The 113,338-nt window shown below is 67.4% G+C and carries 101 protein-coding genes, 4 tRNA genes and 1 pseudogene (2 of these 106 only partly in view); 65 read left to right on the top strand and 41 right to left on the bottom strand.

The genetic code is table 11. The features are described from left to right. From IAI58_RS11840 to tkt, 4 genes are all read right to left on the bottom strand, one after another. Positions 1-259, bottom strand: partial view of an NAD-dependent succinate-semialdehyde dehydrogenase gene (locus tag IAI58_RS11840; protein WP_207447582.1) — the beginning only. 1,175 nt of this gene lie to the left of the window's left edge; only the first 259 of its 1,434 coding nucleotides appear in the window; it begins with the start codon at positions 257-259; the stop codon falls past the left edge of the window. A 113-nt stretch (positions 260-372) separates the two neighbouring features. Further along, a complete protein-coding gene (locus tag IAI58_RS11835) occupies positions 373-1,569 on the bottom strand; it encodes a phosphoglycerate kinase (RefSeq protein ID WP_207447580.1) in 1,197 nt (398 codons plus the stop codon). A gap of 18 nt (positions 1,570-1,587) precedes the next feature. Beyond that, a complete protein-coding gene (gene gap / locus IAI58_RS11830; protein WP_207447579.1) occupies positions 1,588-2,607 on the bottom strand; it encodes a type I glyceraldehyde-3-phosphate dehydrogenase in 1,020 nt (339 codons plus the stop codon). Positions 2,608-2,645: 38 nt separating this feature from the next. Then, positions 2,646-4,688 (bottom strand): transketolase, encoded by a 2,043-nt coding sequence (tkt, locus tag IAI58_RS11825; protein ID WP_208775944.1) that lies wholly within the window; start codon positions 4,686-4,688, stop codon positions 2,646-2,648. Positions 4,689-4,912: 224 nt separating this feature from the next. On the opposite strand from tkt, the gene IAI58_RS11820 reads away from it, so the two are divergent. Then, positions 4,913-6,979 carry a putative bifunctional diguanylate cyclase/phosphodiesterase gene (locus tag IAI58_RS11820; RefSeq protein ID WP_207447575.1) on the top strand — a complete coding sequence of 689 codons (2,067 nt, stop codon included), beginning with the start codon at positions 4,913-4,915 and terminating at the stop codon, positions 6,977-6,979. 19 nt (positions 6,980-6,998) lie between these two features. Here the strand turns inward: IAI58_RS11820 and IAI58_RS11815 are convergent, their stop codons facing one another. Both IAI58_RS11815 and IAI58_RS11810 read right to left on the bottom strand, forming a co-directional pair. Continuing rightward, positions 6,999-8,243: a Zn-dependent hydrolase gene (locus IAI58_RS11815; RefSeq protein ID WP_207447573.1), complete on the bottom strand. Its 1,245-nt coding sequence runs from the start codon at positions 8,241-8,243 to the stop codon at positions 6,999-7,001. Positions 8,244-8,327: 84 nt separating this feature from the next. Continuing rightward, on the bottom strand, positions 8,328-9,491 hold the full coding sequence (locus tag IAI58_RS11810) for an extracellular catalytic domain type 1 short-chain-length polyhydroxyalkanoate depolymerase (RefSeq protein WP_207447571.1): 1,164 nt from the start codon (positions 9,489-9,491) through the stop codon (positions 8,328-8,330). Between the two features lie 141 nt (positions 9,492-9,632). Here IAI58_RS11810 and IAI58_RS11805 point away from each other — a divergent pair, with 141 nt between their 5' ends. From IAI58_RS11805 to IAI58_RS11795, 3 genes are all read left to right on the top strand, one after another. Next, positions 9,633-10,418: an aldolase gene (locus IAI58_RS11805; protein WP_207447569.1), complete on the top strand. Its 786-nt coding sequence runs from the start codon at positions 9,633-9,635 to the stop codon at positions 10,416-10,418. An 81-nt stretch (positions 10,419-10,499) separates the two neighbouring features. Further along, entirely contained in the window at positions 10,500-11,717 is a 1,218-nt protein-coding gene (locus IAI58_RS11800) for a class I SAM-dependent rRNA methyltransferase (RefSeq protein WP_207447567.1), read from the top strand. Next, positions 11,714-12,121 (top strand): DUF3293 domain-containing protein, encoded by a 408-nt coding sequence (locus IAI58_RS11795; protein WP_207447565.1) that lies wholly within the window; start codon positions 11,714-11,716, stop codon positions 12,119-12,121. The genes IAI58_RS11800 and IAI58_RS11795 overlap by 4 nt, the downstream gene beginning before the upstream one ends. A gap of 29 nt (positions 12,122-12,150) precedes the next feature. Here IAI58_RS11795 and IAI58_RS11790 read toward each other — a convergent pair whose 3' ends face one another. The 3 genes from IAI58_RS11790 to IAI58_RS11780 are packed head-to-tail and all read right to left on the bottom strand — an operon-like array spanning position 12,151 to position 15,074. After that, positions 12,151-12,921: a methyltransferase domain-containing protein gene (locus IAI58_RS11790; RefSeq protein ID WP_207447563.1), complete on the bottom strand. Its 771-nt coding sequence runs from the start codon at positions 12,919-12,921 to the stop codon at positions 12,151-12,153. After that, complete coding sequence (locus IAI58_RS11785; protein ID WP_207447561.1) at positions 12,921-13,715, bottom strand: 3-hydroxybutyrate dehydrogenase; 795 nt, start codon at positions 13,713-13,715, stop codon at positions 12,921-12,923. The genes IAI58_RS11790 and IAI58_RS11785 overlap by 1 nt, the downstream gene beginning before the upstream one ends. Positions 13,716-13,730: 15 nt before the next feature. Beyond that, positions 13,731-15,074, bottom strand: coding sequence for an FAD-dependent oxidoreductase (locus IAI58_RS11780; protein WP_207447559.1), 1,344 nt, complete (start codon positions 15,072-15,074; stop codon positions 13,731-13,733). 281 nt (positions 15,075-15,355) lie between these two features. Here IAI58_RS11780 and rpmH point away from each other — a divergent pair, with 281 nt between their 5' ends. From rpmH to IAI58_RS11725, 11 genes are all read left to right on the top strand, one after another. Further along, a complete protein-coding gene (rpmH, locus tag IAI58_RS11775) occupies positions 15,356-15,490 on the top strand; it encodes a 50S ribosomal protein L34 (RefSeq protein WP_207447557.1) in 135 nt (44 codons plus the stop codon). A 28-nt stretch (positions 15,491-15,518) separates the two neighbouring features. After that, the gene (gene rnpA, locus IAI58_RS11770) at positions 15,519-15,857 is read left to right on the top strand and encodes a ribonuclease P protein component (RefSeq protein ID WP_207447555.1); all 339 of its coding nucleotides are present in this window, start codon (positions 15,519-15,521) and stop codon (positions 15,855-15,857) included. A gap of 5 nt (positions 15,858-15,862) precedes the next feature. Further along, the gene (gene yidD / locus IAI58_RS11765; protein WP_408906203.1) at positions 15,863-16,183 is read left to right on the top strand and encodes a membrane protein insertion efficiency factor YidD; all 321 of its coding nucleotides are present in this window, start codon (positions 15,863-15,865) and stop codon (positions 16,181-16,183) included. Between the two features lie 13 nt (positions 16,184-16,196). Next, positions 16,197-17,954 (top strand): membrane protein insertase YidC, encoded by a 1,758-nt coding sequence (yidC, locus tag IAI58_RS11760; RefSeq protein ID WP_207447553.1) that lies wholly within the window; start codon positions 16,197-16,199, stop codon positions 17,952-17,954. A gap of 11 nt (positions 17,955-17,965) precedes the next feature. Next, on the top strand, positions 17,966-18,622 hold the full coding sequence (yihA, locus tag IAI58_RS11755) for a ribosome biogenesis GTP-binding protein YihA/YsxC (RefSeq protein WP_207447551.1): 657 nt from the start codon (positions 17,966-17,968) through the stop codon (positions 18,620-18,622). Between the two features lie 74 nt (positions 18,623-18,696). Continuing rightward, a complete protein-coding gene (gene argB, locus IAI58_RS11750) occupies positions 18,697-19,581 on the top strand; it encodes an acetylglutamate kinase (protein WP_207447549.1) in 885 nt (294 codons plus the stop codon). A 92-nt stretch (positions 19,582-19,673) separates the two neighbouring features. Next, positions 19,674-20,510 carry a 2,3,4,5-tetrahydropyridine-2,6-dicarboxylate N-succinyltransferase gene (gene dapD / locus IAI58_RS11745; protein WP_207447548.1) on the top strand — a complete coding sequence of 279 codons (837 nt, stop codon included), beginning with the start codon at positions 19,674-19,676 and terminating at the stop codon, positions 20,508-20,510. A gap of 8 nt (positions 20,511-20,518) precedes the next feature. Continuing rightward, positions 20,519-21,646 carry a succinyl-diaminopimelate desuccinylase gene (gene dapE / locus IAI58_RS11740; RefSeq protein ID WP_207447547.1) on the top strand — a complete coding sequence of 376 codons (1,128 nt, stop codon included), beginning with the start codon at positions 20,519-20,521 and terminating at the stop codon, positions 21,644-21,646. A gap of 20 nt (positions 21,647-21,666) precedes the next feature. After that, positions 21,667-22,221, top strand: coding sequence for a hypothetical protein (locus IAI58_RS11735; protein WP_207447546.1), 555 nt, complete (start codon positions 21,667-21,669; stop codon positions 22,219-22,221). 60 nt (positions 22,222-22,281) lie between these two features. Continuing rightward, on the top strand, positions 22,282-22,980 hold the full coding sequence (locus IAI58_RS11730) for a glutathione S-transferase family protein (RefSeq protein ID WP_207447545.1): 699 nt from the start codon (positions 22,282-22,284) through the stop codon (positions 22,978-22,980). A gap of 207 nt (positions 22,981-23,187) precedes the next feature. Continuing rightward, positions 23,188-24,570, top strand: coding sequence for a PleD family two-component system response regulator (locus IAI58_RS11725; protein ID WP_207447544.1), 1,383 nt, complete (start codon positions 23,188-23,190; stop codon positions 24,568-24,570). Between the two features lie 92 nt (positions 24,571-24,662). On the opposite strand, the gene rpmG is transcribed toward IAI58_RS11725, so the two are convergent. The 10 genes from rpmG to ruvX all read right to left on the bottom strand — a co-directional run bounded on the left by rpmG (position 24,663) and on the right by ruvX (position 37,139). After that, on the bottom strand, positions 24,663-24,830 hold the full coding sequence (gene rpmG, locus IAI58_RS11720; protein WP_207447543.1) for a 50S ribosomal protein L33: 168 nt from the start codon (positions 24,828-24,830) through the stop codon (positions 24,663-24,665). A 164-nt stretch (positions 24,831-24,994) separates the two neighbouring features. Beyond that, the gene (locus IAI58_RS11715; RefSeq protein ID WP_207447542.1) at positions 24,995-26,515 is read right to left on the bottom strand and encodes a S41 family peptidase; all 1,521 of its coding nucleotides are present in this window, start codon (positions 26,513-26,515) and stop codon (positions 24,995-24,997) included. Between the two features lie 44 nt (positions 26,516-26,559). Continuing rightward, positions 26,560-28,674 (bottom strand): ribonuclease R, encoded by a 2,115-nt coding sequence (gene rnr / locus IAI58_RS11710; RefSeq protein WP_207447540.1) that lies wholly within the window; start codon positions 28,672-28,674, stop codon positions 26,560-26,562. Positions 28,675-28,706: 32 nt separating this feature from the next. Further along, the gene (topA, locus tag IAI58_RS11705) at positions 28,707-31,436 is read right to left on the bottom strand and encodes a type I DNA topoisomerase (protein ID WP_207447538.1); all 2,730 of its coding nucleotides are present in this window, start codon (positions 31,434-31,436) and stop codon (positions 28,707-28,709) included. Positions 31,437-31,499: 63 nt separating this feature from the next. Continuing rightward, positions 31,500-32,597, bottom strand: a complete 1,098-nt coding sequence (gene dprA, locus IAI58_RS11700; protein ID WP_207447537.1) for a DNA-processing protein DprA — start codon at positions 32,595-32,597, stop codon at positions 31,500-31,502. Continuing rightward, positions 32,594-33,181 carry a glycerol-3-phosphate 1-O-acyltransferase PlsY gene (plsY, locus tag IAI58_RS11695; protein WP_207447535.1) on the bottom strand — a complete coding sequence of 196 codons (588 nt, stop codon included), beginning with the start codon at positions 33,179-33,181 and terminating at the stop codon, positions 32,594-32,596. The genes dprA and plsY overlap by 4 nt, the downstream gene beginning before the upstream one ends. Next, positions 33,178-34,461 (bottom strand): dihydroorotase, encoded by a 1,284-nt coding sequence (locus IAI58_RS11690; protein ID WP_207447533.1) that lies wholly within the window; start codon positions 34,459-34,461, stop codon positions 33,178-33,180. The genes plsY and IAI58_RS11690 overlap by 4 nt, the downstream gene beginning before the upstream one ends. Then, entirely contained in the window at positions 34,458-35,402 is a 945-nt protein-coding gene (locus IAI58_RS11685; RefSeq protein WP_207447531.1) for an aspartate carbamoyltransferase catalytic subunit, read from the bottom strand. Before IAI58_RS11685 ends, IAI58_RS11690 begins: the two co-directional genes overlap by 4 nt. 90 nt (positions 35,403-35,492) lie before the next feature. Further along, positions 35,493-36,644 carry a helix-turn-helix transcriptional regulator gene (locus IAI58_RS11680; protein WP_208775943.1) on the bottom strand — a complete coding sequence of 384 codons (1,152 nt, stop codon included), beginning with the start codon at positions 36,642-36,644 and terminating at the stop codon, positions 35,493-35,495. Between the two features lie 21 nt (positions 36,645-36,665). Beyond that, positions 36,666-37,139: a Holliday junction resolvase RuvX gene (gene ruvX / locus IAI58_RS11675; protein WP_207447527.1), complete on the bottom strand. Its 474-nt coding sequence runs from the start codon at positions 37,137-37,139 to the stop codon at positions 36,666-36,668. Between the two features lie 73 nt (positions 37,140-37,212). Here ruvX and gatC point away from each other — a divergent pair, with 73 nt between their 5' ends. The 6 genes from gatC to IAI58_RS11645 all read left to right on the top strand — a co-directional run bounded on the left by gatC (position 37,213) and on the right by IAI58_RS11645 (position 43,270). Continuing rightward, a complete protein-coding gene (gatC, locus tag IAI58_RS11670; protein ID WP_207447526.1) occupies positions 37,213-37,500 on the top strand; it encodes an Asp-tRNA(Asn)/Glu-tRNA(Gln) amidotransferase subunit GatC in 288 nt (95 codons plus the stop codon). Between the two features lie 5 nt (positions 37,501-37,505). Continuing rightward, positions 37,506-38,987: an Asp-tRNA(Asn)/Glu-tRNA(Gln) amidotransferase subunit GatA gene (gatA, locus tag IAI58_RS11665; protein WP_207447524.1), complete on the top strand. Its 1,482-nt coding sequence runs from the start codon at positions 37,506-37,508 to the stop codon at positions 38,985-38,987. After that, positions 38,984-40,435, top strand: coding sequence for an Asp-tRNA(Asn)/Glu-tRNA(Gln) amidotransferase subunit GatB (gatB, locus tag IAI58_RS11660; protein WP_207447522.1), 1,452 nt, complete (start codon positions 38,984-38,986; stop codon positions 40,433-40,435). Before gatA ends, gatB begins: the two co-directional genes overlap by 4 nt. A 60-nt stretch (positions 40,436-40,495) precedes the next feature. Next, a complete protein-coding gene (locus IAI58_RS11655) occupies positions 40,496-41,125 on the top strand; it encodes a glutathione S-transferase family protein (RefSeq protein ID WP_207447520.1) in 630 nt (209 codons plus the stop codon). An 80-nt stretch (positions 41,126-41,205) separates the two neighbouring features. Continuing rightward, positions 41,206-41,298, top strand: a tRNA-Ser gene (locus IAI58_RS11650). Positions 41,299-42,832: 1,534 nt separating this feature from the next. Next, the gene (locus IAI58_RS11645; RefSeq protein ID WP_208775942.1) at positions 42,833-43,270 is read left to right on the top strand and encodes a hypothetical protein; all 438 of its coding nucleotides are present in this window, start codon (positions 42,833-42,835) and stop codon (positions 43,268-43,270) included. Positions 43,271-43,273: 3 nt separating this feature from the next. On the opposite strand, the gene tnpC is transcribed toward IAI58_RS11645, so the two are convergent. From tnpC to tnpA, 3 genes are read right to left on the bottom strand one after another with little or no spacing between them, the layout of a single operon-like run. Then, positions 43,274-44,806 carry an IS66 family transposase gene (gene tnpC / locus IAI58_RS11640; protein ID WP_408906225.1) on the bottom strand — a complete coding sequence of 511 codons (1,533 nt, stop codon included), beginning with the start codon at positions 44,804-44,806 and terminating at the stop codon, positions 43,274-43,276. Between the two features lie 46 nt (positions 44,807-44,852). After that, a complete protein-coding gene (tnpB, locus tag IAI58_RS11635) occupies positions 44,853-45,131 on the bottom strand; it encodes an IS66 family insertion sequence element accessory protein TnpB (protein WP_419555778.1) in 279 nt (92 codons plus the stop codon). A 60-nt stretch (positions 45,132-45,191) separates the two neighbouring features. After that, positions 45,192-45,593 carry an IS66-like element accessory protein TnpA gene (gene tnpA / locus IAI58_RS11630; RefSeq protein WP_207451415.1) on the bottom strand — a complete coding sequence of 134 codons (402 nt, stop codon included), beginning with the start codon at positions 45,591-45,593 and terminating at the stop codon, positions 45,192-45,194. 161 nt (positions 45,594-45,754) lie between these two features. Here tnpA and IAI58_RS11625 point away from each other — a divergent pair, with 161 nt between their 5' ends. Then, positions 45,755-46,267: a hypothetical protein gene (locus IAI58_RS11625; RefSeq protein ID WP_208775940.1), complete on the top strand. Its 513-nt coding sequence runs from the start codon at positions 45,755-45,757 to the stop codon at positions 46,265-46,267. 69 nt (positions 46,268-46,336) lie between these two features. Further along, the gene (locus IAI58_RS11620) at positions 46,337-46,846 is read left to right on the top strand and encodes a hypothetical protein (RefSeq protein WP_208775939.1); all 510 of its coding nucleotides are present in this window, start codon (positions 46,337-46,339) and stop codon (positions 46,844-46,846) included. 637 nt (positions 46,847-47,483) lie between these two features. On the opposite strand, the gene IAI58_RS11615 is transcribed toward IAI58_RS11620, so the two are convergent. After that, positions 47,484-48,185 (bottom strand): recombinase family protein, encoded by a 702-nt coding sequence (locus tag IAI58_RS11615; RefSeq protein ID WP_208775938.1) that lies wholly within the window; start codon positions 48,183-48,185, stop codon positions 47,484-47,486. 674 nt (positions 48,186-48,859) lie between these two features. Between IAI58_RS11615 and IAI58_RS11610 the strand changes: the two genes are divergently transcribed. The 7 genes from IAI58_RS11610 to IAI58_RS11580 all read left to right on the top strand — a co-directional run bounded on the left by IAI58_RS11610 (position 48,860) and on the right by IAI58_RS11580 (position 56,606). After that, the gene (locus IAI58_RS11610; protein ID WP_208775937.1) at positions 48,860-49,546 is read left to right on the top strand and encodes a sigma-70 family RNA polymerase sigma factor; all 687 of its coding nucleotides are present in this window, start codon (positions 48,860-48,862) and stop codon (positions 49,544-49,546) included. Further along, positions 49,539-50,126 (top strand): hypothetical protein, encoded by a 588-nt coding sequence (locus tag IAI58_RS11605; RefSeq protein WP_208775936.1) that lies wholly within the window; start codon positions 49,539-49,541, stop codon positions 50,124-50,126. Before IAI58_RS11610 ends, IAI58_RS11605 begins: the two co-directional genes overlap by 8 nt. Before the next feature lie 3 nt (positions 50,127-50,129). Beyond that, entirely contained in the window at positions 50,130-53,531 is a 3,402-nt protein-coding gene (locus tag IAI58_RS11600) for a UvrD-helicase domain-containing protein (RefSeq protein ID WP_208775935.1), read from the top strand. Positions 53,532-53,612: 81 nt separating this feature from the next. Beyond that, positions 53,613-54,359 (top strand): multiubiquitin domain-containing protein, encoded by a 747-nt coding sequence (locus tag IAI58_RS11595; protein WP_208775934.1) that lies wholly within the window; start codon positions 53,613-53,615, stop codon positions 54,357-54,359. Next, complete coding sequence (locus tag IAI58_RS11590) at positions 54,359-54,742, top strand: E2/UBC family protein (RefSeq protein ID WP_208775933.1); 384 nt, start codon at positions 54,359-54,361, stop codon at positions 54,740-54,742. Before IAI58_RS11595 ends, IAI58_RS11590 begins: the two co-directional genes overlap by 1 nt. Further along, positions 54,739-56,082 carry a HesA/MoeB/ThiF family protein gene (locus IAI58_RS11585; RefSeq protein WP_208775932.1) on the top strand — a complete coding sequence of 448 codons (1,344 nt, stop codon included), beginning with the start codon at positions 54,739-54,741 and terminating at the stop codon, positions 56,080-56,082. Before IAI58_RS11590 ends, IAI58_RS11585 begins: the two co-directional genes overlap by 4 nt. Then, complete coding sequence (locus tag IAI58_RS11580) at positions 56,079-56,606, top strand: ubiquitination-like system serine protease family protein (RefSeq protein WP_208775931.1); 528 nt, start codon at positions 56,079-56,081, stop codon at positions 56,604-56,606. Before IAI58_RS11585 ends, IAI58_RS11580 begins: the two co-directional genes overlap by 4 nt. Positions 56,607-56,641: 35 nt before the next feature. On the opposite strand, the gene IAI58_RS11575 is transcribed toward IAI58_RS11580, so the two are convergent. After that, the gene (locus IAI58_RS11575; protein WP_208775930.1) at positions 56,642-57,763 is read right to left on the bottom strand and encodes a tyrosine-type recombinase/integrase; all 1,122 of its coding nucleotides are present in this window, start codon (positions 57,761-57,763) and stop codon (positions 56,642-56,644) included. An 81-nt stretch (positions 57,764-57,844) separates the two neighbouring features. Next, positions 57,845-58,030 (bottom strand): annotated as a pseudogene (locus IAI58_RS23470) (DUF6538 domain-containing protein); the annotation flags it as partial. Positions 58,031-58,484: 454 nt separating this feature from the next. Here IAI58_RS23470 and IAI58_RS11570 point away from each other — a divergent pair. Further along, positions 58,485-59,882: an ethanolamine ammonia-lyase subunit EutB gene (locus tag IAI58_RS11570; protein WP_207447518.1), complete on the top strand. Its 1,398-nt coding sequence runs from the start codon at positions 58,485-58,487 to the stop codon at positions 59,880-59,882. Further along, positions 59,872-60,657: an ethanolamine ammonia-lyase subunit EutC gene (gene eutC, locus IAI58_RS11565; protein ID WP_207447516.1), complete on the top strand. Its 786-nt coding sequence runs from the start codon at positions 59,872-59,874 to the stop codon at positions 60,655-60,657. Before IAI58_RS11570 ends, eutC begins: the two co-directional genes overlap by 11 nt. A gap of 32 nt (positions 60,658-60,689) precedes the next feature. On the opposite strand, the gene bfr is transcribed toward eutC, so the two are convergent. From bfr to recQ, 3 genes are all read right to left on the bottom strand, one after another. Beyond that, on the bottom strand, positions 60,690-61,181 hold the full coding sequence (gene bfr, locus IAI58_RS11560) for a bacterioferritin (protein ID WP_207447514.1): 492 nt from the start codon (positions 61,179-61,181) through the stop codon (positions 60,690-60,692). Positions 61,182-61,271: 90 nt separating this feature from the next. Further along, on the bottom strand, positions 61,272-61,463 hold the full coding sequence (locus IAI58_RS11555) for a (2Fe-2S)-binding protein (protein WP_207447512.1): 192 nt from the start codon (positions 61,461-61,463) through the stop codon (positions 61,272-61,274). An 88-nt stretch (positions 61,464-61,551) separates the two neighbouring features. Next, positions 61,552-63,363: a DNA helicase RecQ gene (gene recQ / locus IAI58_RS11550; protein WP_207447510.1), complete on the bottom strand. Its 1,812-nt coding sequence runs from the start codon at positions 63,361-63,363 to the stop codon at positions 61,552-61,554. 660 nt (positions 63,364-64,023) lie between these two features. Between recQ and IAI58_RS11545 the strand changes: the two genes are divergently transcribed. From IAI58_RS11545 to IAI58_RS11535, 3 genes are all read left to right on the top strand, one after another. Next, complete coding sequence (locus IAI58_RS11545; protein WP_207447508.1) at positions 64,024-64,425, top strand: MarR family winged helix-turn-helix transcriptional regulator; 402 nt, start codon at positions 64,024-64,026, stop codon at positions 64,423-64,425. Positions 64,426-64,860: 435 nt separating this feature from the next. After that, entirely contained in the window at positions 64,861-67,206 is a 2,346-nt protein-coding gene (locus IAI58_RS11540; RefSeq protein ID WP_207447506.1) for a xanthine dehydrogenase family protein molybdopterin-binding subunit, read from the top strand. 12 nt (positions 67,207-67,218) lie between these two features. Continuing rightward, on the top strand, positions 67,219-67,683 hold the full coding sequence (locus tag IAI58_RS11535) for a GlcG/HbpS family heme-binding protein (RefSeq protein ID WP_207447504.1): 465 nt from the start codon (positions 67,219-67,221) through the stop codon (positions 67,681-67,683). Between the two features lie 246 nt (positions 67,684-67,929). Here the strand turns inward: IAI58_RS11535 and IAI58_RS11530 are convergent, their stop codons facing one another. Then, on the bottom strand, positions 67,930-68,397 hold the full coding sequence (locus IAI58_RS11530; protein WP_207447502.1) for a peroxiredoxin: 468 nt from the start codon (positions 68,395-68,397) through the stop codon (positions 67,930-67,932). Further along, positions 68,394-71,363, bottom strand: coding sequence for a bifunctional [glutamine synthetase] adenylyltransferase/[glutamine synthetase]-adenylyl-L-tyrosine phosphorylase (locus IAI58_RS11525; RefSeq protein ID WP_207447501.1), 2,970 nt, complete (start codon positions 71,361-71,363; stop codon positions 68,394-68,396). Before IAI58_RS11525 ends, IAI58_RS11530 begins: the two co-directional genes overlap by 4 nt. 86 nt (positions 71,364-71,449) lie before the next feature. On the opposite strand from IAI58_RS11525, the gene IAI58_RS11520 reads away from it, so the two are divergent. Further along, positions 71,450-74,572, top strand: a complete 3,123-nt coding sequence (locus tag IAI58_RS11520) for a DUF3971 domain-containing protein (RefSeq protein WP_237182429.1) — start codon at positions 71,450-71,452, stop codon at positions 74,570-74,572. A gap of 33 nt (positions 74,573-74,605) precedes the next feature. Here the strand turns inward: IAI58_RS11520 and tyrS are convergent, their stop codons facing one another. Further along, positions 74,606-75,832 carry a tyrosine--tRNA ligase gene (gene tyrS, locus IAI58_RS11515; protein WP_207447499.1) on the bottom strand — a complete coding sequence of 409 codons (1,227 nt, stop codon included), beginning with the start codon at positions 75,830-75,832 and terminating at the stop codon, positions 74,606-74,608. A gap of 72 nt (positions 75,833-75,904) precedes the next feature. On the opposite strand from tyrS, the gene IAI58_RS11510 reads away from it, so the two are divergent. Next, positions 75,905-77,017 carry an anhydro-N-acetylmuramic acid kinase gene (locus tag IAI58_RS11510; RefSeq protein WP_207447648.1) on the top strand — a complete coding sequence of 371 codons (1,113 nt, stop codon included), beginning with the start codon at positions 75,905-75,907 and terminating at the stop codon, positions 77,015-77,017. Positions 77,018-77,076: 59 nt separating this feature from the next. Here the strand turns inward: IAI58_RS11510 and IAI58_RS11505 are convergent, their stop codons facing one another. Continuing rightward, positions 77,077-77,745: an alpha/beta hydrolase gene (locus IAI58_RS11505; RefSeq protein ID WP_207447498.1), complete on the bottom strand. Its 669-nt coding sequence runs from the start codon at positions 77,743-77,745 to the stop codon at positions 77,077-77,079. Positions 77,746-78,158: 413 nt separating this feature from the next. Here IAI58_RS11505 and IAI58_RS11500 point away from each other — a divergent pair, with 413 nt between their 5' ends. The 7 genes from IAI58_RS11500 to IAI58_RS11470 all read left to right on the top strand — a co-directional run bounded on the left by IAI58_RS11500 (position 78,159) and on the right by IAI58_RS11470 (position 83,204). Next, the gene (locus IAI58_RS11500; RefSeq protein ID WP_237182428.1) at positions 78,159-78,632 is read left to right on the top strand and encodes an Rrf2 family transcriptional regulator; all 474 of its coding nucleotides are present in this window, start codon (positions 78,159-78,161) and stop codon (positions 78,630-78,632) included. Then, a complete protein-coding gene (locus IAI58_RS11495; RefSeq protein ID WP_207447496.1) occupies positions 78,629-79,720 on the top strand; it encodes a cysteine desulfurase family protein in 1,092 nt (363 codons plus the stop codon). The genes IAI58_RS11500 and IAI58_RS11495 overlap by 4 nt, the downstream gene beginning before the upstream one ends. A 40-nt stretch (positions 79,721-79,760) precedes the next feature. Continuing rightward, entirely contained in the window at positions 79,761-80,951 is a 1,191-nt protein-coding gene (locus IAI58_RS11490; protein WP_207447495.1) for a cysteine desulfurase family protein, read from the top strand. Between the two features lie 10 nt (positions 80,952-80,961). Then, positions 80,962-81,285: a ferredoxin family 2Fe-2S iron-sulfur cluster binding protein gene (locus IAI58_RS11485; protein WP_207447493.1), complete on the top strand. Its 324-nt coding sequence runs from the start codon at positions 80,962-80,964 to the stop codon at positions 81,283-81,285. A 2-nt stretch (positions 81,286-81,287) separates the two neighbouring features. Next, positions 81,288-81,980, top strand: a complete 693-nt coding sequence (locus IAI58_RS11480; RefSeq protein WP_207447491.1) for a TenA family protein — start codon at positions 81,288-81,290, stop codon at positions 81,978-81,980. Next, entirely contained in the window at positions 81,977-83,083 is a 1,107-nt protein-coding gene (mnmA, locus tag IAI58_RS11475) for a tRNA 2-thiouridine(34) synthase MnmA (protein WP_207447489.1), read from the top strand. The genes IAI58_RS11480 and mnmA overlap by 4 nt, the downstream gene beginning before the upstream one ends. A gap of 44 nt (positions 83,084-83,127) precedes the next feature. Further along, positions 83,128-83,204, top strand: a tRNA-Met gene (locus tag IAI58_RS11470). A gap of 28 nt (positions 83,205-83,232) precedes the next feature. Here IAI58_RS11470 and IAI58_RS11465 read toward each other — a convergent pair. Genes IAI58_RS11465 through def form a run of 4 tightly spaced genes read right to left on the bottom strand, consistent with a single transcriptional unit; the run spans position 83,233 to position 86,030 of the window. Next, the gene (locus IAI58_RS11465; protein ID WP_207447487.1) at positions 83,233-83,778 is read right to left on the bottom strand and encodes an NUDIX domain-containing protein; all 546 of its coding nucleotides are present in this window, start codon (positions 83,776-83,778) and stop codon (positions 83,233-83,235) included. A 39-nt stretch (positions 83,779-83,817) separates the two neighbouring features. Next, complete coding sequence (gene truA / locus IAI58_RS11460) at positions 83,818-84,579, bottom strand: tRNA pseudouridine(38-40) synthase TruA (protein ID WP_207447485.1); 762 nt, start codon at positions 84,577-84,579, stop codon at positions 83,818-83,820. Further along, positions 84,580-85,500 (bottom strand): methionyl-tRNA formyltransferase, encoded by a 921-nt coding sequence (gene fmt, locus IAI58_RS11455; protein WP_207447483.1) that lies wholly within the window; start codon positions 85,498-85,500, stop codon positions 84,580-84,582. Continuing rightward, entirely contained in the window at positions 85,497-86,030 is a 534-nt protein-coding gene (def, locus tag IAI58_RS11450) for a peptide deformylase (protein WP_207447482.1), read from the bottom strand. Before def ends, fmt begins: the two co-directional genes overlap by 4 nt. A gap of 148 nt (positions 86,031-86,178) precedes the next feature. Here def and IAI58_RS11445 point away from each other — a divergent pair, with 148 nt between their 5' ends. The 8 genes from IAI58_RS11445 (at position 86,179) to IAI58_RS11410 (ending at position 91,164) form a co-directional block, all read left to right on the top strand. After that, positions 86,179-86,652 (top strand): Hsp20 family protein, encoded by a 474-nt coding sequence (locus IAI58_RS11445; RefSeq protein ID WP_207447481.1) that lies wholly within the window; start codon positions 86,179-86,181, stop codon positions 86,650-86,652. Positions 86,653-86,801: 149 nt separating this feature from the next. Continuing rightward, on the top strand, positions 86,802-87,044 hold the full coding sequence (locus tag IAI58_RS11440) for a hypothetical protein (RefSeq protein WP_207447480.1): 243 nt from the start codon (positions 86,802-86,804) through the stop codon (positions 87,042-87,044). Between the two features lie 192 nt (positions 87,045-87,236). Further along, positions 87,237-87,311 (top strand) — tRNA-Thr (locus tag IAI58_RS11435). A gap of 180 nt (positions 87,312-87,491) precedes the next feature. Further along, positions 87,492-88,445: a polysaccharide pyruvyl transferase family protein gene (locus IAI58_RS11430; protein ID WP_207447479.1), complete on the top strand. Its 954-nt coding sequence runs from the start codon at positions 87,492-87,494 to the stop codon at positions 88,443-88,445. 108 nt (positions 88,446-88,553) lie between these two features. Then, a complete protein-coding gene (locus IAI58_RS11425) occupies positions 88,554-88,991 on the top strand; it encodes a Tat pathway signal protein (protein WP_207447478.1) in 438 nt (145 codons plus the stop codon). A gap of 10 nt (positions 88,992-89,001) precedes the next feature. Then, positions 89,002-89,751 (top strand): MotA/TolQ/ExbB proton channel family protein, encoded by a 750-nt coding sequence (locus IAI58_RS11420; protein ID WP_207447477.1) that lies wholly within the window; start codon positions 89,002-89,004, stop codon positions 89,749-89,751. 5 nt (positions 89,752-89,756) lie between these two features. Then, complete coding sequence (locus IAI58_RS11415) at positions 89,757-90,209, top strand: ExbD/TolR family protein (RefSeq protein ID WP_207447476.1); 453 nt, start codon at positions 89,757-89,759, stop codon at positions 90,207-90,209. Between the two features lie 13 nt (positions 90,210-90,222). Then, entirely contained in the window at positions 90,223-91,164 is a 942-nt protein-coding gene (locus IAI58_RS11410; protein WP_207447474.1) for a TonB family protein, read from the top strand. Between the two features lie 39 nt (positions 91,165-91,203). Here IAI58_RS11410 and uvrA read toward each other — a convergent pair whose 3' ends face one another. Further along, positions 91,204-94,110, bottom strand: coding sequence for an excinuclease ABC subunit UvrA (gene uvrA, locus IAI58_RS11405; protein WP_207447472.1), 2,907 nt, complete (start codon positions 94,108-94,110; stop codon positions 91,204-91,206). A 264-nt stretch (positions 94,111-94,374) separates the two neighbouring features. Here uvrA and ssb point away from each other — a divergent pair, with 264 nt between their 5' ends. The 13 genes from ssb to IAI58_RS11340 all read left to right on the top strand — a co-directional run bounded on the left by ssb (position 94,375) and on the right by IAI58_RS11340 (position 109,693). Further along, a complete protein-coding gene (gene ssb, locus IAI58_RS11400; protein WP_207447470.1) occupies positions 94,375-94,899 on the top strand; it encodes a single-stranded DNA-binding protein in 525 nt (174 codons plus the stop codon). 101 nt (positions 94,900-95,000) lie between these two features. Then, positions 95,001-97,496, top strand: a complete 2,496-nt coding sequence (gene ptsP, locus IAI58_RS11395) for a phosphoenolpyruvate--protein phosphotransferase (protein ID WP_208775929.1) — start codon at positions 95,001-95,003, stop codon at positions 97,494-97,496. Next, the gene (locus IAI58_RS11390; protein ID WP_207447466.1) at positions 97,486-98,442 is read left to right on the top strand and encodes a 1-phosphofructokinase family hexose kinase; all 957 of its coding nucleotides are present in this window, start codon (positions 97,486-97,488) and stop codon (positions 98,440-98,442) included. The genes ptsP and IAI58_RS11390 overlap by 11 nt, the downstream gene beginning before the upstream one ends. A 34-nt stretch (positions 98,443-98,476) precedes the next feature. Further along, positions 98,477-100,273 carry a fructose-specific PTS transporter subunit EIIC gene (locus IAI58_RS11385; protein WP_419555777.1) on the top strand — a complete coding sequence of 599 codons (1,797 nt, stop codon included), beginning with the start codon at positions 98,477-98,479 and terminating at the stop codon, positions 100,271-100,273. Positions 100,274-100,447: 174 nt separating this feature from the next. After that, positions 100,448-103,150, top strand: coding sequence for a DNA gyrase subunit A (gene gyrA, locus IAI58_RS11380; RefSeq protein WP_207447646.1), 2,703 nt, complete (start codon positions 100,448-100,450; stop codon positions 103,148-103,150). Continuing rightward, entirely contained in the window at positions 103,143-103,670 is a 528-nt protein-coding gene (gene coaD, locus IAI58_RS11375) for a pantetheine-phosphate adenylyltransferase (RefSeq protein WP_207447462.1), read from the top strand. The genes gyrA and coaD overlap by 8 nt, the downstream gene beginning before the upstream one ends. An 8-nt stretch (positions 103,671-103,678) precedes the next feature. After that, positions 103,679-104,254 carry a peptidylprolyl isomerase gene (locus tag IAI58_RS11370; protein WP_207447460.1) on the top strand — a complete coding sequence of 192 codons (576 nt, stop codon included), beginning with the start codon at positions 103,679-103,681 and terminating at the stop codon, positions 104,252-104,254. A gap of 71 nt (positions 104,255-104,325) precedes the next feature. Further along, positions 104,326-104,398, top strand: a tRNA-Lys gene (locus IAI58_RS11365). 99 nt (positions 104,399-104,497) lie between these two features. Continuing rightward, positions 104,498-105,937, top strand: coding sequence for a cytochrome ubiquinol oxidase subunit I (locus tag IAI58_RS11360; RefSeq protein ID WP_207447459.1), 1,440 nt, complete (start codon positions 104,498-104,500; stop codon positions 105,935-105,937). An 11-nt stretch (positions 105,938-105,948) separates the two neighbouring features. Further along, positions 105,949-107,013, top strand: a complete 1,065-nt coding sequence (gene cydB, locus IAI58_RS11355; RefSeq protein WP_207447458.1) for a cytochrome d ubiquinol oxidase subunit II — start codon at positions 105,949-105,951, stop codon at positions 107,011-107,013. Next, on the top strand, positions 107,013-107,123 hold the full coding sequence (locus IAI58_RS11350) for a DUF2474 family protein (RefSeq protein WP_207447457.1): 111 nt from the start codon (positions 107,013-107,015) through the stop codon (positions 107,121-107,123). The genes cydB and IAI58_RS11350 overlap by 1 nt, the downstream gene beginning before the upstream one ends. Before the next feature lie 48 nt (positions 107,124-107,171). Beyond that, positions 107,172-108,257: a glycosyltransferase gene (locus IAI58_RS11345; protein ID WP_207447456.1), complete on the top strand. Its 1,086-nt coding sequence runs from the start codon at positions 107,172-107,174 to the stop codon at positions 108,255-108,257. Continuing rightward, a complete protein-coding gene (locus IAI58_RS11340; protein ID WP_237182844.1) occupies positions 108,254-109,693 on the top strand; it encodes a glycosyltransferase family 39 protein in 1,440 nt (479 codons plus the stop codon). The genes IAI58_RS11345 and IAI58_RS11340 overlap by 4 nt, the downstream gene beginning before the upstream one ends. A gap of 6 nt (positions 109,694-109,699) precedes the next feature. Here the strand turns inward: IAI58_RS11340 and IAI58_RS11335 are convergent, their stop codons facing one another. The 4 genes in view from IAI58_RS11335 to IAI58_RS11320 are tightly spaced (at most 13 nt apart) and all read right to left on the bottom strand, a layout consistent with a single transcriptional unit that may run on beyond the window. Then, a complete protein-coding gene (locus IAI58_RS11335) occupies positions 109,700-110,146 on the bottom strand; it encodes an NUDIX hydrolase (RefSeq protein WP_207447455.1) in 447 nt (148 codons plus the stop codon). Beyond that, complete coding sequence (locus IAI58_RS11330) at positions 110,143-111,168, bottom strand: DUF4340 domain-containing protein (RefSeq protein ID WP_207447454.1); 1,026 nt, start codon at positions 111,166-111,168, stop codon at positions 110,143-110,145. The genes IAI58_RS11335 and IAI58_RS11330 overlap by 4 nt, the downstream gene beginning before the upstream one ends. Positions 111,169-111,181: 13 nt before the next feature. Then, on the bottom strand, positions 111,182-113,146 hold the full coding sequence (locus IAI58_RS11325) for a GldG family protein (protein WP_207447453.1): 1,965 nt from the start codon (positions 113,144-113,146) through the stop codon (positions 111,182-111,184). Between the two features lie 4 nt (positions 113,147-113,150). Continuing rightward, positions 113,151-113,338 carry the final stretch of an ABC transporter permease gene (locus IAI58_RS11320; RefSeq protein ID WP_207447451.1) on the bottom strand. 544 nt of this gene lie beyond the right edge of the window, so the window shows 188 of its 732 coding nt (coding positions 545-732); its start codon lies beyond the right edge, outside the window; its stop codon occupies positions 113,151-113,153.

The raw sequence follows: 113,338 nt of genomic DNA, 5'->3' as shown, positions 1-113,338 counted from the left end.
GCCGCGCGATCTCGGGCGCGCGGTCGCGCAGCAGGTTGGCGGCCTTCCGCATCAGCTTGGAGCGGTCGAAGGCCGAAACCTTCTTCCACAGCGCGAAGCCGCGCTCGGCCGCCTCCAGCGCCTCATCCAGATCGGACTGGCTGGCATGAGCCACGGTGCCGATCTGCTCTTCCGTCGCCGGGTTCAGGATCGGGATGGCGCGGCCGCCGGTCGCGGGGCGCCACTGGCCATCGATATGCAGCAGGACATTGTGGTCCATGACAGAGTCTCCTCTTCCGCCCGCCAGATCAGGGAAACGAGCGGGGTGAGGACCACCCCGCCCGGCAGGCGGTTATGATTATTGGTGTGGGTGATGCGTCGGCCGCGGGGACCTCAGGAAGCCTGCAATGCCGCGACGCCCGGCAACGTCTTGCCTTCCAGCCATTCCAGGAAGGCACCGCCCGCCGAGGACACATAGGTCAGCCGGTCGATCACCCCCGCATGGCGCAGGGCCGAGACGGTATCGCCGCCGCCGCCGATGGACTTCAGCTTGCCCGCATCCGTCAGCGCCGCCGCGGCCTGTGCGACCTGCACGGTGGCCGCGTCGAAGGGCTGGATCTCGAAGGCGCCGAAGGGGCCATTCCAGACCAGCGTGGAAGCGTTCTCCAGCTTTGCTTTCACCGCCGCCACAGTCGCGGGGCCGACATCCAGCGCCATCATATCAGAGGGCACGGAATCGACATCCACCACTTTGTTCGGCGCATCCGCGGCGAAGGCTTCGGCCACCACCAGATCCACCGGCAGCAGGATCTCGCAGCCGCCGGACTCGGCTTCCTCCAGGATGGAGCGCGCGGTGTCGTGCATCTCCGCTTCCTGCAGGGACTTGCCGACCGGCTTACCCTGCGCCGCCAGGAAGGTATTGGCCATGGCGCCGCCGATCACCAGCACATCCACCTTCTTGGACAGGTTGCCCAGAAGGTCGAGCTTAGTGGACACCTTGGCGCCGCCGACGATGGCGACGACAGGGCGCTTCGGGCTGCCCAGCGCGGCATCCAGCGCCTCCAGCTCCGCCTGCATCAGGCGGCCGGCATAGGCGGGCAGCTTATGCGCCACGCCTTCCGTGCTGGCATGGGCGCGGTGCGCAGCGGAGAAGGCGTCGTTGACGTAGACGTCCGCGAGCTTCGCCAGTCCCTCGGCCATGGCGGGGTCGTTCTTCTCCTCGCCGGCGTGGTAGCGGGTATTCTCCAGCACCAGCACCTCGCCATCCTTCAGGGCGGCGACAGCGGCTTCGGCATCGGGGCCGATGCAGTCATCGGCGAAGGCGACCGGCTTGCCCAGCACCTCGCCCAGCGCGGCGGCGATGGGCTTGAGCGACATCTCGGGCACGCGCTTGCCCTTGGGGCGCTCGAAGTGAGAACAGACGATGACCTTCGCGCCCTTCTCCGCCAGCTCGCGGATGGTGGGCACGAGGCGCTCGAGCCGCGTGCGGTCGGTGATCTTGCCGTCCCGCACAGGCACATTCAGGTCGGCGCGCAGCAGAACCCGCTTTCCGGCGGGTTCCAACTGATCCAGCGTCCGGAAAGCAGGCATCTTGCTACGCCTTCCGGATCAGAGCTTGCCGAGGTAGGCGGCGGTGTCCGACATACGGTTGGAGAAGCCCCACTCGTTGTCGTACCAGCTCATCACGCGCACCAGCCCGCCATCGACCACCTGCGTCTGCGTGGCATCGAAGGTGGAGGAATGCGGGTCGTGGTTGAAGTCGACCGAAACCAGCGGCGCCGTGTTGTAGCCGAGGATGCCCTTCAGCTCGCCTTCGGCGGCTTCCTTCATCACGGCGTTGATGGCTTCCTTGGTCAGGCCGTCCGTCTTCTTCGGCACGAAGTCGAGCGAGACCAGCGAGACATTCGGCGTCGGGATACGGATGGCGGTGCCGTCCAGCTTGCCCTTCAGCTCCGGCAGCACCAGGCCGACGGCCTTGGCCGCGCCCGTGGAGGTCGGGATCGCGGAGACGGCGGCGGCGCGGGCGCGGTGCAGGTCCTTGTGCAGCGTGTCCACGGTGTTCTGGTCACCCGTATAGGCGTGGATGGTGACCATGTAGCCGCGCTCGATGCCGAACTTCTCGTGCAGCACCTTGGCGATCGGCGCCAGGCAGTTGGTGGTGCAGGAGGCGTTGGAGACGATCTTGTCTTCGGCGGTCAGCGTCTTGTGGTTGACGCCGTAGACGATGGTCTTGTCCGCGCCGTCGCCGGGGGCCGAGATCAGCACGCGCTTGGCGCCGGTGCCGAGCAGGATCTGTGCCTTCTCGCGCGCCGTGAAGATGCCGGTGCACTCGGCCGCGATGTCGACGCCGTCCCACTTCAGCTTGGTCGGGTCACGCTCGGCCGTCACCTTGATCGGGCCCCAGGTCTTGCCATGGGCCTTGATGGTGATGCTGTCGCCCTCGACGATCACCTCGCCGGGAAAGCGGCCATGGACGCTGTCGTAGCGGAACAGATGGGCATTCGCCTCGACCGAGCCGAGGTCGTTGATGGCGACGAACTCCACGTCATCGCGCCCGCTCTCGCAGGCAGCCCGCAGTACCAGGCGTCCAATGCGCCCGAAACCGTTGATCGCGACCTTGACTGCCATGGTATCGTCTTCCCGTCTTTGCAAAGGTTGTTATGCTCTCAGCCTAGTTTGCGGCGAACCGCCGCAACCGCCGCCTCGGCCGTAATGCCGAAGTGCTTGTAGAGTTCCTCAGCCGGTGCCGAGGCGCCGAAGCCATTCATCCCGATGAAGGCACCATCGGAGCCCAGCCAACGCTCCCAGCCGAAGCTCAGCGCGGCTTCGATGCCGACGCGCGGGGCGTCGCCCAGCACCTCCGCACGATAGCTCTCATCCTGCAGTGCGAACAACTCCCAGCAGGGGAGGGAGACGACGGCGGTGGGGATGCCATCGGCCTCCAGCGTCGCGCGCGCGGCCATCGCGATCTGCACCTCGGAACCCGTGGCGATCAGCGCCGCGCGGCGCGGGCCGGAGGCCTCGGCCAGCACATAGCCGCCGCGGGCGGAGCGGTTCTCGCCCAGCTCGGTACGCAGCGCCGGGAGGTTCTGGCGGGAAAGGGCCAGGACGGCCGGGCCATCGGCGCGCTGCACCGCCAGTTCCCAGCACTCGGCCGTCTCCATCGCGTCCGCGGGGCGGAAGACATGAAGGTTGGGGATGATGCGCAGGCTGGCCAGCGTCTCCACCGGCTGGTGGGTGGGGCCGTCCTCGCCCAGGCCGATGCTGTCATGCGTCAGCACATGGATGACGCGCTGGCGCATCAGCGCCGCCAGGCGAATGGCCGGACGCATGTAATCCGCGAAGACCAGGAAGGTGCCGGAATAGGGAATGACGCCGCCATGCAGCGCCAGTCCGTTCATCGCGGCCGCCATGCCGTGCTCGCGGATGCCCCAGTGGATGTAGCGGCCCGCCGGGTTCTGCAGGTTGAAGACCGGGATGCCCCGGACATTGGTGTTGTTCGAGCCGGTCAGGTCGGCCGAGCCGCCGACCATCTCCGGGATCGCCGGCACCAGGGCCTCCAGCGCGCGCTGGCTGGCGACGCGGGTGGCGATCTTCGGCTTGTCCTCGGCCAGCTTGGCGCGGTGCGCGGCGGCGGCCTCGTGCCAGCCCTCCGGCAGCTTGCCGGCCATGGCACGCTCGAACTCCGCCTTCTGCGGGTGCTTCGCCAGGCGCTTCAGCCAGGAGCGGCGGGTGCCGGCGGAGCGGCGGCCAGCGGCCTCCCAGGCGTTCTTGATGTCCTCGGGGATGACGAAGGGCTCGGCCTCCCAGCCCAGCAGCTGCCTGGCGGCCTGTACCTCGGGCGCGCCCAGGGCGCTGCCATGGGTGCTGGCGGTGCCGGCCTTGCTGGGAGCGGAGAAGCCGATGATGGTCTTGCAGGCGATGATGGTGGGCTTGCTGCTGCGCGTCGCCGCGTCCAGCGCCCGGGCCACCGCCTCATGGTCATGCCCATCCACGCGGCGCACCGCCCAGCCATAGGACTGGAAGCGCCGCAGCACGTCGTCCGAGCTGGTGATGGAGACATCGCCATCGATCGAGATACCGTTGTCGTCCCAGAGCACCGTCAGCTTGTTCAGCTTGAAGTGACCGGCGATGGAGGCAGCCTCGTGGCTGATCCCTTCCATCAGGCAGCCGTCGCCCGCGATCACCCAGGTGCGGTGATCGACCAGCGACTTGCCGAAGCGCGCCGAGAGCTGCCGCTCCGCCATGGCCATGCCGACGGCGGTGGCAATGCCCTGGCCCAGCGGGCCGGTGGTCGTCTCGATCGCCGGATGCTCGCCGAATTCCGGATGGCCCGCGGCCACGGAATGCAGCTGCCGGAAATTCTTGATATCCTCGATGCCCATGCCGGCATGGCCGGAGAGGTAGAGCCATGCGTAGAGCAGCATGGAGCCATGGCCGGCCGAGAGAACGAAGCGGTCGCGGTCCGCCCAGCGTGGATCGGCGGCGTCATGCTTCAGGTATTTGCTGAAAAGCACCGTCGCGGCATCGGCCATGCCCATCGGCATACCGGGGTGGCCGGACTTGGCTTTTTCGACGGCATCCATCGCCAACACACGGATGGCATCCGCCATGCGCCGAATCTCGGTCGCCGGCAGGGACAGGATCCGCTGCTGCGCCGCGATGGCCGGGTTGGCGTTAGGCTCGAGAGTGGGGGCGATACTGGCCACTGGACCAAAACCTCTGGTAGGGCGAAGGCCGCCTATAAAGGCCCGGCCGCCGTGCGGCAACCCGCCCCAGCCAAGGTCAAGCCATTGCGTTTGCGTGACGTCATGGGTTATATTTCGGTATCGAAATCAGAAGCGGAAGGGGACCGCGCCTGCCAGGGCCTGCTCGCTCCGTCGAAGTTTTCGGCCTCTTCGTCTTTCTCGGCCTCGTTGCCGGGATCGTGGTGGTGGCCATCCTGCAGCCGGGGCCATCGGTCTATCTTCTGACCCTTGGCGTCATCGCGGCTGCGGCGCCGCTGCTGCTGCTCTTCCGCAGGCATGCCGTGACCGCCGATGCCCAGGCAGAGCAGTTGCGGGGCCGGCTGGCGCTGGTGCTGGAGTCGGTCCCGGGCGGCTTCGCCCTGTGTGACGATCGCGGCCGTCTGCAACTGGCTAATAGCCGCTTCCGCCGCCTCTTCCCGCGTATCGAACCAGGAGCACCCCTGGGCGCGCTGCTGCCGGCGGGCGCGGGCGACCCGGGGGCCTTCGACCACGGCCTGCCGGATGACAGCTGGCACCGGGTGACGCGCCAGCCGTTGCCGGAGGGCGGCTTCACGCTGGCCACCAGCGACATCACGCCACTGAAGCGGCAGGAGCAGGCACTGGCCATCCGCAGCGCCCGACAGCAGGCCATGCTGGAGCTGGCGCCTGTCGGAATCTGGGAGCTGGACGAGGCGCAGCGGACTGTCTTCGCCAATCCTCAGCTTGCCGTGCTCATGGGCGGCGCCGTGCCGGTGGGGCTGGCGGGGGCGGGGCTGCGCCGTCCAGCTTCGCACGGGCGCGCTGCGGCCGAGCCCCTGCAGCATCTGCCGCCACCGCATGCGCCGGTGGAGGTGGAATTGCCGCGCCGGGGCGGAACGCGCCGGCTGATGCTGGTCGCTTCCGGACCGCTGGAATCCCTTCATGCCGAAGCGGGCAAGGCCCCGCGCCTGACACGGCTGGTCACGCTGCTGGACATCACGGACCGCCGGGTGGGTCAGGCGGAGGTGGAGCGGCTGGCTTGGCATGACCCCCTGACGGGCCTTGGCAACCGTGCCCGCTTCGCTGCCATGCTGGAGGCACGCCTGGCCTCTGGCGAGGTCACGCTGCTCTCCATCTGCCTGACGGGTCTTGGGCAGGTGAATGAGCGCCATGGCCGCGACGTGGGCGATGCGGTGCTGCGTGCCGCCGCCCTGCGGCTGAGTCAGTCCCTGCGCGCGGAGGATGCCGTCTTCCGCACCGGCGGCAGCCGCTTCGCCGTGCTGACGCCAGCCATGGACCAGTCCGCCGCACGGTCCCTCTGCGGACGGCTCTCCGAGGTGCTGGCTGAAAGCTTCCGTCACGGGACGCCGGGCATGACCTTGCCGCCCGCCATCGGTGTCGCCTCCTCGGTGCAGACCCGGGCGGGTAGCGAGATGCTGCGCCGTGCCGCCGATCTGGCCCTTCAGCGCAGCGCGGCCGAGGGGCGTACGCCGGTCTTCTATGAGGACGCTCTGGGTGCCGCCGCCGACCGCCGGCAACGGCTGCGCGAGGCATTGGCCAGGGCCATCCCGGCGGTGGAACTGAAACTGCTCTGGCAGCCGCTGATCGATACGCGGGACCGGCGGATGGTGGGGGCCGAGGCGCTGCTGCGCTGGGACTGCGTGTCCTTGGGGCGGGAAGTGATGCCGGCCGAGTTCCTGCTGGCCGCCACCGGGATCGGGTTGCTGGGCGACATTGATTTCTGGATGCTCTGGTCGGCACTCTCCACCTGGCGCGGCTGGGCCGGGCGGCCGGGGGCGCCGGAAGTGGTCTCCGTCACGATGAGCGGCGGGACGCTGCTGAGCGCCGATTTTCCTGACCAGGTGCGGGCAGCGCTGGGACGCCACGGCGCCGGGGCGCAGGAGCTGGAAATCGGGATTCCCGAGGATATCCCGCCGCGCGATCTCCCGGCCCTGAGGCGGAATCTGGAGGCCCTGCGGCGCATGGGCGTGGGCCTGGCGCTGAATGATTTCGGCGGGGGTGCCTCCTCCATGGCGCATCTGGTGCAGTTGCCGGCAGGGCGGGTCAAGCTGGACCGCTCCATTATCCGCAAGCTGCCGGGAGGGGCGCGGGAAGGCGCCATCATCGGCGCCGTCGCCACCCTGGCGCGGGCGCTGCATGTCGAGATGGTCGCGAACGGGGTGGAGACGGAGGATCAGGCGGCGGCCCTGCGCGCCCGTGGCTGCCATGTCATGCAGGGCCCGCTCTTCGGCCCGCCGGTCGCCGCCGACCTGCTGGTGCCGCCGGAGGAATGAGCCCCCGGCGGCATGGCATTCACAGCGCGCGGTTGGCCCGGGCCACCACCGCCTCGAACAGCACCTGGCATCCGGCGGCGGCCTCTTCCGGCAGGATGCTCTCGGCCTCGTTGTGGGAAAGGCCGTCCTTGCAGGGCGTGAAGATCATCGCCGTCGGCACCCGCCGCGCGACATAGACGGCGTCGTGCCCGGCACCGGAGACGATCTCGCGCGCGGAATAGCCGAGGCGCGCCGCCCCCTGGCGGACGAGATCGACGCAGGCGGGGTCGAAGGGCTGGGCGGGGATGCGGAAAAGCTCCGTCAGCTCCAGCCGGCAGCCCGTGGCCTCCACCAGCGCCCGCGCCTCGGCCGGGAAGCTGGCGGCAAGGCCGTCGATCTGCGCGTCCTCGGGGTGGCGGAACTCGACGGAGAAACGCACCTCGCCCGGCACCACGTTGCGGCTATTGGGCAGGACATGCAGCTGGCCCACCGTGCCGCGCCCATCCTCGCCACGCTCGCGCATCAGCGCGTCCACGCGCTCGATCACCCGGGCGGCCGCCACCAGCGCATCCCGGCGGGCCCCAGGGGGCGTGGTGCCGGCATGGGCATCCTGGCCCGTCACGACAGCATCGTACCAGACCTGCGCCTGCGCGCCCGTGACGATGCCGATCTGCTTGCCCTCACGCTCCAGGATCGGCCCCTGCTCGATATGCAGCTCGAAATAGGCATCGGCGGGGAAGGGGGCGGCCTGGTGCCCGCCCTTGTAGCCGATGGCGTCCAGCGCCTCGGAGACGCTGACGCCCTCGACATCCTTCAACGCATAGACCTTCTCCTGCGGGTAGACGCCGGCCCAGACGCCGCTGCCCATCAGGGAATGGCCGAAGCGGCTGCCTTCCTCATCGGTCCAGTTCACCAACTCGACCGGCGCCTCGGTGACGATGTTGAGGTCGTGGAGGGTCCGCATCACCTCCAGCCCCGCGATCACGCCCAGCGCGCCGTCGAACTTGCCGCCCGTGGGCTGGCTGTCGAGATGGCTGCCCAGCAGCACCGGCTTGCGGCCGGGGTCGCGCCCCTCCCGCCGGGCGAACATATTGCCGATGGAGTCCACCCGGACCGTCAGGCCCAGCGCCTCGCACCAATCGGTGAAACGCTGCCGGCCGGCCCTGTCCACCTCCGTCAGCGTGAGGCGCTTCACGCCGCCCTTGGGCGTGGCGCCGATCTCCGCCATGGCCATCAGGCTGTCCCACAGCCGCTTGGGGTCGATGCGCTGGTTGGTGCCGGACATGAAGGGCCATTCTCCTGCAGAGGGGATCGTCCGGACATTCTGCGGCAGGTCCTGCCCTTCGGCCAGTGCGGGCGCGGCAGGGGCTTATCGCCTACGGCGGAGCATCCGGCCCAGGGAGGCGACCGAGGCCATGGCTAATTGCCAGCCAAGGCCCAGGGCCGGTGCCGTCCTGGCGCGCGCCCTGCGCGGCTTGCGCGCCACGGCCGGCGACTTGGGTGGCTGGGGCCGCACCGTGCCGGGCCTTGAGGGGCGGATCAGCCCCCAGGACTGCGCGATGCGCCAGGTGGAGGAAACGCCGACATCCAGCACATGGGCCGAGGCCGAGCCCAGCCGCATGCCGCCATGCCCTCCTTCGGCGCCACGCGGCGCCGCGATGGGCGTGCCATGCTCCAGCCCGGCGATGCGGAGGCTTTCCACCACCACCCGCCCCCCGGCGTCACGCCAGCGCCGCCGGGGGTGGCCATCGGCCGTATCCAACTCCGGCGCCGTGCCTTCCAGCCCGTGCAGGGCCGTCCACTGCTTCTCCAGTTCCAGGGCATTGCCGGGGACGACGGTCTCATCCGCGTCGCCTTGCCAGATGGCGATGCGCGGCCAGGGACCGTCGCGCCCCGCGGCGGCCCTGGCCAGCCCCGCCCAGTCCGCCGCGCGGCGCCGGCGTGCGTGGAACATGGCATGCAGTGCCTCCCCGCCGCTGCGGGCGGCGCCGAAGGGAAGGCCGGCGATGACGGCGCCGGCGGCGAAGCGTTCCGGGGCCACGCTCAGCAGGGCCGCCGCCATGGCACCGCCCGCGGAAAGCCCGGTGACATGCATGCGCGCCGGGTCCAGGCGATGGCGCCGCTGCATCCAGTCGATCATGGCGAGGATGGATTCCAGTTCACCGCCCTCACGGGCCACGTCCTCCGGCCGAAACCAGTTGAAGCAGAGCCGGGCGTTGTTGGCCGGCTGCTGCTCCGGGCAGAGCAGGGCGAAGCGGTGCCGGGCGGCCAGGACAGACCAGCCGGTGCCATGGTCGTAAAGCGGGGCGTTCTGCCCGCAGCCATGCAGCACGACGACAAGCGGCGCCCCCGCCGGAAGCTCGGCTGGCACGTAGTGGAACATGCGCAGGGCCCCAGGATTGGGCTGGAAGTCCCGCATCTCACGCAGCCGGGTGCGGGGGCGCGGGGGTTTCGGCGTATCGGCGCCCAGCAGGCGGCGCCAGCCTTTCCGGTGACGGCTCAGTTCGGCTAGGCTTAGGCGGGGCGGGAGCATGGCCGTCCTTATGCTTTGGAAAATTTGCTGCAACGCAGCATGGCAGGAACCGCCGGACCCCGGCCAGAGTTTCGGCCGGAGGTGCTTGCCTGGGGCGCCGGGCTTTGCTGCACTTCCTTCAGCACCCGAAGGGATAATCCGATGGCCCATGCCTTGCAGACCTCTGCTCCCGTCATCCTCCGCAACTCCGAGCTGGACAGCGCCGCGGTGCGGCAGGCGCGGGTGGATCTGGCCGCCTGCTTCCGCATGGCCTCGCGCCTCGGGCTGCATGAAGGGATCTGCAACCATCTCTCGGCAATGGTGCCCGGGCGGGACGACCTGTTCCTGGTGAACCCCTATGGCTGGGCCTTCTCGGAGGTCACAGCATCCCGCCTGCTGGTCTGCGACTTCAATGGCCATGTCGTGGCGGGCGAGGGCATCCCGGAGGCGACGGCCTTCTACATCCACGCCCGGCTGCACATGAAGCACCCGCGCGCTGCCGCCGCCTTCCACACGCACATGCCCAATGCCACCGCGCTCTCCATGCTGGAGGGGCCGCCCCTGGTCTGGGCCGGGCAGACTGCCCTGAAATTCTATGGCCGGACCGCCGTGGACGACGACTACAACGGGCTGGCGCTGGACGAGGCCGAGGGCGACCGAATCGCCGCCGCCATGGGCGAGGCCGATATCGTCTTCATGCGGAATCATGGCGTGATGGTGGTCGGCCCCAGCATCGCCGAAGCCTGGGACGACCTCTATTACCTTGAGCGCGCGGCGGAGGCGCAGCGGCTGGCCATGGCGACCGGGCGGCAGTTGAAGCCTGTGCCGGAGGATGTGGCGCGCCGCACCTATGAGCAGATGCGATCCGGTGACAAAGAAAGTGCCCGCCTGCACCTGGAAAGCATTAAGCGCATCCTGGCGAAGCAGGAGCCGGGCTACCTGGACTAATCATGAAAGAAAAAGGTGGATTTGCTTTCGCTGCTCGTCCGGCCCTGGCGGCCGGACGCGGCAGGCGGCATAGCCGGCCGTATGAGCACCGAACCACAACCCCTTGACGATGTGGCTTCCCGCCCGGTCCTGCGCCTGATGTCCGGGCGTGACCGGCGGGTCAAGGCCGGCCACCCCTGGGCCTTCTCCAATGAGATCGCCATGACCGCCGCCGCCCGCGCGCTGCCTCCGGGCACCCCGGTGCGGCTGGAGGGGGATGACGGGGTGAAGCACGGCACCTGGTTGTTCAATCCGCATAGCCTGATCGCCGCCCGCCGGCTCTCGGCCGATCCAGGCATGGTGCTGGGCGCCGCCTATTTCCGCGCCCGGCTCGGCGAATGCATGGCCCTGCGGGACCGGCTGGTCGGAGCGCCTTTCTATCGCCTTGTGCATGCCGAGGCCGATGGCTTGCCGGGGCTGGTGATCGACCGCTATGGGGATGCACTGGCCCTGCAGGCGAATACCGCAGGCATGGACCGCGCCACCCCGCTGCTGGTGGCCGCGCTACGGGAACTGATCGACCCCCGTGTCATCGTCGCCCGTAACGATTCCGCCGTGCGGGGGCTGGAGGGGCTGAAAGAAGAAAGTGGCCTGCTCCACGGCGAGGATGCCACGGCGCGGGTGCGGGAGGGCGGGCTGGATTTCTCCATCGACCTGCTCTCCGGCCAGAAGACCGGCTGGTTCTTCGACCAGCGCGACAATCGGGCGCATGTGGCGGCGCTGGCCAGTGGTGCCACCATGCTGGATGCCTTCTGCCATACCGGCGGCTTCGGCCTGCTGTCGGCGCAGGCCGGCGCGAGGCAGGTGACGCTGCTGGACCGCAGCGAGCACGCCCTGGCCCTGGCCATGGAAACCGCGCGCCGCCATGGCTTTGGCGAGACGGTCTCCGCGCGCCGCGGCGATGCCATGGAGGTCATGGAAAACATGATCAAAGCCGGGCAGAGCTTTGATATCGTTGTGGCTGACCCACCGGCCTTCGCCAAGGCCCGCAAGGATCATCCAGCGGCGATGCGCGGCTATTCCAGGCTTGCACGCCTGGCGGCGCAGCTGGTGGCGCCCGGAGGCTACCTATTCATGGCCTCCTGCTCCCACCATGTCTCGCCCGGGGACTTCACCGATGCGGTCGCCCAGGGCGTGGCGCGTACCCGACGCCCCGCGCGGCTGCTGGCAACCACCGGCGCGGGCATGGACCACCCCGTGCATCCGCTGCTGCCGGAAAGCGCCTATCTCAAGGGCCTGCTGCTGCATCTTCCTGCATGAGTGGAAGCCTCTCCCGCGCCTTTCATGAGACCAGCTATGTCACCGCGGAAGGGCAGGTGGCGCGTATCGGCCGCCGTTCCCCGGAGCTGGCGGCTCTTCTGCGGCGGCTGGGCGCGCGGCACGGGGCTTTCATCAGTGCCTGGAATCCCATGGCGCGGGCCTGGAGCCTGCGCCGCAACCGGCAGGCTCAGGCGCGGCTGGTGCGGGCAGCCCGTCATTGGCCTTCGGTATCCGCCCATAGCCAGCCAAAGCGGGCCTCAGCGGCAAGGTGGCGGGAGGAGCAACTCTTCTTCGCCGCCGACCGGCGGCTGGCAGTGGCCCTGGCCCGCCGCTTCCGGCAGCTAGCCATCGTCGGCGTCCGGCCGGACGGGCGGGCCTATCTGATCTGGACGTTAAAGCTTTAAAAACAGCTATTTAATAGGATTTATCAAGGCTATATGGAAGCCAGGACAAAGAACCGGCGAAAAGGCAAAAGTACCGTGCCATCTTCCAGTGGCGGGTAATGCGGGCGCAGCGCCTCAGCATAGGCGGCCAGGAAGTCCGGCTTCATCTCTTCCGGCAGGACATCAAGAAAAGGCCGTAAGCTACTGCCCATGGCCCACTGCACCACAGGGTCGGGCCCCTTCAGGACGTGCACATATTCCGTGAACCACAATTCCAGCCCTACTGAGCGTGGGCGGAGCATTCTGTAGTAGTCCTGGATCGGCAGCAGTCCGCGCGCTGAACTGACGCCTTTCAGCGCATCGGCCCAGGGGCCGTGCCGCGCCACCTCATATTGCAGTTGTCGCAACGGCATCCGGTCCATGGCCGGCATCTGCACGGCCAGCACACCGCCGGGCGAGAGCAGGGAGAGCAGATGAGGGAAGAGCGTCTCGTGTTCCGGCAGCCAGTGCAGGGCGGCATTGGAGAAGATGACGTCGACCGGCTCCTCCGGCCGCCAGGTGGCGATATCCGCCTGCTCCGTGCGGTAGCCACTTCGGGCCGCCTTGCCGAGCATCTCGGCCGAGCCATCCACCCCCGTCACCTCCGCGCCTGGAAAGCGGAGGGACAGCAGCTGGAGCGCATTACCTGCGCCGCAGCCTAGATCCACCACCCGGCGCGGGCCGTGGTGGGAGATGCGGGCGATCAGGTCGATGACGGGCTGCAGCCGCTCATCGGCAAAGCGAAGATATTGCTCAGGGTTCCAGCCGGGATTCGCCGGCATCAGGAGGCGACCCAGCCCCCGTCCAGGGAGAGCGCGGCGCCGGTCAGGCTGCCGGTGTCAGGACCGCAGAGGTAGAGCGCCATGCGAGCCACTTCCGGCACCTCCACCCAGCGCTTGCTCGGCTGCTTGGCCAGGAGGTGGTCCTTCAGGGCAGCTTCCTCGGAAATACCCTTCGCCTTGGCGATGGCGCCCACCTGCACCTCGGCCAGCGGGGTGCGGACGAAGCCCGGGCAGATAGCGTTGCAGGTGACGCCGGTCTGCGCCAGCTCCACCGCCGTCACCTTGGTCATGCCGACCACGCCGTGCTTGGCGGCGACATAGGCCACCTTCTCCGGCGAGGCGACCAGCCCGTGGGCGGAGGCGATATTGATGATCCGCCCCCAGTTCCGCTGCTTCATGCCGGGGATCACCGCCTTGGTGGCGTGGAAGACGGCGGAGAGGTTGATGGCGATGACCGCATCCCACTTCTCCTCCGGGAAATCCTCGACCGGGCTGGTGAACTGGATGCCGGCATTGTTCACCAGGATATCCACCTGGCCCAGCACGCTGGCGGCCTCCGCGAGCATGGCCCGCACCTCGGCGGGCTTGGAGAGGTCGGCGGCGGAGTGGTGCGGCTCGGTTCCGTCGCCCGCCTCGGCCACGGCGCGCCTGGCGGCGGCGATATCCTCCGGCTTGCCGAAGCCGTTCAGCATCACCCTGGCCCCGGCAGCGGCCATCATCGTGGCGATGCCCAGGCCGATGCCGCTGGTGGAGCCCGTGATGACCGCCGTGCGGCCGCTGAGGGTCTGTTCCATGATCCGCTCCGAATCCTATTTCCAACGATCCAGCACGCCGAGGATGCGCCGCATCGGCGGGGAGGGGAATTCCGTCCCCCGCAGGTTGCCCGCCGCGCGGGCGATACTGGCTGCCAGGGTGCCGTGCGGCAGCGGCAGGGCGGCGATCTCGGCGCCCGTCAGCCCCTGGTCGGCGGCCAGGGCCAGCAGGGCCGCGACCTCGCCTGCGCGTTCCGCCAGCACGGCGGCTCCGAGCAGCCGGCCCTGACGGTCGGCCACCAGCTTGGCCTGCTCGAGGCCGAAGAGGCCATCGGGCAGCGGCACCCGAAGCAACTGGGGGTCGTGGCCGGCGGCGCGGGCCTCGGCTTCTGTCATGCTAAGCTGCGCCAGGGCGGGCAGGCTGCGCACCAGCCGGGGCGGCGCCACCTGGCTCAACCGGGCACGCAGGCCGCGCAGCATGCCGTCGGCCACCACCGCCGCGTGCTGGCCCGCCGCTGCGGCGGGCAGCCCGGTATCGGCGGCCCAGCCCGCGGCCCAGACACGGCGGTTGGTGGTGCTGCGCAGATCCTCCCGCACCGTCACCCCCCGCGCCGTGGCTTCCACCTGGCCGGCCGGAAGATCGAGCGGCGCGAGGCGGGGCGCATGGCCCATGGCCAGTACCAGGTGGGAGCCCTCCAGCCGCGCGCCGCCCTCCAGCAGCAGTGCCACGCCGGCGCCCGCATGCTCCACCGTCAGCACGGCGGCATTCTCATGCAGCGTCACGCCCGCCCGGCGCAGCGCCTCGCGCAGCGGCACCACCAGTTCCAGCTCCTGGCCTGGCAGGATATTCGGCTCGGGCGTCACGAGGCTGACGCGGCGCCCCAGCAGGGCATGCGCCTGGGCGATCTCCACCGCCTCGGCCTCGCCGCCCAGGATCAGCAGGTGCTCCGGGGATTCTTCCAGAACCGGCAGGCTCTCGGGCGTCAGCCAGGGCACGGCGGCCAAACCGTAGAGGTCGGGCACCAGGGGCGCGCGGCCAGCGGCGATGACGGCATTGCGGAAAGGATAGCTGCGACCGGCGGCTTCCAGCCGGTCGGGGGCGATGAAATGTGCGCTGGCGGGCACGACTTCCAGTCCGCGCGCGCGGAAGGGGGCGAGAAGGTCTCCGCCCGCGGCTTCGGCTTGCCGTGGCATGGCGGGCACACGGCCGCTGAGGGCGGCCCCCCGCGCGGCGGCCAGCAGGGCTTCCGTCGCGAGGTCCTGGCGCAGGCTTCCTCCTGGGGCGTCACGCTCGAACAGCACCACCCGCTGGCCAGATTCGAGGCAGGCCGCGGCCACCGCGAGCCCGGCGCCGCCACCCCCGATGATCGCCACGTCCCAGGTTGCCTTCTGTTCAGCCATGCGAGTCTGCGCTCCTTCCGGGACAAGGGGGACGGGTTTATGCCGCCCAGTTGGGGTGCAAGGCCACCGCCGTCGGAGCGATTCCTGAGCCTAAAGCGTAGAAATCATGGCCTTGGCGGGTACCGGATGGTTACGGCGGTTGACGCGGCGCCGCCCCCCTTCCTATACGTCCCCTCCTTCACCGGGCGGCCCTTCGGGGGGCGGTCCGGTTTTGCTGTGGCGCGCCGGCACGATCCGGGTCGGCACGGTCCTGGATCTGATTTTTTGACGGAGTAACGCTCGTGAAGCGTACGTATCAGCCCTCGAAGCTCGTCCGGAAGCGCCGGCACGGTTTCCGCACCCGCATGGAGACTGTGGGCGGCCGCAAGGTTCTGAGCAACCGCCGCGCCAAGGGCCGGAAGAAGCTTTCCGCCTGAGACTCCGGGCGGAGCGGGAGAGCAGCCATTGGCCTCACCGCCTCGACTGAAGCGGCGGCGCGAATTCCTGCGCGTCGCCGGCAAAGGCAACCGCGCGGCACGGCCGGGCCTGGTTCTGCAGGCTCTGCCGGGCGCGCCGGGGCCTCTTCGCGTGGGCTTCACCGCGACCAAGAAGCTGGGCAACGCCGTGGCGCGGAACCGCGCCAAGCGGCGGCTGCGCGAGGCCGCGCGGCTGATGCTGGGTGCGGAAGCGCCGGCGGGCTGGGACCTCGTGATGATCGGGCGCGACGCCACCGGCGATCGTCCCTTTCGCCAGTTGCTGGGCGACCTGCGCGGGCTGTTGAAGCAGCTCGGCGTCACGCCGTGAAGCGGCTGGCGGGCAGCAGGCCCAAGGGTTGGCGCCCGGCGGTGCTGGTGCTGAAGGGCGCGGTGCGCACCTACCAGCTGACGCTGCGAGGGGTCATCGGCAGCCATTGCCGCTTCTACCCGCATTGCAGCGCCTATGCGATCGAGGCGCTGGACATTCACGGCGCCGCGCAGGGCTCCTGGCTTACCGCGCGGCGCTTGCTCCGTTGCCATCCCTGGCATCCTGGGGGATACGACCCCGTACCGCTTCCGACCCCTGGCCCGGGGAAGACGGAAGCGGAACCGAATTGCCCGCCGGCTTCGACGGCGGCCCACCAGAAGGCCTGATGGCACCACCCCGATGGACCAGAAGCGACTTTTCGCGGCGATCGCGCTCTCGATCCTCATCGTCCTGGGCTTCGAGCTGTGGAAGCGTGAGACGACCCCGACGCCTGATCCGGCGCCGGCTGTCGCCAGTCAGCAGACCACGCCGGGCGCAGATACCCCGACGGTAGCGCCGGCCGCCCCAGGCACGGCCGCTGCAGCCCAGGCCGCCGCGGCCAATCGGCCCCCGGCGGAGCGGCTGAAGATCGAAAGCCCGCGCGTGGCCGGCAGCCTCAGCCTGCGCGGCGCGCGGCTCGATGACCTGATCCTGAAGGACTATCACGAGACCACCAGCAAGCTCTCGCCGAACGTTCGCCTCTTCGCGACGCGGGACGAGGCGGAGCCATATTACGCACAGTGGGGCTGGACGGCCGCCGATGGCCGCACCCGCGTGCCGGACAACGAGTCGGACTGGACCGCCGAGGGCGGGCCTCTGGCGCCGGGCAAGCCGGTGACGCTGTCCTGGGACAATGGCCAGGGGCAGATCTTCCAGATCGTGCTGGGCCTGGACGAGAACTACATGTTCACAGTCGATCAGCGGCTGGTGAACAACGGTGCCGAGGCGGTTTCCGTGCTGCCCTGGACGCGGATCCGCCGCGAGACGACGCCGCAGGTGTCCGGCTTCTACATCCTGCATGAAGGCTTCGTGGGCGTGCTGGATGGCCGCCTGTATGAGACCACCTACAAGAGCGCCAAGGACACCGGCCCCGAGCAGCGGGGCGTGGTGATGGAGCGGCAGACCAATGGTGGTTGGGCCGGCTTCACGGACAAGTACTGGCTGACCGCCATCAACCCGATCGACGCCGCGCAGCCGATGAGCGCTTCCTGGCGTCATGTGCCGGATGGCTGGCAGGACCGTTGGCAGGTGGACTTCGCGCCGCCCGCTGCGCAGCAGGTGGCCGCTGGCGCGACCGGCTCGCTGGGTACCCGCGTCTTCGCGGGCGCCAAGGAAGTGCATCTGCTGGATCGCTACCAGGACGACCTGCACATCACCGATTTCGACAAAGCGATCGATTTCGGCATGTTCTACTTCCTGACCAAGCCGTTCTTCTACGCGCTGGACTGGCTGTACCGGCAGTTCGGTAACTTCGGCATCGCCATTCTGGTCTTCACGGTGTTCCTGAAGGCGGTGTTCTTCCCGCTTGCCAGCAAGGCCTACAAGTCGATGGAGCGCATGAAGATGCTGGCTCCGAAGATGACGGAGGTGCGTGAGCGGTACAAGGACGACCCGGCCAAGGCCCAGGCGGAGATGATGGCGCTGTACAAGACGGAGAAGGTGAATCCCGCCTCTGGCTGTCTGCCCATCCTGATCCAGATCCCGGTCTTCTTCGCCCTCTACAAGGTGCTGTTCGTCACCATCGAAATGCGGCACGCGCCGTTCTTCGGCTGGATCCATGACCTTTCGGCGCCGGACCCGACCAACCTCTTCACGCTCTTCGGGACGATTCCCTGGGATCCGCCGGCCATGCTGCACATGCCGGTCTGGGCGATCATCATGGGCGTCACCATGTTCCTGCAGCAGAAGATGAACCCGACGCCGCCGGACCCGATCCAGGCCAAGATCTTCGCCTGGATGCCGGTGATCTTCACCTTCATGCTGGCCTCCTTCCCGGCGGGCCTGGTGATCTACTGGTCCTGGAACAACCTGCTCTCCGTGGCGCAGCAGGCCTGGATCGGGCGCCATGAGCGGCGGGAACGCGCCCAGGCCATCAAGCTGGCCAAGGCGAAGCGGTAAGGAGTGCGGATGTGACCGGTCTGGCCGAGGTGAGGGACGAGGAAGAGCGCGCGGCGGTGCTGGAGGCAGGGCGGCTGCTCTTTTGCCGCCCCTGCACCTTCTTCTATGCGGCGCAGAAAATCGATCAGCTGCCCGACCCCGGGCTGCCGGAAGTGGCTTTCTGCGGCCGCTCCAATGTCGGCAAATCCTCCCTCACCAATGCTCTGACGGGGCAGAACAGCCTGGCGCGTGTCTCGCACACGCCAGGCCGCACCAAGCAGCTGAACTTCTTCAACCTCGGCGACCGGCTGGTGCTGGTGGACATGCCTGGCTACGGCTACGCCCAGGCCGCCAAGAGCGTGAAGGAGGACTGGCAGGGGTTGATGTTCAACTTCCTCCGCGGCCGTCCGAATCTGCGTCGCGTCGTGTTGCTGCTGGACTCGCGTATCGAGACCAAGGCCTCGGATCACGCCGCCATGAAGCTGCTGACCGAGGCCGCCGTGACCTTCCAGATCGTGCTGACCAAGGCTGATGACGTGAAGCCCGCGCAACTGGAGAAGCGGCAGGAGGACGCGCAGGCACTGGTGAAGAAATACACCGCCGCGCATCCGCTGGTGATCACCACCAGCAGCGAGACCGGGCTCGGTATCCCGGAGCTGCGGGCGGAACTGGCGGCGCTGGCCGCCTGAGGGCATCCCTTGACCCTTCGCCCCGCGCATCTTAGACGCGGCGCGGACAAGGCCCCGCCGGCGAAGGAACCGTCATGACCGAAGAAGCGCGCAGCCAGATGGAACTCCTCGCCCAGGCATTGCCGTTACTGAAGCGATACGACGACCAGACCATCGTCGTGAAATACGGCGGCCACGCGATGGGCGAGGAGGAGGCGGCCAACCGCTTCGGCCGCGATATCGCCCTGCTGGAGCAGGTGGGCGTGAACCCCGTGGTCGTGCATGGCGGCGGACCGCAGATCAACGCCATGCTGAAGCGGCTGAACGTCCAGTCCACCTTCATCAACGGCTTGCGCGTCACCGATGCCGAGGCCGTTGATGTGGTGGAGATGGTACTCAGCGGCACCGTCAACAAGCAGGTGGCGGACTGCATCACCCGCGCCGGCGCCATCGCTGTGGGCATTTCCGGCAAGGATGGCGGCCTGATCCGCGCCCGCAAGCTGGAGCGCATGTGGCGCGACCCGGCCGACAATGTCGAGAAGGTGCTGGACCTCGGCTTCGTGGGGGAGCCGGATACGGTGGACCCGCATGTGCTGGAGTTGCTGATCGGCGCGCAGATTGTGCCGGTGGTGGCCCCCGTGGGCGTGGGCGCGGATGGCCAGACCTACAACATCAATGCCGATACGGCGGCCGGCGCCATCGCCGGCGCGCTGAGCGCCTCCCGCCTGCTGATGCTGACGGATGTCGCCGGCGTGCTGGATGCCGATAAGAAGCTGATCCCGGAGATGACGGTGGCCGAGGCGCGGGCCGGAATCGCCGCCGGCTGGATCTCGGGCGGCATGATCCCGAAGATCGAGACCTGCATCTATGCCATCGAGAAGGGCGTGAAGGGGGCAGTCATCGTCGATGGACGCGTGCCGCATGCCGTGCTGATCGAACTCTTCACCGAGGGCGGGGCGGGCACGCTGATCCGTCCGTGACGTTCGGCCGGGCCGTTGTTGACAGCGGCCCGGCCCGACCCGATACCGGCGCGAACCGCTTTTTTCAGCTTCGCCGACCGGGATGCATTCGCATGGACCTCGCCAGCCTCTCCTCCACCATCGAGGGCCTCTGGGCTCGCCGCGCCGAGATCTCTCCCGCGACCCAGGGCGCGGACCGTGAGGCGATCGAGGCGGCGCTGGAACTGCTGGATTCCGGCAAGGCCCGCGTGGCGGAGCCTGACGGGCAGGGTGGCTGGAAAGTTAACCAGTGGCTGAAGCAGGCTGTTCTGCTGTCCTTCCGCCTGGAAGACAGCGCGCCGATGGATGTCGGCCTCGGTGCCTATGACAAGGTTCCGCTGAAGTTCAAGGACTGGGGCGAGAACCGCTTCAAGGAAGCCGGCTTCCGCGCCGTGCCGGGTGCCGTGGTGCGCCGCTCCGCCTATATCGCGAAGGGCGTGGTGCTGATGCCGTCCTTCGTGAATCTCGGCGCCTTCGTCGACGAGAACACGATGGTCGATACCTGGGCCACCATCGGTTCCTGCGCCCAGATCGGCAAGAACTGCCACATCTCCGGCGGCGCCGGCATTGGCGGCGTGCTGGAGCCGCTGCAGGCCAACCCGGTCGTCATCGGTGACAACTGCTTCGTCGGTGCCCGCTCCGAGGTGGCCGAGGGCGTGATCGTGGGCGAGGGCAGCGTGCTCTCCATGGGCGTCTTCCTTGGCGCCTCCACCAGGATCGTCGACCGCGCGACGGGTGAGGTCTTCATCGGCCATGTGCCGCCCTATTCCGTGGTGGTGCCGGGCAGCCTGCCGGGCAAGCCGCTGCCGGACGGCACGCCGGGCCCCAGCCTCTATTGCGCGGTGATCGTGAAGCGGGTGGACGCGCAGACCCGCAGCAAGACCAGCATCAACGAACTGCTGCGGGACTGATCCTTCGCATGGACCCTTTGCCGCTCCTCCAGGACCTCATTCGCTGCCCGAGCGTGACCCCCGCCGATGCGGGAGCCATGGCGGTGCTGGAGGCGGCATTGGAGCCGCTCGGCTTCACCTGCACCCGCCTGCGTTTCGGCGAGACCGAGAATCTCTTCGCGCGCCGCGGGACGCAGGCCCCGCATCTCTGCTTCGCCGGCCATACCGACGTCGTGCCGCCGGGCGACGTCAGCGGCTGGACCGCCGATCCCTTTGGGGCGGAGGTGCGGGACGGAATCGTCTATGGCCGTGGCGCGGTGGACATGAAGGGTGGCATCGCCGCCTGGATCGCCGCCGTCGCCTCGCTGCCGCGGGACCTGCCCGGCAGCCTCTCCCTGCTGATCACCGGCGATGAGGAAGGCCCGGCCACCGACGGCACCGTGCGGGTGCTGGAGTGGATGCAGGCGAATGGCCAGGTGCCGGATATGTGCATCGTGGGCGAGCCGACCAGCAAGGCGCGGCTGGGCGATACCATCAAGATCGGCCGGCGCGGCAGCATGAATGTCGCCATCGCGCTGCACGGCGTGCAGGGCCACAGCGCTTATCCGCAGCGCGCCGACAATCCGATCCATCGCCTCGTGCGCGTCCTGCACAGCCTGACGGCCGAGCCGCTGGACCAGGGCAGCCAATGGTTCGAGCCCTCGACGTTGCAGGTTACCAGCTTCGATGTCGGCAACCCCGCCACCAACGTCATCCCGCCGGTGGCGCGGGCGCGGCTGAACATCCGCTTCAACGACCTGCATAGCAGTGCTTCCCTGACGCAGCGCATCCGCGACGTGCTGGAAGGCGAGGGGGCTCGCTACGAGCTGGATGTTTCCTGCTCCGGCGAATCCTTCCTGACGCAACCTGGCGACTTCGTCGCGGCCCTGCAGGCGGCGACCCGGCGGGTGGCGGGGATCGAGCCGGTGCTGGATACCGGCGGCGGCACCTCGGATGCCCGCTTCATAGCCAGTTACTGCCCAGTCGCCGAACTGGGCGCCGTGGGCACCACCATGCACAAGGCCGATGAATCGACGGGGGTGGAGGAACTGCGCTCGCTCGCCCGCCTCTATGCCGCCGTTATCTCGGCGCTGTTGCCAGCGCAGGTTTCCGCCTGATCCCGCCCCTGCCCAGCGCGGTGCAACGTGCCGAGTTGCGGGCCGGCCTGCGCGGCGCGCTGATGCTGGCGCGCGGCCGGGCGGAAGGCATCATGCTGATGCCGCTTTCGGCCGCGGGTGCCGGCCGCTCCTTCTGGGCGGCAGTGTTCTGCCTGCCCATTTTCCTGTTGCTGCGCGTCGTGCTGAGCGACGTGCCGCTCTCCAGCCGTGGCCTGCTGGCGGAGCTTTGCGGCTTCACGGTGGGGTGGGCCGGCTATGCCCTGGCCTCGCTGCCCATGGCGCTTGCGGCAGGCCGTGGGGCACTCTGGCCGCGCTTCCTGGCCGCCTGGAACTGGGCCAGCTTCGTGCAGTACGGCGTGATCCTTCTGCTGGCCCTGCTGGCCGGCCTTGGCCTGCCGGGTTGGCTGGTGCAGGGCATGGAACTGGCCGGGCTGGGCTATGCGCTGTGGCTGCAGTGGTTCGCGACGGCGCTGGCGCTGCAGATCAGCGGCGCCCGGGCGGCCGGCTTCGTCCTGTTGGACCTTGTCCTGGGGATGGTGATGTCCGGCTTCGTCTCGGACATCGCCGGCCGGTAGATCCGGCTTGCAGCGGGGGCCGCCGATACCATCTGCTTTCGGAGCAGATGGAGGTGGAGCATGACTATCGAGGTTTGGAGCTGGCCGACCCCGAACGGCCACAAGGTGCATATCGCGCTGGAGGAACTGGGGCTCCCCTACCGCGTCGTGCCGGTGGATATCGGCAAGGGCGAGCAGTTCAGGCCGGAGTTCCTGGCCATCACGCCCAATCATCGTATCCCCGCCATTGTTGACCCGGCGGGGCCGGGAGGCCAGCGCCTGCAGCTTTTCGAGAGCGGCGCGATCCTGATCTACCTCGCCGAGAAGGCGGGCCGACTGATCCCGGCGAACCCCGAGGCACGCTACGCCTGCCTGCAATGGCTGATGTTCCAGATGGGCGGCGTGGGGCCGATGTTCGGCCAGTACAACCACTTCGCGGCCTATGCGCCGGAGAAGATTCCCTATGCCATCGAGCGCTATGGCAATGAGGTGAAGCGCCTGCACCGCGTGCTGGAGAAGCGCCTGTCCGAGAGTCCATACCTGGCCGGCGACGAGTATTCGATCGCGGACATCGCGACCTTCCCCTGGGTCCGCAACCCGGACCGCCGGGGCATCGATCTGGCCGATTATCCCGCGGTCAAGCGCTGGCACGATGTGATCGAAGCCCGCCCGGCGGTGCAGCGTGGCGTGGCCGTCCTGTCGGAGAGTCAGCGGCAAGGGCCGATGAGTGAAGCGGAGCGCGAGCAGCTTTTCGGGAAAACGCAGTTCCAACCCCGTTAAGCCCTAGTCCGAAGGCTGCGGATACTAGTCGCGGAGGCCGGATGCTGCCAAACATTGTTGGCAGGTCGAACTCAGCTTGCCGCTGGCGGTCCCATCCGCCGCGCCGCTATCCTCGTCCGGACACGGGGGGGAGTGGCTGCCCTGTGACCTGCTTGGTGGGGGACTTCCGGTCCCCCGTCGACTTCCTTCGGCGGAGGAGCCGGCGGCATGACTGCGCGTATCCTGGTGGTGGACGATATCGCCGCTAACCTGCGTCTGCTGGAAGCACGGCTGAACGCCGAATATTACGAGGTCATGTTGGCCTCCTCCGGGCCGGAGGCACTGGCGCGTGCGGCCGACTGGATGCCGGACGTCATCCTGCTGGACGTCATGATGCCCGGCATGGACGGCTACGAAGTCTGCCGCCGCCTGAAGGCCAATCCCGATACCGCGCATATCCCGGTGGTCATGATCACCGCCCTGGTCGACCCGGCCGAGCGCGTACGGGGGCTGGAGGCCGGGGCCGACGACTTTCTGTCCAAGCCGGTTGACCACGAGGCCCTCTTCGCCCGGCTGCGGGCCCTGCTCCGTGTGAAGCAGGTGCTCGACGCCTTCCGCCTACGGGCCGAGACGGCGCGGGACCTTGGCTTCACGCCACAGCCGCAGCCTTCGGCCAGTCTGGTGGGAGCTGAGGCGCTGCTGGCGACGGAGGATGTCAACGAGGCGGAACTGCTGGCCAGCGTATTGTCCGGAGACGGCATCAATATCCGTCTTGCCCCCGATTCCGCGGCCGCCTGGACCATGCTGGCGGAGGGCTCCTTCGATCTGGCTCTGCTCAGCCTCTCACTGGATGGCGGCACCGGGTTGCGACTGGCATCCCGCCTGCGGGCCCAGGCCGCCACACGCGATCTTCCGGTGCTGCTGATTGCCGACGCCGATCAGCGGGACCTGGTCCTGCGCGGCTTCGACCTGGGTGCCAATGAACATGTGCTGCGTCCGGTGGACCCGAATGAGTTGCGGGCGCGGGCCCGCAACCAGATCCGCCGCAAGCGCTACCAGGAACGACTGCAGTCTGAGCTGACCCAGTCGCTGGAACTGGCTGTGACGGACGGGCTGACGGGCCTCCGCAACCGCCGCTATATCACCCGGCATCTGGAAGGGCTGCTGCGTGCCGGCAGCGTGGCCCTGCTGATGCTGGATGTCGACCGCTTCAAGACGGTCAACGACACCTATGGCCATGCGGCCGGCGACCGGGTGCTGCAGGATGTGACGCAGCGCATGCGCCAGCATCTGCGGGCCGTGGATGTGATGGCCCGTTTCGGGGGCGAGGAATTTGTCGTCGCCATGGCCGGCGCCGGCGAGGAAGAGGCGTTGCAGGTGGCTGAGCGGCTTCGTGGCTGCCTGCTGGAAAGCCCTGTGCGGCTGGAACCGCAGAACAGCCTTGAGATCACCGCCAGCATCGGGGTGGCGATCAGCCGGCCCGGGGATACGCCGGATGACCTGACCTCGGCCGCCGATGCCGCGCTCTACCGCGCCAAAGCCAATGGCCGGAACCGTGTGGAGCTTGCCCGGCAGGAGGATTGGCGCCGCCGCAGCGCCGGGGTGGTCTGACGCAGCCGCCTATCCACGCGGAAAAGGCCATACCCTCGGGGGTATGGCCTTTCTCCGGCACGATCCTGTCCGCCCTGGGGCGGGCGGCGTGCTTACTTGATCTTGCCTTCGCGGAAGACGACGTGCTTGCGCGCGACGGGGTCGTACTTCTTGAACTCCAGCTTGTTCGTCGTCGAGCGAGTGTTCTTCTTCGTCACGTAGAAGTACCCGGTGTCGGCGGTGCTGACGAGCTTGATCAGGATGGTATTGGACTTGGCCATGACTATCTTCCGTGGTCGCCCCGGCGGGGGGGTCGGTCTTGCGACGCGGTCTGCGCTGCTCTAGGCCGGGCGATACGGAACCGCATTCCCGGGTACCATGAGGTCGCGGAAACTACCCCGCTGGCCGCAGCAGTCAAGCACATCCTGGCATCGAACCCGATTTTTCAGCGCGATAGCGCTGTGAGATAGAGTCGCGGATGCTCGATCAGCGCCTTCGCCACCTCCGAATCCAGTTCCCGCTCCTCCGCCGGGGGGCAGGTGGCGCGCAGAGCGGCGACTTCGCTGGCCGGCACCGGCGCCCGCGCGGCGCGCAGCCGGGCCAGCACCACCTGGCGGGGCGCCTGGCCGGCGCCGAGTTGCGCCAGCTCACTCCGTGCCGCCTCCAGCCCCAGGCTGGTGCAGATGTCCGGCTGCACGCCCAGGCCCTGCACGGGCCAGCCCAGTGGCGCCAGCACACGCGACCAGGAGATCAGCACCTCCGCCCCATTGGGGAGGGGGACGACGACCTGGATCAGGCCCTTGCCCAGGGTTGAGCTGCCGACCACCACGGCGCGGCTCCGGTCCGATAGCGCCGACGCCACGATCTCGGCCGAGGAGGCCGTGCGGCCATCGACCAGCACCACCACCGGCCGGTCCTGCGCGAGGTCGGTGCCAGCGGCGTTCCAGGAGCGCACCGAAGCGGCGTGGCGGCCCAGGCTGCTGGCCACCGGGCCGTTGATCAGGAAGGCATCGGCCGCGCTGATGGCCTGGGAGAGGATGCCGCCGCGGTTGCCACGCAGGTCCAGCACGATGCCGACCGGCGGCTGCGGGGAGGCGAAGGCGTTGTTCAGTGCCTCCGTCAGCGCCTCGCTGGTGTTGGAGGAGAAAGCGGAGAGCCGAAGCCAGAGGATGCCGCCCTGCTGCTCCGCCCGCACGGTCGCAGCCGCCCGCGTGCTCCGCAGTAGCGTGACGGAGAAGCGCTGCCCACCCCGGCGCAATACCAGCGTCACGTCGCTGCCGGGGAGGCCCTCCAGCAACTCAGCGGCATCCAGGATCCGCCGGGCGGAGACGGTGTAGCCGTCGATGGAGAGTAGCTGGTCGCCCTCCCGCAGCCCGGCCTGGGCCGCCGGGCCGTCCAGGATCAGGGCCGCGATGACGACACTGCCGCGCCGGCCCGCGGCCAGCCGCAGGCCGAGCGAGGACTGGCCCACACGCCGTTCCCGCGCCTGCAAGGCCTCCTGGGAGGTCACGTAGCGGCTGTACGGGTCGAGATGGTTGAACAGCTCATCGAAGCCTGCCTGGAGCACCCGCTCCACACCGGCGCGTTGCAACAGGGGCGAGGCGGCCCAGGCAGCGGCATAGAAACGCGTCAGTGTCGCCGCCAGGATCTCGCCCTGGTCGGCCTGCCTGCCCCGGCCGGCCGGTGGTTCGGGGGGCAGGGAAGGCGGCACCGGCAGCTCGGCCAGCAACTGATCGTCGATCGTCAGCCGGATCATCCCGCCCCGCGCCTCGGTGCTGAGGCGGGTATCCACCGCGCCCAGGCCGCGCAGCGACCACAAGGCCATGTCGCCGGGTGCGGCGGTTTCCAGATGGCGTTCGATGATGGCCTCGAAGGCCTGTTGCAGCACCGGCAGCACGGCTGGACGGGGAAAGGCGGCTTCCTGCGCCCGGCCGGGCGCCGCCAGCAGGGTCAGCAGAAGCGCCATGGCCAGCCGCAAGGCCAGGCGGCGGGTCAGGCGCGGCCGGGCCGCTACCGCTTCCTCGCGCCGCGTGGCGGCACGCCCTGAAGGATGTGGAAGACCAGGCCGCCGGTCAGCGGCGCTGCCTCGGCCAGACGGGCCTCGACGGCCTGTCCCAGGCTGAAAGCCAGCCGCGTGTTGCGGCCGGAGAGCCGGCGTTCGGCCTCCTCGTAAATCCATCGATCGTCCGGCAGGGATGATAATGGCACGATTCCGCTCGCGCCATTCTCCTCCACGGTGACGAAGAGACCGAACCGTGTCACCCCCGAAATGCGCGCAGCGAATATGCTGCCAGTGCGTGTCGCCATAAAGCCGGTCAGATACCGGTCCACCGCATCACGCTCGGCCGCCGCCGCTCGGCGCTCGGCGCGGGTGATCCGCTCGCCGAGGGCGGCGAATTCGGCGCTGCCGGCCTGCGGAATAGTCTCCGGCCCCAGCTTCAAACCGGCGATCAGCGCACGATGCACCAGCAGATCGGCATAGCGGCGGATCGGGCTGGTGAAATGGGCATAGCGTGGCAGCGCCAGGCCGAAATGGCCGATATTCTCGGGGCTGTATTCAGCCTGTGACTGTCCACGCAGCACCGCCTCATGGATCAGCCGCGCTTCCGGTAGATCCTTGGTGCGCTCCAGCAGCTCGGCGAAATGGCGGGGGCGCAGCTCGCCGGCGGCAGGCAGATCCAGGTCGAAACTGTCGAGGAACTGGCGCAACCCCTCCAGCTTCTCGTCCGATGGCCGGTCATGCACGCGGTACATGCAGGGCTGGCCTGTCGTCTCCAGCGTCTCCGCCGCGCAGACATTCGCGGCGACCATGAATTCCTCGATCAGGCGATGCGAGTCGAGCCGGGCACGGGGCACCACGTCCTGCACCTGACCGTCCTCGTCCAGCATGACGCGGCGCTCGGGCAGGTCGAGATCCAGCGTGCCGCGCTGCTCCCGCGCTGCCAGCAAGGCCTCATAGGCACCGAAGAGCGGCGACAGGATCTCCGGCATCTCGCCGCGCGCACGGGCTTCCTGCACCTGTTCATAGGTCAGCCGCGCGGCGGAGCGCATGAGCCCGCGGCCGAAGCGATGCGCGGTCTTGTAGCCGCCCGCGTCGATCTGCATCTCAACGAACAGGCAGCCACGGTTCTCGCCGGGCTTCAGGCTACACCATCCGTTGGAGATTGCCTCCGGCAGCATCGGTACGACGCGGTCGGGGAAGTAGACGCTGTTGCCGCGCAGCCGCGCCTCGTCGTCCAGCGCATTGCCGGCGCGCACGTAATGCGCGACATCGGCGATGGCGACGATGACGCGCCAGCCGCTGCCCTGTGCTTCTGCCCAGACAGCGTCGTCGAAATCCCGCGCATCCTCGCCATCGATGGTGACGAGGGGGAGGGCCCGCAGATCCTCCCGCCCCTGCAGGTCCACCGGACCCGCGGCCTCGGCCTCGGCCAGCGCCTGGGAGGGGAAGGTATCGGGAATGCCGTGCTGGTGGATGCAGATCAGTGAGACGGCACGGGGCGAATCCATCCGCCCCAGCCGCTCCACCACGCGCACGGGCCGCAGCCCGGCGCCGAAATGAGTGATAGGCTCGGCCAGCACCAGCTCGTCCGCATCGGCCCCGCCATCCTCACCGGCGGGGATCGACCATTCGGATTTCTGGCGCTTGTCGACCGGCACCAGCCGGTTGCCCTGAACGATGCCGAGAACCCGCACGGGTCCGCCGCCGCCCAGGCGCTTGAAGGTGCGGCCATCGTATTTGTCGCCGCCCATCGGGCGCAGCCGGGCCAGCACGCGCTCCCCCGGCGCCAGGGCCGGCTGCCCCGGGCGTTCCGGGCGCATATAGACCAGCGGGGGGCGGCCCTGGCCTTCCCAGTCCACCGGACGGGCCAGCGGGTCGCCATCGGGGTCGATGCCGAAGACCTCGACCACCGCGATCTCCGGCAGCTTCTGCGCGTCCCGCGCGCGGCGGCGGCCGGAGCGGGCGACGACACCCTCCGCCTCCAGTTGCCGCAGCAACTCGCGCAGTGCCGGGCGTTGTTCTACCGAGAGGCCGAAGTGACGGACGATGTCGCTCTTGCCGACATCGCCCGGCGCCTCACGCAGGAAGCGGCGAAGCTGCTCCCGCGTCGGCAGCGGCGCCATGCCGCTGCCTTCGTCCCGGTCCGGGGCCCCGCTCAGGCCTTCACCTTTTCACGCTTGGCCGCGGGCGCCTTCTTGGCGGCAGGCTTCTTTGTGACGGGCTTCTTCGTGGCCGTGGTCTTGGCCTTCGATGCCGGCTTGCGGGCGGCGGGCGCCTTCTTCGGCTTCTCCGCAGCATCCCCGGCCGGGGTGGCGGCCGCCTTCCTGGCCGGAGCCTTCTTGGCCGCCGCGCCCTTCTTGCCACGGGGCGGCAGCTTCTTGCCCTTCTCGGCCAGCAGCGCCACGGCCTGATCGAGGGTGATCTCCTCCATCGTCATGTCGCGCGGCAGGCTGGCCACCATGCCGGCATGCTGGGCGAAGGGGCCGAAGCGTCCCTTCTTCACCTCGACCGGCTCCCCATCCTTGGGATGGGGGCCGAGCGAGCGCACCCGGGCAGCGGCATCCGCCAGCAGGGAAACGGCGCGGTTGATGCCGATCGAGAGGACGTCGTCATCCTTGTCGAGCGACTTGAAGATGCTGCCCATCTTCACATAGGGCCCGAAGCGGCCGATGGCGGCGGTGATCTCGTCGCCGGTCTCGGGGTGCAGGCCGATCACGCGGGGCAGGGAGAGCAGCGCCAGGCCACGCTCCAGCGTCAGCGTCTCCGGGTCCATGCCGCGCGCCAGGCTGGTGCGCTTCGGCTTGATGGCCTTGCCCTTCTGGTCGGTGCCGCCTTCGCCAAGCTGCACATAGACCCCATAGGGGCCACGCCGCAGCGTCACGTCCTGCCCGGTCACGGGGTCCACGCCCAGCTCACGCACGCCGCCCGCCAGCCCTCCGCCCTCCGCGTCACCCTCGGCGCCCGGCACGGCCAGGGGCCGGGTATAGCGGCATTCCGGGTAGTTGGAGCAGCCGATGAAGGCGCCGTTGCGGCCGAGGCGCAGCCCCAGTCTGCCATTGGAGCAGCTCGGGCAGGCACGCGGGTCGCCCCCATCTGCGGGAGTGGGGAAGAAGTGCGGGCCCAGCTCCTCGTCCAGCGCATCGATGACCGCGCTGATCGTCAGGTCCTTGGTAGCGGCGACGGCGGCGTTGAATTCCTCCCAGAAGGCACGCATCACCGCGCGCCAGTCGGCCCGGCCGCCGGAGATGTCGTCCAGCTGCTCCTCAAGCCCGGCCGTGAAATGGGGGTCGACGTAACGCTCGAAGAAGGACACGAGGAAGCTGGTGACCAGCCGCCCGCGGTCCTCCGGCATGAAGCGGCGCTTGTCCAGCTTCACATAGTCGCGGTCCTGCAACGTCTGCAGGATGGAGGCATAGGTGGAGGGGCGGCCGATGCCGAGCTCCTCCATCTTCTTCACCAGCGAGGCCTCGGAATAGCGTGGCGGCGGCTGGGTGAAATGCTGGTCGGCCTGCGCGGCGCCAAGCTTCGCCGGGTCGTCCTGGCGCATCGGCGGCAGCGTACGGCCTTCCTCGTCATCGCCGGCCGCGTCGTCCACGTCTTCCCGATACAGCTTCAGGAAGCCGTCGAAGGCGATGACGCTGCCGGTGGCGCGCAGCTTCACCTGCCCGGATTTGTCGGCAACATCCACCGCCGTCTGGTCCAGCTCGGCTGACTGCATCTGGCTGGCGACGGCACGCTTCCAGACCAGCTCGTAGAGGCGGCGCTGCTCAACGGTGAGAAAGCGCGCCACCTGTTCCGGCGTGCGGCCCACATCGGTCGGGCGGACGGCTTCATGCGCTTCCTGGGCGTTCTTGGCCTTGGAGGAATACTCGCGCGGCGCCGCGGGGATGTATTCGGCGCCGAACGCGTCCTTCACATGATCGCGGATGGCGAACATCGCCTCCCGCGCCATCTGCACGCCGTCGGTCCGCATGTACGTGATCAGGCCGACCGTCTCGCCCTGAATGTCCACGCCCTCGTAGAGCTGCTGTGCCAGGCGCATCGTCTGCTGCGCGCCGAAGCCCAGCTTGCGCGAGGATTCCTGCTGCAGCGTGGAGGTGGTGAAGGGCGGCGGCGGATTGCGGCGGACGCGCTTCTTCTCGACGCTGGCGATGCTGAAGGCGCCGGCCTCGACGGCGGCCTTGGCGCGCATGGCGCTGGCCTCGTCCGGCAGGTCGAACTGATCCAGCCGCTTGCCGCCCAGATGCGTCAGCCGCGCCGTGAAGGGCGCGCCGTTGACGGTCAGGAACTTGCCCTCGACCGTCCAGTATTCGCGCGGCCTGAAGGCCTCGATCTCAGCCTCGCGCTCGCAGATCAGGCGCAGCGCGACGGATTGCACGCGCCCGGCGGAGCGGCTGCCGGGCAGCTTGCGCCAGAGCACGGGGGAGAGGGTGAAGCCCACCAGGTAATCCAGCGCACGCCGCGCCAGATAGGCCTCGATCAGCGGCGTATCGAGGTCACGCGGATGTTCCAGCGCATATTGCACGGCCCGCTTGGTGATCTCGTTGAAGGTGATCCGATGGACCTCGATCCCCTTCAGCGCGCCTTTCTGCCGCAGCATCTCCTGCACATGCCAGGAGATGGCCTCGCCCTCGCGATCCGGGTCGGTGGCCAGGAAGAGGCGCGTCGCCCCTTTCAGAGCCTTGGCGATGGCCGCCACCTGCTTCTCGCCCCGGTCCTCGGAGGACCAGTCCATGGCGAAATCTTCCTCGGGCCGCACGCTGCCATCCTTGGGCGGCAGGTCGCGCACATGGCCGAAGCTGGCCAGGACTGTGAAGTCATGGCCCAGGTATTTGTTAATGGTCTTCGCCTTGGCCGGCGATTCGACGACGACGACGTCGGTCATGGCAGGTGTCGCGTGCTCTCTCTGGCCACAATGGGGGCGGGCCGGACCCAGGCGGGAACGTACTCAGTCACTGCGAACAACACGGTTGCCGGCAAGGGTTTCAATCCGCCCTTCCAGCTCCAAATCCAGCAGGAGACCCTGCACCGCAGCAGTCGAGAGGTGGCAGCGCCGAAGCAACTCGTCAACAGCGACCGGGCTGTTTCCTATTAAATCAAGGAGATGGGCGGCGTCGCCTTCAGTGACTGGAAGCTGGGCGGGCGGTTTTTGGGCCGGTGCCGCCGGTTTGAGACGGAACAGAGGCGCCTCGCGCGGGGATTCCGGCAGGTGTTCCAGCACATCCTCGGCTCGGCCGGTCAGATGCGCGCCTTGGCGGATGAGCTCGTTGGAGCCCGCGCAGCGGGGGTCCAGCGGGCTGCCTGGCACGGCGAAGACCTCGCGGCCGGCTTCCAGCGCCAACCGCGCCGTCATCAGCGTGCCGGAGCGCCAGGCGGCTTCCACCACCACCACGCCAAGGCTGAGGCCGGCGATAATGCGGTTCCGTCGTGGAAAGTGCCGGGCGATGGGGGCGGTGCCGAGTGGCGCCTCGGCCACCAGGGCACCGCCTTCCGCGAGGTTCGACTGCAATTCGGCGTGTTCAAGCGGATAGGCGATATCGATGCCGCCCGGCACGACGCCGACGCTGCGGCCGCGGCGAAGCGCCCCCTGATGCGCGGCACCATCGATGCCGCGCGCGAGGCCGGAGGTGATAACGATCCCCTCGGCCGCCAGAGCCTCGGCCAGCCCTTCCGCCACGCGACGGCCGAGGGCCGAGGCGTTGCGGGCCCCGACCACGGCCACCTGGCGCGCGTGCAGGCAGCCGATGTCGCCGATCGCCGCCAGCATTGGCGGCGCATCTTCCAGAAGTGCCAGCAGCGGCGGGTAATCCGCCTCGCCCCAGACCAGGAAACGGCCACCCATGCCTTCCAGCCGGTCCAGTTCACGTTCCGCCTCCCCCTGCGGAAACGGGGTGAAGGGCGCGGCACGGCGCGCCGCATGGCGTGGCAGCGCATCCAGCGCGGCCGAGGCGCTGTCGTATTGCGCCAGCAGGCGACGCCAGGTGAGGGGGCCGATGCCCTCGGTGCGCGTCAGCCTCAGGAGCGCGAGGGTCTCCGCCCGCGTCACTTGCCTTTGCCGATCCTCGGCTCGGTGCCGGCCAGCAGGCGACGGATATTGTCCTGGTGGCGCCAGATCACCACCAGCGCCACCACCAGGGCGAAGCCGGCCAGCCGCAGATCACCCGAGAGCAGCGCGATGGCCGGTGCCGCCAGGCACGCGGTGAGCGCTGAGGCGGAGGAGATGCGGGTCACCTTGGCCATGGCGAACCAGATCACGGCGCAGAGCAGGCCGATCCACCAGGATGCCGCCAGCAGCACGCCCGCGCCGGTCGCCACGCCCTTGCCGCCCTGGAAGCGAAGCCAGACGGGGAAAACATGCCCCAGCAGCGCGCCGATGCCCGCTGCCAGCCCGGCATCCCGGCCCCAGAGGGCGCCCAGCACCAGGACAGGCACGGCGCCTTTCAGCGCATCCAGGACCAGGGTCCCGGCCGCCACCTTCTTGTTGCCGGTGCGCAGCACATTGGTGGCGCCGATATTGCCGCTGCCGATGCTGCGGATGTCGCCCAGCCCGGCCGCGCGCGTCAGCAACAGCCCATAGGGCACGGAGCCGGAAAGATAGCCGATGGCGGCCGCCAGAAGCAGTGCGTTCATCCGAAGACCCGCCGCCCGGCCTTCCATGTGCCGAGCACGCGGCCCTCGAGCGGCCGGCCGTCGAATGGCGAATTCTGGGCCTTGCCCGGCAGCTTGCCGGCCTCGACCTTCCAGCCGCGTTCCAGATCGAAGAGCACGAGATCGGCCGGTGCGCCGCGGCTCAGGCGGCCGGTCTCCAAACCGAGCAGCTCGGCCGGCTTCTGCGTCAGCAGGGCCAGGGCCTGGGTCAGGCTGAGGTCGCCGCCGTGGACGCGGGCCAGGGTCACGCCGAGCAGCGTGGCGAGGCCGGCGCCACCGGCCTCGGCCTGGGCGAAGGGAAGGCGCTTGTCATCGGCGTCGCGGGGCTGGTGGTCCGAGGCGACGGCGTCGATGGTGCCGTCCTTCAGCGCCGCCACCACGGCTAGCCGGTCTTCCTCCCGCCGCAGCGGGGGGGAGAGCTTGGCATAGGTGCGGAAGTCGCCGATGGCGGTCTCGTTCAGGTCGAAATAGGGGGGCGCGGTATCGCAGGTAACGCGCAGCCCCTCAGCTTTCGCCTGCCGGATCAGGTCCAGCGCCGCGCCGGTGGAGACATGGGCGAAATGCACATGACCTCCGGTGATCCGGGCCAGCGCGATGTCCCGTGCCACCAGCATGGCCTCGGCCGCAGCGGGAATGCCAGGCAGGCCCATGCGGGTGGCCATCTCCCCTTCCGTGGCCACACCGCCGCGGGCGAGGTCCGGCTCCTCCGGGTGCTGCACCACGAAGGTGCCGAAGGCGCGGGCGTAGGAGAGCGCCAGCCGCATGGTGCGGGCGCTGCCGATGGCGTGGGTGCCATCGGTGAAAGCAATCGCTCCGGCCTCCCGCAGCAGGCCGAACTCCGAGAGTTCCTTGCCGGCGCAACCCTTGGTGGCGGCGCCGTAAGGCAGAACGGACAGGCTGCCGCCGGCTTCGCCCCGCCGCCAGACGAATTGCAGCAGGGCCGGATCGTCCAGCGGCGTCTGGGTATCTGGCAGGGCGCAGAGCGTGGTGATGCCGCCCGCCGCCGCCGCTTCCGCCGCACTGTCGATGGTTTCGCGATACTCGCTGCCGGGCTCGCCCAGGCTGGCCCGCAGGTCGATCAGGCCGGGCGCCAGTACGGCGCCGCCACAATCGACGATGGCCGCGGCATCGGGCACGCCGAGGGAGCCGCCGTGGTCGGCGATGACGCCCCGGCTGACCAGCAGGCTGCCCGTCGCATCAAGGCCCGAGGCCGGGTCGACCAGCCGGGCATTGGTGAAGAGAATATCCGGGGAGGGCATCATGGCCGGGCGTTCCGCCGCAGGTTGCGGGATAGGATGTCGAGCACCGCCATGCGGACGGCCACGCCCATTTCCACCTGTTCGCCGATGACACTGCGCGTGGGGTCGTCGGCCACGGCGCTGTCGATCTCGACACCGCGGTTCATCGGGCCCGGGTGCATGACGATGGCATCAGGCTTCGCGACCGCCAGCTTGGCGTTGTCCAGCCCGAAGAAGCGGAAATACTCGCGCGCCGAGGGGACCAGGCCACCGGCCATGCGCTCCTTCTGCAGGCGCAGCATCATGACCACGTCGGCGTCCCGCAGGCCCGACTTCATGTCGTGGAAAACCTCCACGCCCATGCGCTCCACCTCCGAGGGCAGGAGGGTCGGCGGGCCGACCACGCGGACCCGGCAGTTCATGGCGGAGAGCAGGTGGATGTTGCTGCGCGCCACCCGGCTGTGCAGCACGTCGCCGCAGATGGCGACGATCAGGTTCTCCAGCGCGCCCTTGCGGCGGCGGATGGTCAGGGCGTCCAGCAGCGCCTGGGTCGGGTGCTCATGCGTGCCATCCCCGGCATTGATGACGGCGGCCTCCACCTTCTGGCTCAGCAGTGCCGGCGCGCCGGACTGGGCGTGGCGCACCACCAGCAGGTCGCAGTTCATGGCGTTCAGGGTGGAGGCCGTATCCAGCAGCGTCTCGCCCTTGTTCACGCTGGACTGGCTGACGGACATGTTGATGACATCCGCGCCCAGGCGCTTGCCGGCCAGCTCGAAGCTGGTGCGGGTTCGGGTGCTGTCCTCGAAGAAGAGGTTGATCAGGGTCCGGCCCTTCAGCAGATCCCGCTGCGTCTTTCCGCTGCGGTTCAACAGGGCATAGGATTCGGCCAGATCCAGCAGATCGGCGATGTAGGGCGGCTCCAACCCTTGCAGGGCCAGGAGATGCCGGTGCGGATAAGCGACCATGGCGGGAATTCAGTCCGGCTAGAGGCGCGCGACCATAACGGCGGTGCAGGCCCGCCGGAAGGCCCCTGGAGCGCTCGGCCTAACCAAGCTTCAGCTGGTCAGCCGGGGCAGGGACAGGAGCAGGCGGAGCAACTCGCCCTGGCGGCGGGTGCCGGTCTTCGACATGATCGACTTGATCTGGGTTCGAATCGTATTGACCCGCACGGCCCGCTGCTGCGCGATTTCCTCCGGGCTCAACCCGCTGGCCATCGCCGCCGCCACCCCGGCTTCGGAGGGGCTGAGGCCGAAAAGCTGAACGATCTGCCCGGAGATGTCACCGGGCTCCAGAGGCGGCTCGCTCATCAGCACCAGGGCCCGTGGCCGGCTGCCTTCGTGGCGCTGGTGACGCCTGGGCTGAAACGGGGCGACCAGGAGTGTGAGCGGAGGGCTGGACCCGGCGGTGCGCGTGCATTGCATACTGCCCGGCAGCGGTGGCACGCCACCTTCCTGGCGGGTTGCCTGCCAGACCAGCTGGGTGAGCTTACCGTCCTCCTGCCCCACGGGCAGATGGAGGGCGGCACCCGGGCGCAGGGTCATGCCGGCGCTTCGCATCAGCTGCTCCGCTGAACGGTTGGCGAAGACCACCCGGCAGTCCGCCTCCAGCACCAGCACGCCGTTCGGCAGCAGGTCCAGCGCATCGAACCCCAGATCCTGCGCCTCCCTCTCCGTGCCGATTCGCTCGGCCAGCAACAGCGCACGGGGCAGATGCGGCCAGGCTTGCCGAAGGAGATTGGCGCTATGGCGGGGCAAGGAGCCGGCGCGGCGCGTCCGCTGGATGCCGATGAAGAGGAGCCGCTGTCTGGGCAGCTCCCAATAGGCGCCCGCGTTGTAGAAGGCCTGCCCGACTTTAGGTCGCAGGAAGTCGTTGTAATATTCGGAGCACTGGATCTCCTGTTCGCTCACATAGTCCTGGCTCAGCATCAACTCGCCTGCCCGAAGGCTACGGAAGGGCAGGCGGAAGACGTCGTGCTGGTAAAAATACCTCTCATAGGCTTCGGTCATGTCGGGTTCGCAGCCGTGTGAGCCCAAGACCTCTGACTGCCTGTGGGGGTCCGCCAGGTGCAGCATGCCGGCATGGGACCCGGTAAGGCCCGCCATCCGCTCAAGCACCGCTTGCCAGTCGACCCCGCCTGTGCCGGCGGAGGCGCCGCCGGTGGCCATGTCGTATATTTCGGTGATCAGGTCCGTCGGGTCGTCCGGCATGTTGTCTGGGCGGCTCGAAAGTCAGGAAGGTGGGATGGCGGTGGCGTCGAGAGCGGCCTGTAACACGTAGGCGGCGGCCGCTGCATCCACGATCTGGGCACGCTTGGCGCGCGTCATATCGGCTTCCTTGATGAGCATGCGGTTGACGGCGGAGGAAGAGAGCCTCTCGTCCCACAACGCCGCAGGCAGCCCAGTGGCTTCAGAAAGCGCCATGGCCCAGTCCTTGGCCGCCTGGGCTGCGGGGCCGAAGCTGCCATCCAGCCCGAGTGGCAGGCCTACCACCAGTCCCCCGGCCCCCTCCTTCCGGGCAATGGCGCTGACCTCGGCCGCGTTCACCGCCAGCTTGGCCCTTTTCAACCCGGTGTAGGGACTGGCCAGCATGAGCGTGACATCTGAGAGCGCGACCCCCACGATCCGCTTGCCGGGGTCAAGGCCAATGAGCCTCTGATGCCGCGCAAGGCCGGCGCGAAGGTCGCTTAGGTTGAACAAGGGCATGGCGGCCTTTATGGTCCGCCCCCGTTCGCGTGCCAACACGACCGATCACTCACTACACCGGAAGAAGAACAGAATGTCGCTCGACACCGCCACAGTCCGGCGCGTCGCGTCCCTCGCCCGCATCAGGGTGGAGGAAGACGAGCTGCCCCGCCTCCAGGCCGAATTGAACGGCATCCTGGGCTGGATCGAGCAACTGCAAGCCGTGAATACCGAGGGCGTGGAGCCCATGGCCGGCGGTGGCAACCAGGCCCTGCGGATGCGCGCCGATGAAGTGACCGATGGGGGCATCCAGGACGAGGTGCTGGCCAATGCGCCGGACCGCGCCGGTGTCTTCTTCGCAGTTCCCAAGGTGGTGGAGTGAGCGCCATGGACAGCCTGACCGACCTGACGCTGGCCGAGGCGCGCGCCCTGCTGGTGAAGCGCGATGTGAGCGCGGTGGAGCTGACCCGCAGCTTCATCACGGCCATCGAGGCGCTGAACCCCCGCATCAACGCCTATATCACCGTGACCGCCGAGCAGGCGCTGGAGCAGGCCAAGGCCGCCGAGGCCGCGCTGGCGAAGGGCGAGGCCAAGCCGCTGACCGGCATTCCGCTGGCCATCAAGGACCTGTTCTGCACGACCGGCATCCGCACCACGGCCGCCAGCCGTATCCTCGGCAACTTCGTGCCGCCCTATGAGAGCACGGTGACGGCCAACCTGCTGCGGGATGGCGCCGTCTTTCTGGGCAAGGCGAATCTTGACGAATTCGCCATGGGCTCCTCCAACGCGACCTCGGCTTTCGGTGGCGTGGAGAACCCGTGGAAGCGCCGCGGCGACGATGCGGCGCTGGTGCCGGGCGGCTCCTCCGGCGGCTCCGCCGCGGCGGTGGCGGCGCGGCTGGCGCTGGGCGCCACGGCCACGGATACCGGCGGCTCCATCCGCCAGCCCGCTGCCTTCTGCGGCATCGCCGGCATCAAGCCGACCTATGGCCGCGTCTCCCGCTTCGGCACCGTGGCCTTCGCCTCCTCGCTCGACCAGGCGGGGCCGTTGGCGCGCACGGTGGAGGATTGCGCGATCCTGCTCGGCTCCATGTCCGGCTCCGACCCGAAGGACTCCACCAGCGCCGATATGCCGGTCCCGGATTTCGCGGCGGCCTGCAAGCGGGGCGTGAAGGGGCTTCGGATCGGCATCCCGAAGGAATTCCGCCTGCCGGGCATGCCGGCGGAGATCGAGGCGCTGTGGCAGCAGGGCATCGCCTGGCTGAAGGAGGCGGGCGCCGAGACCGTGGATATCAGCCTGCCGCACACCCAGTATGCGCTGCCGACCTACTACATCGTGGCACCGGCCGAGGCTTCCTCGAACCTCGCCCGCTACGACGGCGTGCGCTTCGGCCTGCGCGAGGATGGCGTGGACCTGAAGGACCTCTATGAGCGCACCCGCCGCGCCGGCTTCGGCGAGGAGGTCCGCCGCCGCATCATGATCGGCACCTATGTGCTCAGCGCCGGCTATTACGACGCCTATTACCTGAAGGCGCAGAAGGTGAGGGCGCTGATCAAGCGCGACTTCGACGAGGCCTGGGGCAAGGTAGACGCCATACTGACCCCCGCCACCCCCTCCGCCGCCTTCGGGCGGGATGAGAAGCAGGATGATCCTGTGGCGATGTATCTGAACGACGTCTTTACGGTCACGGCCAACCTGGCCGGCATCCCCGGCCTCGCCGTGCCGGCGGGCCTGGACGCGCGGGGCCTGCCGCTGGGCCTGCAGGTCCTGGGCAAGCCCTTCGACGAGGAAACCGTCTTCGCCGTCGGCCGCGCCGTCGAGCAGGCCGCCGGCTTCACCGCCACCCCCGCCCTGAGGGCCGCGGCATGAGCTATATGATCGAGGGTGCGACGGGCGCCTGGGAAGTGGTGATCGGCCTGGAGGTGCATGCCCAGGTCACCTCAAAGGCCAAGCTGTTCAGCGGCGCTGCGACGGAATTCGGCGCGGAGCCGAACAGCCAGGTCAGCTTCGTCGATGCCGGCTTCCCGGGCATGCTGCCGGTGATCAACGGGGAATGCGTGGCGCAGGCGGTGCGTACCGGCCTCGGGCTGAACGCGCAGATCAATCTGTGGTCGCGTTTCGACCGCAAGAACTACTTCTACGCCGATCTGCCGCAGGGCTATCAGATTTCGCAGTACGAGTTTCCCATTATCGGGAAAGGGGAGATCGAGATTGAGCTGTCGGATGGCAGCACCAAGCAGATCGGCATCACGCGCCTGCATCTGGAACAGGATGCCGGCAAGTCGCTGCACGACCAGCACCCGACCAAGAGCTACATCGACTTGAACCGCTCGGGTGTGGCGCTGATGGAGATCGTGTCGGAGCCGGACCTGCGTTCCCCCGAGGAGGCAGGCGCCTACCTGACCAAGCTGCGGCAGATCCTGCGCTACCTCGGCACCTGCGACGGCAATATGGAGCAGGGCTCGCTGCGCGCGGACGTGAACGTCTCCGTCCGCAAGGCGGGCGAGGGGTTCCGTACGCGTTGCGAGGTGAAGAACGTCAACTCCATCCGCTTCGTCATGCAGGCGGTGGAGGCCGAGGCGCGCCGGCAGATCGAGGTCTGGGAAGCGGGTGAGGAAGTGGTGCAGGAGACGCGCCTTTTCGACACCTCGCGCGGCGTCACGCGGTCCATGCGCTCCAAGGAGGACGCGCATGACTACCGCTACTTCCCCGACCCGGATCTTCCGCCGCTGGTGCTGGATGCCGCCTGGGTCGAACAGCTGAAGGCTGGCCTGCCGGAACTGCCGGATGCCCGCCGCGCCCGCTATGTCGGCGATTACGGCCTAACGCCCTACGACGCGCATGTGCTGACGCTGGAGAAGGAGACCGCGGCCTTCTACGAGACCGTGGCTGCCGGCCGCGATCCGAAGATGGCGGCGAACTGGGTGACCGGCGACTTCTTCGCCGGCCTCAACCGGACCGGCCACGGCATCGGCGATTCGCCGGTCAGCGCGGAGAACCTCGGCGCGCTGCTGGACCTGATCAAGGACGGCACCTTGTCGGGCAAGCTGGCCAAGGAGGTGCTGGAGGCGATGTTCGAGACGGGCAAGGCGCCCGCCGAGATCGTCGAGGAGCGTGGGCTGAAGCAGGTGACGGACACCGGCGCCATCGAGGCGATGATCGACGAGGTCATGGCCAGGAACGCCGACAAGGTGGCCGAATACCGCAGCGGCAAGGAGAAGCTTTTCGGCTTCTTTGTCGGCCAGACCATGAAGGCCATGCAGGGCAAGGGCAATCCAGCCCTGGTCAATGACATCCTGAAACGCAAGCTGGCCTGACGGCCGGCGCCGTGCGACGCTTCCGTTCCTGTGGACCCTCGGGAACGGAAGCGCGCCGGCATGATTACCCTCTACGCCTACAACACCCCCAACGGCCGCAAGATCAGCGTCGCGCTGGAGGAGATGGGCCTTCCCTATGAGGTGAAGGTCGTCGACATCACCAAGGGCCAGCAGTTCGACCCCGAGTTCCTGAAGATCTCGCCCAACAACCGCATCCCCGCCATCATGGATTCGGAGGGGCCGGACGGGCAGCCGATCAGCGTCTTTGAATCGGGCGCCATCCTCATCTATCTGGCCGAAAAGACCGGCAAGTTCCTGCCTGCCGACCCACGCGCGCGCATGGCAGTGCTGGAATGGCTGATGTGGCAGATGGGCGGCTTTGGCCCCATGCCCGGGCAGGTGCATCATTTCCTTGGACAGCCGGAAGGCCCGGCACGGGACTACGGGCTGGAGCGCTACGGCAAGGAAACCCGCCGGCTGTATGGCGTCATGGACCGTCGCCTGACGGGGAGAGACTTCCTCGCGACCACGGGCGAGCCCAGCATCGCCGACTTCGCCGTGATCGGCTGGGCCTGGCGGCATGAGCGGCACGGCGTGGACCTGGCGGATTTCCCTGCGGTCGGGGCTTGGTATGCCCGGATGATGGCCCGCCCGGGAGTTTCTCGCGGTTTCGAGGTTAAGCTTAACTAAAAGGCAGCTTTGCCATTTGACGAGACCCGCGCCCGCCGCTAGAAGCACGCCTGCATACGCCGTGTAACTTCCACTCCTGCGGAGGGGTGGCCGAGTGGCCGAAGGCGGCGGTTTGCTAAACCGTTAAAGGGAGATAATCCCTTTCGTGGGTTCGAATCCCATCCCCTCCGCCAGTTTTCCCTTCCGGTTAGAAGGTCAATGATTTCAACGCCTTAATCTGGCGTCGATTTTCATTCCCCCATAGTCTCCCCCACAGATCATCCCCCACAGCGTAGGCCTTGAAACTCTGCCTCGCATGCGCTCCCCTGTAGAGGGACGAGCCATGAACACCGGCTTACAGTCTGTAAGTTGCATACTGGTTGTCCCCTCCTGTCATCCAACAGGAGAACGCAATTGGAAGATCGTTATCCCGACCTCCAGTACAAGCTGGACGTGGTTCGTCTACAAGACGAGTTTGGCGTGCCACCGTCACTCGCCGCGCGGGTCGCAAAGCGTGCTCGCAAAACAGTGGTCGAGTGGAACCGGAAGCATGGCGACCGAGGCCAGCAAAGCTTGGAACTGACCGACTCGCGGCCTCCTGGCGAGCGGATCACATACGAGGTTGTCCTCCGCCTCACTAGCACGCCTTCCGTCGACCCCTCAGGCCAGCCAGCGCTGCGCCTCATGTTAGCCGACAATGAGGCTGTGTCTCTTCTGCTCTCGCTCGAGAGCGAGGGTCAGTTGTGCGCTGTACTGCAGCAGCGGATGGCCGTCAGGGCGTTGATCTCTAGAGCAGATACAGGCGCTGAGACGTAAAGCAGGAATCCGGCGGGAGGCGGCGTAGTTCCGCCTTTCTCTACGTTCCCCGCCACCGGCCAGCAGGTCCCGACCGGCGGGTTGGGCGGCCGGCACTGCTTCGTCCTGGCTGAAGCGTGCCGAGCCGTCTGCGCCTACCTTTCCGGCCGCAAGGTCAACTGGACGGCGGCCAAGGCCTTTCTCACCGTAGATGAGGCCCAGTCGGCAGGAAACAGTTCGATGTCACCGCGATGTGGTGCCTGCCCTCCGCAAGAAGGGGGGGGCAGCGTGCTCAGGGAGGAACTGCTGCAGGCGCCGAAGGCGCTGTGGCTGAACGACCGCGATCTGCTGCGCGACCAGATCGAAATCGCTCGCGCTGCGGTCGGCCGAGCTGCTGGCCCAGCGCCTCGGCACAGCGCGGGTGCAGGGCCGTGGCAAGCGGCCAAAAATCCATGCTTACGAGCGTAGGAACTGCGCTCGCGTCTCACGAGAAGAGAGGCGCTCACCCTCCTTTCCTTTCAGCTCTGGACCACACAGAAACTGCCAATAGGCGGACGCTTACGAGGGAAGAAACGGCCTCTCACTTTGAGGGGCCGGAGCCGCGTTCAGCCTCATCTGTTTGGTCGAATCGGAGCTAGCACTTGGCTTGGCCTAGCCGGCTTTGCTCGGCTCCGGGCCCTTCATTCCACCACCAGCTTGGATGCTGGGCCTGCTACGCCTCCATCGATCTCGTGCGCGATAGCCGAGCTTGGCGATCTTCCTCCCGCACCCCCGCCAGACGTCATTCGGGCCTTCATCACACCCTGCCAGCTGTCGCTGCGCGGGGATCTCAGTAACCGTCGTCTGATCCCCATCCAGCTCAGCGCTTGACGTGCCCTGCTGCCCTGGCGGTCTGTACCGGTTATCCTGCATGCCGGTTGGAGGTTGAGGGGGATGGCGGGCGAAGACGATCTCCGGGAGCGGCTCCGCAAGATCGAGGCGTTGATTGCGGGTGCAGGAACGGCGGGTGAGCGGGAGGCGGCCGGGGCGGCGCTGGAGCGGGTCAAGGCACGCCTGGCCGAGCAAGCCCGCCGTGACCCGGCCGTGGAGCAGCAGTTCTCAATGCCGGACAGCTGGTCCCGGCAGCTCTTCGTCGCCCTCTGCCGCCGCTACGGGCTGAGGCCCTATCGCTACCCTCGCCAGAAGCGCACGACGGTAATGCTGCGCGCGCCCAAGGGCTTCCTCGATACGGTCCTCTGGCCCGAGTTTCTGGAACTGGAGCGGGCGCTGCGGGCGCATCTGCAGGGCGTGACCACGCGCATCATCCACGACGCGGTCCATGCCGATACCAGCGACGCGGAGGAGGTAAACCCCGCCTTGCCGGGGCTCTGATGGCTACGCCGCTGCGGCGGTGTCCCGGCCCCAGGTCCAGGGGAGAAGGGCATCAAGCCCGTTCGAGCGCACGTCGCCGCGGACCATCCGCTGCAGCACGTCGGTCAGCCAGGCCTCGGGCTCAACGTCATTCATCAGGGCCGTCCGGATCAGCGTCGTCGCGATGGCCCAGTTCGCGCCGCCTGCCTCACTGCCTGCGAACAGCGCCGCCTTGCGGGTGACGGCCACGGGCCTGATCTGCCGCTCCACCGTGTTTGTATCCATCTCCAGCCTGCCGTCCTCAAGGAACCGCACGAGACCGCCCCAGTGGCGCAGGCCGTAGCGGATGTCCCCGGCGAGCTTGGAGCCCTGGCTGAGGCGATCCAGCTGCGCCCGCAGCCAGATCTCGAGGGCGGCGACCAGCGGCGCGCTCCTCTCGCGACGGATGGCGCGGCGCTGCTCCGCCGAGCGGCCCCGGATCTCGCGCTCGATCCGGTAGAGCTCCCCGATACGCAGCAAGGCCTCGGCGGCGATGGGCGACTTCGTGCCCGCATGGACCTCAAAGAACCGTCGGCGCAGGTGCGCCCAACAGAAGGCCAGCGTCACCGAGCCGTCGCGGCGCTCCCGCCGCATGGCCTTGAACCCGTCATAGCCGTCGACCTGCAGCACGCCTCGGAACCGGCCGAGATGAGCAGCGGGTCGCGCTCCCTTGCGGTCCGGCGCGTAGGCATAAGCGACCGCAGGAGGAGCCCGCCCCAGCCAGGGGCGGTCGTCGACGGCATAGGCCCAGAGGGCCCCCTTGCGGGTTCGCCCGCGACCGCGCTCCAGGGTGGGAAGTGGCGTGTCGTCGGCGAACACCCGTCCCTGTTTCCTGACATGCTCCAGGACCCGCTCGTAGAGAGGCCGGAGCCACCAACAAGCTGCCCCGACCCAGTCGCAGAGGGTCGAGCGGTCGAGCCTCACCCCGCTGCGGCGGAGGATTGCCACCTGGCGGTACAGCGGCAGGCCGTCGCCGTATTTCGAGACGAGCACATGCGCCAGCAGCGCCTCGGTCGGCAGACCGCGCGTCACCGCGTGCTCCGGGGCAGGCGCCTGATGAACACCGCCCACGCAGCCACGACAGGCCAGGCGCGGGCGGACGGTCACCAGCACCCGCAGCCTCGCGGGCACGACGTCGAGCCGCTCTGACCGGTCCTCGCCGATGACGCGCATGTCGCTGCCGCAGCAAGAACAGGTCCGGCTGGCGGGTTCCAGCACGCGCTCCACTCTCTCGAGGTGCGGCGGCAAGGCGCCGCGGTTCCGGCGCGCCGATGGGCGTCCGCGAGGGCCATCCTCCCCCGGCGCATCGTTCGCGGGCGGCGGGGGTGGCACGTCGCGGCCAAGTGCAAGGACAAGCTGGCCGGGATCGATGCGCTCGGCACTCTGGCCGAAGCGTGCGCGGTTGAGCGCGTGGAGCATGCCCTCGAGTGCCGCGATCCTCGCCTCGGCGGCAGCCAGCGCAGCGCGCAGGAGAACCACCTCCGCGTCCGCCCCGTTCGTGTCATCGGCTGCTGTCACGCAGGAATCGTCGCAGGCCGCGCCGCGTCGGTGCAAGCGAAAGCTGCTACGTCGCGCTCGGCCGCCACACCCGCTGTGGGTTGCGCCAGTCCAGGCCCTCGAGCAGCATCGAAGTCTGCGCCACCGACAACGCAATCCTGCCGGTGTTCGTCACCGGCCACTGGAAGCGGCTCCGTTCCAAGCGCTTCTGGAAAAGGCACAGGCCTTGACCGTCATGCCAGAGGCATTTCACCAGATGGCCCCGGCGCCCACGGAAGAGATAGACCGCACCCGAGAACGGATCCTCGCCGAAGGTGGTCTGCACGAGAGCGGCAAGCCCGTCCATGCCACGCCGCATGTCCGTCCCCGCAGGCGAGGAAGATGCGTGTGCCCGGCGCGGGACCGATCATCGCCTCTCCAGTGCCGCAAGGACGCGCCGAAGCGCCGCCTCGTCTACCCCGGCATCAACACGGACGACGACACCACCTGGAAGCGCGATCTCGATCCGTCCGTCACCAGGCAGCGAGGCGGCCTCAGCAATGACGGCAGGCGCATTCTCGCAGGGGGCTTCCTCCGCTGCGATCGCAGGGAGCCCTGGCGTGATCGGCGCCGGGGTGACCGCCATCAGCAGCTCGCGTCGCCATGTATAAAGCAGTCCCGTGCCGATCCCCCAGCGCCGTGCCACATCGACCGCGGTGACTGTGGGGTCCATCGCCTCGGCGACGATCCGCAGCTTTTGCTCGGGGCTCCAGCGGCGGCGCCGTTCACCGCGGGTCACCACTTCCACGAATTCCGTACGGGCACTCATACGATCACTCATAGGAGTGCTCGCCTCCGTGCTCCCGACCAGATCCCCGTCCACTGCCTGCCCTCTCTCCAGAAGGCTCAATCCTCCTCCCCAGAGCTGTGCACCTCAACCATGGGGGTCAGACGACGCTTACGGATCTCACGCATCAACGCAGGTTGAACATGAACAACAGCTTCGCAGACTATCCGATCACCGCTGCAGAATCGGAACGTCGTCCTCGTCGCCGAAACAGGCGCCTCCCTGTCAAACGCAACCCAAATCCCTCCGTACTCCATGTGCTTGCCGATGGCAGGCCTTGTGTACTGGTGGAACTGACCGGATCGGCAGCGCAGGGCCGCCGGATGCTGCTGGACACCGCTGACTGGGAACGGATTCACCGCGAGTTCGGGCGACATTGGACATTGTTAGACCGAGCTGGCTCCTCGCTGTCGGTTGTTGGCAAGTCCAAAGCAGCAATGGCGTGGGCCCGGGCATCAGGGCAGCAGGGCAGCTCCCCAGTGGCTCTTCTGGCCCGAGTAATCGTCGGCCTGCCGGGCGTCCGGGGCATGGTCGTCAGACATCGAAATGGCATTCCGCTCGATCTTCGGCGCCTCAATCTACTGCCTGTCCCCAAGAAGGAGGCGCGGAGTTGGCAACCGGACATGCGGCCACCCGCCGTCGACCACCTGAACTGAACCTACACCATCCCACAGAAGCCCCGCAGGTTCGCGCCTCGCGGGGCTTCGTCGTTTCTGGAGACCACCGTGCCCTTCGACAGCACAAACCTTCCCACTTCCTCGCCCTGCAGCTCGCTGGGCGCAGCCGCTCCCGCCGACCGGTGCAGCTCACTGCAGCAGCCGAGCAGATCCGCCGCCTTGGTTCCGGCTTCGAAGGCCGGCTCGACCTGGCTGCTGAAGGCCTGGGGATGGCTGGTCGTTCACGGCAAGAACCACGTCCTCGCCGACTGGGCGGTGGAGCTGGGCTTCGGGATGAACAAGCGCGGCAAGCCGATGCTCTTCTCCGACCGGCTGGCAGAGATCACACGGGCCATGGATTGGTCTGGCGTTGTCAGCACGGCGCGGAGCATCAGCGATCGCAAGGAGCGCCTGACGTGGCTGCTGGAGGATCACGCCTACCTGCCAGACGCCATGGTGGCCGGGCTGTCGGGATACAGCGTTCCAGGCGTGAGAGCGGCCAGGAAGACGACCAAGCCCCGCAACGGGCGGGCTTGGCGTCAGGTAGTCCACCCCGATGACTTGGAGCCGGCCTTCTGAGCAGGCGTTGGGAAAACTGATAGTGCCTTTTCTGTGAAAACAAACACTTACCCGCCGCACTACAGGAGGACTGCCGTAGGCGTAGTCCGATCCCGGCGCGGTCCATCAGTCCCACCACAAGTCGTCGCGATGCCGACCACAAGTCTGGTCAGTACCAGTACATGGAACGAAGGCAGCGCATGAACTGAGGGCACGCGTGCGGATGATCGGAGAGGTCAGAGGTCGACCGCACGACCGCCTGGAGTTCTCCCTGTAGGAGGTAAGACCCAGAACATGATTTGGTCCTGCGTCCTCTCACCGATCCTTCTCTCTTCGCCGCTTGGCCTCAATTTTGTCCTTCAGAAAGGATCGGGCCCCTCGCCAGCAAGCCCGCACCAGTACCGCCTGCACTGCGAGGGCGAGCTTCCCATCTTCTTCGATGCCTGGAATTCTCTTCAGACATCACGGACCTATACGAGTTCCCTGTCTTCAGCACCGACTTCATGACCAGAGAAGATATGGGGTATTCACGGCTACGGTGTTTCTTCCGAGCGCAGGCAATCCTGTCACTGACTGCGCTCTGGAGGGGGATCCATGACATGCACTATCGTCAGATGATGATCCTCATGGATGGCGATTCAGCGTGATCCGGTGCCGATCATTCGGCAGCCTTCAGCAGCGCTCTCCGCACGGCAGTGGCGGTCCAGAGGCCGCCTCGATGCGCCCGCTCCCCGGCCTCGTTTAGCGCCCTGGCGATCCCCGCGAGGCTCTCGCCCTGGGCCACCCATGCGGCGATCCGGCGGCCAGTCTGGCGGGACTTCCTCTCGGCTCGCATCTGTAGGGTTGCTGTGCCGGCCTTGCGGGCTTGTGCGGAGACCTCTGCGTCGGGCAGTCGCTGACCTGGGCGCACTCCACCCAACTTGACGCCGCGAGCCTTGGCGGCCGCCAGAGCAGCCTTGGTCCGCGCCGAGATCATCCGGGCCTCCTCCTCCGCGACTACGGCCAGGATGCCGATGGTCAGCCGGGTGGCATGAGGCATGTCGGCGGCGACGAACTCCACGCCCGCCTTCTGGAGGCCCAGCAGGAAGTGCGCGTCGCGGGCCAGCCGGTCCAGCTTGGCGATCAGCAGCGTGGCGCCGGTCTTGCGGCACCGCTCCATGGCCGCCGCGAGCTCGGGCCGGTCGTCCTTTCGCCCGCTCTCCACCTCAATGTAGGGTGGATCCAGAAGATGGGCGCCAGGGGTCTGAGCGATGAACGCGGCAATGGCTGCCTGCTGCGCCTCCAGGCCTAGCCCTGAACGGCCCTGGCGGTCGGTGGAGACGCGGAGGTAGGGAACGAAGTCTTGGGTCGGGGCAGGCACGGTGCAGCTCTCCAGCCGGATGCCCCACCCTGAATCCCGCCTCGCGCCTTGTCAATTCAGGCCAACGTCCGATGGCGGCTTATGACAATGATGAACGAGGCCAGGTATGTTGGGGCAAGCTGCGGAAGATACGCACGACCTGAGGGTTCACACCGAGTTCCATGACATCAAGATGCGGACCCCGGGGGGGGGGGGGGGGTCGATTTCCGACCCTCTCTTCGAAAAGGGGCTTAAAGCGTTGTTCTGGTTGTTGGTTTCTGCCGCCGGAAGAGATGCTCAGGCTAAGAACGAGAAGTGAGAGATCCTCTCCGAGAAAAAGTACCGTAAATCATGACCTCCAATGTCAGCGGTATCCTGAGCAAGAGCCGCGCAGTTCCGCGCGTATACACTTCAGACGGCGCCGCGGTAGCAAGGCGTGTTCGAGGTTTATCCACAAGCATGCCATGGGCAGCGCTCGCCTCGTAAAGGATCTTGACGCACGGTAGACCAGCGGAGAGCGTTAGCTTGTCAGCTAACACCCAGGAAAGGCGAGTCTTTCAGTGGCATCGCAAGTACGGGAGGTACGACCCGCCGAACTAACCCAACGGCGTCCTGATGGCTCCCTCTACACACGGCGTCCCGAGGTTGAAGCTGCTTTGACCCTTCTACTCGAGAAGTCGAGGGAGGAGGTATTGGTGGCGCTGAGGGTACGCGACCCACGATCCGACCATTACGTGCAGTCGGAATGCTTGGTCCATCTGATCCGTACAGCGCGCTTCGATAACAATGGTCCGTACTTCCAGCAGCTCTACCTCGAATTGATGCGCCGCATCGATGCGGCTTTGCCGCGTGTAGAAGGAGAGCGCATCGGGAAGCTGGAAAACGTCCATGCCGCCAGTGCACGCGATCAAGTAAGAGATGTATTCAACAAGAAGCTAATCGAGGATCAACAAAATCTGCACTCTAGCCTCGATTACTTCGAGGTGATGTTTGCCGGTGCTGTTGCATCTCTGCGCGCTACTGCCCTCCGGTCTTCACGACGCGAAGCGGCTAGGAGCGCCCAGATCGAGCGCGATGACGATACACTTGAGCCGTCAGTGGCAGTTGAACGTGCCGTCGGCAGCCTCGATCTGAAAGAAGAGCTGCTGTCCAAGGATCCAATTTACCGGTCGCGCGTGGCAGCAGCGATAGATGCTTTACCGGAAAAGCAACGAAGAGTGATTGAAATGATACTCCAAGGGATGCCGTTGGATTCGTCCGACGAGCAGGTGCTTTCCATCAGGAAAGTACTAGGAGTGACTGAGAAGACGGTTCGCAACAGGCGCGACGACGCCATCAGGCGTATACGCGAGATGATCGGGCTTGGAGCGGCAGATGAGTAATCCCAAACACGACAACGTCGAGCAAGTACTGTTCGAGTTTGCATCTGAGCCCGTTCACGACCGTCAGACATTCGAAAGGTACTTACGCGAGCATCCATCAATGGTGGAAGAACTCGTCGACCTCTCGCTTGAGCTGAGGCTTCAACGCGCGGCTGAAGGTCAAACAACGCCAGCAGATGAGGCTTGGGTGGACGCATCTTGGCAAGCGTTCCAAGCGATCCTTTCGGTTCCGAAGGTGGAACCGGTAGACCCGTTTGCTCTCCTGACGCCGCGGCAGTTGCTGACGCTTAGGCGGGAACTAGGTGTGCCGAGCAGCGTCATGGTGGGGTTTCGGGCGAGGTTGGTTGACTTAGCGACTGTGCCCGACCGCTTCCTTGAAGTGTTAGCCCGAGGCCTCCAGACCACGACTGAGCAGCTGCATTCGTTCCTGGCTAATCCTCCGCGACTCGTTGCTGGCCTTAGCTACAAGTCGAACGAGGCGCCTGTGGCGGTATCTTCCAAGATTTCCTTTGAACAACTTCTCGAAGAGGCAAAGGTGCCCGAAGAGCAGCGCCGACGGCTGATTTCCGGACGTAACTAGGTCATGGATGCCGTTGAACTGGCGCGGCAGCGCGCAGCACAACTGCACGAGGCGGTGGTTCCAGGTTGTACAGACCCGTGGAATGTTTACGCGCTAGCGGTTGCCGCCGCAGCCCGCCATGGCATTGATGTCGAGCCGGTCCAGGCCGGTGGCGCTATCCTATCAGGCGGCAAGGCTCACTTCGACCCGGTAGAACGGGCCATCAGGCACGAGGATAGTGGTTCGGCATTCGACCAAGCGTTCCTTGTGGGGCACGAGATAGGTCACGCTCTCCTAGGCGACGATCAGATCAGCCACGTCACGCATGAAGTTGATCCTGCAAGGTCAGCTGAAGCGGCGCCAGTCGGCGAGGACCGGGTAGTCGACTACAGCCGGCGGCAGCGCCGCGAGATCCAGATGGATCTGTTCGGGCGCGAGCTTCTACTACCCCGCTCGCGCGCACGCGACCTGCACCTCGAAGGAATGACTGCAACACAGATCGCTGAGCGCCTCGGAGCACCCTTCGACGTTGTCGCACAGCAATTGCTCGACGCGCTGCTTCTCCCTGCCATCGACCCGGCCCAAGCATCTCCACCCAGTTCTCCACCGAAGCCGCTTAACGATGAGCAGCGCGCTGCTGCCGGCCACCGAGGCGCGCCGTATCTACTTGAGGCTGGGCCTGGAACCGGCAAAACTCAAACGCTTATCGGCCGGGTTGCATCCCTTGTGGACGAAGGCGTCGACCCTCGTACCATCCTCGTGCTCACTTTTTCCAACAAGGCCGCAGGCGAACTTTCTGATCGCATCGCGACAGTAAAGCCTGATGCTGCCCCAGCGATGTGGGTGGGTACGTTCCACGCATTTGGCCTCGACTTGGTCCGTCGCTTTCACCGTGAGCTGGGATTTGCCTGTGAGCCGCGGCTGATGGACCGTACCGAAGCGGTTGCGCTGCTCGAGGCCGAGTACCTTTCATTGGAGCTCAACCATTATCAAGAGCTCTGGGATCCTTCCCGCCCGCTACGCGACATGTTGGCAGCCGTGTCGCGAGCCAAGGACGAGGTCGCAGATGTCGACCGCTTCGAGGCTCTGGCCCTGACCATGCGGGCCGCGGCGGTCGATCCAGGTGCGATAGAGGCTGCCGAGCGCTGCAGGGAAGTCGCTACTGTCTACCGACGCTACGAGGAGTTAAAGAAGGCCGCCGGCACTGTGGACTTCGGCGACCTCGTCTCCCTTCCAGTCACACTTCTTGACGAGATGCCAAGCGTTGCCGACCGCATACGCGGTGCCTACACGAATGTGCTCGTCGACGAGTACCAGGATGTCAATCGCAGTAGTGTCCGCTTGCTGCAGCACCTCACTGAAGGCGGGCGCGGCCTTTGGGCAGTCGGAGATGGCAGGCAGGCAATCTATCGCTTTCGTGGTGCTTCATCGTACAACATGGCGAGATTTGCCTCGGACGACTTTCCTGGCGCCTCATCTGGCCGACTACGGATCAACTACCGATCCACGCCCGAAATTGTCACTGCATTCTCCACCTTCGGCGCCGGCATGGCAGTTGGAACGGGTGAAGCCACCTTGTGCGCGCATCGCAGGTCGAGCGGTGTCCCACCGGAGCATGTTACCTTCGGCAATAATGATGACGAGGCAGGCGCGCTTGCCGATGAAATTTTGGCTCTCGCACCGGCTGTTGGTTTTCGTAGTCAGGCAGTTCTGTGTCCGGGCAATGAGCGTCTTGCTCGGCTCGGCCGCGAGTTGGAGCGGCGCAACATTCCCGTCCTCTACCTCGGTAATCTGTTCGAGCGGCCGGAGGTAAAGGATCTACTTTCTTTAGTTTCGCTTCTCGTTGACAAGCGGGCCATGGCGCTGGTGCGTAAGCCGGTGTTGGATGGTCTTCACGTCGGCCTTAGCTTGGCGGGCGCGGCTGCTGTGATTGACGCTTTAAGACGAGCCGACGCCGCCCCGCTGACTTGGAAGGGTTTTGCGGAAACCATTTCGGAGCTCGGCTTCGAAGATCGTGCGGCGTTGCGCCGGCTCGGCGAGATCGTCGAAGGCTTCGGCACGAAGGATCGACCGTGGCTTGTGCTGGCCAAAGTTCTGCTCGACCGTACCAGGGTGGCCGCCTTGCTGTCAGCGCCTGACGATGCCGCTAAGCGTGCGATGGGGGTGGCCGTTTGGCAGCTGATGAGCTTCCTCCGGACGGACCGTCATGGACCCGGCGTGCCGGTGCAAGGCCTGCTTGATCGCATCCGGCGCCTCGTCCAACTCGCAGATGATCGTGATCTCAGGCAGCTGCCGCTCGCAGCTCAGGGAATCGACGCTGTAAGACTTATGACAATTCATGGGAGTAAAGGTCTCGAGTTCCCTGTTGTCCATGTCATGGGCCTCAACAAGAACGGGATGCCAAGTGCCGCTCGTCGGCCTGCATGTCCTGTCCCGGATGGCATGATCGAAGGCGGGCAGGGCGGGACCGTTGCGATAGCTGCAACCGACCACGCCGCAGAACAAGAGTGTCTGTTCTACGTCGCGGCATCACGCGCTCGCGACCGGCTGCTACTGTATTCTGCCTCGTACGACGCTGGGGGCAAAACGCGCAGCCCATCCAAGTTCATCGCCGGGCTGGGACGCATACATTCACGCTCGGCTCGATCGAACCCTAACCTCTACCCTGATCCTGAAGGCGGAGCACTGCCGATCCAGATCGGACCCCCAGTCGTCGTAACGACCGCTCAGCTCGACCTCTACACACGCTGTCCGCGCCGCTTTCTTTACACTCACATCCTTGGTGTTGGCGGCCGCCGCAGTCCGACAACGTTGTCGCGGGTACACGATCTGGTTCGCCAGGTGGTCGAGGATGTCGTTAGCCTGGAGCCTGCCGGCGACTTAACGGAGCGAGCGGAAGCGTTGCTGGCGCAGAGATGGGCTGTAGATCCGCTGGCAGGCCCGGAGTATCGACTTCACCGGGAAGTCGCTCTGCTGCTGGTCCGTCGGTTCACGAACGTACGGGGCAGCGGCCAGCGGGTGGAAACAGGGTCCTTTCAGCTGGTAATTGGCGATGATGTGCTTACGGCAAAGGCAGATGATGTCCTTGCTACTCCTGGCGGGCACGTCGCAAGGATCATCCGGACAGGCCATGGGAAGTCGGAAGCGGGTAAAGAACTCGCCGATGCTGCGTTCCAAATGGCAGTGTCGAAAATTTTACCCGGGTGTAAAGTCGAAATCCTACATCTCTCCGACCACTCGCCTGTAGTGGAGGTTAGCTTCGACAGGCGGAAGCTCGAAAGCCGGCACGAAAAACTTAAGGCAACGCTTGCCGCGATTGGGTCCGGGCAGTTCCGACCGGAGCAATCGGACCGTACATGTCCCAGCTGCCCTACCTTCTTTATATGTGGTCCGCTTGCCGCCGGCTCACTCAAAAAAAATCTCTGAATGAGATTACCGGCCACTCCCCGCCGGAGCGATTAACCCTTCGAACGCCGCTACCGCGGCCCATCGAAGAGGAACATCAGAGTGGATACTAACGATCATCTTGCCGGCATTGACGATGTGCTTGCTGCTGTGCGCGAGGACCGCCAGCTTCGCCCTGGACGCTACCGCGTTTCTTTTGCGCTAAACGGCATCGACTTCCATCCGCTCCTGCTGGACGATCCGGTCCCGCTCGGGCGCCAAATCCTGAAGGCCGCCCATCTGCAGCAAGCCGAGGATCACGCACTCTTTGTAATCACTGAGGAAGGAGACTTCGAGGACGTTCGCCCTGACGAGGCGGTCGATCTGCGTGGTCGGGCCGCCTACCGATTTGTCGCCTTCAGCGGCGACCCCCTTTATCGGGTTAAGGTGAACGACAGCCGCATCGTCTGGGGCATGCCCACCATTCCCGAGGCGGCTCTTCGCTCACTGGCGCAGGCCAGTTCCGACGAGGCGGTCTTCCTCGATGTGCGCGGCGGAACCGATCGGCTGATCGTTCCGGGAAGTGAGGTCGATCTAACCCAGCCCGGCGTTGAGAAGTTCATCACGGCCCCGCATAAGCCAGTTTATCACTTCTTTGTTAACGGCGCGCGCTACGAGACGGACCAGAAGACGCTGACGGGCGCCGAGATCAAGGCGATGGTGCCAAACTGGGATGCCACGCATGATTTGACCCTCGAGGGCCGCGGGGATGAGCCTGACCGGGCAATCGGTGACGACGAGAGTGTCAGCCTCGGTGCAGCGCATGGCATCCTCCGCTTCTCATCTGTGCCGAAGGCGAACTTCGGCTGATGTCGGGGATCATCGCCATGCAGCTGGAACAGCTGCAGGAACGCTTCGGTGGCGTCCATGTCCAGCACCTGCCAAGCAGCACCTCGCTTGTCAGCGTGCCGGACGTCCGGTTGCCGGAAGGTTGGTCGACGTTGTCGACCAACATCCGCTTCCTAATCCCGCCGGGGTACCCTTACGCACCAGTCGATTGTTTTTGGGCTGATACAGGCCTGCGATTGTCGAACGGGGGCCTGCCACAGAACACTCAAGAGATGCAGATTCCCGAAACCACGGAAAGTGGCTTGTGGTTCTCGTGGCATTTGACCGGCCCTTGGGATGCCAACCGCGATACGCTTTCCACCTGGATGAACGTTGTGGCCGAACGGCTGAGGCGGCCTCAATGAGCGGCATTCGTTTCGCGGCGCCCCAGTATCGCGAGCTTGCTGATGTGCTGCTGCAGGCAAATGGGGCAGAGAGCTGTGCGGTCGCGTATGCCCACTACAATCCAGCGGCCGATGCCTGGGTGGTCGCTGAGGCGAATCCGGTGCCGGATTCGGCCTACGAGCGGCGCGATGCTGCCGCGGCTACACTTGGAGCCCACTTCATGATGGAGGTGGCAAATCGCAGCCGAGCGACAGGCATGGCTGCGGTCATGATACATACGCATCCAGGTAGCCGCGGATACCCGACGTTCTCAAAGGTTGATGACCGCGGGGAAGCGCAGTTCGGGCTGTACCTAGCCCAGCGCGGCGCACAACTTGCGCACTTGGCGATGGTAATCGGGCCAGGAGGCTGCCGGGCCAGACGCCTCGATGATGGCACCGAGGTACCAGTGTGGGAAGCTGGGGAGCGCTTGGTGCTGCATTCGCAGCCTCCTTTTGCTGCCACGGAGGAGCGGGATGACCGGCAGGTGCGGGCCTTCGGCGACTCGGGTCAGCGTCTGCTTCGTCGACTGCATTTTGGCGTCATTGGCGCCGGTGGGACCGGATCGTTGGTATGTCAGCAACTCGCGCACCTGGGGGCCGCCAGGGTGACCGTGATTGACCCTGACATCGTGGAGGCCACTAATCTGAACCGACTGGTCGGCTCCACCCCACCGGATGTTGGAGAAGCCAAAGTCGATATTGCAGCCAGGATGATGCGGGCAGTAAATCCCGCAGTCGAAGTGCACACGCTCCGTGCGGATGTTGTCGATGAGCAGGTAGCCACCAGATTGGCCTCGCTCGACTTCATCCTCTTGTGCACCGATTCTCACGCGAGCCGGGCGGTGGTGAACCAGGCTGCTTATCAGCACCTCGTGCCGGTGATCGATATGGGAGTAAGCATCACAGTGCGGGACAGCGTCGTCACACACATTACCGGCCGTGTGCAAATGCTCTCCCCTGGCCTTCCATGTCTGACTTGCACCCGCGCGCTTGATGGAGAGCTCATCCGTCGAGAGCTCATGACCCCTGAGCAACGAGCGGCGGATCGCTACGTGCAAGGCGAGCGTGAGCCCCAGCCTGCGGTGATCTCGATCAACTCAACGGTGGCGTCGCTTGCCGTCACCATGCTGCTAGGCGCGGTCACGCCTGTACCGGCCAGTCCACGTTATCAGCGTTATGACGGCATCCGTGGGCAGGTGCGGGAGATGGCTGCGACAAAATCCTGCAACTGCGTCGCCTGCTCGACAAGCGGTGCTCTCGCGCGCGGTGCGAGCTGGCCGCTTCCAGTCCGCTCCAGGCCATGGGGGAACGCAGCATGAGTCATCCAGCACGAACATTGCGGTTGCTCGGCGAAGCGGAATACCGGGATGAGGCGGAAGCTCGGCTAGGCGCAGCCGGCGATGCCGTGCTGGTTGTGCGCGGCCGGCAGCGTTCCCTTGTCATTGCGTGCCCTGATGGGTGCGGGGAGACGCTGGTAGTGAACCTCGATCGACGAGCCGGCAAAGCTTGGCGCATCGACATGCGCGGCGAGGGAGCAACACTCATCCCGTCGGTCTGGCGTGAAGGCGGCTGTGGAAGCCATTTCATTGTCTGGAGGGGCCGGATCGTATGGTGCGAACGGTTCACCCAAGGAAACATTGAGCCGGGCTATGACCCAAGTCTTGAGCCGCGTGTTCTTGCCGCAATGGATCCGGCTGAACCCCGCACTGCCGAGACGATCGCGGCAACCATCGATGAACTGATTTGGGATGTAAATCGCGCTGCTCGCCGCCTCGCTGACCAAGGTCTTGTAGAAACTTGGAAGTCGGCTGCTGGCTGGCTGTTCATTTGCAAAGAACCTTAAGCTGAACTACGACGTGCTTCTGGCTCTCCCACCTCCTATGCCTCGGGTGGCGGGAGGGTCAGGCCAGCCGGCAGTTTTACGGCCTCCACACACACCCGGTACTGTTCTCCCGACGGTCCTGCGGAGTAGGTGCCCAATGTCATTCCTTGTCGCGCATGGCCCACTACCGCAGCAATGATGTGCGGCGGCTGTCCAGCACGTTCTGCTCGCGTGATGAACCAGCGCCGAAAGCTATGAAAATTGACCAGAGACCGACGCTTACCTGGCCTAGATTCGTCCACTTTCACGCGACGCCTGTAGTACTCGAAAGCTTTACCTACGCCGTTCGAGCGGGCGCCGTCATCGCCCGATTCTTTCAGCTCGTCCAGCAGGAACTCGTTGGGCATTTTACCGGCGGTTCGCCTTGTGACCAACTCCTGAAGGGCGGGATGAATGGGGATGGCTCTCACGCCGGCGGCGGTTTTGGAGCCTCTGATGAAGAATGCTCCCTCCCTCAGATCCCCAACCTTCAGCTGGGCAAGCTCTTCCCGTCGGGCACCAGTGAGGGCTGCCAGCAGCATCATGTCGGCTACATCGCGTCTCACCGGGCCAGAAAGCAGGGTCTTCAGCTCGTCATCGGTGAAGGGCCGTTCCTTTTGTTCATGCTGACCCCGGCGATGCTCGGGCATTGTGCTGAGACCCTGGCCGGACCAAGGGTTCGCCTCCGCGTGGCCTCTGCTGACCATCCAGCGCCAGTAAGAGGAGAGGGATGAGACATGCTTATTGATTGTCTTCCGGGCGAGAGATCCCATTTCCTGAAGCGAGGCTACAAACTCCCCAGCTACCCTCCGAGTCACTGCTTGGACGAGAACCGCTTGGTTTATCGATGCCAGCCAGTCTTGAAGCTTGGTCAAAGCGAGGCGATGTTCCGCCTCCGTTCTGGCTGTGTAGGTTCCTTGGCCTAGCCACTGCTCGACAAAATGCCCCAACGGAAGACCACCGCCGTGCACGACGGCAAGGAACTCTTCACCCTTTCCGTGCGGTAGCTGCTCCGCCTCTTGTTCGGCTAACGACTCCAGCACGCTTGCCCGGTCGGACCTGTCCCGTTCGGAGATCGCGTTCCGGTTGTTCTCCTCGTCCTCCTGCTGAGCCTGGGAGATCAACTCGCGATAGCTCATTGCCGCTGCGATGTGCGATCTACCCCCCCTCAGATCTGCTTGTTGCACTTGCCATGGCAGCTGCTGGCCACGTCTTGCGGCCTCAAAAACTAGTTCCCAGTGGGCCAGCACGAACTCGCGGCGGCTCCTCGCCTCTTTGAGCGAGTGCGTCACAAGCGTCTGAGCCAACCTCCGTTTACCCAAGAACTCTCGAAGGGAAGGGGGTACGTCGCGCACACACCACCATGTTGAATGGCGCAGCTCCAGATTACGCTTATCGAGTGGCAATCAGGCATTCCCCCACAGAATCCCCCACAGCATATCCCACACATGGAGCCTTTGAAACTACTGAAACCAAAGGAATTCATGGGCTTCTGTCCGGCTTTCGTGCCGTCCCATCCCCTCCGCCAGTTTCCCCAGCCAAGAATTTCCACAGGCAGGCTGTTTAGCCTGCCTCGTGCCGTTGCTGTTATCGAGGGCGGCTCTCCCTCCTGCGGGCACTTTTCAGCGTCGGTGGCGTGCCACGCGACGCATTCCTGGCCCGGATCCCAGCCTCCTCATTGCTGCCGCCCATTGTCTTCCTCGTCACCGGCGATGGATGACGTGTGGCGCTATGTCCATGCCGGGCGCTGGCGGAGTTGGTGATGGCCGCCGGCTCCGTGCCGATGGTATGGCTCACACTGGTCCTGATGCTGGAACGGGCGGCGGACCCGCAGCGTGCTGTGGAAAGTGGGGTAGGACGATGGGTCGCTATGCCAGTGACTTCCGGGGCGAACGCCATGTCTTCCGCGATCTGGCGGATCTGCTGGCCAAGGCCTCGCCACGCCGCTCTGGCGATGAAATGGCTGGCCTGGCGGCGGAAAGCGATGCCCAGCGTGTCGCCGCTCGCGCGGTGCTGGCGGACCTGCCGCTGACCCGCTTCCTTGAGGAGCCGCTGATCCCCTATGAACTGGATGAGGTGACGCGGCTCATCATGGATAGCCATGACGCCGATGCCTTCGCGCCCATCCGGCACCTGACCGTGGGCGGATTGCGGGACTGGCTTCTTTCCTATGAAGCGACTTCCGGTGCCCTGGCCGCGCTGGCCCCGGGCCTGACGCCAGAGATGGTCGCCGCCGTTTCCAAGCTCATGAGAAATCAGGATCTGGTCTCGGTTGCCCGGCGCTGTCGGGTCGTCACGGGATTTCGCGGCACCATCGGCCTGGAGGGACGCCTCTCCACCCGCTTGCAGCCCAATCACCCCACTGACGACCTGCGCGGCATCGCCGCGGCCACACTGGATGGGCTGCTTTACGGCTGCGGCGATGCGGTCATCGGCATCAATCCGGCCACCGACAATATCCCGAACTGCATCGCGCTGCTGGAGATGCTGGACGGACTCCGGGAGCGGCACGACATTCCGACCCAGAACTGCGTGCTGACCCATGTGACCAACGCCATCCGCATCATGGAGCGGGGTGCGCCCGTCGATCTGGTCTTCCAATCCATTGCCGGCACTGAGGCCGCGAATGCCGGGTTCGGCGTCAGCCTCGCCGTATTGCGGGAAGCTCATGAGGCGGCGCTGGCTTTGAGGCGCGGCACCGTGGGCCAGAACGTGATGTATTTCGAGACCGGGCAGGGCGCCGCCCTCTCGGCGGATGCACATCACGGGCTGGACCAGCAGACAGTGGAGACCCGCGCCTATGCAGTGGCGCGCGCCTTCTCGCCGCTGCTGGTGAATACGGTGGTCGGCTTCATCGGGCCGGAATACCTCTATGACGGCAAGCAGATCATCCGGGCGGGGCTGGAGGATCATTGTTGCGCCAAGTTGCTTGGCGTGCCGATGGGGGTTGATGTCTGCTACACCAACCATGCCGAGGCCGACCAGGACGACATGGACACGCTGATGACGCTGCTGGCCGTCGCCGGGACCAACTTCATCATCACCGTGCCGGGCGCGGATGATGTGATGCTGAACTACCAGAGCGGCTCCTTCCACGATGCGCTCTATCTTCGCTCCACGCTGGGGCTGCGCGCGGCGCCCGAATTCGAGGCCTGGTTGGATCGGATGGAGATGACGGACTCGCAGGGACGCATCCGGGAGCCAGCGAGGCAGCAGGACGCCGCGCGGAGGCTGCTGGGTTCCACCCATGGCGGCTGATGTTCCGGCACGGGACCCCTGGCAGGCACTGCGGCAATCCACCCCCGCGCGCATCGGGCTGGGGCGGGTCGGCGACGCGCCGCCACTGGGCGCCATGCTGGATTTCCAACTGGCTCATGCCCGCGCACGGGATGCCGTGCACAAGCCGCTGGATGTGGAGGCCCTGGGGGCGAGCCTGGGCAGGCTTCCCTATGTGACAGCACAGAGTCTGGCGCCTGATCGCGGAACCTATCTTCGCCGGCCGGACCTCGGGCGGAAACTGGACCCGGCCTGCCTGGGGCGGCTGCCCGCAGGCAATTGGGATGTAGTCTTCGTCATCGCCGATGGGTTGTCCGCCGCCGCTGTGCAGCGCCATGCGGCGATGCTGCTGAAGGCCGCCCTGCCGAGGCTGGGGGGATGGCAGATCGCGCCTGTCGTCATCGTGACCGGAGGGCGCGTGGCGGTAGGCGACGAGATCGGCGGCGCGGTGGGCGCCCGGCTCTGTGCCATGCTGATCGGGGAGCGTCCCGGCCTGAGCGTGGCGGATAGCCTGGGAGTCTATCTGACCTACGGACCTCGGGCGGGGCGGCGGAATTCGGAGCGCAACTGCATCTCGAATATCCACCTCGCCGGCGGCCTTACCTATGAGGCAGCAGCAGGCAAACTCGTCTGGCTGATGACAGAGGCCCGTCAGCGGCAGATGACCGGTGTGGGGCTCAAGGATGAGGCGCCGGCCCTCGCGCCGGCTCCGCCCCAGCTGGGCGGGCAGGGTACGATCCCGGCAGCAAGAAAATAGGGCCCACGCGCCAATGTGGGCCCTGGGCGTGTTCAGCCCTTGTGCTGATCCGGCGCAGCGGCGCTGTTGAGGCGGATGTAGTCGGACAGGCCGATCTGATCGATCAGCTTGAACTGCGTGTCGAGGAAATCGGCATGCTTCTCCTCATCGGCCAGGATCCGCATCATCAGGTCGCGGGAGACGAAGTCCCGGACGCTCTCGCAATGGGCAATGCCGTCGCGCAGGTCGAGGATGGCCTTCTCCTCGATCTTCTGGTCGCACTTCAGCACTTCCTCGACATTCTGCCCGATCAGGATCTGGTTCAGCCGCTGCACGTTGGGCAGGCCGCCGAGGAAGAGGATGCGGGTGATCAGCTCGTCCGCATGCTTCATCTCCTCGATCGATTCGTCGTATTCGTGCTTGCCCAGCTTAGTTACGCCCCAGTCGTCCAGCATGCGGGCATGCAGGAAGTACTGGTTGATGGCAGTCAGCTCATTGGTGAGCTGCGTATTCAGGTATTCGATGACTTTGGGGTCGCGTAACATGTTCCAGCTCTCTCTACCAGATGCCTGGTGGAAAGTGAGGACAGCGGCGCCCGGCGTCAACGATCCGTTTTTTGTCGGAGGCGAGAGGCCTCAGTCGCCGGCGGCGGCCTGATCCGAACCGGGCGGTTGCTCGCGGATAATGGAGAGCATGGTGCCAGTGCAGCAGCCGCACTGCGCCTGGCAATTGCAGGCGGAGTAGACCTCCTTGGGTCGCTGCGCCCCACCGGCGATGGCATCGCGGATCTGGGTGTCGGTCAGGGCATTGCAGATGCAGACATACATGTCGTGAGCCGCTTACTGATCGTGCTGCGAGTGATAACTGCTCGCAATTCGATGTGCAACTCATTCTCAGTAACGAAATGCGGCCGGCTCAGGCGGAGGCAGTCTCCCGCAGCACGCGCAGGACGTCCTGGCCGTAGCGTTCCAGCTTGGTGTTGCCGACGCCGGGAATGGTGCCGAGTTGGTCCAGCGTTTCCGGCTGGCTCCCCGCGATCTCGGCCAGGGTCCGGTCCTGGAAGATGACATAGGCTGGAACGCCCTGCGCGAGGGCGGTGCGCTTGCGCCATTCCCGGAGCGCCGCGAAGCGTGGGTCCGACGGGGCCTCGATGCTGGAGCGCACACGCAGGTTGCCGCGCCCCGGCTGGGTCACCAGCTCCTCCCGCAGCATCACGGGCTGCTCGCCCTTCAGGATGGGGCGCGCCGCGTCGGTCGGCACCAGTTCGCCGTGGTTCTCCACGGCTACATCCAGCGCGCCCTGGGCCACCAGCTGCCGCGCCACGCCACGCCAGGCCTGTTCGGTCAGGTCTCGCCCGACGCCGAAGGTGGGCAGCTGGTCGTGCCCGAACTGAGCGACCTTCTGCGTGCTCTTGCCCAGCAATACATCCACCACATGTCCGAGGCCGAAGCGGCGCCCTGTGCGCAATACCGCGGACAGCATCTTCTGCGCCGCCACCGTGCCGTCGAACAGGCGGGGAGGGGCCAGGCAGATGTCGCAGGCGCCACAGGGCTCCGGCGCCTCCTCACCGAAGCAGCGCAGAAGGATCTGCCGGCGGCAACTGGCGGCCTCGGCGATGGCGACCATGGCCTCCAGCCTCTGCCGCTCGACGCGCTTCTGTTCCTCGGGAGCGCTGCTCTCCATGATGCGGTGACGGGCCAGGGAGATATCCCCGGCGCCGTAGAGCAGAAGTGCCTGTGCCGGCAGCCCGTCGCGTCCGGCGCGCCCGATCTCCTGGTACCAGCTCTCCGGGCTGCGGGGCAGGTCGGTATGGGCGACGTACCGCACATCCGGCCGGTCGATGCCCATGCCGAAGGCGATGGTGGCGGCCATCACCACGGCATCGCCACGGGCGAAGCGGCGATGGGCCTCCCGCTTCGCCGCCGGGTCCATCCCGGCATGGAAGACCAGGCTGTCATAGCCGTCCTGCTTCAGCCATTCGGCCGTCTGCTCGGCCTTGCGGCGGGTGCCGCAGTAGACCAGCCCGGCACCCGTGCCGTCCGAGGTGCTCTTGATGAAGCGGCGGAGCTGCCCGCGCTCGTTGTCCCGCGGCTGGGCGGAGATGGTGATGTTGGGGCGGTCGAAGCTGGCACGGAAGAGCGGGCTGTCCTCCAGTCCCAGCTGCCGCTGGATATCCTGGACCGTGCGCGGGTCGGCAGTGGCGGTCAGCGCCAGCCTCGGCACGCGCGGAAAGCGCTGCGCCAGAACCGGCAGGGCGCGATACTCGGGCCGGAAGTGATGCCCCCACTGGCTGACGCAATGCGCCTCGTCGATCGCGAAGAGGGCGACCTGCATCTCATCCAGGCGGGCGAGCGTGCCTTCCAGCGTCAGCCGCTCCGGCGAGACATAGAGCAGCTTGAGGTCGCCGCGATCGAGGTCACGCCAGACGGTGCGCGCTTCGTCAGGGGGCAGATCGGAATGCAAGGCAGCCGCCTTGATATCCTGCTGCCGCAGCGCCTCCACCTGGTCTTCCATCAGCGCGATCAGAGGGGAGACGACCACGCCCAGGCCCGGCCGGCAGAGGGCGGGGATCTGGAAGCAGAGGCTTTTGCCGCCGCCGGTCGGCATCAGCACAAGGCCGGAGCCACCCGAGACGGCATGGCGGACCACTTCCTCCTGCATGCCCCTGAAACCAGTATGTCCAAAGACCCGATGCAGGACTTCCAGCGGTTCGCCGTATACGCTCATGCTGGCGGCTTTTAGCGCGCCTGCCTGGCATCGCCCATGCCAATTCCGCAATGGCGGAACCTGATCCCAGACAATCAGGCTTACCAGCGCGAGCCTGGCCTTTTATAGGGTTTCCTGAACGCTCCGACCGCTGCCCCGGAAAATCTGTGAAAAGCAACCATCGATTACAAAAGACCGAGAGATCAGATGCTGCTTCTGATATATGGCCGTTTACGGCCGTCTCTGTAAGCTACTGATTTCACTGGCGTATCAAGTCATAATTCGGAATCGAAATAGACAGCTTATAAGACTACTGACACATCTATATTTTGATATTGTTACGATTTGAGGCTGGACAAGTCGGGACCGAATTTACGAATTCTGCACTCGAACCGTTTCGGCAGGCCCGTTTGTTCGGCGTTGCAATATCTGTGAAGTTGCTTACATACGGGTACATGTTTTTGCTCTAACGCCCTGACGAAGCGGGGTTCTCCATGGCTGCTCCCACGGAGAGCCGCTTTCCTCGAGGTGCAAAAATTTCGCGTCTGCTTTGCATGTATCGAAAGTGTGATTTTGTTCGGGAAATAAGACGCCGCATTTTGAAACGGCAAAGCAGCAGTTTAGTTTTCATTTCTCCGGCGGCTGGAGCCGTGGAGCTCAGATTATCAAGGATGATACGCTATGGCCGTTCAAAACAGCCCTGACCAGTTGGTCGGAATCCTCAGGGACACGGTTGTGGCCCTGGTGCGGCGGGACGGGCATGACCTTTCGGCGCGCCAGTTGGGCGTGTTCCTCACCGTCTATCTCGGTGACGGGCCCCATACCGTGCGCGGCCTCGCAGCGACGCTGAATGTTTCCAAGCCGGCCATTACGCGCGCCCTGGACCGCCTGGGCGAACTGGACCTGGCGAAGCGCAAGACCGACCCGCAGGATCGCCGCAGCGTGCTGGTGCAGCGGACCACCAAGGGTTCCACCTTCCTGCGCGACATCCGTACCGTGATGGTCGAGGCCGATGCCAGTGTCCGCGCCGTGCCGACCTCGGTGGCCGCCAATACTGAGAGTGCGACGCGCCGCGCGGTGTGATACTGCGCGAATAGTGTTCTACAACCACAAGCTGTCCCAGCGCCTTCGCCGGGACAGCTTGTAACCGCGTTCAGGTCCGCGGTCCGCCCTGCATCCGGGATGCGGCGAATCGCCAGTCGCTCCGGCTCACATCAGCCGTCCCGCAGCCGGCCGGAATTTCTGCCGGGCGCCCGGGCACCGGGCCGCCCCCCGCATAACCAGCAATCAGCTTTGCATGTCGAGCGAGACGCCAGCGAGGCCCGCCTGCGTTGCCTCGACCGGCTCGGCGCGGGATTGAAGAGCCGCCGCCCGAAGGGCGCATCAGGCCTTCGATGCGCGGATCGCCCCGATCCTGGGGGTGCAATACAAGAGGGGGGGGGTCGCTTCGGGACGGCGATGCTTCTAGGCTTGCCGCTCCGACTCCCTATTCCTGCCCTGCTACGGAGAGGCCTCCCCATGCCGGATTCTCTGTCCATCGACCCGAGCCGCCTCAAATTCGGCATTGGCCAGCCTGTGCCTCGGAACGAGGATCCGGTCCTGCTGCAAGGCCGTGGTTGCTATACCGATGACCTGCAGCTTCCTGGCCAGCTCTGGTGCGTAATCGTCCGCAGCCCTTATGGCCACGGTGTCCTGCGGGGCATCGACACGGCTGCGGCGAAGGAGGTGCCAGGCGTCGTCGGCGTCTTCACCGCTGCGGACCTGGCGGAATATGGCACGCTGCATTGCATGATGCCTTCGCCGGGCCTTCAGGATATCCAGCGGCCGGTGCTTGCTTCTGACAAGGTGCGCTTCGTGGGCGACCCCATCGCCTTCGTGGTGGCCGAGACGAAAGAGGCAGCCAAGGACGGGGCCGAGGCCGTATACGCCGATATCGACCCGCTGCCCGCCGTGACAGAGGCCTCGGCCGCCGCCGCCCCTGACGCGCCGCAGCTCTATGAAGATGTTCCAGGCAATATCGTCCAGCGGTTCCATTCCGGCGATGCCGAGAAGGTCGCGGAGGCCTTCACCGGCGCCGCGCATGTCACCCGCCTGCAGATCCGAAATAATCGTATCGTCGTCAGTGCCATGGAGCCCCGCAGCGCCATCGGTGAATACGATGCGGAGACGGGCCGCTACACCCTGCATGTCGGCAGCCAGGGCGTCTTCGGCATGCGCAACGCCATCGCCAAGGAGTTGCTGAAGGTCCCGACGGACAAGTTGCGCGTCCTCACCGGCAATGTCGGCGGCAGCTTCGGCATGAAGGCCGGTGCCTACCCTGAATATATCTGCCTCCTGCATGCCGCGAAGGTTCTGGGCCGTCCGGTGAAGTGGACGGATGAGCGCACGGGCAGCTTCCTCTCCGATTATCATGGCCGTGACCATGAGGTGACGGCGGAGCTGGCGCTGGATGCGGCGGGCAGGTTCCTGGCGGTGCGCCTGACCTCCTTCGCCAATATGGGCGCCTATCTCAGCAATGTCGGGCCGCTGATGGGCACCAGTGGTTTCGGTCGGAACGTCCAGAGCAATTATACCACGCCGCTGATTGAGATCTCTACCACCAGCGCGGTCACGAACACCCCGCCGGTGACGGCCTATCGCGGAGCCGGGCGCCCCGAGGGCAACTACTTCATGGAGCGGCTGATCGAAGCGGCGGCCAGCGAAATGGGCATCGACGCTGTCGAGATGCGTCGCCGGAACCACATCAAGCCAGATCAGTTCCCGTACCAGGCGGCTTCGGGCAGCAAGTATGACGGCGGCGAGTTCAATGCCGTGCTGGACAAGGCGCTGGAAGCCGCTGACTGGAACGGCTTCGAGGCCCGCAGGGCGGAAAGCAAGGCGCGTGGGCGGCTGCGCGGCCGTGGTATCGGTAACTTCCTGGAATGCACGGCCCCGCCGTCGAAGGAGATGGGCGGTCTGCGCTTCGGGGAGGATGGCAGCGTTACCATCATCACCGGCACGTTGGACTACGGGCAGGGGCACTGGACTCCCTTCGCCCAGGTGCTGCATCAGACGCTCGGCATTCCCTTCGAGCGCATCAAGCTGGTGCAGGGAGATTCCGACAGGCTGATCGCCGGCGGCGGCACTGGCGGCTCCAAGTCGCTGATGGCATCGGGCGCCGCCATCGTCGAGGCCTCGGCCAAGGTGGTGGACAAGGCGCGGATCGCCGCCGCGCATCTGCTGGAAGCTGCCGAGGCGGATATCGAGTTCGACCCCCATGCCGAAGGCGGGGCGCGCTTCAGCATCGCCGGCACCGATCGTGGCATCGACATCATGACCCTCGCGGCCCGGCTGCGGGAGGCCAAAGACCTGCCGCCGGAAGTGCCTGATACGCTGGATGTCGACCATATCTTCGACCAGGCGCCCATGGCCTTCCCCAATGGCTGCCACGTCGTGGAGCTGGAGGTGGACCCGGAAACGGGCGTGGTGCATCTCGACCGCTATGTCACGGTCAACGACTTCGGCGTCATCGTGAACCCGCTGCTGGTCGAAGGCCAGGCGCATGGCGGCATCGTCCAGGGCATCGGGCAGGCGCTGATGGAACGGACCAGCTATAGCGAGGACGGCCAGTTCCTCTCCGGCTCCTATTCCGACTATGCGGTGCCGCGCGCGGTGGATGTGCCGAGCTTCCAGTTCATCAGCCATGGCGTGCCGGCCAAGACCAACCCGCTGGGGGCCAAAGGCTGCGGCGAGGCCGGTTGCGCCGGATCACTGCCTGCGGTGATGAATGCGCTGGTCGACGCGCTGAGCGAATACGGCGTGAAGCATATCGACATGCCAGCCACGCCAGAGGTCGTCTGGCGCGCTATCCACCAGGCAGCTTGAGGATCATACCGCATGCCTAACCCGCCCACCGGATTTGCCCATGGCCTGAGCCTTCAGGCCGCCAGCCGCATCGCGGAAGTCACCCTGGCCAAGGGGCGCGAGCTTGGTCTTGCCCCCCTGACGGTCGTGGTGCTGGACCAGGCCGCTCAGCCCAAGGCCCTGCTGCGGGAGGATGGCGCCAGCCTGCTCCGGCCGGAGATCGCCACGGGCAAGGCCTATGGTGCGATGGCGCTCGGCTTCGGCGGGCGGGAACTGGCGCGGCGCGCGGCCAAGATGCCCGGCTTCATGAACGCTTTCTCCGATCTCTGCGGTGGCCGTGCTGTGCCAGTGCCGGGCGGGGTGCTGGTGCGCGATGCCTCGGGCACCATCCTTGGCGCCGTGGGTGTTTCGGGCGATGCGTCGGACAAGGACGAGATTTGCGCGGTGGCGGGTATCGAAGCGGTTGGGCTGGTGGCGGATACCGGGGATCCGGAGTGAGATCCTGACGGAAATCCTGCGCTTCAGCAGTGAAGCCCGCTGAGACTGCAGCGGGTTTATGGCCGTCCACCTCCAGCCCCGCGCCGGGCTGGAGGAGATGACGGCCGATGAGGAAGCTGCCGGCCCGCCCGGCGGAGATGCCGGATCAATATTCCGCATTCTCCCGGCACTGTCCGGGCGCCGAAGAGCTTCCAGGACCGGTTCGCCCGTAGGGGTGCCCGTGTCCTGATCGAAACCCGAAGGCGCTCAGCCGAGCGCCTGCGCCGCCTTCAGCACCTCCGCGGCATGGCCCGGCACCTTCACCTTGCGCCAGATGCGCGCGACCTTGCCATGGGCATCGATCAGGAAGGTGGCGCGGTCCATGCCCATATACTTCCGGCCATACATCGACTTCTCAACCCAGGTGCCATAGGCGCCGGCAGTGGTCTTCTCGGCGTCGGAAGCCAGGGGGAAGCTCAGGCCGTATTTCTCGGCGAATTTCTCGATGGGTTTTATCGGATCTGGCGAGACGCCGATGACATCAAGTCCCAGGCTGCCCAGCGCCGGCAGCGCCTCCTGGAAATCGCAGGCCTCCTTCGTGCAACCGGAGGTATCCGCCTTCGGGTAGAAGTATAGCACGAAGGGCTTGCCCCTCATGGCCTCCAGCGAAACCTGGCGGCCGCCGCTGGCCGGCAGGTCGAATGCCGGTGCCGCCATGCCTTCTTCGATGCTCATCCCGCTCCTCCAGAATCGAGCCGGCCGAGATGCCGCTCGAACAAGCTGCGGACCTGTTCCGCCTGCGCCTGCATCTGCGTGCGAAAGCCGGAGAGGTCAACCGGCGGCTTGTCCAGCAGCGGCGTGGTCGCGCGCAGCAGGGCGGCGGCGGTGGAGGCAGGGAGCGTCTCCTTCCTCCAGTGCCCCACCGTCAGCCGCAGCAGGCCCAGGGTCGTACGCCACAACCGGTCCGCGGCGATCAAGGTGGCGGCGTCCTCGGGCGGCAGAATCCTGGCGCGGCCTAAATTCTCCAGAGCTTTCCGGGTTGTCTGGGCCAGCACCGCGGGCTTGCGGCGCGCATGGGCGAGTTGCAGTGCCTGTGCGATGAATTCCACCTCGATCATCCCGCCCGGCATGGCCTTGATGTCCATCGGGCCATCCGGCGGCAGGTCACGCAGCATACGGGCACGCATGGCCACGGCGTCGCTGATCGCCTGCGGGCCGGCATGCTCCATCAGGGCCGCCTTCACCGCAGCTTTGATTCGCCGTCGCAACCCTGGCGGGCCCGCGACGCAGCGCGCGCGCGTCAGAGCCATCCGTTCCCAGGTCCAGGCGCTCTCCGTGTGATAGCGCTCGAAGGAGGAAAGGGAGGTCGCGACCGGACCCTTGCTGCCGCTGGGTCTCAGCCGCATGTCCACTTCATAGAGCTTGCCCTCCGCGCCGGGGGCGGTGATGGCGCCGATCATCTGCTGCGCCAGCCGCCCGAAGTAGGTGCTCGCCGGCAGGGAACGCGGGCCGCCGCTGCTTTCCGTCACCTCCTCCGGATGGTCGTAGATCAGCACGAGGTCGAGGTCGGATCCCGGCAGCATCTCCCGCCCGCCCAGCTTGCCCAGCGCGACGACGGCGAGCGCGCCGCCGCGTACCTTGCCGAAACGGGCGGCGAAATTCGCGGTGACATGCGGCAGCAGGGCGCTGATCGCTCCATCCGCCAGGTCGCTGCGGGCGATGCCTGCGGCGTCGGCGTCGATCCGGCCTTCCAGCGCTGCGGCGTCGATCTCGAACTTGCCTTCCATGACCAGGCGCCGGGCGCCGTCCAGGGCTTCCTCGAAATGGCGCGCTTCCTTGACCAGGGCAGGCAGGGAGGCCGTGGCGCCGTCCAGCATCTGGCCCGCCAGCAGCCCTTCCAACGCGGCGGGGTTGAGGGCGAGGTGATCGGCCAGTGCCGGAGCCGCGCCCAGGAGTCCGGCCACCCGGGCAATCAGCGCCGGGTTCCGCTGGAACAGCGAGAGCATCTGCACGCCGGCCTGCAGGCGGGACAGCACGGCGTCAAACCGCGCCAGCGCCACATCCGGCTCCCGTTGGCTGGCGAAAGCGGCCAGGAGAGGCCCGGTCAGGCTGCGTAGCAGAGCACGCGCCCTTTCGCTGCGGGTGGCGCGGGTGTGGCCGTGAAACCAACCCCGCAACTTGGCGGAAACCTGCACCGGTGCCGCGAATCCCATGGCCGCCAGGGCGCGCAGCGTCTCCGGATCGTCATGCTCCTCATCGAAGGTGAGGCGGCTGTCCATCGGCTCCTGGGACGGCGTTTCCGGCACCAGCGCCCCTTGCTCGAACAACTGCATGTAGTGCCGCTCGACGCGGGAGAGGTGGCGCGTCAGCGTGGCTGCGAAGGTGGCGCTGTCACTGAACCCCATAAAGCTGGCGATGCGCGCCAGCGCTCCGTCATCCTCCGGCATCTGCTGCGTCTGGCGGTCGGCCACCATCTGCAGCCGGTGTTCCAGGTCGCGCAGGAAGACATAGGCATCCGCCAGATCCGCGGCGGCGCGGCGGTCGATCCGCCCGGCGGCCGCGAGCGCGGCCAGGGCACCGAGCGTCGTCGGGTCTCTCAGCGCGGGATCGCGGCCGGCCCAGATCAGTTGCAGCGCCTGCACCGTGAATTCGATCTCGCGGATGCCACCGCGGCCGAGCTTGACGTTATGCCCGGCCACCTGCACCTGCGCATTCGCGCCGCGCGCGCCATGCGTCGCATGGATCTGCCGCTTGATGGAGTGGATGTCCGCCATCATCGCGAAGTCCAGATGACGGCGCCAGACGAAGGGGCGTATCTCCGCCAGGAAGGCATCTCCCGCCACGCGGTCGCCGCCGACGGGGCGGGCCTTGATCATGGCCGCCCGTTCCCAGTTCTGGCCCATGGATTCGTAGTAGGAGATGGCGGTGTGGATGCTGACGGCCAGCGGCGTCGCCGCAGGGTCCGGGCGCAGCCGCAGGTCCGTGCGGAAGACGTAGCCATCCGCCGTCCGCTCCTCCATCAACCGAACAAGATCACGAGCTATGCGAACATAAACCGCGGCCGCACGTTCTGTATGGTAAGCTGCGGCCTCCGGGTCGTAGAGGATCATCAGGTCGATGTCCGAGGAGTAGTTGAGTTCGCGTGCCCCCAGCTTGCCCATGCCAAGGACGATCAGCCCGGAGCCCTTGCTCACCAGCCGAGGATCGCGTGTACCGGCACGCGGCAGCCGTAATTCTCCCCGGTTCGACGCCTCGCGCAGCAGGTGGGCGCAGGCATAGTCGATCGTTGCCTCCGCCAGGACCGAGAGCGCGCCCGTGACACGGTCGAGCGGCCATTGCTGGGCCAGATCAGCCAGCGCGACGATCAGCGCGGCCTGCCGCTTGGCCTGCCGCAGCAGGGCAGCCACGGCCGGCCGCGCCGCCTCCGGGTCAGCCCGGCTCAAAGGGTCCAGCGCCATGTCGAACGCCGCGTCCGCGCCGCGGTCGACGAAGCGCAACAGCGTGGCGCTTTCACGCTCCGCAAGCTCGGCGAGGTAAGGGCTATGGCCCGCCAGAGCCCCCAGCACGGCCTTGCCCTGGGCCGTTTCTGCGAACTGCCGTTCCTTCGGACCCTTCGCGCTGAAGGCCTCGATACAACGCTCGGCCGCCGCCTGGTCGAAAGGCGGAGGAAGGCGGGAGAAATCCGTTACTGCGTCGGGCATGATCCGGGAGCCAATCCATGCCTGGGCTGAGTGGTCAAGCCCTTCGTAAAGGCGCTTGGCTCTGCGGTGTCGCATTGCGGGCGCTCATGGCACTGCTGCTGGTGGCCGGGCTGGCGATTGCCGCCTTGTCCTGGCGGCTGGCCCAGGGGCCGCTGCATGTCACCATGCTCAATCGCGTCGTGGAGCAGCTGGCGGCCCGTGCGGGGCTGGAGCAGAACCTGAAGGTGGAGGATATCGTCCTCGCCTGGAATGGCTTCCGCGGCGGCGCGGCGGCGCCGCTGGCGGTAAGGGTCTCCGGCATCCAGCTCCGGGACGAGACGGGCGCACTTCGCCAGGAACTGCCGGATCTCGCCGTTTCTCTCTCGCTCCGCCGGCTGCTGATCGGGGAGATCGCGCCGACCGAGGTCACGCTGCGGGACCCGCGTATCGTGCTCGAACGCGATGCCGACGGGGGTGTTTCCCTCGCCATGGGCGAGCATTCCGGCAGTGACAGCGGCGATGCCGAGGGCGGGTGGCTGCTGGGCCAGCTGCTCGGCGCGGAGCAGGAGACGAGCCTCTTCGGCTCCCTGCGCTCGGTGGTGATCACGGGTGGGCGGGTCATCATCCTGGACCGGCAGCTGCGCCTGACCTGGGATCTGCAGGCGGTTTCCGTCACGCTCCGCCGCGTGGACCGCGACAGTGCCGAGGGTGAGGGCACCGCGCAGCTGGTCCTGCCGCAGAACGGCGGTAGCGTGCCGGTGCTGTTGACCGCCAGGGCGAGCGGCAAGGGGCCGCATGTCGAAGGAAACCTGATTCTACCAGCCCTGGAGCCCGCGAAACTCGCCGGGCTCATGCCGGCCCTGGCGCCGCTCGGCCTGCTCGATGCTTCCGTCTCTCTGGACGTCCGCGGCGTGCTCGATGGCGGGTCGCGGAACCCGCCGCAACTTGATCTCGGGCTCCGCATCGGTCCCGGCAGCCTGGCGCTGGGTCCGGCCCGGCGCATGGCGTTCCGGGGCATGGACCTGCGGGCCAGCGGTTCCCCGGAGCAACTGCGGCTGGACAAGCTGACACTGACGCTGCCGCCGGCCACGTCCCGGCCCGGCGGTCTCCCGGCTGTTCCGCCGGTGTTGACGGCCACTGGCCAGGCGGCGCTGCAGGAAGGGCGGTGGCGTGGCGGCCTGTCGCTGACGCTCAACCGGATGGATGCCGCCGCGCTCTTCACCTACTGGCCCCAGGAGCTGGCGCCGAATGCCCGTTCCTGGCTGATGGAGAATGTAACCGCCGGGGTGGCCGAGAGCGGAAAATTCAGCCTCTCGGCCGAATCCGGCGAGGATCTTTCAGGCTTCAGGCTGACCGATGCGGGCGGCACGCTCCGGATGGAAGGCGCCACCATCCATTGGCTGCGGCCCATTCCGCCGGTGGAGAATGTTTCCGGCACTGTCCGCCTTGGGCTGAAGGAAGTGGTAGTCGAGGCCACGGGTGGGCGTCAGTCGGGAACCGACCTGGTTTCGCCCTCCACCACCGTCCGTCTCTTCGCGCTGGATACGAGTTCCGAGCAGATGGAGATCACCGGCAGGCTCCGTGGACCCGTACCGGATGCCGTTGCCCTGCTACGTCACCCCCGTCTGAAACTCTTCGAGAAGCGGCCGCTGGATCTGAAGGAGCCAGGCGGCCAGCTGGATGCGAATCTTCGGCTGGCCATGCCGCTGCTGGCGGATCTGCCGACGGAGGCAATCCGCGTGAACGTCCAGGCGCGGCTGACCGCGCTGCGTCTGGCCGATGTGGTCGCAGGCCAGAACCTTGAGCGTGGGACGGCGGATCTGAGCGTGGACAATGCGCGTCTGCGCGCCTCCGGCAATGCACAACTCGGCGGAATCCCAACGAAGCTGTCGATGGAGATGAGCTTCCGGCCGGGGCCGCCGAGCCAGGTGGTCGAGCGCATCCAGGCCAGTGGAAGGACCGACATCGCGACGCTGGAGCGCTTCGGGCTGGACTTGGAAGGGCTGGCCTCCGGACCCGTCAGCGTGGAGGCGGTGATGGAGAAGCCGCGCTCCGGCGTGACCCGTGTCGAACTCCGGAGCGATCTGCGTGACGCGAGGATGATGCTGACGCCCCTGGCCTGGCAGAAGGCCCCTGGCCAACCGGCAAGCGCCAGGGCGGAGCTGCGTGTCAGCGGCGAGAGGTTGCAGTCGCTGCAGGAGCTTGAGGTGGAGGCGCCGCAACTCAGCCTGCGCGGGAGCGGCACCTTCACCCAGACGAACCAGCTGGAGCGGCTGGAGATCGCGGGTGCGGCAATCGGCCGTAGCCGATTCAGCGGCGATGTGCGCCCTCCCGCCCAACGGAGAGCGGCCTGGAGCATTCGAATGCGCGGGCCGCTGCTCGACCTGGAGCCAATTCTTGAGGATGAAAAATCAGCGGAGGGCACAGGTGCCGCCATGGCGTCATCGGCGCCCGATGTCGTGGTGGATGCCCAGTTCGACCGGGTTCTGCTGGGCGACGCCCGCTTCCTGACGGCCGTGCGGGGCCAGATTCGCGCCGATGCTGCCGGCGTGCTGCGGCAGGGGCGGGTGACGGGGCAGGCGGCGGGCAGGGGGCCTTTCGATGTCTCCGTCACGCCGCGCGGTGCCGGGCGCGAGCTGCGTCTGACGTCAGAGGATGCGGGAGCGCTTCTGGCCGCCTTCGACGTCCTGCAACAGGTGCGGGGCGGGCGGCTCTCCGTGAATGCGAGCTGGCCCAGTAATCATCCCGGCTCCCCCCTCTCCGGCACTGCCGAGTTGGAGAACTTCGCGGTGATGGACGCGCCCGCCATCGGCAAGCTGTTGCAGGCTCTGACCGTCTATGGGGTCTTCGACGCCGTGCAGGGGCCGGGCCTCACCTTTTCCCGCCTGAACGCGCCCTTCACCCTTTCACCCCGGAAGCTGACGGTGCGGGACGCGCATGCCTTCTCCGCCTCGCTGGGCCTGACCGTGACCGGTGAGATGGACCGGCAGCGGCGGGTGCTGGCGATGAATGGCACCATCGTTCCAGCTTATGTCGTGAATACGCTGCTGGGCCGGCTGCCGGTGATCGGGCGGCTTTTCAGCCCGGAACGGGGCGGGGGCCTTTTCGCGGCTTCTTTCCAGGTCGACGGCCCGGTGGATAACCCGAATGTCACGGTCAACCCGCTGTCGATGCTGACGCCGGGATTCCTGCGCGGCCTTTTCGGTGGGGGGCGGCAGGCGACACCCTGAGCCCACCGGCCCAGGATGCCGCCGGAGATCTCGTCAGCCCGGCGGCCGCACCAGCACGTGCCGCTTGCGGCCCGCCGAGAGCTTCGCCGCCCCATTTCGCAGATCCGCCTCGGTGACCGAGAGCGCCTCGTCGGCGATCGGCTCGTCGTTCAGGCGCAGGCCATTCTGGCGGATCAGACGGCGTGCCTCGCCCTTGCTGGCCGTGAAGCCGGCCTGCACCGCGAGGTCGATGGCCGGGGCGGGCAGGGTGGCCTCGATGCTCGGCAGGGTTTCCGCCGCCTGACCTTCCTCGAAGGCGCGGCGGGCCGTCTCGGCGGCCTGCGCGGCGGCTTCGGCGCCGTGCAGCAGGGTCGTCGCCTCGGTGGCCAGGACCTTCTTGGCGTCATTGATCTCGGCGCCGCCCAGCGCGGCCAGACGCCGCACCTCATCCATCGGCAGCTCCGTGAAAAGCGCCAGGAAGCGGCCGACATCGGCATCCTCCGTGTTGCGCCAGAACTGCCAGTAGTCGTAAGGCGACAGACGCTCGGCATTCAGCCAGACCGCCCCGGAAGCCGTCTTGCCCATCTTGGCGCCGGAAGCCGTGGTCAGCAGCGGCGTGGTGATGCCGAAAACCTCGGCGCCGTCAACGCGCCGGTTCAGCTCCACGCCCATGATGATATTGCCCCACTGGTCGGAGCCGCCCATCTGCAGCCCGACGCCGTGGCGGCGGTGCAGCTCCACGAAGTCGTAGGACTGCAGCAGCATGTAGTTGAATTCGAGGAAGCTGAGCGACTGCTCGCGCTCCAGCCGGATACGCACGCTGTCGAGCGTCAGCATCCGGTTGACGCTGAAGTGGCGGCCGAAGTCACGCAGGAACGGGATGTATTTCAGCTCATCCAGCCAGGCGGCATTGTCGAGCATCACCGCATCCGTCGGTCCGTCACCGAACTTCAGAAAGGGCGTGAAGACCTTGCGGATGCCGGCCTTGTTCTCCTCGATCTTCTCGTCGGTGAGCAGCGGGCGCGCATCGTCACGGAAGGAAGGGTCGCCGATGCGGGTGGTGCCGCCGCCCATCAGCACGACGGGCTTGTGGCCGGTCTTCTGCATCCAGCGCAGCAGCATGATCTGCATGAGGCTGCCGACATGGAGGCTGTCGGCCGTGGCATCGAAGCCGATATAGCCGGGGAGGGGCCCTTGCCGCAGCCGGGCGGAGAGTGCCGCCTCGTCCGTCACCTGGTGGATGAATCCGCGCTCGCGCACGGTCTGCAGGAAGTCGTCCATCGCAGCCCTGACCTATTCTTTATGCCCGGGGGACTTCCGCCCGGGCTGCGGCCCTAGCACAGTGTGGGCATGCTGCGAACCATCGGCTTGATGAGTGGCACCTCGCTGGATGGCGTGGATGCCGCGTGGGTAGAGACGGATGGCGAAAGGATCGGGCGCTTCGGGCCGAGCCTGACGCTGCCCTATGACCCGGGCTTACGTCGTGACCTGCGGCGCCTGCTGGACATGGCCGGGGATCTCCCGGCGGATGACCCTTTCCTGCTGGACTGCGAGCGGCGCCTGACCGAGCGCCATGCCGAGGCGGTGGAGAAGCTGGGGCTGGAGGCCGACCTCATCGGCTTTCACGGCCAGACCATCCTGCACCGCCCGGTGGCGGGCCGTCCCGGGGAGGGCCGCACTTGGCAGATCGGCGATGCCACCGCGCTGGCGCGACGCACCGGCACGGCCGTCGCGCATGACTTCCGCAGCGCCGATGTGGCGGCCGGCGGGCAAGGAGCGCCCTTGGTGCCGGTCTTCCACGCGGCCCTGGCCACTTCGCTGCCGAAGCCGCTGGCGATCCTGAACCTTGGCGGTGTGGGCAACGTGACCTGGATCGGCGAGGATGGCCGCCTGATCGCCTTCGATACCGGCCCGGCCAATGGCCCGCTGGACGACTGGGCCCGTCGCTCGATCGGCGAGGATTACGATCGGGACGGCCGCCTGGCGCTGGCCGGGCTGCCGGACGGGGCGGTCCTCGGGCGCATGCTGGCGCATCCATACCTGGCGGCACCGCCGCCGAAATCCCTGGATCGCCTGGATTTCGACCGTGCTTTGCGGGAAGCCGGCGCTGGCGAGCTGCCGCCAGCCGACGGGGCCGCTACCCTGGCTACCTTCTGTGCCTGCGCTGTCGCTGCCGCCGGCCGCCAGTTTCCGGCCCCGCCACGGCAATGGTTGGTCGCCGGAGGGGGGCGTCGCAATCCGGCGCTGATGCGTGCCCTGGCTGGCGCCTTGCCGGAGCCGGTGCGGCCAGTGGAGGTGGTTGGCTGGGACGGCGATGCCCTGGAGGCGCAGGCCTTCGGCGTGCTGGCGGCGAGGGTCTGGCACGGCCTGCCGATTACCTTCCCCGGCACGACCGGAGTTCCGGAGCCGCTCGGCGGCGGGCAGCTGACCGGCGTGAACCGGCCGTTGATCCCGGCGGAAGCATAAGAAAAGCCGGGCAGCGCGATGCTGCCCGGCTTTTCAGCCACTGAGACAGGCGAGGCTGCTCAATCCGCAGCCATGGCCATGCGCGTGCGGTTCAGCATCGTCTGGACATGCTCCTCGGCAGCATTGGCGACCTTCTCGGTCTGCTGCGGCGTGAAGACATGCCCGGCGCCTTCCATGACGCGATAGTCGATCTCGATACCGCGCTGGGTGTTCAGCTTGTCCACCAGCTTCCGCACCGACGGCTCCGGCACCAGCTCGTCATCCTGGCCATGCAGGATCAGGCCGGAGCAGGGGCAGGGCGCCAGGAAGCCGAAATCATAGTGGCTGGCGGGGGCCGAGATGGAGACGAAGCCGCCCATCTCCGGCCGGCGCATCAGCAATTGCATCCCCACATAGGCACCGAAGGAATAGCCGGCGACCCAGAGCATCGAGGCATTCGGATTGACCGCCTGGATGAAGTCCAATGCCGCAGCCGCATCCGAAATCTCGCCGATGCCACCGTCATAACGGCCCTGGCTACGCCCGACACCGCGGAAATTGAAGCGCAGGACCGAGAAGCCCATGTCCTGGAAGCGCCCGTAGAGCGCATGGACCACGCGGTTGTTCATCGTGCCGCCATGCAGCGGATGGGGATGAAGCACGAGAGCGACAGGCGCATTCGGCTGCTTCGAATGGTGGTAACGACCCTCTAGCCGGCCATCAGGCCCGGCGAACATGACTTCAGGCATCGTCCCCTTGCATCCAGTACGGTGGGCGCGGCAGCGCCCGGTTGGGAAACCATTTGCCAGGACCCGCCGCATACGGGATCTGCCACCTTCGGCCGGTACTCCGCACAGTCCTTCCCTCAACAGCGCGGCGTCGCTCGGCCGGGCAGTTGACGGCGTGTGGCAGGGTCAATAGCGTCCGTCATCGTGACCTGGATCACGGATGTCGGACTCTTAAGTCGGCCTTAGGGCCCGGGACAGGCTTCCTCCTTCCCGGTGCCGCACCAATATAGGCAAAGCTGCGCCGATTTCATAACAGAATTACCGTCCCGCCACTCTCGGCAGGGCAATCCTTATTTAATCTATGCGCCGCCTGGCGAGCGGCATGAGGAAGAAAACCAGCCATGCGGCTGTCAACACGCGGTCGGTATGCGGTTATGGCCCTGGTCGAGCTGGCCGCCCGCACGACCGAGGATGCGGGGCTAGATGACTGCCATGCATGTGACGCAGATCAGATCGGACACTGCCGGCCGATCAGCCTGTCGGAGATAGCCGGCGCCCAGCACCTTTCCCTGGCCTATCTGGAACAGATTTTCGCGCGACTCCGCCGTGCTGGGCTGGTCGCCTCGGCACGGGGTGCCGGCGGTGGCTATCGGCTGGGGCGCCCGGCCTCGCAGATCTCCGTCGGCGAGATCATCGAGGCGGTGGACGAGCCTATTGTCGCCACCCGTTGCGAGAGCGACAGCCCTGGCTGCCTGGCCGGCCAGCAGTGCCGCACGCATGACCTCTGGCATGAGCTGGGCGAACAGATTCGCCTCTTCCTGCATCATCTGTCGCTGGCGGATGTGGTGACGGGCCAGGTGCTCGGCCGTGCCATGCCGCCCGCTCCACTGCCGGTGAAACAGTCATGACGACGGCCTTCTATCTCGATGCCAATGCCTCGGAACCGCTGCGGCCGGAGGCACGCGCGGCGGTGCTTGCGGCGCTGGACCTGCCGGGGAATCCTTCCTCCATCCATGCGGATGGCCGCGCCGCCCGGCGGGTGCTGGAGCGCGCGCGCGCGCAGGTCGCCGCCCGCTTTGGCTGCCGCCCCCGGGACGTGGTCTTCACCTCCGGCGCCACGGAAGCCAATGCGATGGCCATCCATGGGCTGGCCTCCGGGCGGCGCCTCCTGGTCGGCGCGACGGAGCACCCGGCCGTGCTGCGCGCGGCTCCCGATGCTGGCCTGCTTCCGGTATTGCCTGACGGGCAGCTCGACCTGAACGCCCTGGAAGCAGCCCTGGCGGAAGGCCCCCCGGCCCTGGTCTGCGTGATGGCCGCCAATAATGAGACAGGCGTGCTGCATCCGCTTCAGGACGTGATGCTGCTCTGCCAGCGCCACGGCGCGCTGCTGCATGTCGATGCCGTGCAGGCCGCAGGGCGCCTGCCGCTTTCGCTCACCGAACTCGGCGCCGATTCCATGGCGCTCTCGGCCCATAAGATGGGCGGCCCGAAAGGGGCTGGCGCCCTGCTGGTGCGCCCGGGTCTGGATCTCGCGCCGCTGCTGCCCGGTGGCGGCCAGGAACGCGGGCGCCGTGGCGGGACCGAGAGCCTGCCCGCCATCGCGGGATTCGGCGCGGCGGCGGAGGCAGCCGACCCTGCCCTTGCCGGTCGTCTGGCCGTGCTGCGCGATGCGATCGAGGCCGGGACCGGCCTACCTGTGCTTGGCGCCGGGGCGCCGCGCCTGCCCAACACCACATGTCTGCTGCTGCCGGGCACCCCGGCGGAGACGCAGGTGATCGCGCTGGATCTGGCGGGGATGCGGGTCTCCTCCGGCTCTGCCTGCTCTTCGGGAAAAGTGGCGGCCAGCCATGTCCTGCTGGCGATGGGCGTGCCGCCGCAGCAGGCCGGTTCCGCCATTCGCATCTCGCTGCCCTGGAACGCGCCGGAGGATGTGGCCGAACGGTTCCTGGAAGCCCATGCTGCCCTGCGCGCCCGCCTGGACCGCCGCGCCGCCTGAGCATTGGAACCCGGCAACCTCGCCGACACAGAGTCCCACCATGCCCATCAGCAACCGCCCCATCTATCTCGACAACCATGCGACCACGCCGCTGGACCCGCGTGTCCTCGCGGCCATGCGCCCGTGGTGGGAAGAGAACTTCGCCAATCCCCACAGCATCGAGCACATGATGGGCCGGGCGGCCGAGGAGGCGGTGGAGGCAGCCCGGGCCCAGGTCGCAGCGCTGATCGGCGCGGAAGCGCGGGAGATCATCTTCACCTCTGGCGCGACGGAATCGAATAATCTCGCCATCAAGGGCGCGGCCCGCTTCGCGGCGGCTCAGGGTGATTCGCGCCGCCGGGTCATCACCGTCGTCACCGAGCATAAATGCGTGCTGGAGAGCGTGCGTGACCTGGCCGCGGAAGGCTTCGAGCCGGTGGTGCTGCCGGTCGGTCCCGACGGGCTGCTGGCGGCTGAGGTGCTGCGGGAGGCGCTGCGCGAGCCGACCCTGCTGGTCTCCGTCATGGCCGTGAACAACGAGATCGGCACGGTGCAGGACCTGCCGGTGCTGGCTGCCCTGAGCAAGGAGGCCGGCGCGCTGTTCCATACCGATGCCGCCCAGGGCGTGGGGCGGATCGCGCTGGATGTCGGCACTCTGCCCGCCGACCTCGTCTCCATCTCCGGCCACAAGATCTACGGCCCCAAGGGTGTCGGTGCTCTCTATGTCAGGCGCCGGCCGCGGGTACGGCTGGCGCCGCTTTTCTCCGGCGGCGGACAGGAGAGAGGGCTGCGCTCCGGCACCCTGCCGGCGCCGCTGCTGGTGGGGCTGGGTGAGGCGGCGCGGATCGCGGCGGCGGAGGCGGCGCTGGATGCCGGGCGGATACGGGCCCAGCGCGACCGTCTCTGGGCGGCTTTGCAGCAGGAGGTGCCGGGACTGGTGCTGAACGGCGGAGCCGGGCAGCGCGTGCCGGGCAACCTGAACATCGCTTTCCCCGGCGGCGTCACGGCACAGGCGCTGATGGCGGCAGCGGCGGATGAGCTCTGCGTTTCCACCGGCTCGGCCTGCTCCTCGGCCGAGGTGGAACCCTCCTATGTGCTGCGTGCCATCGGCGTGCCGGAGGCGGCCGCAAGGTCAAGCTTGCGGATCGGCATCGGACGCTTTACCTCGCCGGCCGATATGGACCTCGCAGCGGCAGCACTGGGCCGTGCCTGGCGTCAGGTCCTGTCCGAAACCCGAAACGCGGCGGAGTAGAGAGACGGCGATGCCGAAGATGACCTTCATCGAGCGCGATGGTTCCCGTCGCGAGGTCGAAGCGCCCTTGGGCCTCTCCGTACTGGAGATCGCGCACCGCCATGGCGTGGACATCGAGGGTGCCTGCGAGGGCAGCCTGGCCTGCTCCACCTGCCATGTGATCGTCGACCCATCCTGGTTCCCCAAGCTGGTGGAGCCGACGGAGGATGAGGAGGACATGCTCGACCTCGCCTTCGATCTGCAGGAGACATCCCGACTGGGTTGCCAGCTCATCATGACCGAGGAGCTGGACGGGCTGGTGGTGAAGCTGCCGGCCGGCAGCCGGCACGCCTGACCATGGCATTCCCGTCGCCCTACGGAGTGCCCGGCGGGCTGACGCAGCGGCTGCGGGAAGCCTGCGCGGCTCGCTGGGATGCCTATTGCTGGCATCCCTTCGTGCAAGGGCTGGCGGAGGGCACGCTGCCTCTGCCGGCCTTCCAGCGCTACCTCGTGCAGGACTGGCTCTTCCTGATCCAGTTCGCGCGCGCCAAGGCGCTGGCCGCCTTCAAGGCGGAAAGCCTGCCGGCGCTGCGTGGCAAGGCCGCGGGCCTCAGTTCGATCCTGGCCGAGATGCAGATGCACCTGGCCTATTGCGCCGACTGGGGCCTCTCGGAGGCCGATGTGCTGGCGCAGGTGGAGGCGCCGGAGACAGTTTCCTACACTCGCTGGGTGCTCGACCGCGGCATGGCCGGGGATATCCTCGACCTCGAAGTGGCCCTGGCGCCCTGCACGATCGGCTATGGCGAGATCGCGCGGCGGATCGAGGCCCATCCCGGCCGCCGGCGCGGCGACAACCCCTATGAAAGCTGGATCGGGGCCTATGCCTCCCCCGACTACCAGGCCGTGGCCGCCACTGCCGCTGAGCGGCTGGACGCGCTGGGCGTGAGCCATGGCGGGGAGGCGCGATTCGCCTCCCTCTCCGCCACCTTCAGCGAGGCCGCCCGGCTGGAGGCCGCGTTCTGGCAGATGGGGCTGGAGGCGGGGCGATGAGGATTCTGGTCGCCATGTCCGGCGGGGTGGATTCCTCCGTCGTCGCCGGGCTGCTGAAGGAGGCCGGTCATGACGTCATCGGCGCCACGCTGCAGCTCTACGACTATGGTGAGGCGGTGCAGAGGAAGGGTGCCTGCTGCGCCGGCCAGGACATCCACGATGCCCGTGACGTGGCGGACCGGCTGGACATCCCCCATTACGTGCTGGACCGGGAGAGCCGCTTCCGCCGCGCCGTGATCGAGGATTTCGCCGACTCCTACGCGCGGGGCGAGACGCCGGTACCCTGCATCCGCTGCAACCAGACCGTGAAGTTCACCGACCTGGTGGAACTGGCGAAGGATCTGGGGGCCGAGGCGCTGGCCACCGGTCACTACGTCCGGCGTGTCGATGGGCCTCAGGGGCCGGAGCTGCACCGGGCCGTCGATCCGTCGCGCGACCAGTCCTACTTCCTCTTCGCCACCACGCCGGAACAACTGGCCTTCAGCCATTTTCCGCTGGGGAGCTATGCTTCCAAGGCCGAGGTGAGGGCGGAAGCCGCGCGTCTCGGCCTGAATGTGGCCGCGAAGCCGGACAGCCAGGACATCTGCTTCGTGCCGCGCGGCAACTACCACGAGATCGTCGCGGACATTCGCCCGGAAGCGGCGCAGCCCGGCAGCATCGAGCATGTCGATGGCCGCGTGCTGGGCACCCACCAGGGCATCGCCCGCTTCACCGTCGGGCAGGGACGGGGCCTGGGTCAGGCTTCACGGGACGGCGAGGAGCCGCTCTATGTCGCCGCCCTGGATGCGCCGCGGAGACGAGTGGTGGTCGGTCCCCGCGCAGCCCTGGCGGCGCCGGAGGTGACGGTGGGTGAGGTCAACTGGCTGATGGCTCCGCCAGCGGCTCCGCTCCGCTGCCAAGTGAAGCTCCGCGCGCGGGAAGTTCCGCAGCCCGCCACGGTATTCTGGGACGCTGGCAGCGCCACGATGCGCGTGGAGCTGGAGGCGCCCGCCATCGCCGCCCCAGGCCAGGGCTGCGTGTTGTATGATGGCGACCGCGTCCTGGGCGGCGGCTTCATCAAGGCCTCCGCGAGGGCGGTTGACAGCGGCGGCAAGGCAGCTTAATTCGCCGCCACCCGAGACGCTGCGGCGGATCGGAAAGACGGTTCGGTGGTGTAGCTCAGCTGGTTAGAGCACGGCACTCATAATGCCGGGGTCGGCGGTTCAAGTCCGCCCACCACTACCATTCCCCGACCGACCATCTTGCTCCTCCATCAAACATCACCTGGAAGCGGGCGGATACCGCGCGGATCCACCGGCGGATTGCTGGCGGGTGGGCCATGTGGCTGGCCCTTCGTGGCGTGCCAGTGGTTCAGCGCCCAGTGGACAGAAGGGAAGGCTATCTCCGCCCAGGGGATGTCCTCCCACCGGAAGACGCGCACCTCCAGGCTCTCGGGTCCGGCGGCCCAGCCGGGCTCCGCCAGCCGGGCGCGGAAGAGGATCTGCACCTGCCCGATCCGGGCGATGGAATAGACGGCCAGCACACCGTCCACGACGATACGCGCCTGGGCTTCTTCCCAGGCCTCGCGGGCCGCGGCCTCCTCCACCGTCTCACCCATTTCCATGAAGCCGGCAGGCAGGGTCCAGAAGCCGGCGCGGGGCTGGATGGCGCGGCGGCAGAGCAGGATTCCCCCCTCGGCCTCCACAACTGCGCCCGCGACGATCTTGGGATTCTCATAGGCGATGAACCCGCAATCGGCGCAGGTCAGCCGCTCCCGCTCGTCACCGGGGTTGCGGATGCGCTGGAAGCGATCGGACATGCGGCCAGCCTGCGTCCTGCGCCGGATGGCCGCAAGGGTTCAGCACCAGTCCGGCGGTTCAGGATATTCGGCGCGGAGGAAGGTCAGGCCATCCGGCGGAGCCGTCTGGCCGGCGCGGGTGCGGTCCCGACCATCCAGGATCTGCCGCGGCCACGTCACGGGGCGGCGGCCGAGCCCCACCTCCACCAGCGTGCCGACCATGTTGCGGACCTGATGGTGCAGGAAGCTGCGGGCGGCGGTGTGGATCACCACCTCCTGGCCATGGCGGCTGACATCCAGCTGGTCCAGCGTGCGCAGGGCGTCCTTGGCCTGGCAGGCGGCGGCGCGATAGGCGGAGAAATCGTGCTTCCCCAGCAGCATCTGCGCGGCCTCATGCATCGCCGCCGCGTCCAGGGGCTGCGGGACGTGCCAGACACGGCCGGTGTCCAGGGCAGGGCGGGGCCGGCGGTTGAGGATGCGGTAGCGATAGGCCCGGCCGCGGGCGGAGAAGCGGGCCGACCATTCATCCGGCGCGCGGGCAACGCTGAGGACGGCGACGGGATAGGGGCGGCTGCGGGTATTGAGCGCCTCCCGGACCCGCTCGGGCGGCAGGTCCGCCGCCAGCTCGATCTGCACCACCTGACCCTCGGCATGCACCCCCGCATCGGTCCGACCGGAGGCCACGGTCTCCGGCAGCACGCCGCCGTTCAGGGGCGCGGCGGCTTCCTCCAGAACCTGCTGGACAGAAAGGGCATTGGTCTGCCTCTGCCAGCCGCAGAAAGGCGCGCCGTCATATTCCAGCAGCAGGGCGTAGCGCGGCATTCAGCCCAGCACGCTGCCGGGCGACATGGAATAGCCGCGCAGGAAGGCATCGGCCGGCATGGCGCCACGGCCGGCCCGCTGCAGGCTTGTCAGCCGCAGCACACCGCTGCCGCAGGCCACGCGAGGCTCGCCATCCAGAACCGTGCCGGGGGCCGCGCCGGAGGAACTCGCTTCCGGCGTGGCGGCGAGCACGCGGATCACATCCTCGCCGTGGCGGAAGAAGGTGCCGGGCCAGGGGTTCAGGGCCCGCACCCGGCGGTCCAGGGAGGCGGCATCCTGCGACCAGTCCAGCCGCCCATCCTCCTTGCCCAGCTTGGGAGCGTAGGTGACGCCTTCTTCTGGCTGGGGGATGGGGTTGGGGTTCTCTTCCAGCGCCCGCAGCACCAGAGGCCCGCCCAGGGTGGCAAGCGCGTCATGCAGTTCCGGCGTGGTTGTGCGCGGCCCGATGGGAACGGAGGCACGCAGCAGCATCGGGCCGGTGTCGAGCCCCTCTTCCATCCGCATGATGGTGATGCCGCTCTCGGTATCGCCGGCGAGGATCGCGGCCTGGATCGGCCCGGCGCCACGCCAGCGCGGCAGCAGAGAGGCATGAATATTCAGGCAGCCACGCCGGGGCGCCTCCAGCATCGCCGGCGGCAGGATCAGACCATAGGCAGCCACGACCGCGACATCGAGATCCAGGGCCGCGAAGGCTTCATGCTCCGCCGTATCCCGCCGCACCCGAGCGGGCGTGCGAACCGCCAGGCCCAGCTCCAGCGCCGCGCGGTGGACGGGACAGGGGGTTTCTTTCTGGCCGCGTCCAGAGGGCCGCGGGGGCTGGCAGTAGACCGCCGCGATCTCATGCCCCGCCTCATGCAGCGCGCGCAGCGCCGGCACCGAGAAATCCGGGCTGCCCATGAAGGCGAGGCGGAGACGGGTCATTCCTGGTCCCGCGCCCTGGCCTTCAGCTCCTTGGCCAGCTTACGCAGCAACATGTTGCGCTTCAGGGCGGAGATGTGGTCGACGAAGAGCACGCCGTCCAGGTGGTCCAGCTCATGCTGGATGCAGGTGGCCAGCAGGTCGTCGGCTTCCATTTCCTTCCGGCTGCCGTCCAGCGAGAGCCAGCGCAGCTTGATGCGCGCCGGGCGGGTCACCTCGGCGTACTGGTCGGGCAGGGAGAGGCAGCCTTCCTCCCGAGTCGAAAGCTCGGTGCTGCGCGCGACGATCTCCGGATTGATCAGGACCAGCGGTTCCTGCTTGTCATCCTTCTGGATATCGACGACTGCCATCCGCAGCATGACCCCGACCTGCGGCGCAGCCAGGCCGATCCCGGGGGCCTTGTACATGGTGGCGAGCATTCGCGGGGCGAGTTCCCGCACCTTGTCGATATCGGCGTCCCCGACCGGGCGCGCCTTGGTGCGAAGCCGCTTATCGGGGACAAGGAGGATGGGCAGCAGAGATTCGTCGGACATGAGAGGGGTGCTGTAGCCGGGCGCGGGCACAGGCTGCAACAGTCGTATCCCCTTGCAAATGGGACAAAAGCGAACAAGATTTCACGTCAGGCGGGGTGCTTCGGGTTCCGCCTTCGTCTCGCTCTCGGATGAGGAGGCTACGCCTTTCATGTCACGATCTTCGTTGTTCGGTTCCCCACTTTTTCTCGGCTTCGATCATCTGGAACAGATGCTCGACCGCGTCGCCAAGAACTCGGACGGCTATCCCCCTTATAATATCGAGCAAACCGGCGAGAATCGCCTCCGCATCACCCTGGCTGTGGCCGGCTTTAGCATGGACGACCTGCAGCTGACGCAGGAGGACAATCAGCTGGTGGTCCGGGGCAAGCAGCGGGATGAGACGGAAGGCCGCATCTTCCTGCACCGAGGCATCGCCGCCCGCCAGTTTCAGAGAGCCTTCGTGCTGGCCGAGGGTATCGAGGTCGAGGGCGCGTGGCTTGATAACGGGCTGCTGCATATCGACCTGAAGCGGCCTCAGCCGGAAGTGCGGGTGAAGTCGATCCATATCGGCATGCGAGGAGGGCAGGGCGGTCGCCCGCTCGTGCATGGCTCGGCGGCCGATGAGGAGGAGTCGCTCCCCTGAGCTTCCGCCTGCCGGAGCGGGGGGCGTGCAAACCTGATGCCTTTCAGGCGTTGGCTTCCAAGAGCGACGCCTGACAAGGATTCACTGCGGTGCGGCACCAGCCGGCCGCGAGCCGGGCCTCGTGAAGGCCGGCAACAGGAGTCACGACGATGAACAAGGACACCATGATCCGCTCTGTCACTGCCGCCGATGCGCTGCGGCACCTGGCGCCCGCCGAGTGGGCCCGCTTCGGCGCGGAGCAGATCGCCTATATCCGTCCGGTGGTGGTCGATGGAGCCCAGATCGTGGCCATCTATTCCGCGGATGGCACGCAGATCGGTGCGGCGCCCGATGCGTCCCTGGCGACCGCCGCCATCCTGCAGCACGAGATGGTTCCGCTGCTGGTGCACTAAGGATGGTCCTGGCCGGCTTGCCGGTCAGGCCGGCGCCTATCTGGCCAGCGATGGAGAGGCGTTGCCGCGGAAATCGGCGGAACCTGCCCCGCCACGGCTGCACCCGGAAAGCTTCGCCCTGACATTTCTTGCGCCTGATGCGCAGGAGGGGAGTTGCCCTCGGACAAGCGGCCCGCTAGATAGCCGCCGTCGGCCGACGTAGCTCAGCGGTAGAGCAACTGATTCGTAATCAGTAGGTCCCCGGTTCAATCCCGGGCGTCGGCACCATCCCCCCCAAATATACCAACATCTCCCTGCCTGGGATCCAGGCCAGCCTGCTGGAGCCTTTGCACCGGCTTCCTGACTTCCTCCGCAGGAAGTGACCCAGGATTGCCGGGATGCCGTTTCGCACCCTTGCCACGCGAGCATTTGCCCGGCAGGTCGCACCTCAACAAAGGCGGGTGTCAGATGCGGATGAACTGGATGCGGGGTGGGCAGTTCGGCAATATGGGGGACCTGTTCGGCCCCATCATCGTCGCTGCCCATACCGGCGAGCCAGTGGAATACGCCCCCACCACCTCCCTCCGGCAACGACTGATTACTGTGGGGACCATCGGCCAGAAGCAGCGCTTTGGCCGGGTCGATATCTGGGGCGCCGGCTTCGGGGGCAGGTCCTCCGGCTTCCGTGTCCCGGACGGCTTCCAGCATCCGGCATTCACCCGTTTCATGCCACATGCTCTCCGCGGGCCCTTCAGCGCCGCCCTGTTGCGCCGAAGCGGCTATGCGGTCCCGGATGTTTACGGCGACCCGGCGTGGCTGCTGCCGCGCCTCTGGCCGGCCAGCCACATCGCCAAGCGGTGGGAACTGGGCGTGGTGATCCATCTGAGTGAGGTGGAGAGCAAGGACCCTGCTGCGCGCGCCCGCGCGGAATTCCTCCGTTACTCGATCCCGGAGGAGATGCGCGGCTCCGTCATTCTGCTCAACACCGTGGTCGAGCGCGGGATCGGGCAGGTGAGGGCGCGGGTGGAAGATATCCTGGCCTGCCGGCGGGTGCTCAGCACCAGCCTCCATGCGCTGGCCGTGGCGGAGGCCTATGGCATTCCCTGCGCGGCCTTCGACTTTCATGCCGGGCCGTCGGGCCGCTTCGCCGTTGATGACGACGCCGTCCCTATCGATCACCGGATGCGGGACTTCTATGCCGGCAGCGGCCGGGACGAGGTGCTGGTTTATCGCAACGAGCGTCACTTGCCGACGGACTGGGAGGCGGCCATGGGCTTCATGGACCGGCACTGGGAGCCCCTGACCTACGACCCGTCGCGGTTGCTTGAAGCCTTTCCGAGGCACCTCGGCCAGATGGAAGCTCTGCCGCGGCCGGAAGCCGTAGCGCGCCTGCCCTCCCTGATTCACCTGGGACGGCACTAAGAGCCCCGAGTCGGGACAGCTAAGCCGAAATTGCGAGTCATTCGCATTGCACATGCGTCGCAGTCGGGCCATAAGCCACTACATCACCGCTGCCCATCGGGAGTCACGATGCGCCGTTCCATGCCCGCCCTGGCCTTCTGCACACTGGCCCTGGCCGCCTCCGGCTGGGCCGCGCCAGCCGCCGCGCAGCAGGCCCAGAGTCTCGGCATCGAACTGAACCGGCTTGAGCCGCAGGGCGAGAACTGCCGGGTCTGGATGGTGGCCCGCAATCCCACATCCGAGGCCATCAATCCGCTTCGCCTGGATCTGCTGATGTTCGGCAAGGACGGCGTCATCGCGCGTCGCCTCGCGCTGGATATCGGTCCTTTGCCCGAGAACAAGACGCAGGCGCGGATCTTCGACCTCGTGGGGCTGGGCTGCGACAGCATCGGCTCCGTGCTGCTGAACGACGTGCTGGCCTGCGGCCCGACGCCCGAGGGGCGGGCCGACTGCCTGCCCCGGCTCACGCTCTCGTCCCGCGTCAACGGCGTGTCATTCGATAAGTAAGGAGGTCGCGATGAATCCGACCGATACGGCGATCGCTTCCGCCGAGACCGCCGTGAATCTGGAGCCCGTCCTGCACGCGGGGCCGGACCTCTCCATGCTCGGCCTCTTCCTGCAGGCCGACTGGGTGGTGAAGGGGGTGATGATCGCCCTGGTCCTGGCTTCGGTGATCTGCTGGGCCATCGTAATCGAAAAGTCGGTCCTCCTCTCCCGGATCAACAGCCAGGTACGGCTGCTGGCGGCCGCAGCGGTGCCCGGTGCCTCCGTCACGCCGCAGGGAGAGGGGCTGACAGCCCAGGCCCTGCGCGCCGGCGCGCGGGAATGGCGCGATGGCCGCGAAGCCGGCGAAAGCCGGGGCGAGTATCGGCACCGGATCGAGCATGCCATGCGTGGCGCCATCCTTGCCCAGTTCCGCCGGGCCGAGCCGGGCCTGCCCTTCCTGGCTACCACGGGCGCCGTTGCCCCCTTCATCGGGCTCTTCGGCACGGTTTGGGGCATCATGAACAGTTTCGCGGGTATCGCCCGCAGCAATGACACCAGCCTCGCGGTGGTCGCCCCTGGCATTGCCGAGGCGCTCTTCGCGACCGCCATCGGCCTGGTCGCCGCCATTCCTGCGGTCATCGCCTATAACCGCCTGATGGTGCGGCTCGGCCGGCTGCGGCAGGAGGCGAATGGCGCTGCCTCGGAGCTGGCCGCAAATCTCTCCCGCCGCCCGCCCGTTCAGGGCCACGTCGCGAGCCGCGCGCACGCGGCGGCGGAGTAGGAGGCATGGCCTTTTCCGGCATGAACTTTGCCCAGGATGATGACGATTCTGCGCTGCCCATGGCGGATATGAACGTCACGCCGCTGGTCGACGTCATGCTCGTGCTGTTGATCATCTTCATGGTCGCGGCGCCCATGATGGTGGTTGGCGTTCCCGTTGAGCTCCCGAAAACGGCTGCCCCCCGCGCCGCCGCGCCGAAGCCGCCCGTGGTGCTGACGGTGACCGTCGATGGCCGCGTCTTCCTGGCCAAGGAAGAGATTCCCGCCGCCGAACTGCCGGCCCGCCTGAGCCAGTTGCACCAGGAGGACCCGGAAGCGCCGGTCTATGTCCGGGGCGACCGCGCGGCGCCCTATGGCGAAGTGCTGCGCGTGATGGGCCGCGTGACGCAGGCCGGCATCAGCCGGGTCTCCCTGATCGCCGAGGTCGAGCCGGGCGCGCCGGTGGTCCAGGCCCGCTGAACGGAGGCCAGCGATGACATCCATCGCCATTCCGCAGAAGGAGGGCGGATCGGGCTTCCGCCTGCTCGGCTGGGGCGCATCGGCCCTGCTGCATGGCGGCGCCCTGGCTTTCCTGATCTATGGCCTGCCACATTCCGTCCCGCAGCCCGCCGGCCCCGAGATCATCCCGCTGGAGATGGCGGCGGCTCCTCCCATGCCAGCGATGGAGGCGACCGAGGCCACGCCGGCGATGGAGCAGGTGCAGGCTGTCTCGCCGGATGCGGCCGTCGCGACTGCCGAGCCGCCACCGGTGGCCGTCACCTCGCCCGAGCCGGTCGCCGCCGTTGAACCGCCCCCGCCAGAAGCGGTGACCGCCGAGCCTCCGCCAGATCTGGCGCCGCCCGAAGTCGTGCAGTCCGTGCAGCCGCAGGAGGTGCAGCAGGCCGTGGCACCCGACGAGGTGCCCTTGGAAGTCGCCGATATCCCGCCACCACCGCCCGCGCCGCCGCCGCCGCCCCCCGTCCGGGCGGCCGCCCCCAAGCTGTCGCCCGCTCCGCTCCGGAGAACCGCGCCGGCAGCACCTTCGCCTTCGCCTTCCCCCGCGCCCGCCCAGGCCAGCTCCGCACCGGCGGTGCCCGCGCCATCCTCCGCTCAGCCCGCGCCGCGGGCGGCGCCCCGGATGGTTGGTGGCGTCACCTCCAACTACACCGACCGCCTCTCAGCCGCGCTGGAGCGAGCCAAGCGTCACGTGATGGGCACGACGGTCCGGCGGAACCGGAACGATGTGGTCATGCTCTACTTCCGGATGCGGCGTGACGGCGCCCTGCTGGCATGGCGCATCACGCAGAGCTCGGGCGACGCGGTGCTGGACCGGGCGGCGGGCGAGCTGATCCAGCGCGCCGCCCTCCCGCCCTTGCCGGCGGATATGCCGGGCGATGTGCTGGAACTGGTGGTTCCGATCCGCTTCAACCGCTGAAGCAGCAAGGGCGCCTCCGGTCCGGAAGCGCCCTTTTGTTTAGCCGGCCTTGCGTGCCCGCTTCGGTGTCGGTTTGGCTGCCAGTTCAGGCAGGAGCGGCGCCAGGAACCGGCCGGTATGGCTGCCGGATGCCCGCGCGACATCCTCGGGCGTACCCTCAGCCACCACGCGCCCGCCGCCGTCGCCGCCTTCCGGCCCGAGATCCAGGATCCAGTCGGCGGTCTTGATGACCTCCAGGTTGTGCTCGATCACCACGACCGTATTGCCCTGGTCCACCAATTGGTGGAGCACTTCCAGCAGCTTCCGCACATCCTCGAAATGCAGGCCGGTGGTCGGCTCGTCCAGGATGTAGAGCGTGCGGCCCGTCGCGCGGCGGGAGAGTTCCTTCGACAGCTTGATGCGCTGCGCCTCGCCGCCGGAGAGCGTCGTCGCCTGCTGGCCGAGATGGATATAACCGAGCCCCACCTCCTTCAGCACGCGCAGCTTTTCCCGGATGGCGGGAACGGCCGAAAAGAACTCCAGCCCTTCTTCCACTGTCATTTCAAGGACGTCAGAGATGGATTTGCCGCGGAACTTTACTTCCAGGGTCTCGCGGTTATAGCGCTTGCCCTTGCAGGTGTCGCAGGTAACGTAGACATCCGGCAGGAAGTGCATCTCGATCTTCAGCACGCCGTCACCCTGGCAGGCCTCGCAGCGGCCGCCCTTGACGTTGAAGCTGAAGCGCCCGGCCTTGTAGCCCCGCGCGCGGCTGTCCGGCAGTTCTGCGAACCAGTCGCGGATCGGGGCGAACAAACCTGTGTAAGTGGCTGGATTGGAACGCGGCGTGCGGCCGATCGGCGACTGGTCGATGTCGATGATCTTATCGAGATGCTCCAGGCCCTCGATCCGCTCATGCGGCGCCGGCACGGTGCCTGCGCCCATCAGCCGCCGCGCGGCGGCCTTGTAGAGGGTCTCGATGACGAAGGTAGACTTGCCGCCACCGGAGACGCCGGTAACGCAGGTGAAGGTGCCAAGGGGCAGCGAGGCCGTCAGGTCATGCAGGTTGTTGCCCGTGGCCCCCACCACGCGCAGCATGCGCTTCTTGTCCGGCTGCCGGCGCTTTTCCGGCACGGGGATGCTGCGGCGGCCCGAGAGATAGGCGCCGGTGACGCTTTTCGGGTTGGCCTGAACCTCGGCGGGGGTGCCCTGGGCGATCACGCGGCCTCCACCGGCACCGGCGGCCGGGCCGATATCGATCAGATGGTCCGCGCTGCGGATGGCATCCTCGTCGTGTTCGACCACCAGCACGGTATTACCGAGGTCGCGCAGCCGCCGGAGCGTGGTCAGCAGCCGCTCATTATCCCGCTGGTGCAGCCCGATCGACGGCTCATCCAGCACATAAAGCACCCCCGTCAGGCCGGAACCGATCTGGGATGCCAGACGGATACGCTGGCTCTCGCCGCCCGAGAGGGTCGCTGAATTGCGGGCCAGGGTCAGGTAGTCCAACCCCACATCCAGCAGGAACCGCAGCCGGTCGATGATCTCCTTCAGGATCCGCCGCGCGATCTCGGCCCGCTGCGGCGTCAGTTGCGCTTCCACGCCCTGGAACCAGGGCAGGGCCTTGCGGATCGAGAGATCGCTCGCCTCGGCGATGTTGAGGTCGGCGCAGCGGACGGAAAGCGCCTCCGGCTTCAGCCGGGCGCCACGGCAGGCATGGCAGGGCTGCTCCGCCTGATAACGGGAGAGATCCTCGCGCACCCAGGGGTTGTCGCTCTCCCGCAGCCGCCGGGCGAGGTTGGGCAGCACGCCCTCGAACGGCTTCTTGACGTCGTATTTGCGGAGGCCGTCCTTGTAGCTGAGGGTCACCACGTCGCGGGTTCCGTTCATGATGGCGTCCTGCACAGCGGATGGCAGGTCCCGCCATGGCGTCGTCATCTTGACCTTGAAGTGGCGGGCCAGGCTCTCCAGGGTCTGGTCGTAATAGGCCGCGCCATTGCCGGCCCAGGGCGCGATCGCGCCATCCGCCAGACTGCGGCCGTCATCCGGCACGGCAAGATGGGGGTCGAAGAAGCTTTCCGTGCCCAGGCCATCGCAGACGGGGCAGGCCCCCTGCGGAGAGTTGAAGGAGAAGAGCCTTGGCTCGATCTCCTCGAGCGTGAAGCCGGAGACGGGGCAGGCATAGCGGCTGGAGAAGACCGTCCGCTCGCCACCATCGGCGTTATCGGCATAGGCCACGCCATCGGCCAGGGCGAGCGCCGTCTCGAAGGAATCCGCCAGCCGTTGGGACAGGCCTTCGGCGCCGACCACGACGCGGTCCACCACCACCTCGATATCGTGCTTCTTGCGCTTATCGAGGGAGGGCGCCTCCTCGATCCGCATGAGCGTCCCATTGATCTTCACGCGCTCGAAGCCGCGCCGCTGGAACTCGGCCAGATCCTTCTTGAATTCGCCCTTCTTGCCACGCACGGCGGGCGCCAGCAGCAGCAGGCGCGTGCCCGCCGGCATGGCGAGGACGCGGTCGACCATCTGGCTGATGGTCTGCGCCTCGATCGGCAGGCCGGTGGCAGGGGAATAGGGGATGCCCGCGCGCGCCCAGAGCAGGCGCATGTAGTCGTGGATCTCCGTGACCGTGCCGACCGTGGAGCGCGGATTGTGGGTGGTGGTCTTCTGCTCGATCGAGATGGCGGGGGAGAGACCCTCGATCGAGTCGACATCCGGCTTCTGCATCAGTTGCAGGAACTGCCGCGCATAAGCCGACAGGCTTTCCACATAGCGCCGCTGGCCCTCGGCATAGATGGTGTCGAAGGCGAGGGAGGATTTGCCGGAGCCCGACAGGCCTGTGATGACGGTCAGGGTTCCCTTGGGAATATCGATATCGACGTTCTTCAGGTTATGCTGCCGCGCGCCGCGCACGCGGATTTCCCCGCTCTGGGTCTGATGAACGGGGGTCGGCTTCAGCTTCGTCAAAACAGGGCTCCTGCGCGCTTGTGTTCGCGCTGTGTTCTATTATGTCATCGATCCCGAAGGGCGTGAAGTGGTAAGCCTTGGGCGGGTGACAAGGCCAGCCCAGGGGGACTGGCCGCGCCCCGGTGCGAACGCTAGTTTGGCTTGGTGCGGAGCATCGCGCACCGAAACGTGACACAGGGCGGCCTGCCCTGGTTGCGCCATTCCCGCTGATGCGGCGCTGGCGTGGCTGGGCGGGGTGCCAAGAACATCGAAGGACAGGGCGGCATGGCCGGCAGCGTCAACAAGGTGATCCTGATCGGCAATCTGGGCCGGGATCCCGAAGTGCGGAATTTCCAGAACGGCGGCCGGGTGGTGAACCTGCGTATCGCCACCACCGAGAACTACAAGGACCGCGAGGGCAACCGTCAGGAGAAGACCGAGTGGCACTCGGTCGCCATCTTCAACGAGCGGCTGGGCGAGATCGCGGAGAAGTACCTCCGCAAGGGCAGCAAGGTCTATGTCGAGGGCAAGCTCGAAACCCGGAAGTGGCAGGACCAGGCGGGCCAGGACCGCTATTCGACCGAGGTGACACTGAGGAATTTCGGCGGTGAGCTGACGCTGCTCGACGGCCGTGGTGGCGCTGCTGGCGGGGGTGAGGAAGGCGGCTTCAGCGGCGGCGAGGGCGGTGGATATGGCGGCGGCCGCGGCTCCTCGGGCGGCGGCGAGCGCCCGCCGGCACGGCAGCCGCAGCGTAGTGGCTGGGATGCGCCGAAGGGCGGTAGCGACCTGGACGACGACATTCCGTTCTGAATCCGAATTGGCGGCATCTCCTTCGCGGCGCCGGCGTTCCGCTTCAGTCCAGGATAGTCGGGCCTTCGCCCGCCTATCGCATGACAGGAAGTTCCGTCGCCGTGATTCTTTCCGCCGAACGCATCCGCCTGAATGCCAGCCCTCCGGATAAGGAATCCGCCATCCGGCAGGCTGCGGAGCTGCTGGTGCAGACGGGCGCCATTCAGCCCGGCTATGCCGAGAGCATGCTGCGGCGGGAAGGGGAGGCGGATACCTTCCTGGGTAATGGCATCGCCATCCCGCATGGGCAGCGCGGTGACCGCGGGCTGATCGCCCGAACTGGCATCGCCGTGCTGCAGGTTCCGGCCGGGGTGCGCTGGAACGGCGACGACGTGGCGCATCTGGTCGTCGCCATCGCGGCGCAGGGCGACGAGCATATCGCCGTGTTGCGCCGACTGACGGAGGTGCTGGGCGACGAGGAACTGGCCCGGCACCTCGCCAAAACCTCTGACACACAGGACATCCTGCGCGCCCTGGACCCGGACGCGCCGCTGCCGCAGGCCACGGCACCCGTGGCCGCTTCGGCCGAAGGCGGCCTCACTGCGGAGGTCCAGGCTCCTGCCGCCGCCGGGCTTCACGCCCGTCCTGCGCGCGCCGTGACCCAACTGGCGAAGACATTCCAATCCACCATCACCCTTGCCTTCGAAGGTCGGCAGGCCGACGCGCGCAGCATGATCGCGCTTCTGCAACTGGGTGCAGGGCCTGGTGCCCGGATTCTTCTGACCATCAGGGGGCCGGATGCCGCGGCGGCCATGGCGGCGTTGCAGGCCGGCTTCGCCGAAGGCCTGGGCGACAAGGATGAACAGCCGCCGATGCCGGCGGACCGGCCGCCGCCGTTGCAGCCAGGGCAATCGCTGGTCCCGGGCTCGATTACCGGCCTGCCGGCCAGTCCTGGCGTCGCGGTCGGCGTGCTGCACCGCTTCCGGTCGGAAGCCGCGGGTTTCGCGGAGACCTCCGCCGACCCGGTTGGCGAGACCTCGGCGCTGGAGGCCGCGCTCCAGGCGACGCGCGAGGAATTGCGGGACCTGGCGCAGGAGATGGCCGTCCGCATCGGTGCCAAACACGCGGAGATTTTCTCGGCCCATGCCGAGTTCCTGGACGACCCCGAGCTGCTGACGGAGGCACATGCCGCCATCGCCAACGGCGCATCCGCCCCCGCCGCCTGGCGCGACGCCACGGAAAGCCGGGCTGCCGCGCTGGCGGGCCTGGGCGATGCATTACTGGCCGCGCGTGCCATCGACCTGAAGGACGTGGCGCGCAGGCTGCTGCGCCACCTCGTCGGCCCTGACGAGGAGGCCGCGGCGCTGCCGGAGCGCGCCGTCGTTGCGGCGGAAGACCTGACGCCGTCAGAGACCGCTAGCCTGGACCCCGCGAAAGTCGTGGGCATGGTGACTTCCGCTGGCGGGCCGACGGCGCATACCGCCATCCTGGCTCGGGCCATGGGCATTCCCGCCGTCGTGGCCGCCGGACCCGCCGTGCTGGAGTTGGCGGACGGAACGCCGGTGGTCCTGGATGGCGACAATGGCTATCTGCATCCGGACCCCGACGACATGGCCCTTGCCGCCGCCGAGGCCGCCATGGCGCGCGGACGGGACCGTGCCGCCGCCGCCCGGCATGCCGCCTTCCGCCCCGCCGTCACGCGGGACGGCCGGCGGGTGGAGGTGGCCGCCAATGTCCGCCGGCCGGAGGAGGCGGCGGAGGCGGTCGCCGCCGGGGCGGAGGGCAGCGGGCTGGTCCGCAGCGAATTCCTGTTCCACGACCGTGCGGAGCCGCCGTCGGAAGAGGAGCAGTTCGATCTTTACCGGCGCTTGGCTGAGGGTTTCGGCGGCCTGCCGGTGGTCCTCCGCACCCTGGATGCCGGGGGCGACAAGCCGCTGCGCTTCGTGCGGCATCCGGCCGAGGCCAATCCCTTCCTGGGGCTGCGTGGCTTGCGCCTGTCCCTCGCCGAGCCGCAACTCTTCCGCACACAGGTCCGCGCGGCGCTGCGGGCAGCGCGGCATGGCGACATCAAGCTGATGCTGCCGATGGTGGATGGGCTGGAAGACCTGCACGCTGCCCGCGCCTTGATCGAGGCCGAGCGCGCGGCGCTGGAGGCGCCGCGGGTGGAAGTCGGCATCATGGTCGAGGTGCCATCGGCCGCCGTCATGGCCGACCAGTTGGCCGGAGAGGCGGACTTCTTCTCCATCGGCACCAATGACCTGACGCAATACACCCTGGCCGTGGACCGGCTGCACCCGACCATGGGCGCGCGATCCGACGCATTGGACCCGGCGGTGCTGCGGCTGATCGACATGACCGTGCGTGCCGCCCATGCGCGGGGCCGCTGGGTAGGCGTCTGCGGCAACATGGCTGCGGATGCCATGGCCGCTCCCATCCTGCTGGGGCTTGGGGTGGATGAACTCTCCGTCTCCATCCCGAATGTCGCGGTACTGAAGGCGCAGCTACGGGCCCTGGATATGGCCAGGGCCGAGGACGTCGCGCGGCAGGCACTGAACTGCGGCACCGCCGCCGAGGTGCGGCGCCTGGCCGGCCTGCGGGAACTGGCCGATGCAACGTGACGCCACGTCCCGGATCGCCACGGTCACGCTGAGCCCGGCTCTCGACCTGACGATCCGGATGCCCCGCCTGCGGCCGGGGGAGGTGAACCGCACCGGACCCGCGGAATTACGGCCAGCTGGGAAGGGCGTGAACGTGGCCGTCATGCTGGCGGTGCTCGGGGAGGCGCCGCTTGCCGCCGCGCTGCTGGGGCAGGACGATATCCCGGCTTTCGGGCAGTTCCTGCGTCCCTTCGGCATCGATACGGAGTTCGTCCCCCTGGCGGGACGCTGCCGTATCAACGTCAAGCTCGTGGAGGCGGAGGCAGGGCAGGTGACCGACATCAATCCCGCCGGCCCGCCCGCTTCCCTGGCGTCTCTGGAGGAACTTGGGGCCCGGCTGGCCCGCCATGCACCGGGCATCGCCGTGCTGGCCGGGAGCCTGCCGCAGGGCCTGCCCCCCGATGCATGGGTCATCCTGATGCGAGCGCTGCCTGCCGGAGGCTGCAAGCTGCTGCTGGACAGCAGTGGCCCGGCCTTCGAGGCCGCCCTGGCCGCCGGCCCGGCGCTGGTGAAGCCTAACCGGGCGGAGCTGGCGGGCCTGCTGGGCCGGCCACTGCCGGACCGTCCCGCCCTGATCCAGGCCGCGCTGGAATTACGGGCGAGGGGCGTGGAGCGTGTCGTGGTCTCGGATGGTGGGGCAGGGGCTCTGTTCCTATGGCCCGAAGCCATGCTTTGGGCCCGGCCGCCCAAGGTGACTTTGACGACGACGGTCGGTGCGGGTGACGCCATGGTGGCCGGGCTGGCTGCTGCCATGGCCCGGGATCTGGATGCCGAGGCGGCTGCCCGGCTGGCCAGCGGCTGCGCAGCCGCCGCAGTATCGAGGGATGTCGGGGCCATGGGGGGCGGTGTTCCCCGGCTTGAAGAGATTCAACGCCTCGCCGCCGCCACCGAGGTCGAGGCGCTGTGAGACACCACGCGGCCTTTCGCCAGGGATGAAGCCCATGTCGTCAGAATCCTCATCCGCCGCACCCCGGCTGCTTGGTGTCATCCGCTACGCGGCCAGCGCGCCGCATGCCGAGATGGCGGCCGAGGCCCTGCGCGATGCGGCGGAACGGGCCGGATACGCATTGCTGCTGGATACGGGCGAGGGCGAGGCCCCCCTTGGGGAAGCGGAGCCGGTGCTGCTGGTTGGCGATGTACCGGGGGGAGCGGCCCGTTACGCTGGCCGCACCGTGACCAGCGCGACTATCATCGACGCCATCCGGCGCCCGGAACAGACCCTGCGCCGGGCCCTGTCATTGCCGGAGCGTGAGGAAGTCGCTCTCCCATACAGGGCGGAGGAAGCGGTCGCCACGCCTCCTCCGGCTGCTCCCGTCGCCGCTCCCGTGACGGCGCCTGCCTCCGGTGGCCGGAAGCTGGTCGCGATCACGGCCTGCCCCACCGGCATCGCCCATACATTCATGGCCGCCGCGGCGCTGGAGAAGGGCGCTGCCAGGCTGGGCTATGGCATGCGGGTGGAGACCCAGGGCTCGGTGGGCGCCAGGAACGCCCTGACGCCGGAAGAGATCGCGGAAGCCGATGCGGTGGTCATTGCCGCTGATACCGGCGTCGATACCTCCCGCTTCGTCGGCAAGCGGATCGTCATGGCGGGCACGGGCGATGCGCTGAAGGATGCGCCGGGGCTGATCAACCGGGCGCTGGCGGCCGAGCCAATGGCAGCCTCCGGCGGCGGTTCCGCTGCGGCTGACGTCCCCAGGCCAGGCAAGGCCACGCAGGCGCCTGGCGTCTACAAGCACCTGATGACCGGCGTTTCCTACATGATCCCGCTGGTGACGGCGGGCGGGCTTTGCATCGCGTTGTCCTTCGCCTTTGGTATCGAGGCCTTCAAGGAGCCGGGCAGCCTGCCGGCGGCGCTGTTCCAGATCGGCGCGCAATCCGCCCTGGCGCTGATGGTGCCGGTCCTGGCGGCTTTCATCGCCTTTTCCATCGCTGACCGGCCGGGACTGGCGCCGGGCTTCGTCGGTGGGGCACTCGCCAATTCAGTGGGGGCGGGCTTCCTGGGCGGCATCGTCGCCGGCTTCCTGGCCGGCTACGTGGCGCGCTTCCTGCGGGACAGGCTGCCCTTCCCGGAAAGCCTGGAAGGACTGAAGCCGGTCCTGGTCATACCCCTGCTGGCCTCGCTGATCACCGGCCTGCTGATGATCTATGTGCTCGGAACGCCAATGGCCGCGGCGCTTTCCTGGCTGACGCAGTTCCTGCAGGGCATGGGCACGTCCAACGCCGTGCTGCTGGGGCTGCTGCTGGGGGCCATGATGGCCGCCGACATGGGGGGGCCGGTGAACAAGGCTGCCTATGCCTTCGGCGTCGGGCTGCTAGGCTCCGACACCTTCGCGCCGATGGCCGCGATCATGGCAGGTGGCATGACGCCGCCCCTCGGCATCGCCCTGGCCACCTTCATCGCCCGCAACAGCTTCAGCCAGGAGGAGCGGGATGCCGGCAAGGCTGCCGCCATCCTGGGCGCGGCCTTCATCACGGAAGGCGCCATTCCCTTCGCCGCCAAGGACCCGGTGCGGGTTATTCCGGCGCTGGTCGTGGGCTCGGCGCTGGCAGGCGGCCTGTCCATGCTGATGGGCTGCACCCTGCGGGCGCCGCATGGCGGCATCTTCGTCGTCGGCATTCCCGGCGCGGTGGGCAATCCGCTCGGATACCTGCTCGCCATCGTGGCCGGCAGCGTGGTCACGGCGATCGCCATGATCCTGCTGAGGCGCAGATCTCCGGTAGCGGCGGCCGAGGCCTGAGCGCGACCGGCGGATTTGGCTCCGGAGCGCGTACAGAGTATAAGGTGAGACGATTCCGGCGACGCCGGAGGGTGCTCCCCTCCGGGCGTCGCCCCGCTGCCATAGGAAGACTACGTGAGCGACAGCGACAACGGCTCTGCCGTTCCGGAAGACCATGACCCGTCGCCAGAAGGCATGATGCCGATCGCGATCGAGGAGGAGATGCGCAGCTCCTACCTCGCCTACGCGATGAGCGTCATCGTATCCCGCGCTCTGCCAGACGCGCGGGACGGATTGAAGCCGGTGCATCGCCGCATCCTGTTCTCCATGAACGAGAACGGCTTCACCAACGACAAGCCCTACAAGAAATCCGCCCGTGTCGTCGGCGACGTGATGGGTAAGTACCACCCGCACGGCGACAGCGCGATCTACGACGCCATGGTCCGTATGGCGCAGACCTTCTCGCTGCGCGTGCCACTGATCGACGGCCAGGGCAATTTCGGCAGCATGGACGGCGATCCGCCGGCAGCCATGCGCTACACCGAGGCCCGCCTCGCCAAATCCGCCGCAGCCCTGCTGGAAGGGATCGACGAGGACACGATCGACTTCCAGGCGAACTACGATGAAAGCGCGGAGGAGCCGCGCGTGCTGCCGGCCTCCTTCCCGAACCTGCTGGTGAATGGCGCCAACGGCATTGCCGTCGGCATGGCGACGAATATTCCGCCCCATAATCCAACAGAGGTCATCGACGCCACGCTGAAGCTGATCGCGGAGCCGGAGACGCCGCTGGATGAGCTGATGAAGATCATCCCCGGCCCCGACTTCCCGACGGGTGCGCTGATCATCGGGCGCAGCGGCATCCGCTCTGCCTTCGAAACCGGCCGTGGCAGCATCGTGCTGCGCGCCAGGGCCGAGGTCGAGGAAATGCGCGGCGGCCGCAGCTGCATCGCCATCTCCGAGATCCCCTATCAGGTCAACAAGTCCTCGCTGATCGAACGCATCGCCGATCTGGTGCGCACGAAGCAGCTTGAGGGCATCAGCGACCTGCGGGATGAGAGCGACCGTTCCGGCCTGCGGATCGTGGTGGAGCTGAAGAAGGACGCGACGCCGGAGGTGGTGCTGAACCACCTCTATCGTTACACGCAGCTGCAGACCTCGGTCGCCGTGAACATGCTGGCGCTGGACGAGGGGCGGCCGGTTCAGATGGGGCTCATCTACGCCCTGAAGGCCTTCATCAAGTTCCGCGAGGAAGTCATCCTCCGCCGCTCGCGCTTCCGGCTGGGCAAGGCGCGGGATCGCGGACACCTGCTGATTGGCCTGTCCATCGCCGTCGCGAATATCGACGAGGTGATCCGGCTGATCCGCGAGAGCCCAGACGCCGGCTCAGCCCGCGCTGCCCTGATGGCGCGCGACTGGCCGGCCGCCCATGTGGCGCCGCTGCTGGCGCTGGTCGATGACGCCGGCAACATCATTGCCAATGACACGGTCAAGCTGACCGAGGCCCAGGCTCGTGGCATCCTGGAACTGCGCCTGCATCGCCTGACCGGGCTGGAGCAGGAGAAGATCAGCGCCGAGCTGGATGAGGTCGCCGGCCGCATCCGGGAACTGCTGGAGATCCTCTCCTCCCATCCGCGCCGCATGGAGCTGATGAGCGAGGAGCTGATCGCCGTGCGCGGCCAGATCGCCTCTTCCCGCCTGTCGGAGATCGTGGACGGCATTGCCGACCAGGATGACGAAAGCCTCGTCGAGCCTGGCCTGATGGTCGTTACCCTGACGCGTGACGGCTACGTCAAGCGCACGCCGCTTGATGTCTTCCGGGCGCAGAACCGGGGCGGGCGCGGTCGCAGCGCGGCGGGGACACGGCAGGACGACGTGGTCGTCCGCAGCTTCAATGCCCATACCCATCAATGGGTGCTCTTCTTCACCAGCCGGGGCATCGCCTTCCGCGAGAAGGTCTGGAAGCTGCCGGAAGCCGGCCCGACCGCGCGTGGCCGCTCCCTGCGCCAGCTCCTGCAACTGCAGGAGAAGGAGGGCGTGACCGCGGTGCTGCCGCTGCCGCAGGACGAAAGCCTGTGGGAGAACCTGCACCTGGTCTTCGCCACCGCACATGGGAATGTGCGCCGCAACCGACTGTCTGATTTCAAGAACGTCCGCTCCTCCGGCCTCATCGCCATGAAGCTGGATGAGGGCGACAGCCTGATCGGCGTCTCGACCTGCCGTGAGGGCGATGACGTGCTGCTGGCGACCCGCCAGGGCCGTGCCATCCGTTTCGTGGCGGATGTGGAGACGCTGCGCGTCTTCGCCGGCCGGGATTCCACCGGCGTCCGCGGCATCAAGCTAGGCCGGGGCGACGAGGTGATCGCGCTGTCTGTGCTGCGGCATGTCGAGGCGACGGCCGAGGAACGCGCCGCGTATCTCAGGCTCGCAGCCCAGAAGCGCCGCAACGGCAATGGCGGCGAGGAGGCGGAAGCCCCTGTCGAGGCCGAGGAGGAGGCCGAGGTTGCCGGCGACATCGCGCTGTCCACCGACAGGGCCGCGGCGATGGAGGATGCCGAAGAGGTGCTGCTGACCGTCACCGATGGCGGCTTCGGCAAGCGCAGCTCCGCCTATGAATACCGCGTCACCGGCCGGGGCGGGCAGGGCATCGTGAATGTCACGCTCTCGTCCCGCACGGGCAAGGAGGTGGTCACCACCTTCCCGGTCCGCACCGGGGACGATGTCATGCTGGTCACGGATAATGGCCGCCTGATCCGCATGCCCGTGGATCAGGTGCGCATCACCGGTCGCAGCTCCATGGGTGTGACCCTGCTGCGCCTCAATGACGGGGAGCGCGTGACCTCCTGCTTCACCGTCGTCGAGGAGCAGGGCGTGGACGAGGCGGACAGCACCGATGGCTGAGACCGCGCGGCGGCTGCGGACCGGGGTCTATCCCGGGACGTTCGACCCGGTGACCAATGGGCACCTGGACATCATCAACCGCGCCGCCCGCATCCTGGACCGGCTGGTGATTGGCGTCGCCATGAATGCCGGCAAGGGTCCGCTCTTCCCGCTGCAGGAGCGGGTGGAGCTGGTGAAGGCGGAGACGGACATCATCGCCAAACGGACCGGCACCATCATCGAGGTGGTGCCGTTCGAGAGCCTGCTGGTCTCCTTCGCCCGGGAGGTTGACGCGCAGGTGATCATACGTGGCCTGCGCGCCGTCACGGATTTCGATTACGAGTTCCAGATGGCCGGCATGAACCGCCGTCTGGACCCGGAAATAGAGCTGGTCTTTCTGATGGCCAGCGAAGGCAACCACTTCATCTCCTCCCGTTTCGTGAAGGAGATCGCGCGGCTCGGGGGGGATATCAGCACCTTCGTTCCGCGTCTCACGCTGCAGCGCACGCTGGAGCGTGTGCAGCAGCATCCAGGGGAGTGACCAAGCGCATGCAGCGACGCACCCTTCTCGCCAGTACCATCGCCGCTACGGGGATCATGATGACCGATACCAACGACGCCGCTGCCCAGGGCACCCTGGACAAGGAAAACACCCTCTATCTCGACCTGAAGGATGGCCGCGTCACCATCCAGCTGCTGCCCGAGCTGGCGCCGAAGCATGTCGAGCGCATCAAGACCCTGGTGCGCCAGGGCTTCTATGACGGCACCCCGTTCCATCGCGTGATGGAGGGCTTCATGGCCCAGGGTGGCGACCCGACCGGCACCGGCACCGGCGGCAGCCAGCTGCCCGATCTGCCCGCCGAGTTCAGCCCGCCAGCCAAGGCCCGCTTCATCCGCGGCACGTGCGGCATGGCCCGCACGATGAACCCGAACTCGGCCAACAGCCAGTTCTTCATCATGTTCGCCCCGGCGTCGAGCCTGGACGGCCAGTACACCATCTGGGGCCGCGTGGTCTCCGGCATGGAAGCCGTCGACAAGATCAAGCGCGGCCAGGGCAGCAGCGGCATGGTGCCCGCGCCGGCCGACAAGCTGATCAAGGCGCAGATCGCCGCCGACGCCGGTTGAGGTCTTTTCCTCGGCCGTCGTCTTGACATAAGGGCCGGTGCGGGGTTTCTCCCGCCCGGCCTTCTTGTTCTGTGCCCGTAGCTCAGCCGGTAGAGCACGTGACTTTTAATCATGGGGTCGTGGGTTCGAGTCCCACCGGGCACATACCCTGGCGCAACCATTACTGACCTTATACGCAACGGAACTGACCGGTTCCCGTTGTCTTGGAAGCCGCCGAGGGCGGTGCCGAGGCCGGAGGTCATGATGAGTTGGGACTGGCTACCGTCGGCGCTTGATCTGGCGCGCTTCCAGTTCGCCTTCACGATCACCTTTCATTTTCTCTTCCCCGCTTTCACCATCGGACTGGCCAGCTTCCTGGCGGTGCTGGAGGCCCTTTGGCTTGCCACCGGGCGGCCGCATTACCTCGACCTGTTCCGCTACTGGGTGAAGGTCTTCGCCATCGCCTTCGCCATGGGCGTCGTCTCAGGCGTGGTGATGTCCTACCAGATCGGCACCAACTGGTCCGCTTTCGCGGACAGGACCGGCAACGTCCTTGGCCCCGTCATGGCCTATGAGGTGCTGACGGCCTTCTTCCTGGAAGCCGGCTTCCTCGGCATCATGCTCTTCGGGCTGGAACGCGTCGGGCGCAGGTTGCACTTCCTGGCTACCTTCCTGGTGGCTGTCGGCACGCTCTTCTCGGCTTTCTGGATCCTCTCGGCCAATTCCTGGATGCAGACCCCGGCGGGCTACAGCATCGCCGGGGACGGGCGCTTCATGCCGGCGGACTGGTGGGCGATCGTCTTCAACCCCTCCTTTCCCTATCGCCTGGCGCATACCGTCACCGGCGCCTACCTCACCACGGCGCTCATCGTCGGTGGCGTGGCCGCTTTCCACCTCCTGCGGAACAACCGCGACGAGCGGACCCGCATCATGTTCTCCATGGCCATGTGGATGGCGGCCATTGTCGCCCCCATCCAGATCTTCATCGGCGACATGCACGGCCTGAACACGCTGCAGTACCAGCCGCAGAAGGTCGCGGCCATGGAAGGGCACTGGGAACGCCAGCGGGGCGCGCCATTGATCGTACTGGGCCAGCCGGACGCGGAGGCCGAGGAAACGCGCGTGCTGCTGGAGATCCCGCACCTTTCCGCGCTGATCCTCACCCATGAATGGAATGGGGAAACCCCAGGCCTGAAGGACGTTCCCGCCAATGAGCGTCCGACCAATATCCCGCTGGTCTTCTGGGCTTTCCGCGTCATGGTCGCATTGGGGACATTGATGGCCCTGCTGGGGCTGACTTCCCTGTGGCTGCGCTGGCGAGGGCGGCTCTACGACACGCCGTTGTTCCATCGTGCCGCGCTGGTCATGGGGCCGTCAGGGCTGATCGCCGTCACGGCAGGCTGGATCACGACCGAAGCGGGACGGCAGCCGTATACGGTCTATGGCCTCCTGCGGACGGCTGACAGCGTATCGCCGCTGCAGGCGCCCGCCGTCGGGACGTCCCTGCTGGGCTTCATCCTCGTCTACTTCGTCGTCTTCGGCGCGGGGGTGCTCTACCTGTTCAAGATCTTCTCTCACCCGCCGCATCCCGCCGAAGAAGGGCCGGAGGATGCGGAGCCCATCCGCACCGCCGGCATCACGCCCGGCGCGCATATGCATAAGCCTGGCGGCGCCGATCCGCGCCCGCAGCAGCAACGCCATTAGGGAGGCCGGAGATGGAAGACGCCCTGCCGCTCGTCTGGGCCATGATCATCGCCGCCGCTGTCTTTCTGTACGTCTGCATGGACGGCTTCGACCTCGGTCTCGGCATTCTCTTCCCCTGGTTCCAGGAGAAGGAGGAGCGGGATGTCATGGTCAATTCAGTGGCGCCGGTCTGGGATGGGAATGAAACCTGGCTGGTGATGGGCGGGGCGGGCCTCTACGGCGTCTTCCCGCTGGCCTATGCCACCATCTTTCCGGCGCTGTACATGCCCTTGGTGGTGATGCTGCTGGCGCTGATCTTCCGTGGCGTTTCCTTCGAGATGCGCTTCAAGGCGGAAACCGCGTGGGGCCAGCTCTGGTGGGACCGCTCCTTCAGCTGGGGCAGCTATGTCGCCACTTTCTGCCAGGGCATCGCGCTGGGTGCGCTGGTGCAGGGTATCCGTGTGGAAAACCGCAGCTATGCCGGCGGGTGGTGGGACTGGCTGACGCCCTTTTCGCTGCTGACAGGCGTCGCGCTGCTGATCGGCTACGGGTTGCTGGGTGCCTGCTGGATGATCTGGCGCAGCGAGGGCGCGATCGCCGCCAAGGCGCGGCGGCTCGCCAGGGTGCTTGGCGTGGCGACCCTGGCCTGCATCGGCCTGGTCAGCCTCATCATGCCTTTCCTGCAACCGGCATTCTTTGAGCGGTGGTTCTCCTTCCCAGGCATCGTCGCCGCCTCTCCGGTGCCGCTGCTGGTCCTGCTCCTGGCCTGGCTCTTCTTCCGCGCCGTGCCGGAGACCGAGGCATGGGAGGCCGCGGCACCGCACGACCCTTCCGGCCGTGGCTTCCGGTGGCGGGACGGGGCACCCTTCCTCTGTGTGCTGGGCTGGTTCTTCCTGGCCTATACAGGACTCGGCATCAGCCTCTGGCCGAATATCGTGCCGCCCTCGATCAGCATCTGGGACGCGGCGGCCTCCACCGCGTCACTGACATTTCTGCTGGTGGGCGCGGCTGTCCTGATCCCGATCATCCTTTGCTACACCGCCTATACCTACTGGTTGTTCCGCGGAAAGGTGCGCATTGGCGAAGGCTATCACTGATGCCGCCCGCCTTACGCCGCCTGGGCTGGTTCATCCTGCTCTGGGTCGCGGGCGTGGCGACGCTTGCCCTCGTGGCGACGCTGATCCGGGCCGTCCTGGGCACTGCCTAGCCAAGTGGCTGGCGGTGCGGCGGCAGGAAGGCTAATCACCCCCCCGAAATGCCGCCTTTGCTCACCATCGTCGTGCCCTGTTTCAACGAGGCCGAGAATGTCGTCCCCATGGCGGAACGGCTGGACGCCGCGTTGCGAGGCATCGCCTGGGAAGTCATCTTTGTCGACGACGACAGCCCGGACGGCACCGCTGCCATCGCACGTGGCCTCGCCGCCCGGGACGACCGCATCCGTTGCATCCGCCGCATCGGGCGCCGGGGCCTTGCCTCCGCCTGCATCGAGGGGATGCTGGCCTCCTCGGCCCCCTACGTAGCCGTGATAGACGGCGACCTGCAGCATGACGAGACGATCCTGCCGAAGATGCTGCGGGCCTTGCAGGCCGGGCAGGGCGATGTCGCCATCGGCAGCCGCCATGTCGCTGGCGGAGGGGCGGCGGAAGGCTTCTCTCCGCTCCGGCAACGCATCAGCGAAGGCGGCACCGCACTGGCGCGGGCCGTGCTGCCGGTGCGAGTGGAAGACCCCATGAGCGGCTACTTCATGCTGCCCCGTGACGTCTTCGAGGAACTGGCGCCGCGCCTGACGGGGCGTGGCTTCAAGATCCTGGTGGACATCCTGCTTTCCGCGAAACGGAAGCTGCGAGTGGTGGAGGTGCCCTATGCCTTCCGGCCGCGCGTGGCCGGCGATTCCAAGCTCGACACAACCGTTCTGCTCGAATTCGTGGCCCTGTTGCTGGATAAGGCGCTGGGCGGCCTGCTGCCACTTCGCTTCCTCTCCTTCGCGCTGGTGGGGGCCATCGGCCTCGTCGTGCATCTGGTGGTGCTGGCGGTGGCCATCCGCTTCGTGCCCTTCGTCACGGCGCAGTGGACGGCGACCTTCGTCGCGATGACGGCGAATTTCGTGCTGAACAACCGCATCACCTACCGCGATGTGAAGCTGCGAGGGCCTGCCCTCTGGCGCGGCCTCATCCTGTTCTATGTCGTCTGCGGCCTCGGCGCCGCGGCCAATGTAGGCGTCGCCAGCCTGCTGCTGCGGGACGATCTTGCGGCCTGGCGCTGGGCGGGTGCAGCGGGCGCGCTGCTGACGGGCGTGTGGAACTACGCCGTCTCCTCCACGCTGGTCTGGCGCGCGCGGTGAACAGGCGCTGGCTCTGGGCCCTGGCCGCGCTGACCGCGCTGCGGCTTGTCGCGGCCGCCCTGCTGCCGGTCTCGCCTGACGAAGCCTATTACTGGGTCTGGGGCCGTGCCCTGGCACCCGGCTATTACGACCATCCTCCCATGGTCGCGCTCTGGACGGCGCTGGGCACGGGTTTGCTGGGCGACGACGCACTCGGCATCCGCCTGCTGGCGCCGCTGGGTTTGGCGGCTGCCTCCATCCTGCTGGCGCGGGCGGGGGATGCACTGTTTCCGGGCCGCGCCGTCGGCCCCTGGGCGGCTGCGCTGCTGAACGCCACCCTGCTGTTCTCCGCCGGCTCGGTGCTGATGACACCGGATACGCCGTTGCTGGTCTTCTGGTGCGCCGCGCTCTGGGCCGCGGCAAAGCTCCATGCCACGGGCAAGGGCCATTGGTGGCTTGTCTTCGGCGCCTTCGCGGGGCTGGCTTTGCTGTCGAAATACACGGCCCTGTTGCTCGGCTTCGGCGTGGTGCTCTGGGTTCTGGTGCAGCCGGATATGCGGCGCTGGCTGCTGCGCTGGCAGCTCTGGGCCGGCGGGGCCATCGCGCTGCTCTGCTTCGCGCCGGTCATCTGGTGGAACGCGCAGCACGACTGGGTCAGCTTCGCCAAGCAGGGCGGGCGGGCAGGGGCCCAGAGCACCGGTTCCGCCCTGCGCTATCTGGGGGAACTTCTCGGCGGCCAGGCCGCACTGGCGACGCCGCTGATCTTCCTGTTCTGCGTGGTAGGCGTGTTTCTGGGCTTCCGGGCGTGGCTGAGGCGGCGGGACGCCGCGACCGGCCTGTTGCTCTGCCTCACCCTGCCCGCGACCTTGCTGTTCCTGTGGCAGGCCACCGGCAGCCGGGTGCAGGGAAACTGGCCCGCCATCCTCTATCCCTCCGCCTGCATCGCCGCGGCGGCTTATCTTGGCCCCGGCTGGCGCCGCTGGAAGGTGGCGGGGGTCGCCTTCGGTCTGGTGGTGACGCTGCTGGCCCTGGTGCAAGGCGTCTTCTCGCCCGTGCCCTTGCCCCGGCGCAGCGACCCGACGCTGGCGCGGCTGGGCGGATGGCCCGGCTTCGCCGCCGAGGTGGATAAGGCGCGCCTGGCTCTGGGCGCGCAGTTCGTGGCGGCTGAGGAATACGGCCTGGCCAGCGAACTGGCGCTGCACCTGCCGCCCGGCACGCCGGTCGTGGCGCTGGGAGACCGGTGGGATCTCTTCGAGCTGCCGTCACCGCCGCCGGGGCAGGTGGGGCTGCTGGTCCGCAGTGAGCGCCGGGGTGGCCCGCCACTCTGGCCGGGTGCGCAGCAAAGCGGCGGGGTCGTGCGGGCCAGGGACGGGATCGAGGCCGAACGATACCGGCTGCATACCGTGCTGGTTTCGGCGGGCGATCCCCCCCTGGCGCTGCTTCCCTCGCGGCGTTGACGCGCTCTAGGCGGGGCGCAGTCCGGCCAGCCGGCGGCGCCCTTCCTCGATCACCCGCAGCGCCTCGGCCCAAAGGCCGAGGGAGGGCAGTTCCTCCGGGGTGAACCACCGGGCTTCCGTCACATCATCGCCCGCCCATGGCTCGCCGCCGGTCCATTCGCCGGCGAAGTCGATAATGGTGTAGTGGAAGCGCGGACGTCCAGCCTCGTCGTAGTCCAGGGCATCCACGACGGCGGCCAGGGTGAGGGGGCCGACCTCGATCCCCGCCTCCTCCCGTAACTCCCGCCGCGCGGTATCCTCCGCCCTCTCGCCCAGGGACTGGGCGCCGCCGGGGATGGACCATTCGCCCATGCGGGGCGGCTTGCCTCGCCGGACCAGCAGCACATCCTGGCCGTGGAAGGCGATGAGCCCGACGCCGATCCAGGGGCGGTCCGGGTATTCGCGGCCGCTCATGGCGCGGCGGGGGCTGCCGGCTCAGGCTTTCGCAGATCCTGCAGGCGCGGCAGCAGCGCCTTCATCTTCCAGTCCGCGACCTTGTAGGCCCAGCCGCGCCATCGGGCATTCAGCCGTGCGGCCTCATCATCGCCGGCAGCGGCCAGACGCAGCCAGACCGTATCGCCATCCTGCTGTCCGGAAACGGTGATGCCCAGGTTGTCCGTCAGGGTGAAGCGCGTCTCACCCAGCGGCTGGCCGGAAACGGCGCTTTCCTTCCGTACATCGATCAGCGTCAGGAACTCGAAGGCCCGGCCGACATCGTCCAGGCTCGTTTCCTCCACGGGAGGCGACCCGGCTGGTGCTGTCACGGAGATGCGCCCATCGGGGCCTTCTCCCCGCGTCAGCACCAGCGGCTCCTCGCCGGGGTGGGTCGCTTCCACCTTCAGCACACGTTCCTGGGGAAGGTTGGCGATGTCCCGGTCGATCCAGAGTTGCGGATCGGCATCCAGGGGCAGCCGGCCCTCGGCCAGCCAGGCCTGCGTCTCAGTAGGGCGGCGAACATAGACACTCTCCGGCACGCCGCCCTGGGTACGCATCCGCCGACGGCCCACCACCAGTTCGGCGATCGGGCTGCCGCTGCCATCCAGCACGCGCAGCAGCGCTGCGGTGCTGCCTGGCTGCGCGGGGTCTTCGAGGCCCAGCCGGTCCAGCATCGCGGCATCGCTTGTACGGCGCTCCGTCAGGCGCAGTTCGGTCAGGCCTACCAGCAGCTCGCGAACCTTCTCGGGCCGCACCGGGTAATCCTGCGTCTCGGGCAGCACCCAGGTTTCGGCATCGCGACGCGTGGCAGCGACGGATTTATCGCCTTGCCGCACTTCGATCCGCGCGGCGCCATTCAGGCGGCTGGCGAGGTTCTGGAACATCAGCGGTGCGCTGCTGGTTTCCGGCGGGCTCTGTGGCCCGTCCAGGACCAGCAGAGTGGCGGCACCGGCGGTCACCACGGCGGCACCGCCCAGCAGCATCAGGGATCGGCGTTTCATTCCCAGCCCTCCCTCAGGTTCGCGCCGCGCCGCGGCGGCGCATCCGCACCAGCGCCAGCCCGATGGCGAAGAGTGTCAGCAGCGCCGGCACCAGTGCGATATTGACGACACGCAGCACGGTTTCCAGCCGCTCGATATCCTGACGCAGCTCCAGTTGCACGCCACGGAGTTGCCGGCGGGTCGAGACGATCTCCTCCCGCGCGCGGTCGATCTCGGCCCGCTGCTCCGGCGTGATGACCGTGTTCTGAGCCTGGTTGCGGTCGCCGCCGGCCGAGGTGCCCTGGCGCAGTTCCCGCAGGCGTCGCTGCGTGGCCTCCAGACGCTGGGTCAGTGCCTGCTCCGTCTGCCGGTAGCGGGCCTCGGCATTGCGGCGGATATCCTCCACCACGCCGAAGGGGCGCAGCGATTCACCGCGCGAGCGCAATCCGATAAGGGCATCGCCGCCGGCCAGGGTGTCGGCCAGGTTGGCGACCAGCGAGCCATTGTCGCTGAAGGGTGTCGCGACCTGCTGGCCGAAGAAATCCTGCAGCCGCACCCAGAAGCGGTCTTCCAGCACGTCGCTGTCATTGGCGATGACCAGATTGGCCGGGCCGTCGCTGCGGGCGCGGTGCGCGGGGAAATCGGCGGGGCGCGGTTCGGCGCCCTCGGGAAGCGGCGGCGGCCCCTCAGGGAAGGCGCTGTCCAGGATGCCGCGCGCCCGCGCCATCAGAACGCGGCGCTGACCATCTGGCTTGAAACCAGCAAGGATCTGCGAGGGATTGGGAGCCTGGCGCACGCTGGAGGCGTCGATCAGCATGGACTGGTCGCTGCTGGTCACCAGCGGCGTCATCTCGATACCAGCGCCCTCGCGTTTCAGCACCTCGCCCGCCGAGGCGAAGGTCAGCTGCTGCAGATCGGCCGTCGCCACATCGGAGTGGTTCAGGGAATTGCCGGTCGCATTGAACCATGCGAGGTAATCCACCGTCTGCACCCGGTCCGTGGGCGCCGCGCGGACGCGCCATGCACCCCGCAGGTCCAGCACCACCTTGTCGCTCGGCGTCTCGATGCCCCAGGCATTCAGCAGCCGGTCAAGGTTGGAGCTGGTGTCGGACGGCGGCTGGCCGGTCGGGCCGGGGCGGCTGGCCTGCCCCTCGCTATGCGGATCGGTCAGCACGAAAAGCTTGCCGCCGCGCATGACGAACTGGTCGATGGCGTAGAGCGTGGCGTCGGAAAGTCCCTGCGGCTGCGCCACCATCAGGACCTGGACGTCGGGGTCGATCACCTGCGCGTCGCCGGCCACGTCCTTCACCGTGAAGAACTGGCGCAGCTGGTTGGCGACCGCATAAGGCTGCCCGCTGCCCGGAACGCGCATCATCATCGCGCGCGGGTCGCCATTCAGCGGCAGGGCGGAGAGCACGCCCATCACCGGCCGTTTGGGATTCGACAGCTCGTAGACCAGGCGCGTCAGGTCGTATTCCAGGAAGCGCTCGCGGTCCGGCTGGAGGAAAGGCAGCACCCTCTCGTCATCCAGCAGGTTGGTGCCGGCGAGGCCGAAATAGACCTGCTCGCCCGACTGATCGATGGGCACGCCCTGGAGGCCGTAGGCCAGCGCGCGGTCCTCGGTCTCGCTGAAAGGCTCGGGGTCCAGGTATTCCAGCTTCACCTTGCCGCCGGACAGCGCGGCGTATTCCTGCAGCATCTCCCGCACACGGTCGGCATAGGCACCGAAGGCCGGAACCTGACTGCCCAGGCTGCGCGTGTAGAAGAGCCGCAGGGTGATCGGATCCTGGAGCCCGGAGAGCACCTGCCGCGTGCCGTCGGAGACCGTGTACAGATGCTGTTCCGTCAGGTCGAGCCGCACGCGCGATAGCAGCCGGTCGGCCAGGATATTGACGGAGACCGCCAGAACCGCGGCGGCCACCAGGCCGCCCGCGGAGGTCAGCAGGCGGCGGGAGCCGGGGCGGGCGGGATGCTGGCCCGTGGTGGTCGTGGTGCTCATGGCCTCAATCCGCTTTCCGATGGTCCACGATCACGGCATTGGCGAAGAGCCAGAAGCCGATGAAGCTGGCGAAGAACACCAGATCCGGCAGCGAGATGACGCCGCGGGAGAAGCCGCCCAGCCGCTCGCTGATCGAAAGGCCGCGGGCCACCTCCGCCAGCTCCGGGATGCGGACAGAGAGGAACTCGGTCA

It is taken from the genome of Roseomonas marmotae (genome assembly GCF_017654485.1).
GTDB classification, from domain to species: domain Bacteria; phylum Pseudomonadota; class Alphaproteobacteria; order Acetobacterales; family Acetobacteraceae; genus Pseudoroseomonas; species Pseudoroseomonas marmotae.
Note: the sequence above shows the minus strand (reverse complement) of the source record. Positions and strands in the feature narration are given on the sequence as shown.

Excerpts from the sequence above, each read along its gene's own strand:
- IAI58_RS11690 (WP_207447533.1), bottom strand. The coding sequence starts at position 34,461 with ATGATGCCCTCCCCGGATATTCTCTTCACCAATGCCCGGCTGGTCGAC.
- IAI58_RS11410 (WP_207447474.1), top strand. The coding sequence starts at position 90,223 with ATGACATCCATCGCCATTCCGCAGAAGGAGGGCGGATCGGGCTTCCGC.
- IAI58_RS11805 (WP_207447569.1), top strand. The coding sequence starts at position 9,633 with ATGGCCCATGCCTTGCAGACCTCTGCTCCCGTCATCCTCCGCAACTCC.
- ruvX (WP_207447527.1), bottom strand. The coding sequence starts at position 37,139 with ATGCCCTTGTTCAACCTAAGCGACCTTCGCGCCGGCCTTGCGCGGCAT.
- IAI58_RS11445 (WP_207447481.1), top strand. The coding sequence starts at position 86,179 with ATGTCACGATCTTCGTTGTTCGGTTCCCCACTTTTTCTCGGCTTCGAT.
- bfr (WP_207447514.1), bottom strand. The coding sequence starts at position 61,181 with ATGTTACGCGACCCCAAAGTCATCGAATACCTGAATACGCAGCTCACC.
- IAI58_RS11350 (WP_207447457.1), top strand. The coding sequence starts at position 107,013 with ATGCCGCCCGCCTTACGCCGCCTGGGCTGGTTCATCCTGCTCTGGGTC.
- IAI58_RS11540 (WP_207447506.1), top strand. The coding sequence starts at position 64,861 with ATGCCGGATTCTCTGTCCATCGACCCGAGCCGCCTCAAATTCGGCATT.
- IAI58_RS11480 (WP_207447491.1), top strand. The coding sequence starts at position 81,288 with ATGGCATTCCCGTCGCCCTACGGAGTGCCCGGCGGGCTGACGCAGCGG.
- IAI58_RS11680 (WP_208775943.1), bottom strand. The coding sequence starts at position 36,644 with ATGCCGGACGACCCGACGGACCTGATCACCGAAATATACGACATGGCC.
- IAI58_RS11575 (WP_208775930.1), bottom strand. The coding sequence starts at position 57,763 with ATGAGCTATCGCGAGTTGATCTCCCAGGCTCAGCAGGAGGACGAGGAG.
- IAI58_RS11815 (WP_207447573.1), bottom strand. The coding sequence starts at position 8,243 with ATGTCCGGCACCAACCAGCGCATCGACCCCAAGCGGCTGTGGGACAGC.
- ssb (WP_207447470.1), top strand. The coding sequence starts at position 94,375 with ATGGCCGGCAGCGTCAACAAGGTGATCCTGATCGGCAATCTGGGCCGG.
- coaD (WP_207447462.1), top strand. The coding sequence starts at position 103,143 with ATGGCTGAGACCGCGCGGCGGCTGCGGACCGGGGTCTATCCCGGGACG.
- eutC (WP_207447516.1), top strand. The coding sequence starts at position 59,872 with ATGGCGGCTGATGTTCCGGCACGGGACCCCTGGCAGGCACTGCGGCAA.
- IAI58_RS11800 (WP_207447567.1), top strand. The coding sequence starts at position 10,500 with ATGAGCACCGAACCACAACCCCTTGACGATGTGGCTTCCCGCCCGGTC.
- cydB (WP_207447458.1), top strand. The coding sequence starts at position 105,949 with ATGGAAGACGCCCTGCCGCTCGTCTGGGCCATGATCATCGCCGCCGCT.
- IAI58_RS11730 (WP_207447545.1), top strand. The coding sequence starts at position 22,282 with ATGACTATCGAGGTTTGGAGCTGGCCGACCCCGAACGGCCACAAGGTG.
- argB (WP_207447549.1), top strand. The coding sequence starts at position 18,697 with ATGACCGAAGAAGCGCGCAGCCAGATGGAACTCCTCGCCCAGGCATTG.
- recQ (WP_207447510.1), bottom strand. The coding sequence starts at position 63,363 with ATGAGCGTATACGGCGAACCGCTGGAAGTCCTGCATCGGGTCTTTGGA.
- IAI58_RS11655 (WP_207447520.1), top strand. The coding sequence starts at position 40,496 with ATGATTACCCTCTACGCCTACAACACCCCCAACGGCCGCAAGATCAGC.
- fmt (WP_207447483.1), bottom strand. The coding sequence starts at position 85,500 with ATGACCCGTCTCCGCCTCGCCTTCATGGGCAGCCCGGATTTCTCGGTG.
- IAI58_RS11605 (WP_208775936.1), top strand. The coding sequence starts at position 49,539 with ATGAGTAATCCCAAACACGACAACGTCGAGCAAGTACTGTTCGAGTTT.
- IAI58_RS11345 (WP_207447456.1), top strand. The coding sequence starts at position 107,172 with ATGCCGCCTTTGCTCACCATCGTCGTGCCCTGTTTCAACGAGGCCGAG.
- IAI58_RS11645 (WP_208775942.1), top strand. The coding sequence starts at position 42,833 with ATGGCGGGCGAAGACGATCTCCGGGAGCGGCTCCGCAAGATCGAGGCG.
- IAI58_RS11370 (WP_207447460.1), top strand. The coding sequence starts at position 103,679 with ATGCAGCGACGCACCCTTCTCGCCAGTACCATCGCCGCTACGGGGATC.
- IAI58_RS11530 (WP_207447502.1), bottom strand. The coding sequence starts at position 68,397 with ATGAGCATCGAAGAAGGCATGGCGGCACCGGCATTCGACCTGCCGGCC.
- IAI58_RS11360 (WP_207447459.1), top strand. The coding sequence starts at position 104,498 with ATGAGTTGGGACTGGCTACCGTCGGCGCTTGATCTGGCGCGCTTCCAG.
- IAI58_RS11715 (WP_207447542.1), bottom strand. The coding sequence starts at position 26,515 with ATGGCGCTTCTGCTGACCCTGCTGGCGGCGCCCGGCCGGGCGCAGGAA.
- IAI58_RS11420 (WP_207447477.1), top strand. The coding sequence starts at position 89,002 with ATGAATCCGACCGATACGGCGATCGCTTCCGCCGAGACCGCCGTGAAT.
- plsY (WP_207447535.1), bottom strand. The coding sequence starts at position 33,181 with ATGAACGCACTGCTTCTGGCGGCCGCCATCGGCTATCTTTCCGGCTCC.
- IAI58_RS11495 (WP_207447496.1), top strand. The coding sequence starts at position 78,629 with ATGACGACGGCCTTCTATCTCGATGCCAATGCCTCGGAACCGCTGCGG.
- gap (WP_207447579.1), bottom strand. The coding sequence starts at position 2,607 with ATGGCAGTCAAGGTCGCGATCAACGGTTTCGGGCGCATTGGACGCCTG.
- gyrA (WP_207447646.1), top strand. The coding sequence starts at position 100,448 with ATGATGCCGATCGCGATCGAGGAGGAGATGCGCAGCTCCTACCTCGCC.
- IAI58_RS11505 (WP_207447498.1), bottom strand. The coding sequence starts at position 77,745 with ATGCCTGAAGTCATGTTCGCCGGGCCTGATGGCCGGCTAGAGGGTCGT.
- gatB (WP_207447522.1), top strand. The coding sequence starts at position 38,984 with ATGAGCTATATGATCGAGGGTGCGACGGGCGCCTGGGAAGTGGTGATC.
- IAI58_RS11600 (WP_208775935.1), top strand. The coding sequence starts at position 50,130 with ATGGATGCCGTTGAACTGGCGCGGCAGCGCGCAGCACAACTGCACGAG.
- IAI58_RS11385 (WP_419555777.1), top strand. The coding sequence starts at position 98,477 with ATGTCGTCAGAATCCTCATCCGCCGCACCCCGGCTGCTTGGTGTCATC.
- IAI58_RS11555 (WP_207447512.1), bottom strand. The coding sequence starts at position 61,463 with ATGTATGTCTGCATCTGCAATGCCCTGACCGACACCCAGATCCGCGAT.
- IAI58_RS11685 (WP_207447531.1), bottom strand. The coding sequence starts at position 35,402 with ATGGTCGCTTATCCGCACCGGCATCTCCTGGCCCTGCAAGGGTTGGAG.
- IAI58_RS11580 (WP_208775931.1), top strand. The coding sequence starts at position 56,079 with ATGAGTCATCCAGCACGAACATTGCGGTTGCTCGGCGAAGCGGAATAC.
- IAI58_RS11795 (WP_207447565.1), top strand. The coding sequence starts at position 11,714 with ATGAGTGGAAGCCTCTCCCGCGCCTTTCATGAGACCAGCTATGTCACC.
- IAI58_RS11500 (WP_237182428.1), top strand. The coding sequence starts at position 78,159 with ATGGCCCTGGTCGAGCTGGCCGCCCGCACGACCGAGGATGCGGGGCTA.
- dapE (WP_207447547.1), top strand. The coding sequence starts at position 20,519 with ATGGACCCTTTGCCGCTCCTCCAGGACCTCATTCGCTGCCCGAGCGTG.
- topA (WP_207447538.1), bottom strand. The coding sequence starts at position 31,436 with ATGACCGACGTCGTCGTCGTCGAATCGCCGGCCAAGGCGAAGACCATT.
- IAI58_RS11545 (WP_207447508.1), top strand. The coding sequence starts at position 64,024 with ATGGCCGTTCAAAACAGCCCTGACCAGTTGGTCGGAATCCTCAGGGAC.
- IAI58_RS11440 (WP_207447480.1), top strand. The coding sequence starts at position 86,802 with ATGAACAAGGACACCATGATCCGCTCTGTCACTGCCGCCGATGCGCTG.
- mnmA (WP_207447489.1), top strand. The coding sequence starts at position 81,977 with ATGAGGATTCTGGTCGCCATGTCCGGCGGGGTGGATTCCTCCGTCGTC.
- truA (WP_207447485.1), bottom strand. The coding sequence starts at position 84,579 with ATGCCGCGCTACGCCCTGCTGCTGGAATATGACGGCGCGCCTTTCTGC.
- IAI58_RS11525 (WP_207447501.1), bottom strand. The coding sequence starts at position 71,363 with ATGCCCGACGCAGTAACGGATTTCTCCCGCCTTCCTCCGCCTTTCGAC.
- IAI58_RS11785 (WP_207447561.1), bottom strand. The coding sequence starts at position 13,715 with ATGGAACAGACCCTCAGCGGCCGCACGGCGGTCATCACGGGCTCCACC.
- IAI58_RS11330 (WP_207447454.1), bottom strand. The coding sequence starts at position 111,168 with ATGAAACGCCGATCCCTGATGCTGCTGGGCGGTGCCGCCGTGGTGACC.
- IAI58_RS11790 (WP_207447563.1), bottom strand. The coding sequence starts at position 12,921 with ATGCCGGCGAATCCCGGCTGGAACCCTGAGCAATATCTTCGCTTTGCC.
- rpmG (WP_207447543.1), bottom strand. The coding sequence starts at position 24,830 with ATGGCCAAGTCCAATACCATCCTGATCAAGCTCGTCAGCACCGCCGAC.
- tnpA (WP_207451415.1), bottom strand. The coding sequence starts at position 45,593 with ATGAGTGCCCGTACGGAATTCGTGGAAGTGGTGACCCGCGGTGAACGG.
- IAI58_RS11425 (WP_207447478.1), top strand. The coding sequence starts at position 88,554 with ATGCGCCGTTCCATGCCCGCCCTGGCCTTCTGCACACTGGCCCTGGCC.
- IAI58_RS11725 (WP_207447544.1), top strand. The coding sequence starts at position 23,188 with ATGACTGCGCGTATCCTGGTGGTGGACGATATCGCCGCTAACCTGCGT.
- IAI58_RS11625 (WP_208775940.1), top strand. The coding sequence starts at position 45,755 with ATGAACAACAGCTTCGCAGACTATCCGATCACCGCTGCAGAATCGGAA.
- IAI58_RS11835 (WP_207447580.1), bottom strand. The coding sequence starts at position 1,569 with ATGCCTGCTTTCCGGACGCTGGATCAGTTGGAACCCGCCGGAAAGCGG.
- IAI58_RS11535 (WP_207447504.1), top strand. The coding sequence starts at position 67,219 with ATGCCTAACCCGCCCACCGGATTTGCCCATGGCCTGAGCCTTCAGGCC.
- IAI58_RS11325 (WP_207447453.1), bottom strand. The coding sequence starts at position 113,146 with ATGAGCACCACGACCACCACGGGCCAGCATCCCGCCCGCCCCGGCTCC.
- dapD (WP_207447548.1), top strand. The coding sequence starts at position 19,674 with ATGGACCTCGCCAGCCTCTCCTCCACCATCGAGGGCCTCTGGGCTCGC.
- IAI58_RS11590 (WP_208775933.1), top strand. The coding sequence starts at position 54,359 with ATGTCGGGGATCATCGCCATGCAGCTGGAACAGCTGCAGGAACGCTTC.
- IAI58_RS11415 (WP_207447476.1), top strand. The coding sequence starts at position 89,757 with ATGGCCTTTTCCGGCATGAACTTTGCCCAGGATGATGACGATTCTGCG.
- tyrS (WP_207447499.1), bottom strand. The coding sequence starts at position 75,832 with ATGGACGACTTCCTGCAGACCGTGCGCGAGCGCGGATTCATCCACCAG.
- IAI58_RS11490 (WP_207447495.1), top strand. The coding sequence starts at position 79,761 with ATGCCCATCAGCAACCGCCCCATCTATCTCGACAACCATGCGACCACG.
- gatA (WP_207447524.1), top strand. The coding sequence starts at position 37,506 with ATGGACAGCCTGACCGACCTGACGCTGGCCGAGGCGCGCGCCCTGCTG.
- IAI58_RS11430 (WP_207447479.1), top strand. The coding sequence starts at position 87,492 with ATGCGGATGAACTGGATGCGGGGTGGGCAGTTCGGCAATATGGGGGAC.
- IAI58_RS11485 (WP_207447493.1), top strand. The coding sequence starts at position 80,962 with ATGCCGAAGATGACCTTCATCGAGCGCGATGGTTCCCGTCGCGAGGTC.
- IAI58_RS11585 (WP_208775932.1), top strand. The coding sequence starts at position 54,739 with ATGAGCGGCATTCGTTTCGCGGCGCCCCAGTATCGCGAGCTTGCTGAT.
- IAI58_RS11520 (WP_237182429.1), top strand. The coding sequence starts at position 71,450 with ATGGCACTGCTGCTGGTGGCCGGGCTGGCGATTGCCGCCTTGTCCTGG.
- def (WP_207447482.1), bottom strand. The coding sequence starts at position 86,030 with ATGTCCGACGAATCTCTGCTGCCCATCCTCCTTGTCCCCGATAAGCGG.
- IAI58_RS11570 (WP_207447518.1), top strand. The coding sequence starts at position 58,485 with ATGGGTCGCTATGCCAGTGACTTCCGGGGCGAACGCCATGTCTTCCGC.
- IAI58_RS11465 (WP_207447487.1), bottom strand. The coding sequence starts at position 83,778 with ATGTCCGATCGCTTCCAGCGCATCCGCAACCCCGGTGACGAGCGGGAG.
- rnr (WP_207447540.1), bottom strand. The coding sequence starts at position 28,674 with ATGGCGCCGCTGCCGACGCGGGAGCAGCTTCGCCGCTTCCTGCGTGAG.
- gatC (WP_207447526.1), top strand. The coding sequence starts at position 37,213 with ATGTCGCTCGACACCGCCACAGTCCGGCGCGTCGCGTCCCTCGCCCGC.
- IAI58_RS11335 (WP_207447455.1), bottom strand. The coding sequence starts at position 110,146 with ATGAGCGGCCGCGAATACCCGGACCGCCCCTGGATCGGCGTCGGGCTC.
- IAI58_RS11780 (WP_207447559.1), bottom strand. The coding sequence starts at position 15,074 with ATGGCTGAACAGAAGGCAACCTGGGACGTGGCGATCATCGGGGGTGGC.
- IAI58_RS11810 (WP_207447571.1), bottom strand. The coding sequence starts at position 9,491 with ATGCTCCCGCCCCGCCTAAGCCTAGCCGAACTGAGCCGTCACCGGAAA.
- yidC (WP_207447553.1), top strand. The coding sequence starts at position 16,197 with ATGGACCAGAAGCGACTTTTCGCGGCGATCGCGCTCTCGATCCTCATC.
- tnpB (WP_419555778.1), bottom strand. The coding sequence starts at position 45,131 with ATGGACGGGCTTGCCGCTCTCGTGCAGACCACCTTCGGCGAGGATCCG.
- IAI58_RS11390 (WP_207447466.1), top strand. The coding sequence starts at position 97,486 with ATGCAACGTGACGCCACGTCCCGGATCGCCACGGTCACGCTGAGCCCG.